Below are 113,274 nucleotides of genomic sequence, written 5' to 3'. Positions count from 1 at the left end.
ACTCAAGGGTGGCACCGCTGATCACTTGGGCGCCTGGCAGCAGGCGCTGCTCGAGACGCACCTCAGGCTCAGCGGCCAGCAGCCAGGCAGGTAACAGCAGCAACAGCAGCAACAGCAGGCAACAGCGGCTCATGGTTGCTGCTCCTGCGGCGTTTGACGCGCCGCCTGCTGGATCTGGAACTTGCGCTTGAGAAACTGCCCCGGCGAGGTTGCCAGGTTATCCAGCCAGCGCTGATCGGACGCGGCCTTGGCCACTTCCTGGCGTTTGCTGCCGGCGCTTGGAGTCTGGTCCTCGACGACCTTGTCAGGCTTCTCGTCGGGTGGGCTCTGCGCCTGCTGGTCCTGGTAATCCGCCAGCAAGGCCTGGGCCAGCGCCAGGTTGGCCTTGGCCTCGGCGAAGTCGGGCCGGGCCCGCAGTGCCTGGCGGTAGGCGGCGATTGCCTCGGGGAACTTGAACAGACGCACCAGGCTGTTGCCCCGGTAGAAATGCGCAGGTGCGGTATCGACCACCGCCAGTGAAGCGACAGCGGCGGTGAAATCGGCTGCTTCATAGGCGGACACACCCTTCCAGTACGGGTCGTGGAAACGCTCGGCGGCCTGGCCGTAATGGGCGTGTTCGAACGCCCAGCGCCCTTGCTGGTTGGCGGTGAAGAATGCATCGAGCAATGCGCCTGCCTGCGCCGGGTTCGGTGCGCCGCCCAGCAGCACAGCCGCGGCCACAACGCCCAACCAGTTCACCCGCCACCCCCGGCGCACACACAGCAGCGCGACCAGCAGCAATGGCCAGCACAACCAGTAACCGGCGTCCTTCCAGTGCACCGGTTGCCCATCCCCGCTCACGGCCTGGAAATGGCGCTGGGCGTGCAGCTCGATCCAGTCCAGGTCGTCGTCATCCAGGGTCAGGCTGCCCAAAGGTGCATGCGTGGCATCGGCCAGCCCCTTGAGGCCCTGCTCGTCGAACGTGGCCTTGACGGTGGTGCCGTCGGCAGTGCGCGTGACGCTTGCATCGCCACTGCCCACAGCCAGCACCAGCACTTGCAAGTCGCTGCCGTGCAGCCGTTTGCCCAGCGCGTCGAACTGGCTGGCATCGGCACCGTCGGTGATCAGCAGCAAGGTCCCGGCGCTGTTTTCGGCCTTGAGCAGGGCCAAGGCAAGTTCGACAACGCCCAAGGCGTCCTTGCCGGGCTGGGGCAGCAGGTCGGTACTCAGCGCGTCGATGAAGGTGGCGAGCAATGCCGGGTCGTCGGTGGCGGGCAGCACCAGATGGGCACTGCCGGCATAGGCGATCAGCGCCGTGCGCGCGCCGCCCCGGCGCTGGACCAGGTCGTGCAGCATATGCCGCGCCGCTGCCAGGCGGCTGGGGGGCACATCGGCGGCGTCCATCGACGCCGACAAGTCGACGGCGAGGATCAGCGGCGCACGGTTGTCGAGAAACGCCGGGGTGTCTTGCTGCCAGGTCGGCCCAGCTGCGGCCAGCGCACCGATGACCAGCGTGGCCGCCAACAGATGCACCGGGCGCAGACGCTGATCGGCGTCGGGGCGCAGCAGCAGGTGCTCGACCAGATGCGGCGCAATGAACCCCTTCAGCTGGCGTTTGAGGTCGTGGCGACGCCGCCACAGCCACGGTGCCGCTAGCCCCGGCACGATCACCAGCAACCACAGCGGGCGCAGGAAATGGAAGGCGCTGAGGTCGATGTCCATCGTCAGCCCTCTTTCGCCGGCGCTGCCGAGGTCGACAACTGTCGGCTCGCCACCAGCAACGCCAGCACGTGCGCCGCCAGCAACAGGCACAGGCCTGCCCCCAACGGCCAGATGAACAAGTCGCGTTTGGGCTGATGGCTGAGGGTGGTGACCTTGTGCGGGGTGATCTGGTCCAGGGTTTCGTACACAACCTGCAGTGCCTGGCTGTCGTCGGCGCGGAAAAACCTGCCGCCGGTCAGCTGGGCGATCTGCCGCAATGCTTCAAGGTCGACCTTCTGCTCGCCGGTTGCCGCAGGGTCGCCAATGCCGATGGTGTGCACCACAATGCCATGCTCATGCGCCAGGCGCGCCGCATGCTCGGGGGTGATGGCGCTGCCGGTGTCGTTGCCATCGGTGAGCAGGATCAAGACCTTGTCCTGCTCCTTGGCCTTCTGCAGCATCTTGATGGTCAGCCCCAGGGCATCGCCCAGCGCCGTGTTCGGCCCGGCCATACCGATGCCGACTTCGTCCAGCAACATCAGCAGGCTGGCATGATCCAGGGTCAGCGGGGCCTGCGGGTAGGCACCGGTGCCGAACACGATCAGGCCGATACGGTCATCCTTGCGCCGGGCGATGAAGTCGCGCACCACCGCCTTTACCGCCGTCAGGCGATCGCTGCGCTGGCCGTCGGGGCCGGTATAGTCGGTGGCCTGCATCGACTGCGAGATATCGATGGCCAGCATGAGGTCGCGGGTCGGCTGCTGGTGCTGGAGGGGTTTCTCGACCAGCACCGGCCGCGCGCATGCCGCTACCAACAGCGTCCAGACCACAACGTTGAGCAGCAGTTGCCAGCGTGCGCCGCTGCCCTCGCGCTTGCCGGCCGGCATGCCGACCGCACGGCTCATGGCCGCAAAAAATGGCACCCGCAATGCGCTGCGCGCCTCGTGATACGGGCTCAGGCGCCGGTAGCCCAGCCACGCCAACGGCAGCAGCAGGAACACCCAAGGGTAGTCAAACTGCCACATGATCGCGGATCCAGTGCCGGCAGGTGGCCAGCAACGCCTGCACCTCTGCACCCTGCAGCGCCAGCAGCTGGGCGTCGGGTGCGTAGGCCAGCAGTTGCAGTTGGGCGGCGAACTGCGCCGGCAACGGCTGCGCAGTCTGTTTTTGCAGAAACGCCTGCCAATGCGGCCCGCCAAGGGCGCCGACGGCGGGCGCCGAGGGCATCGACAACGCCACACGCTTGATCAGCTCGGGCAGTTCGCGCAGTGCCGTCCGCTGCTGCCCGGCCTGCTGCTCCAGCCAGGCGAGCCGGGCCAATGCCTCGCGGCGGTAGCGATCACGCTGCCAGCGCCGCCAGCGCAGTACCGCCCACACCAGCACGGCCAGCACCAGCAGCCCCAGCAATACGCCCCAGCCCCAGGTCTGCGGCGCATAGCTGAATGGCGGGGTGCCAGGCGCCAGCCCCTGCAACTGGTCGATGGCGGGAACCTTGGCGCTGCTCATCGGGCAACCTCACTCAGGCGCCCCAGCTCGCGACGCAATTGCTCAAGGCTGTCATCACCGCTGCTGATCAACATCAGCGGTACCTGGCTGCGGCGCAGCAAGTCGGCCACGTCGCGCAGGCGGCCGCTGAGGAAATCGGACAACGGCCGGTGAACCTGCCGGCGCCCCACCTCCAGCTCGGCCTGCGCCGAACCCTGGGTGATGGTCAACCGGCCGTGGTCCGGCAGTTGCAGGGCAATCGGGTCGTACACCTGCAGGGCGATGACATCGTTGTGGCTGCGCAGCTGGCGCAGCAGGCCCAGGGTCTGCTCGCTGACACCGGCAAAGTCGCTGATCAGGCAAATCAGGTGATCGTGCCCTGCACTGGCAATACAATTGCGCAGGACCTGATCGAGCAGCCGGTCATGCTCCTGGTCCGCACCCGCCACCGACAGCGCATGGTTGGCACGCACCAGCGCGGTAAAAAAAAGCTGAACCCGGCTGCGGCTGCGCAGTGGCGCAATGTGCTCGACCCGCTCGGCGCCGATCACCAGCCCGCCAACCCGATCCCCGGCATGGAAGGCGATCCACGCACACAGCGCCGCCAAGTGCGCCGCAGTCACCGACTTGAAGTCGCGCTGCGAACCGAAGTACATGCTCATGCGCTGGTCCACCACCACCAGCGTTGGCCGGTCGCGCTCTTCGGTAAAACTGCGCACGAACGGCTTGCCGTGGCGCAGCGAGGCGCGCCAGTCCAGATGCCGCAGATCATCGCCTGGCTGGTAGCGGCGCAGCTCGTCGAAGCTCAGGCCCCTGCCGCGCAAGCGCGAGGCATGGTTGCCGGAAAGGATGCTCGACAGCGGCTGGCGGGCAATGAAGCTCAGGCCCCGGGCACGCGGCTCCAGGGCCATCAGCTGGGCCATGGTGGTGTAGACGTGGCCGTCGGCAGACGGCGTGGTCACTGGCATGAGCGTGCCCTCAGGCAGGTATGGCGACTTTGTCCAGCAGCCGGTCGATGACCTGGTCGGCGCCCACGCCATCGCTGATGGCGTCGTAGGTCAGCTGCAGGCGGTGGCGCAGGACCGGGTGGATGATTGCCCGCACATCGTCCGGGGTGACGAAAGCGCTGCCGCTGAGCCAGGCATGCGCACGCGATACCCGGTCCAGGCTGATGCCACCGCGTGGGCTGGCGCCGATCTTGATCCAGCGGCCCAGGTCCGGGTCATGCTCGGCGCCATGGCGGGTCGCGTTGATCAGGCCGATCAGGTAGCGGTCGATCGCTTCGCTGACGTGCACCTGGCCGATCTCCTGGCGCGCGGCAAAGATCACCTCCTGGGCAAGCTGCTGCGGCGCGGCCTGCTGCCCCTGCGCCGCCTGGTCCTCTGCCCGCACCAGGCGCAACACCTGGGTTTCATCGTCGGGGCTTGGGTAGTCCAGTTGCAGCTTCATCAGAAAGCGGTCCATCTGCGCCTCGGGCAGCGGGTAGGTGCCCTCCTGCTCGATGGGATTCTGTGTGGCCAGTACCATGAACAGGCCCGGCATCGGGTAGCTTTTGCCGGCCACGGTGATCTGGCGCTCCTCCATGGCTTCGAGCAGCGCCGCCTGGACCTTGGCCGGCGCCCGGTTGATTTCGTCGGCAAGAATGACGTTGCCGAACAGCGGCCCGGGCTGGAACTCGATGACATTGCCGCGTTCGCTCTGCTGCAGGATCTCCCCGCCGGTGATGTCGGACGGCAGCAGGTCGGGGGTGAACTGGATGCGCCGCATCTGCGCATCCAGGTGCGTGGCCAGGGCCTTGACCGTGCGCGTCTTGGCCAGCCCGGGCAGGCTCTCGAGCAGGACATGGCCGTTGGCCAGAAGCCCGAGCAGCACATGATGAATGGTGTCGGCCTGCCCCAGCACCTTCTGCCCGACTGCCGCTTGCAGCGCGATGACGTGTTCGTAAGTGTTCACGATCCCTCCTCGCCCGACCGCCATGAACCTGTAACTCTAGTTGTCCGCCCCAAGTGCGCAAACACCGTTACTCGGCTTGACGCCAGTAAGGCTCGATGGCCTGCAGCCGCGGGTCGTCCGGCGCCGCCTCGCGCATGCGCTTGACGTAAGCGAATGCCTGCTGGCGTTCGCCGGCCAGTGCGTGCAGGTAAATCAGTGAGTACAGCAGGTCGGCATCGCCCGGTGACTGCTGCAGGCCTTGGCGTAGCGCTTGCAGCGCATCGTCACGGCGGTTCATGCGCGACAGCAACAGGCCCTGGTTGTAGTGGATACGGGCGTTGCCGGGCAACGCCTCGGCCGCCTGTTGCAGCCAGCCCAGCGCCTGCCCGGCATCGCCGCGTTCGACCAGCAGCAGCGCCAGCATGTAGGCCAGGTTGCCGCGGTCGGTGACGGGCATGTTGCGCAGCGCCACGCCCTCGCGCAGCAATGCTTCGGCCTCGTCCAGGCGTTGCCCGGCACTGGCCAGGGTCACCAGGTTGACCCGCGCCGGTACGAAATACGGGTCCATGTGCAAGGCTTGGCGGTATTCGTTCATCGCCTCTTCGTCGCGGCCCTGTCGCGACAGCAGCACCGCCAGGTTCAGGCGCCCACCGGGCAGGTCGGCGTTGCCGCGCAGCCGCTGCTCATAGTCGGCCAGCAAAGAGCTGAAGGTTTCACGCTGCTGCTCAGGCAGCTGCTCGGGCGCGACGTCGGCCAGGGCCCGCACGGTCTCGTCACGCACGGCGCGGGTCGGGTCCGCCAGCAAGGGCAGCAAGGCCTGGATGCGTTGCTGTGGTTCGACACTGGTAAAGCCGGACACCGCGTAGGCCCGCACCAGCGGCTCCTTGTCCTGCAGCGCCCAGCGCAGGTTGCTGGTGGCCGAGGGGCCCAGGTCGGCCAGTTGGTCGGCAGCGGTGGCACGGACGATGGCGGGGTTGGCCTTGTCGGCGAGCAGGTAGCCCAAGCGGCTGAGGGTGGTGCCCGGGTCCTGCTGCACCGCGTGGAAGGTTTGCCCGTAGTGGTTGGGGCGCGCCGGGCTGGCGAACCACTGGTCGATGGCCTTGGCCGCCCATGCCGCGGGCTGGCCCTGGTGGCAGGCCGTGCAGGCGTCGGGGCTGGCAGTCTGCTCGGCAAGGTCCGGGCGCGGGATACGGATGCTGTGGTCGCGGCGCGGGTCGAGCACCATGTAGGTCTTGCTCGGCATGTGGCAGTTCACGCATTGGGCCCCCGGCGAGCCGACAGGGTGATGGTGGTGCGCCGGGCTGTCGTAGTCCTTGGCCTGCAGGCCGGAAAAGCGTGCAGTATCGGGCTGAGGGTTGTGGCATTGCAGGCACAGGCCATTGCCTTCGATACGCACTTTGGTGGTATGCGGGTCGTGGCAGTCGGTGCAGGTAACCCCTGCGCCATACATCTTGCTTTGGGCGAACGAGCCGAACTCGTAGACCTCGCCGTCGATCTGCCCGTCGGCGTGGTAGAGCCCCGTGCGCAGGGTTGCGGGCAGGCTCTGGTCGAGCTGCGGATGCCCCGGCAACTGGCCGCTGCCCAGGCCCTGGCGGCGGCTATGGCAATAGGCGCACTGCTCCACCACGCCCTTGCTGCCCAGTGCCTTGAAGTTCACCGCCAGGCCATTGCCGGCCTGGCCTGGGGGCTTGCCTGCCGAGTGTTCACGGGCCCAGTCCACATGCGCCTGCCCCGGCCCGTGACACGCCTGGCACCCGACGGTCTGCTCCTGCCAGGTGGTGGCGAAGCTGTCGTGCCGGTCGTCGTAGTGCTTGGCCAGACGGGTGGAGTGGCAGTCGGCGCACATGCCGTTCCAGTTCTGGTAGCGGCCGGTCCAGTGCAGGGGGTCACCCGAGGTGAAACGCTGGCCTGGGTACAGCGAAAACCAGCGCTGGCCACCCTGCGTCTGCGGGCGGCTGTCCCAGGCGATGGTCAGGGCTTGCAGACGCCCCCGGGAAAGCTCCACCAGGTACTGTTGCAACGGGTCATGGCCGAAGGTGTAGCGAACCTGGAATTCGGCCGGTTTGCCATCCTCGCCTTCAAGGGTGACGTAATAGCCCTCGCCCTTGCGGTAGAAGTGGGCCTGCACGCCGTCTGCGTCGTAACGCACATCGTCGAAGTTGCCCAGCACGTTGCCGGCAGTGGGCTCGCGCAGTGCCCAGGCGTGGTCGGAATGCTGCCAGAGGCCTGCCTGCCCGGCATGGCAGCCCTGGCAGGTGTCGGCATCGGCATAGCCTTCCCTGTCTGCGGCCAGCGCAGGTGAAGCGCCCTCCGCGGCCTGCGCGCTGAAGGTCATCAGCAACATCGACAGCAGCAACCAGGCCCTGAAAAAGCCCGAAAGGGCCGGCGCGCAACCATAGGTCATCGAGCAACTCCCTGTGCTGATCAAGTTGCGAAGAACACGATGATCGGCCCGCACACGGCGAGCAGTACGTTGGAGATCGCGTAACACACGGTGAAGCCGACCACGGGGGTGTTGCTGCCGGACATTTCGATGACTTTGTTCATCGAGGCTGCCTCGGTCTGCGCGCCCGCCAGGGCGCCGAGCAGGATCATCGGGTGCAGGCGCAATACATAGCGGCCGAAGTACAACGCGACCAGCGGCGGCGGCAGCGTCACCAGCATGCCAGAAAGCAGCAACGCCAGCCCTTGCTCGCGCATCGCCTCGAAGGCGGCGGGGCCGGCCAGCAAGCCCACCACTGCACCGAAGGCCGTCAGGCCGAACTCGGAAAATGCCCACTGCGCGGCGGCGGGCATGGCGCCGATTTCCGGATGGCGCGAGTTGTACCACCCGATCAGCAACGCCACCAGCAGCACCCCACCTCCCACACCCAGTTCGATCGGGATCATGCCGATATGGGTCGACAGCATGCCAAGCAACGCACCCAGCACCATACCCAGCGCGTGCACGGCGATATCCGATTTGTAGGTGCGCTGACGGATCCTGCCCAGTTCAGCGGCCAGCGCCTCGACGCTGGCGGTGCGCCCGGTCAGGGTGATCACGTCGCCCCGGCGCAGCACCGTGTTGGGCAACGCCGGCAGTGGCAGGCCTTGGCGGGTGATTTCATCGATAAAACAGCCCATGCGCCCGGCGCCGACCAGGCGGGTGCGGATCTGGTGCAGCGTATGGCCATGCAGCGCGGCGTTGGTAAGCACGATGTCGGCAGTGCGCGTGGGAAACGACAGCGAACGCGGGTCATCGACCTCAGGGCCTACCAGGTACGCGAGGTCGGCAACCGACTCACGCAGCGCGTAAATGCCCAGGATATCGCCTGACGCCAGTACCAAAGCGGGGTCGCGCTCCAGCACCTGCGTGCCGCGCACCACCCGCTCGACGCTCAACGCCGGAAAGTCGCGCTCGATGGCAGCGATGCTGCGGCCGACCAGCTGCCCGGCCTGCAACTGATGGGCACGCACGACGATACGGGTGTACGGGATACTCAGCACTTCGTCCTGATTGTCGATGCCCAGCTCGGCTTCCAGCTCGCGGGCTGAAGCGCGCACATCGATACGCAGCAGCTTTGGCGCGATGGTGCCGACGAACACGATCAGGCCGACAGTGCCGAACAGGTAGGTAATGGCATAGGCCACCGCCATATGGCTGTTGAGTTGCGCCTTGTCGGCGTCTGCCAGGCTCAAATGCGCAATCGCGCTGCTGGCGGTGCCCATGATTGCGGTGTCGGTCAGCGCCCCGGCCCCAAGCCCTGCGGTAAACCCGGCATCGAAACCGTAGACCACGTTCATCAGCAGGATGCTGCCGAGCGCTGTCATGCACAGCACCAGGGAAAACACCACCAGCTTCAGGGTGCCACGGTTGAGGCTGCCGAAAAATTCCGGGCCGCTTTTGAAGCCCACGGCATAGATGAACAACACGAAGAACACCGATTTCAGCTCGACCGGCACGTCCACGCCGACCTGGCCGATGGCCAGGCCCACCAGCAATGCGCCCGCCACCGAGCCCAGATGGAAGCTGCCAATGTGCAGGCGACCGAGCAGCACACCCAGGGCGATGGCGAGGAATACGGCAATTTCCGGGTTGCCGCGCAAGGCGTGGAGGATGAACTCGGTCATGGCTGCGCATCCTTGTGCTGCTCCGAGGCCGGGGCCATGTACCAGCGCTCGCGGGGTACGCGCTTTTCCTGTTCGGGGTCGCCAAGGTAATGCGGCGACATGATCTGCACCCCGTACTCGTTGAACACGTCCTGAATATTGGCGTGCAACACGGTCAGCAGTTCGGCGCGTGGCCGGGGCTCGCTGGGCACGGCCTGGGCCACCAGGCGGTACTCGGGGTAGAAATCCGACAACGCCGTCTGGAACACCTGTGCGGGTGGGGCTTCAACCACGCCGGGGGTGCGCCTGGCCGCCTCCAGCAGCATGGCCTCCACTTGCCGCCACGGCGTGTCGTAACCGATGGTGACCGTGGTATCGACGACATACCCCTGCCCTTGCACCACCCGTGAGTAATTCTTGGTCACGGAACCTGTGATCATCGAATTGGGCAGCGTCAGCACCTCGCCAAGGCCGGTGCGGATACTGGTGGTGAACATGCCCACCTCGGTCACCGTGCCCTCGTGCTCGCCAATGCGCACGAACTCGCCGGGCCGCAGCGTGCGCGTGTAGGTAAGGATCAACCCCGACGCCGCCTGGCCGACCACGCTGGAGGCACCCAGCGAAATCATCAGGCCGATCAGCACCGACAGCCCTTTGAAGGCCTCGGTGTCGGCCCCTGGCAGGTAGGGGTAGGCCATTGCGAGGGCGAACAGCCAGATCGCCAGCGCGGTGAGGCGCATGGTGGGTTGCAGCGTTTCCTGGTTGAGCCAGGAGATAGTCCCGGGCCGAGCCAGGCGTTCAAGCAGGCGCTTGCTGAAGGCGCTGAAGCCCCGCGCAAGAAAGAAGATCAGCAGTGCGATGACCATGCCGGGAATCGCCGCGATCACACCATCGAGCACATGGCGCAGCAACGCGACGAGGTACTGGTTGAGGCTTTCGCCCCACGCGCGCGTGTAGGGAAAACGCTGCAGCACGAAGGTCAGCCATTCATAGGTCAGCAGTGCCACCAGCGACCAGCGCAACAGCGCCAGCAGGCGACGCACCAGCGGGAACAGGTTGCTGGTGTCCATCAACGGCGTCTGGCCGATACGTAGCGCGCTGGTGTGCTTGCGCATGTGCTTGGGCAACCATGACAGCGCCTTGCGGTGCAGCCAACCCACCCCCTTGAGCAACAGCAGATAGAGCACGGTGGCCGCGCCACTCAGGCCTGCGGCCATCAGCAGAAAGCGCACGCTGCGTGCCTGGCCGGACTCCTCCACCACTTGCCGCAGGCGCTGCGCAGCCGCTTCGGCGGCCTGCCGGGCGCCAACGTCGGTGGCACCCAGGTCCAGAGGCGAGACGATGAACGCGCGACGATTGCCCAGCAGCACCATGTAGCTGTCCTGAATGGCGTCGACACTCACCGTGCTGGCGTCGCTCTCATCCAGAATCTCGCGAATCACCCCTTCAGCACGTTGCACCCGCACCGCTGGCGTTTCGCCAAGCAGGGTGGCCTGCAGGGTGATGATGGTGCGGTTGCCGACTTTCAGCTGCGCCGGTTCTGCGGTAATCGTGGCCACTTGCTCGACAGCCAGCCCTTGCAGCGGCAGCACGATGAAGGCAAGCAGCAGTGATGCAAACCACGCGGAAAACCGATTGCCCATGTGCAACGCGCTCCCTCTGATCACCCTGCCGCCGGTGCTGCGCCCAGCGTATCAGCAGCCTAGTACAGCACCCTTAACACGCAAACACGCTCAGGGCACTATCGCGCCCTGCGCAGGGCATGCCTGCTGGCCAGGTCGATCGCTGCGGGCGATCAGCTCTGCAAGCTTGCGCACGTTCTGCTGATGCGCCTCGACCAGGCTTTCGACGGTGTTGTCAGCGGGGGTCTGGACGATGCTGCGGCAGGTAAGCGCCTGCGCTGCTCCGGCGCGCTGCAGGCGCCAGCGCACGTCGACCAGGGCATGCTGGCCTGGCACCGAATCGAAGCGCTGCACATCCAGCCGCACGGTAGAGGCAGTACTGCCGCCAGCCGCCCCACCCAGCTGGTCCTGCAGAGCACTGCGGAACTCATCCACCAGGTTGGCGCCCCACCATTGCGTTTCCAGGATGGCCAGCCCGCTGCTGCCCTGGCGCACTACCAGCTGCGGGCGGTCCACCTGGGGCGGCATGCTGACCCGCTCCACCCGAACCTGGCTGCGCGCTCCCTGGTCCATCGGCACCGGCACCAAGGTGTGATAGCTCACCGGTGCACCACTGCAGCCGGCCAGCAGCACGCCGCTGGCAACCAACCACCCCATCCACCGCTTTGGCATAACGTGCTCCATGATCAGCCTTGTCAGGGCTGCAGGTTGTCGGCATCCACACCTTTGGGTTTGCCGCGGATCAGCGATTCCGGGTGCCGGCCAAGGTAATCGGTAAGGTCGCGGACCGAGCGCGACATGCGGTCCAGCTCGTCAAGGGTTTCACCCAGGCGCTCTCGCTGCGGCGAGTTTTCCGAGATCGCCGAATTGGCGGTGTTCACCGTTTTGCGGATGTCATCGAGGGTCCTGGTGACACCCGGCAGCGTCTGGCTGTTGAATTGTTTGAGGCTGCGCTGCAGTTCTGACAGGTTGTTATCCAGGCCGCTGGCGATGCGCTCGAGCGGCAATTCACGCAAGCGGTCGACCAGGCCCTGCAACTGCTCCTGCACCCGCTCCAGGCTGCCGGGGATGGTCGGAATGCGCAGTGGGCCTGGTGAGCTGTCGAAAGCGACCTTGGCCGCATCGGGGTAGAAGTCCAGGGCGATGTACATCTGCCCGGTGATGAGGTTGCCACTGCGCGCCTGGGCGCGCAGCCCATGCTCGACAAAGCTGCCGATCAGTTGCCGGGTAGCGGTTTCGTCATCGCTGTCGGGGTCGCGCGCCTTGAGCATCTTGGCCTGCACCGGCCCCAGGCGTTGTGGAAAGACCACCGCATCGACCATGACCGGAAACGTCTGCTTCTGCTCGTCGTAGTCCAGCTGTATGGCAGTGACTTTTCCGAACGGTACCCCCATGAACTCGACCGGCGCGCCAACCGACAAGCCGCGCAAGGCCTGCTCGAAGCGCAGGCGCAAGTGCCGTGACCGGCCGCTGGGCGGAGCCAACGCGGCCTCGCGGTCGGCAAACAGGCGAAAACGCTGCTGATCGGCAGCCAGCTCGGCTTGCTCGGCAAAGGCCGGAGTGCCAAACGCCAGGCCGCCGACCAGCAGTGCTGAAAGCGACTCGGTGTTGATCTTCACCCCGTCGGCGCCCACCTTCACATCAATGCCGCTGGCGTTCCAGAAGCGTGAGTCGTGGGTGACAAATGCGTCGTAAGGGGCGTTGACGAAGATGTCCACATCGACCCCGCGGCCATCTTCACGCAAGGCGTACGACACCACCTGCCCGACCGGGATCTTGCGGTAGTAGATGGACGAGCCGATATCCAGCGAGCCAAGGTCCCGGGCGGTCAGCACGAAGCGCTTGCCCTTTTCGCCATAGGTTATCGGCGGTGGCGTCTCCAGCCCGGTGAACCTGTTTTGCGGGCCACCCGACTGCCCGGCATCGGCGCCGATGAAACTCCCCGAGAGCAAGGTGTCGATGCCGCTGACGCCACCGGCACCGATGCGTGGGCGCACCACCCAGAAGCGCGCGCCTTCGCTGGCGAACGATTGCGCATCCTTGTTCAATTGCACTTTCACCACCACGCTGTTGCGGTCGTCGGCCAGCTCTACCGATGTCACCCCACCGATCACCACGCTGCGGTATTTGACCGGGGTTTTCTGCGCCACCAGGCCGTCACCGGTACGAAACGAAATCGAGATCACCGGGCCTTCCTGCATCCAGTTGCGCACCACCAGCGAGGCGCCGACCAGCAGCGCCAGGATCGGCACGATCCAGACCAGTGAAATGTTCCAGCGCCGGCTGCGCACTTCGGGTTGGCCAGGCACCGGCTGGCCTTGCGATTCCTGCATCGGTCAGGCCTCCTTCTCGGCTGGGGCGTGGTCCCAGATCAGCCGCGGGTCGAAACTCATTGCCGAGAGCATGGTAAGTACCACCACCAGGCCGAAGAACAGGATGCCCGCACGCGGCTCGATGGTGCCGAGTTCGCGCAGTTGCACCAGCGCCGCCACCAGCGCCACCACCAGCACATCGAGCATCGACCAGTAGCCGATCAGCTCGACGAAACGGTACAGCTTCGAGCGCTGCCGGCAGCCCTTTCGGCTACGCCGCTGTGCGCTCGACAGCAGCAGGGTCAGCGAGGCGAACTTGACCACCGGCACACCGATACTGGCGATGAAGATGATCAGCGCGATGTCCCACGCCCCCTCTTCCCAGAACTCGATCACCCCACCGACGATGGTGCTGTCGATGCCCTGGCCGAGCATTGTCGTGTGCATTACGGGCAAGGCGTTGGCTGGAATGTAGAACACCAGGGCTGCCAACAGGTACGCCCAGCCGCGGCTGATTGCATCGTGCTTGCGCGAGTGCAGGGGTGCGCCGCAGCGCGGGCACTGATGGCGATTGTGGCGCAGGTCTGCGGCAAGGCCACAGCCATGGCACAGGCACAGCTGCAGTTCGGCGGCCAGCGGCGGGTTGCTCATACCTGCTCCCAGAGATCGCGAATGTCACGCCCGGCAATCAGGATGATCAGTACGCTCAACGCGGCCAGGGCCACCAGGCCGATGCCCGGTATCACCTGCAACAGGCCGGCCAGCTTGATCACCGCAACCAGCGCCCCCAGCAGGCACACTTCAAGCATGCTCCAGGGCCGTAGGCCTTCCAGCGCGCGCATGCACATGGCGAACCCTGGCGCCCGCCGCCGGCCTACGGCAAAAGCCAGCAGCCAGATCAGCAATGCAACCTGCAGCATCGGCGCGAGGATGATCGCCAGGGCCACCACCAAAGCGATGAAGGTAATGCTGCCGTGGCTCAGGATCATCACCGAATCCCACAGCGTCGCAGCATTGCGCAGGCCCTGCATGCTGATCGACATCACCGGGTAAAGGTTGGCGAACGCCAGCAGCACGGCGCCGGTGATGCTCAGGGCCAGGCGTTGTTGCACGGTAATGCGAACAGGCCGCTGCAGGACCCCACCGCAGCGGCTGCATACCGCGCGCTGGGACGGCTGCAACTGGGTGCGCTGATAAACAGCGTCGCAGTATTCGCAGATGATGGCACCAGCCAGGGCTGTGCCGGGCGCTCTTTCGGCAACACTGGCCATGCACAAGTCCCTCCCCGTTTGTTCCGAGCAAGCGTAGACCATGCTTTACAGAACCACATAAAGCCGGTGAGGTATGCGCTTAGCGACTGGACAAGGTCCTGCATGTAAGGTTGAAGTTGCAGATCAACTAATTGCCTATGTCAAAACGTATTGGTTATTGCGAAAGTGACTAAGAACACGCTGCGCCTATCATCCGGCCGGAAAACACTGGTGTATCAATCTTTGCATGTGAAAAAAACGTTCTACGCTAGTTCGACACCCCTTCTCATTCGCAATAGGTTTGCACAGCCGGAATGCTCGGCGAATTCGATCGAGCATGCTGCGGGGCCCGTAGGCCCGGACCGGCGTAGCCACCATCTATGCGCAGGTAATTCGAGGCCGAAGGAGCCCTAACATGAAGTCCAAATTGCTACTGTCCACACTTTGCGCAGCCTCGCTCGCGCTTGGCGGATGCGCCAGCAAGTACGTCGAGTCCGATCAGTATTCCGGTTTTCTCAAGGACTACAGCATGCTGAAGGAAGACAAGTCGCCTTCTGGTGCACCGGTCATGCGCTGGATAAAGCCGGGGGTCGATGTCAACCGTTACCGCAGCGTCTATATCGAACCCAGCCAGTTTTATCCACGGCCGCAGCCCACCGAGAAGATCCCGGGAAGTACCCTGCAAGGCATCACTCGATATTACGACCAGGCATTACGCACGCAATTCTCCAAGGCATTGCCGCTGGCCAACGCCCCAGGCCCTGGCGTGCTGGTAGTACGCCCGGCGATCACCGCAGTCAGCGCGCAGACCAAGAGCCTACGGCCCTATGAAGTGATCCCGATCGCCCTGGTGGCGGCCGGTGTGAGCGCCGCTACCGGCATTCGTGACCAGGACACCAGCATCGCCACCGAGGCGGTGTTCCTCGATGGCGACAGCAACCAGGTGGTCGCCGAAGTGGTGCGTAAAGGGGCTGGCGCGCAGCTGGACGATTCCTCGCAGGTGATGCAGGCCAAAGATGCCAAGGCGGTGCTCGATGGCTGGGCGTTGGACATGGTCAAGTCGTTCCAGCAGTTGAAAGCCAAGTAAGCGTCAGCGCCCTCGGGTTCGGTCCAGCTACCGCCCTGAAGGCTCCCCGTAGCGAGCGGGCCTGCTTCGGGCCCGCCCCCGCAGAGGCTGCAGCATGCTCAACCACAGCCCCCATGCATTTTATCGCCGCTATCTGCCCGCCCTTGCCTACGGCCTTGGCCTGAGCATGAGCAATACCTGGGCTGGCGGGATCCTGATCTATGAAGCGGGGCAGGAAGGCAATGGCCTGGCGAACGCCGGTGCCGCCGCGCTGGCCAGCGACCCCAGCGTGCTGATGAGCAACCCGGCAGGCATTGCCCAGTTGCGCGGCACACAGATCAGCGCGAATGCCCAGGTGATACTCGGTGACATCCGCTTCTCTCGCGACAGCAACAATCAGTTTGCCGGCAACGAGGGCGGCAATAGCTTGCAGTACCTGCCAGGTGCCAGCCTGTTCATCAGCCACCAGCTGGATGAGCGCGCCGCCATCGGTTTTGGCATGTATGGCAACTTTGGCCTGGCACTGGACTACGACGATGACTGGACCGGGCGCTATTTCACCCAGGAGGCCGCCGTAATCGGGGTGTCGCTGCAGCCAACATTCGCCTACCAGTTTACCGATGACCTTTCCGTAGGTGTCGGCCCGCGCTTCATGTACGCCTACTACCGCACCGAAATGGCGATCAACAACAACCTGCTCGGCGTGACCGACCGGCCTGACGGGCAGCTGGAATACAAGGACACCGACTGGGGCACCGGCGTCAACGTGGGTTTGCTCTACAAGCTTGGCGAACGGACCCGGATCGGCCTGGCCTATACCAGCAAGATCGACCTCGAATTCAAGGACAGCCCGCACGTAAGCAACATCAGCAACCCGCTGCTTAGCGCCGCCCTGAACCGGCTGGATGTCGACAGCCTCGAACTGGACATGGCGGTACCGCAGACGGTGCTGCTGAGCGTTGCCCACCAGCTCGACGAGCAATGGACCTTGCTGGGCAGCCTCGGCTGGCAGGACTGGAGCGAGTTCGGGGAGATTGGCGTAGAAGTCGATACCAACGCTGCCGGCACCAGCCGCACCGTCGAGCGCCGCTACAAGGACACCTGGCACGCCTCGCTGGGTGCGCAGTACCAGGTCACCCCCAAGCTGCGCTGGAACATGGGCGTGGGCTATGACAGTTCAGCGGTGGATGACAAAGACCGCACGGTGGACAACCCGATGAACGAAACCTGGCGGCTGGCAACCGGATTCAACTATCAGGTCGAAGAAGGCCTGGATATTCACCTGGCCTATACCCTGGTGTGGTTGGGTGACATGGATGTCGAGCAGACCAAAGCACGCTCAGGTAACAGCCTATCCGGCAGCTATCGAAATGCGGCGCTGCATATTGTGGGGGGCGGTGCTACCTGGCGGTTCTGAGGGGGTCGATCGCAGCGGGAGGGGAATCCGTGCAAACCGCGCCGAACAACGATGAGCTTTTTGTGAAAGCGGGGCGTTCGGCGGCATCGAGCGCGAACTCTAAGATGCCAACATTGCCTTCTGGCGCCAAATGAATGTAGACATGACGATTTTCCACTCGCCCATCAAGGATGTCGTTGCTGTTGGCTGACGGCCTCATGACCGGTGAACGACAACACCTGAAAGTCGACATCGGCGTCTTCCAGGGCGAGGCTGAAGTGAGTTTCATCGCTAGGGTTGAACATGGGGGCTCTCCGTATCCGCAAGGTATCCTTCGGGTTGGCCGAACCAACGGCGCAATAACGAAAGGGGGGGCATCACCAGGGCCTGTTGCAGCACCCGGGCACCGGACTGGCGGGCCGCAGGGTCCAGCGCCAGGGCCTGGCGCAGTGCCGGCCATACCTTGGCCGGCAGGTTGGCAGGCCGGTCCAGCGACTGGCCTGGATGCTGTTTACCCATGGCTCGAGCACCGAGGTGACCAAACGGTTGCTTGCCGCCGGCCAACTCGTAAATGACGCAGGCGGCGGCGAACAGGTCGGAAGCTGTCGACAGGCGCGCGCCGTCGAGCAGCTCAGGGGCGGCATGGGCCGGGGTCCAAGCCCTGATACGATTGCGGCTGAGCCGTGCCAGGCCATCGAGCGGGGTCGTAAAGCTTGGTGCGGTTCAAATACAGCTCGATGGCCACCACGCGCTTTCCGCTGTTTGCCATGGCCGCCTTCGTTGGGCTGGTGGATGACTGGTACGGCGAGATATCCGCCGCTTCGAGGCGAGCCGCGAGTCCGGCTACCTCTACCACCGTGCCAAGGGGTGCGTTATGCCACTCGCAGTGCTGCCCTGGGTCGTTTATCTGACACTGCCGATGAGCGTGGTACCTGTCTTGATTCTATTACCAGCCGCGATTTCTCTGGGATTGGCAGTAAACCTGTCAGCCGCAGCCTTCAAAAGGCATCTCTAATCAGGCATTTCGGGAACGACATGAACCCATCAAGTAGCAATACCTATCAGCTTTGCTCTTTGATATAGAACTGAGCACACGTCGCCGCAGCACGACAGTTTATGATTGTCGAAAGGCTGCAGCGGCGACAGTGCAAAATATGACGACGTTACTCGTCCTCGTCTGCAGCCTCGGCCGCAGCCTTGTCATAGGCAGATTTGTACTCTTTAAAGCTGACTTCATTGTTCCCATCAGCGTCCATGGACGCAAGCTGCTGCTTAGCATATTTGTCAACAATATCAGAAATCGAAACATCACTTACAGCTTCTGAATAGTCCTCCCGAATCCCACTCACCAAGAGCGCACGAAATTCATCAACCGTAATCTTTCCATCACCATTCACATCAATCTTAGCAAAGTTTTCTTTCAGCTCTTGCTCGCTGCGGGCAATAGACATGACACACCTCAAAATATGAAAACATTGACAGCATTTATCTTCACGCACCAATAGACCTAGAAGCAACTGACAAAAATATCAGTACAGGTCTGCTGAACTCCAGCCTCCACGCTTTCAAACCAAACGCCAACCCAATGATTGTTTGATCCGTCAGTGCATTCTGGATGCCGCGCAGCACTGTATCGAACGCACAGTGCTGACCGAAGATGTGCGCGATGCATTACGGCGGCGCAGCGCTGATGTTTCATTACCTGAAGCCCGCCGCAACCGCCTCCAGGAAATGGCCGAGGCCATGGACCTGTTCTGCCAGGGCCTGGACGGTGAACTGTTCAACCGCCCCGGCACGCCCTGGCCCGAGGCGGATATCACCGTCGTCGACCTGGCCACCTTCGCCCGCGAGGGCTACAACGCCCAGTTGTCGATCGCCTACCTGTCCCTGCTCAACACGGTGAACAACATCGCCGAACGCGACCAGATGGTGACGTAGGACTTACGATGGGCTCACTTGGCTACTTCCCCGCAATGGATGTCGTACGCCAAGCGCTGCCAATGATTCTGGCGTTCTTAAAAATGGCCTTGGCTTATCTGCATACCACTTACTTTTCTAGTCGGCACCGTCGATCTCAAGACATTGATGACCATCACTTGTGCACAGTTCGCATTGCTTTTCGTCGACTTCTGGTTTCCGCTGGCACGTTGGATCGATAGCACAATCCTCGATGCGCTCTATGGCTGGGATTCGCCCCACTGCAACTTCAACTTGCTCATGGGGCTGAATAACTCATTCGGTGACATGCTACTGAACTTCGTAATGGGATCAATGTTCATCGTATTTCCGGGCTTCAGGGTGTCCGCGCTCACCTGGGTAGGATTCCGTATGGGCGGCGCCTTGCAGGGCTTGTCGGATGGTTCGAGAGCAGCAGCCGTGGTCATTGCCTTGCGCCGCTCGATCTTGCGCAGCACCTCCAGCACATGCTGGCGGGACACCTCCACAATCGGCAGATCCCCCAGCCAAGGCAGGATGTCCTTGATGAAGTGGCGCTCGATCTGCACCAACGTGCTTTGTCACCCGCGCTTGAGGCTCAGCGCCCTGAAGGCCTTCCAGTCGATGAAGACTGAACGAAAGCAGTTCTCAGAAGCAGCGCAGGCAGCGAGGCGGCTTTCACGCCGGTCGGCGCGAGGATCGACGCCCTGGGCAACCAAGGCGCGCGCCTGATCCCATGCCTCCCTGGCCTCCTTGAGGCTGACGGCGGGATAGACGCCCATCGATATCCGGGCCTGCTTGCCCAGCCAGTAGAAACGGAAGTGCCACTGCTTGGCACCCTTGGCACCAGTGCAAGGCCAGCGGTATCTTTGAGGGTGTAGTTCTTGCCGGTCGGCTTCGCCTGGCGGACGGCACTGTCGGTCAATGGCATGTGTACATCTCCCGGTCTCGTAAGGTCGAGGAGATGTATATCGATGCCCAAGGCCCAGCTCAGCCATCAATCCGCTACGCCAACTGCCCGGAATCGCTGTACTTAAAAATGTACTTGAATTTCGTGGCTACTGGTGGATTCAGGCAGACTGAGCTGGAACGAAAAAAGGCCCCGAAGGGCCTTTTTTCAACGACTTACAGACTTCCATGGAATTCTGCAGATCTATATTTGGAGCGGGAAACGAGACTCGAACTCGCGACCCCGACCTTGGCAAGGTCGTGCTCTACCAACTGAGCTATTCCCGCGTCGTGATGGATGCCATTCTAGCGAAATCCAAAACGGCGTCAACCCCTTGATTCAAAAAAGTTTTATTTTTGTTCCGAGCCTTCGCGCAGGTGCGGCCAGGCCGCTACCAGGTAGTGCACCATCGACCACAATGTCAGCCCTGCCGCCACCAGTAGCAGCCCGTAACCCAGAATGACCCAGAACGTCACTGCAGGCGGGTTGGCCAGCAGAATCACCAGCGCCAGCATCTGTGCCGCGGTTTTCCACTTGCCCAGGTCGGACACCGCCACATGTGCCCGCGCGCCCAGCTCGGCCATCCACTCGCGCAGTGCCGATACCACGATCTCGCGGCCGATGATGACTGCAGCCGGCAGGGTCAGCCAGAAGTTGGCGTGCACCTGCACCAGCAGTACCAAAGCCACCGCTACCATCAGCTTGTCGGCCACCGGGTCCAGGAACGCGCCGAACGGGGTGCTCTGCTGCAGGCGACGCGCCAGGTAGCCGTCCAGCCAGTCGGTGGCGGCCGCCACCGCAAACACGCTGCTGGCGGCCATATAGCTCCAGTGATAGGGCATATAGAACAGCAGGATGAAGATCGGAATGAGCAGGACGCGTAGAACGGTGAGCAGGTTTGGAATATTCATCGGTACGACTGGCCGCAAGTTGAGCCCGGCATTCTACTCGCTATGCAGGCTGGCATAAATCGACTCGGCAAGCTTTTTACTGATGCCGGGGGCTTTGGCGATTTCATCGATACTGGCGCGGTTGAGCTCCTGCAGGCCGCCGAAATGTTTCAGCAGGTCGCGGCGGCGCTTGGGCCCTACCCCGGCCACATCCTCCAGGCTGGACACCCGACGGGCCTTGCCGCGGCGGGCGCGGTGGCCGGTAATGGCGAAACGGTGGGCTTCGTCGCGGATCTGCTGGATCAGGTGCAGGGCCGATGAATCGCCCTTGAGAGTGAATTCGTGGTGCACGTCGTTCAGGTAGAGGGTTTCGAAACCGGCCTTGCGGGTTACGCCCTTGGCCACGCCGAGCAAGGTAAGGTCGGTGAAACCCAGCTCCTGCATCACGTCGCGGGCCATGTTCAGCTGGCCTTTGCCGCCGTCCACCAGCAACACGTCGGGCAGCTTGCCTTCGCCATCCTTGATGCGCCCGTAACGGCGGGTCAGCGCCTGATGCATGGCTGCGTAGTCGTCGCCGGCGGTGACACCTTCGATATTGAAGCGCCGGTAATCGGACTTCAGCGGGCCTTCCGGGCCGAACACCACGCAACTGGCCACGGTGGCTTCGCCGCTGGAATGGCTGATGTCGTAGCACTCCAGGCGCTGCGGTACTTCGTCCAGGCCGAGCACTTCGGCCAAGGCCTCGAAACGTGCAGCCATATGCTGGCGGTTGGCCAGGCGGGCGTTCAGCGCCTGTTCGGCGTTGGTTACCGCCAGCTGCTGCCAGCGAGCGCGGGTGCCACGCACCCGATGGCTGATGGACAGCTCACGGCCGCGCAGCGTGTGCAGCGCTTCGATGATGGCCTGGAAGTCTTCGTGAACAACGTTGACGATCAACTCGCTGGGCAATTCACGTTCGGCGTTGCCCAGGTAGTACTGGGACAGGAAGGCCGCCATGACCTCGGCCACCTCCTCCTCGATGCCCACCTGGGGAAAGAAGTTCTTGCTGCCCAGCACCCGGCCGCCGCGCACGCTGATCAGGTGCACGCAGGCGCCACCCGGGTTGACGAAAGCGGCAATGACGTCAACGTCGCCGCTGCCGCCTTCGATATATTGCTGGTCCTGCACGCGGCGCAGCAGGGCGATCTGGTCCCGCAACTCGGCGGCCTTTTCGAAATTGAGGGCCATGGCGGCCTTTTCCATTTCGGCATTCAGCTCATTGCCCAGCTGCTGGCTGCGACCTTCGAGGAACATCACCGAGTGGCGCACGTCTTCGGCGTATTCCTCGGCGCTGACCAGGTCAGTGCAGGGCCCTTTGCAACGCTTGATCTGGTACTGCAGGCACGGCCGGGTGCGGTTGGCGTAGTAGCTGTCTTCGCACTGGCGGACAGAGAACGCCTTTTGCAGCAGGCTCAGGCTCTCGCGGATGGCGCCGGCGCTGGGGTATGGGCCGAAGTAGCGGCCCTTGGCCTTTTTCGCCCCACGGTGAATGCCCAGCCGCGGAAACTCACCGTCGGACAAAAACACGTAGGGGTAGGATTTATCGTCGCGCAGCAGGATGTTGTACGGCGGGCGCCATTCCTTGATCAGGTTCTGCTCCAGCAGCAACGCCTCGGTTTCGTTGGCGGTGATGGTGGTTTCGACCTGGGCAATGCGCGCAACCAGCGCGGCGGTCTTGGGCGCCAGGCCGGTCTTGCGGAAATAGCTGGTCAGGCGTTTCTTCAGGTTCTTGGCCTTGCCCACGTACAGCAGCCGGGCTTCGGCGTCGAACATTCGGTAAACGCCCGGGCGACCGCTGCAGGTCGCCAGAAATGCGCTGGCATCAAAAACTTGAGACATGAGGGTTTACAGGCTTGCGTCAACCATACCGTGGCGAACGGCCAGCAAGGTCAGTTCGACGTCGCTGGTGACCGAGAGTTTTTCAAAGATCCGATAACGGTAAGTATTGACGGTCTTGGGCGAGAGACACAACTTGTCGGAGATGATCTGCACTTTCTGGCAGCCGACGATCATCAGAGCAATCTGGATTTCCCGCTCGGACAACGCGTCGAACGGCGAGCCCTGCGGCTGGAACGGCTTGAGCGCCAGCTGCTGGGCAATCTGCGGGCTGATGTAGCGCTGGCCGGCGAAGGCCAGGCGAATGGCCTGGACCATTTCATCCAGGCCTGCGCCCTTGGTCAGGTAGCCGGCGGCACCGGCCTGCAACAGCCGCGTGGGGAACGGGTCGTCCTCGCACACGGTCACGGCTACCACCTTGATGTCCGGGTGGCTGCGCAACAGTTTGCGGGTGGCTTCCAGGCCGCCGATGCCAGGCATTTTCACGTCCATCAGCACCACGTCCGGCTTCAGCTCACGGGCCAGCTTGAGCGCCGACTCGCCCGAATCCCCCTCACCCACCACCTGCAGGCCATCGATGTCGGCGAGCATGCGCGTAATACCGGTTCGTACCAGATCGTGATCGTCGACCACTAAGACCCTAATCAAGCACACACCTCGTCAGCAGGGCGATTGGATCCCGCCACCTTAACAAAAAATTTCACGGTGGGCCTAACGCATTGCTTCCGTCAGAAACGCCTGACGCTCAACTGTGAGAGACCGCACTGTTTGCCGGGTTTTTTCAGGGTTCGCCAATCGGCCCAGCAGGTGCCCGAGTGCCGCTTGATCATCGACCGACAATTGCCGGAAAGCCTTCAGCAAGGCGGACTCGTCCATGCTCAACCCGTCCAGCAGGGCCGGGGTGCGGATGCCGCTGAGCACGTACGACGCATCCACACCACGCGTCGCCAATGCCGCCAGGTAATCCACCCGCGGCATGCGTTCACCGCTCTCGTATTTGCCCTGGGCATTGGGTTCGACCCCACCGATATAGCCAAACACGCGCTGAGTCATGCCCAGTCGCTCACGCTCTTCCCGCAGACGCGGACCGATTCCATTCATAGGGGGTTCTCCTTTCCCTTGATTTTGCCGAGGCACTCCCCGCCTGCCGAAGGGCAGCCGTGGCTGTCAGCCTTCACTATGCCGATGCGCTGGGGTCGCGACAAGCCATCATTGAGCCACTAGTCGATGGTTCGCTGCATGCGTACAAAACAGTCGTCCTCGCCCATTTCGACAAAGCCGTGGCGCCGATAAAGCAGGCGGGCCGGGTTGCTGCGAAATACCATCAGCCGCAGCAGCGGCAGGCCGCGCTGCCTGGCCCACAGGACAAGTTGCTCCAGCACCCAACTACCCACCCCGTGACCGCGGTGCTCGGGCAGCAGGTGCAACTCGCGGATGAACAGCGCCTGACGGTCCTGGCTGAGGCTGCAAAAGCCCAGCAAGGTGTCCCCGTCGGTCACCAGCCACTGCTCGCGCCAGCCCCAGGCTTCGTCGAAAGCCTCCTCTATCCAGAGCAGGTGGTATTCGCGGTAGTACGGCAGCATGGCGCGGCGGGTGAGGTCGCGGGCGAAGGTGCAGTGGCTGTCGTTTGCCGGGGTCAGGTTCAGGGGCATCACACAATGTGCTCTCGGGGTTTCCAGGCATCGATCAATGGCCATAACACACGGGTGAACTGCCGGGCCCGCGCTTGTCCAGTTCGTCTTCCAGCCAGTCGGCCAGCACCCGGGCATTGTTGTGCTCGGTGTCCTTGCCGGCATACAGCAATGTCAGCGTGCCTTGCTCTGCCATGCCCAGCAGCGGGTACCAGTGCTCGGGGTGAGCGGCCAGCTCTTGCTGGTAACGCTGGGTGAAACCGGCGAAATCCAGTTCGCCCTGGTGAAGTGACCTGCGCAGCTGATCCGAAGGTGCCACCTCACGCATCCACTGGCCGTGCAGGTCTTGCTTGCGCTTGTTGCGCGGCCACAAGCGGTCGACCAGCACCCGCTGGCCGTCTTCAACCTCGACCGCAGCGTAGACGCGCTTGCAGCGGATCATGGAGTTCTCCTGCCGTTAGCATCTGTCTTGAGCCTAGATAATTGATCGAGGTCGCGGGCAGGTGCGGTTTGTTTTTTTTGCTCTAGGCCCGCACAGCCACCATCAACCCGGAATCTTCAGCCCACGCTGCACCGCCGGCCGCTCAAGGAACACCGCCAGCACTCGCTGCACTTCCTTGAACTGATCAAACCCAACCAGCTCGCTCGCGTTGTAACGCTCCACCAGGTTGCGCACCCACGGCAAGATCGCGATGTCGGCGATGCTGTATTCGTCGACCATCCACTGCCGGCCCTTCAAGTGCCGGTCCAGCACACCCAGCAGCCGTTTGGACTCATTCACATAACGGTCCCGGGGGCGCTTGTCCTCGTATTCCTTGCCGGCAAAGAAGTGGAAGAACCCGACCTGGCCGAACATCGGCCCGATGCCGCCCATCTGGAACATCAGCCACTGCAAGGTCAGGTAGCGTTGGGCCGGGTCCAGGCTCAACAACTTCCCGCTCTTTTCCGCCAGGTACTGCAGGATCGCCCCCGACTCGAACAGCGGCAGCGGCTTGCCGCCGGGGCCGTTGGGGTCGAGGATGGCGGGGATCTTGTTGTTGGCGCTGAGCGAGATGAACTCGGGGCTCAGCTGGTCATCGCTTTCGAAGCTGACCTTGTGCGGCTCGTAGGCCAGGCCGATTTCTTCGAGCATGATCGACACCTTGACGCCGTTGGGCGTCGGCAGCGAATACAGCTGCAGCCATTCAGGGTGTCGGGCGGGCCATTTGCGGGTGATGGGGAACGCACTGAGATCGGTCATGATCAACCTTGCCTGTGGAATGAACCTGCCACTCTAGAGGCATCCCGGGCGGCTGACCATCACCGGCCGCGCATGACCGTGGCCCGTTCAGGCCTGACCGTGGGCCTTGAGCTTGAGCTTTTCGGTATCGACGCGCACGAACACCGAGTCGGCGGTGACGGTCAGCACATCGTCGGCCCAGACTTCGCAGAGCACGCGGGTCTTGCGCCCTGTTTCACCTTCCACGCGGGCTTTGAGCAGCAGCTCGACGCCCATCGGCGTGGGCTTCAGGTAGGTCAGGTTGAGCGTGCCGGTCACGCAGTCGATACGCGGCAAGCTGCCCGGCTCGCGGCCTTCGTTACGGTAGTGGTAGGCCATGGCTGTCCAGTTGGAGTGGCAGTCGACCAGCATCGCCAGCAGGCCACCGTAGACGAGGCCGGGCCAGCCGATGAAGGTACTGTCGGGCGCGTGACGGCACAGCAGGTGGATGCCATCGGCATCCCAATGGCTTTGCAGGTGCAGGCCGCTGGGGTGCGAGCAACCGCAGCCGTAGCAGGTGCCGTCTGGCGCAGCGAGGGCCTGGAGGGAAAGGTTCTGATTGTTCATACGCTTCCTGTGCTTATTGATATGGGGGCGCGCAACGCCCCCATTAAAGCAGAAACATCAGGCCGTCTGGGCGACCACCCTGGCGCGCCGCTGGGTCAGCGAAACCAGCAGGATGAACGCGGTCACCCCGGCGGTCATCAGCGTTTCATAACGGTAGGCATCGCTGAACAGCATGTAGCCCAGCACCATGACAATGGTGCCGATCACCAGCCAGGTCAGCCACGGGAACAGCCACATCTTCAGCTCTAGCGGCCGCCCTTCACGGTCAGCACGGGCACGCATGCGCAGCTGCGACACGGCGATCACCAGGTACACCAGCAAGGCGATGGCGCCGGTGGTCGACAACAGGAATCCGAACACCTTCCCCGGGAACACATAGTTGACCAGGCAACCGGCAAACCCGGCCAGGGTCGAGAGGATGACCGCGACAGTGGGCACACCCGAACCGGAGATGCGCTTGGTCATGCTCAGCGCCTGGCCACGGGCGCCCAGCGAATAGAGCATGCGCGAGGCGGTGTACAGGCCCGAGTTCATGCAACTGGTCACTGCCACCAGCACCACCAGGTCGACCAGCAGCTTGGCGCCCGGCACGTTCAGCACTTCCAGCACACGCTGGAACGAGCCAACGGCTTTCAGTGCAGGGTCATTCCAGGCAACCAGCGACACCACAAGGAAGATCGACGCCAGGTAGAAGATGGCAATGCGGTACACCACCAGGTTGGTGGCGCGGCGGATCTTGTCTTTCGGGTTGGCGGTTTCGTCAGCGGCAATGGTGACGATTTCGGCGCCGAAGAACGAGAAGATGGTGATCAGCACGCCCCCCAGCACGGTACCGAAGCCGTTCGGCATGAAGCCGCCGTTGTCCCATAGCCGACTCACCCCGGACACCTCGGCCAGCGGCCAGAAGCCGAATATCGCCAGGCTGCAGACCACGATGAAGGCAATGATTGCCACCACCTTGACCAGCGCGAACCAGTATTCGAAGGCGCCGAAGTTCTTCACGCTGATCAGGTTGGTACCCGACAGCACCAGCATGATCAGGAAGGCGAACAGCCAGGACGGCACGCCGGGGAAGTAGGCATGCAGGATGTCGGCGCCAGCAATGGCCTCGACCGGAATGATCAGTACCCAGAACCACCAGTACAGCCAGCCAATGGTAAAGCCCGCCCAGGGGCCGATGGCTTCGGAGGCATAGGTGGAAAACGAGCCACTGTTGGGGTTGGCGATGGCCATTTCGCCGAGCATGCGCATCACCAGCAGGACCAGCAGCCCGGTCATGGCGTACGAAATGAGGATGGCCGGGCCTGCGGTGGCAATGGCGTTGGAGGAGCCGATGAACAGGCCGGCGCCGATGATACCGGCGATGGAGATCATGGAAACCTGACGGGAAGTCAGGCCGTGCTGCAGGGAACGCTGTTTCTTGTTGTCTAGCGAAGCCATGAAGAACCCTCGAATGGGTCGGCCGCGGCGAGGCGGCTGAAGGTCGGAGCAGAATTCTTGTAAATTTCTGATGGACGTTGTTGTTGTTTTGTTGATGCCGGAAACGGGTACTGGCCTCCTCTTCGCACGACCGGTTGTAATCGTTGATCCAGGTCAGTATTAATCTATAGGCCGGGGTCAACAAACGACCTTTTCGAACCACATGATTCCGCTTTGGAATGAACTTCATCCTTTTTTGCTCGGTATGTGCCCGTCATGTCCAAACGCCTGATGCCTTCGACTACCGCCCTCCAGTGCTTCGAGGCGGCCGCCCGCCATCTCAGCTTCACCCGCGCGGCCCAGGAACTGCACCTGACCCAGAGCGCGGTCAGCAAGCAGGTGGCGCAGCTGGAGGACATGCTCTCGCACTCGCTGTTCCAGCGCATTCGCCGGCGCCTGCACCTGACCCCGGCCGGTGCGCTGTACCTCACCGAAGTGAACAAGATCCTCACCCAGATCGACATCTCCAGCCGCTACATCCTCAGCTATGGCGATGAGACCGAAGTGCTGCGCATCGCCACCCAGCCCACCTTCGGTGCCCGCTGGCTGGTGCCCAAGCTCAAGGGTTTCGGCGACCGCTACCCGCGTATTCACCTGGATGTACGCAACGAACTGGAGCCGTTCGACCTGGTCCAGGCCAAGGCTGACATCGCCTTTTTCTTCGGCCAGGGCACCTGGCCCGGGGCAACCTGCATCGAGTTGTTCAGCGAAGAAGTGGTGCCGGTATGCAGCCCTCAGCTGCTGGCCAATCACCCGTTCGCCAGCGCCCAGGCGCTGACCGAGCACCGTTTGTTGCAATGCGTGTCGCGCCCCGAGGCCTGGCATGAATGGTTTCTGGGGCTGGGGCTGCATAGCCAGAACAGCTACCACGGGCCGCGTTTCGACACGTTCTACCTGTGCATTCGCGCGGCCATCGCTGGCTGCGGCATTGCCTTGATTCCGCGCTACCTGGTAGCCGAGGAGCTCAGCGAAGGCAAGCTGGTGGTGGCCTGGGACCACCCGGTGGCAAGCAATGGCAGGCACTTCATTGCGCATGCCGAGCATGCCGCCGAGGTGCCCAAGATACGGGCCTTTGTGCAGTGGATTCGCGAGCGGGTGGCTGAGGGGGATTGATTACTCCTGTGCAAGCCCGCGAAGAGGCCGGCACAGCCAACACAAAACATTGGCCAGATCACGAATCCATGGAATGACCGCAATCAATTAATTCGTTTGCAGAACACCCCGCCAACACGCTTGGATAATAAGAAACTCGAACAAGGTCCGCGTGCCCCATGAACCAGGAAAGTATCAGCCAATCCATTGCCATCGTTCACCCGATCACACTTTCCCATGGCCGCAATGCCGAAGTCTGGGACACCGACGGTAAACATTACATCGACTTCGTCGGCGGTATCGGCGTCCTCAACCTGGGCCATTGCAACCCGGCCGTTGTCGAAGCGATCCAGGCCCAGGCCACCCGCCTCACCCACTACGCCTTCAACGCCGCCCCGCATGGCCCGTACCTGGACCTGATGGCGCAGCTGAGCCAGTTCGTGCCAGTCAGCTACCCGTTGGCCGGCATGCTCACCAACAGCGGCGCAGAAGCTGCAGAAAACGCCCTCAAGGTGGCCCGCGGAGCCACCGGCAAACGCGCCATCATCGCCTTCGACGGCGGCTTCCATGGCCGCACCCTCGCCACCCTGAACCTCAACGGCAAGGTCGCCCCGTACAAGCAGCGGGTCGGCGAACTGCCGGGGCCGGTGTACCACCTGCCCTACCCCAGCGCCGACAACGGGGTTACCTGCGAGCAGGCGCTCAAGGCCATGGAGCGCCTGTTCAGCGTCGAGCTGGCTGTGGAGGACGTGGCGGCATTCATCTTCGAGCCGGTACAGGGTGAAGGCGGCTTCCTCGCGCTCGACCCGATGTTCGCCCAGGCCCTGCGCCGTTTCTGCGACGAACACGGCATCCTGATCATCATCGACGAGATCCAGTCGGGCTTCGGCCGTACCGGCCAGCGCTTCGCCTTCCCGCGCCTGAGCATCGAGCCTGATCTGCTGCTGCTGGCCAAGAGCATCGCCGGCGGCATGCCGCTGGGTGCGGTGGTGGGGCGCAAGGATTTGATGGCATCGCTGCCCAAGGGCGGCCTGGGTGGCACCTATTCGGGCAACCCGATTGCCTGTGCGGCAGCCTTGGCCAGCCTGGCGCAGATGACCGACGAAAACCTGGCGACCTGGGGGGAGCGCCAGGAGCAGGCGATCGTCAGCCGCTACCAACGCTGGAAGGCATCAGGCCTGAGCCCGTTCATCGGCCGCCTGACCGGGGTGGGCGCCATGCGCGGCATCGAGTTCGTCAATGCCGACGGCAGCCCGGCACCGGCGCAACTGGCAAAGGTGATGGAAACGGCGCGGGCCAAGGGCCTGCTGCTGATGCCAAGCGGCAAGGCGCGGCACATCATCCGCCTGCTGGCACCGCTGACCATCGAGGCCGAGGTGCTCGAGGCAGGCCTGGATATTCTCGAGCAATGCCTCGCAGAGTTGAACTAAAGCTTAAAGGCCCAGCTCTTCCGGGGTCAGCATGTCGGACTCGAAGGCAATCCAGCCGCCTTCGAGCTCGGCGTGGCCGTTGACGATCGGGCCGTAGTAGGTCAGCCCGTTCTCCAGAGTCACACAGATGTGCGTGGCATTTTTTTCAGGGGCCGCGAGCGTACCGACGAAATGCACCTTCTTCAGGGTTTCGGTGACCGCCTCCAGGCCTACGCGCATTTTGGGGTTTTCCGAGGCCTCGATATCGCCCCCACGGTCTTCGGCGCTGATGGTTACGGTGGCGGTATAGGGGTACTTGGTGCTCAAGCGGGTTACCTCAAAGGGATGTGAAGGCTTAACAGGCGCGTAGAGTACGGCAGGCGGTCGCGGTTGTCTCTACCGGCCGGTTCGCGGGTCCACCCGCGAACCGGCCGGGCCTGCAAAAGATGATCTGGCAGCCCCGATCTGTTAGGGTGCCCGCCGATGCACGCCACACCACACGAGGATCCCGAGTGAGCGCCGAAGAACCCCTTATCGCCGACCTGTTCGATGTCGACAAACGCCTGTCCCTCAGGCCCGTCGTGGACTTCAACAGCTACCTGCGCAATGCCTTTGGCGAAGGCCCGTGCCGCTGCCACCGCTGCACCGAAGGTGCCGACGAAAGCACCTACAGCCATGCTCACAATTTCACTTTTGACGGTGGCCAATGGCATCGCCGCTTCGCCAGCACTGCCGGCAGCGATGTTGCCCAGTTCCTGAAAAAAGCCTGGCTGTCGTACACCAAGGCCGACCTCAACCTGATCGGCACGCTGGACCTGACCACCCTCAAGACCTTCACCGACGCCGCCCTGCACACCCGCCTGCTGGCGCTGTTGCCAGCCAGCGGCCTGGCCCGCGAAGTGGAAGGCCAGTGGCTGCTGCAGGCCCAGACCGACTGACGGCCCGGCGGCGCGGCAGGATTCTACCGGTCTGCTAACGTGGGGGAATCCGCCCATCCGCAGGTAGTCCGCCATGGCCCGCACCACGCCCATCGAGCTGTACCGCAACATCGGCATCGTCGCCCACGTCGACGCAGGCAAGACCACCACTACCGAGCGGATCCTGTTCTACACCGGGGTCAACCACAAGATGGGCGAGGTACACGATGGCGCCGCGACCATGGACTGGATGGCCCAGGAACAGGAGCGCGGCATCACCATCACCTCGGCAGCGACCACGGCCTTCTGGCAGGGCTCGACCAAGCAGTTTGCCGACAAGTACCGCTTCAACATCATCGACACCCCCGGCCACGTCGACTTCACCATCGAGGTCGAGCGCTCGCTGCGCGTGCTGGATGGGGCGGTTGTGGTGTTCAGCGGCGCCGACGGGGTCGAGCCGCAGTCCGAAACAGTCTGGCGCCAGGCCAACAAGTACCATGTGCCGCGGCTGGCCTACATTAACAAGATGGACCGCCAGGGCGCCGATTTCCTGCGCGTGGTCAAGCAGATCGACAAGCGGCTGGGGCATCACCCGGTGCCTATCCAGCTGGCCATCGGCAGCGAAGAAAACTTTATCGGACAGATCGACCTGGTGAAGATGAAGGCCATTTACTGGAATGACGCCGACAACGGCACCAGCTACCGCGAAGAAGAAATACCCGACCACCTGCAGGCCCTGGCCGACGAATGGCGGGCACACATGATAGAGGCCGCGGCCGAGGCAAATGACGAGCTGACCCTGAAGTTTCTCGACGGCGAGGAACTGAGTATCGACGAGATCAAGGCGGCCCTGCGCCAGCGCACCATCGCCAACGAAATCGTGCCGACCATCCTCGGCTCCTCGTTCAAGAACAAAGGCGTGCCGCTGATGCTCGATGCGGTCATCGACTACCTGCCTGCGCCATCCGAGATCCCGGCTATCAAGGGCACCGACCCGGATAATGAAGAGCACCATCTGGAACGCCACGCCGACGACAACGAGCCGTTTTCAGCCTTGGCCTTCAAGATCGCCACGGACCCGTTCGTCGGCACCCTGACCTTTGCCCGCGTCTATTCCGGTGTACTGAGCTCCGGCAACGCGGTGCTCAATTCGGTGAAGGGCAAGAAGGAACGCATCGGCCGCATGGTGCAGATGCACGCCAACCAGCGCGCGGAAATCAAGGACGTGTGTGCCGGTGACATCGCCGCGCTGATCGGCATGAAGGACGTGACCACCGGCGACACCCTGTGCGCCATCGACAACCCGATCATCCTTGAGCGCATGGATTTCCCCGACCCGGTGATATCCGTGGCGGTGGAACCGAAAACCAAGGCCGACCAGGAAAAAATGGGCATCGCGCTGGGCAAGCTGGCCCAGGAAGATCCTTCGTTCCGGGTGCGCACCGACGAGGAGACCGGGCAGACCATCATCTCCGGCATGGGCGAGTTGCACCTGGACATCATCGTCGACCGCATGCGCCGCGAGTTCAATGTCGAGGCCAACATCGGCAAGCCGCAGGTGGCCTACCGCGAAAAAATCCGCAACACCTGCGAGATCGAGGGACGCTTCGTGCGCCAGTCTGGTGGGCGCGGGCAATATGGCCACTGCTGGATCCGCTTCGCCCCCGGTGATGAGGGCAAGGAAGGCTTGGAATTCGTCAACGAGATTGTCGGCGGCGTGGTACCGCGTGAGTACATCCCGGCGATCCAGAAAGGCATCGAGGAGCAGATGAAGAACGGCGTGCTCGCTGGCTACCCTTTGATCAACCTCAAGGCTGCGGTGTTCGACGGCTCCTACCACGACGTCGATTCCAACGAAATGGCTTACAAGATCGCCGCCTCGATGGCCACCAAGCAGCTGTCGCAAAAAGGGGGGGCGGTGTTGCTGGAGCCGGTGATGAAGGTCGAGGTGGTTACCCCCGAAGAGTATCAGGGTGACATCATGGGCGATCTCAGCCGGCGCCGCGGCATGATCCAGGACGGCGACGAGACGCCAGCCGGCAAGGTGATTCGCGCCGAGGTGCCGTTGGGGGAAATGTTCGGCTACGCCACTTCGATGCGCTCGATGACCCAAGGGCGGGCCAGCTACACCATGGAGTTCACCCGCTACGCCGAGGCCCCGGCAAGCATTGCCGATGGCATCGTCAAGAAGAACCGCGGCGAGTGATTTTCGCCTGTACTGGCCTCTTCGCGGCTAAAGCCGCTCCCACACTCTGGGGGAGCGGCTTTAGCCGCGGAGAGGCCGGTACAGGCAAAGACAATTCTCAATGCTGCTCGCCAGCCCGCTTCAACAGTTTCTTGCACCGCTCCGACAAATGCACCACGCGCAAATGCTTGCCGGCCTTGGCGTACCGCTCGCGCAAGGTGGTCAACGCGGCCACTGCCGAGTAATCGACAAAGCTCAGGTGCTGGCAATCCAGCGTGACCTTGGCCGGGTCGTTGGCCGGGTCGAACTGGTTCAGGAACGGCGCGGTCGAGGCAAAGAACAACGTCCCATGCACCTGGTAACGCTTGCCCCCCTCCCCGTCGTCATGGCTGTCGGCGTAAAGCTCGCGGGCATGCTGCCAGGCAAAGTTCACCGCCGCGATGATGATGCCGAACATCACCGCCATGGCCAGGTCGGTGAGCACCGTGACCACTGTCACCGCAATGATCGCCAGCACATCGCTCACCGGCACCTTGTGCAGCACCCGCAACGACGCCCAGGCGAAGGTCTGCTGGGCCACCACGAACATGACCCCGACCAGCGCCGCCAGCGGAATACGCTCGATCAAAGGCGACAGGAACAACACGAACAGCAGAATCATCACCCCGGCCACCACCCCTGACAGCCGGCCACGGCCATTGGAGCTGAGGTTGATCACGGTCTGGCCGATCATCGCGCAACCGCCCATGCCACCGCACAACCCCGAAACCATGTTCGCTGCACCCAGGGCCACGCATTCGCGGTCCGGGTAGCCACGGCTTTCGGTAATTTCATCGGTCAGGTTAAGCGTTAGCAGGGTTTCCAGCAGGCCGACCATGGCCATCAGCACCGCGTAGGGAGCGATGATTTTCAGGGTTTCCAGGTCCCATGGCACATCCGGCAGCGCCAGCACTGGCAGGCCGCCAGCGATGTGCGCCATGTCGCCCAGGGTGCGGGTAGGCAGGTCGAGCAGGTACACCAGCAGGCCAACGCCGAGGATCGCTACCAGCGCGGGGGGTACCGCGCGGGTCAGTTTCGGCAGCACATAGACCACCAGCATGGTCAGCGCCACCAGGCCGATCATGAGGTACAGCGGCGCGCCGCCGAGCCAATGCTCACCCTGCTTGAAATGCTCAAGCTGGGCCAGGGCGATGACGATGGCCAGGCCGTTGACGAAGCCGAGCATGACCGGGTACGGCACCAGGCGCACCAGCTTGCCCAGGCGCAGCAGGCCGAACAGGATCATCACCACCCCACCCAGCAGCACCGTGGCCAGCAGGTACTGCGCACCGTGCTGCACCACCAGGGCGACGATCACCACCGCCATCGAGCCGGCAGCGCCGGAGATCATCCCCGGCCGGCCACCGAACAGCGCTGTCAGGGTGCAGATGATAAACGCCCCGTAAAGCCCCATCAGCGGGTTGAGGTGGGCCACCAAGGCAAAGGCGATGCACTCGGGCACCAGGGCGAACGAGGTGGTCAGGCCGGCGAGCAGGTCGGCGCGTAGTCGGGCGGGTTTCATGGGCATCCTGGAAAGCAGTCCGGGCGGACGTTACAAAAACAAGGGGCGCGATGTTACGTAATTTGTCTGACAGCGACCAGCGCAAGGGTAGCTAGCGCCCGGTACGGGTCAACCACTCGGCCATGGCTGCATCCTCCAGCGCATACTCACCACGGTTGGCCTTCCACACCAGTTCCTTGTCGCGCAGGGCATCCAAAGCCTTCTGTACATTGGGCGTGCTGGCATTGGCTTCGGCCCGGGCCCGTTCCAGCTTGCGGCTGACGTCGATCAAGGTCTGCTCGGTGAACGGCGAAAACGGCTGACGGCCCCGCGTGCGCTCGGCCATCACCTCCAGCACCGCCCGCTGCAACGGCGAAAGTTCGTTCCAGACGCTTTCATAGTCGCTCCACACCCCAGCCTGATGGTTGAGCGCGCCGTTGCGCAGCAGTTCACCCAGGTTGCCGGCCTCGCCCAGGCCGACACTGACCTCGGCCAACAGCTTGTTGAGCATTTCCGGGCGCCGACCGACCAGTTCGAAGGCGTATGCCAGGTCTTCGGCCTTGAACTGGTTGCTGTCGGCCAGGCGACCATTCCAGAGCTCGGTGATGAACTCGACATAATCACGCCCAAGCAACGGAAAGGGGGTGATGCTGGCACCAAAAAACGGCTGCTTGCTCTTGAGCACCAGGTTGGCCAGCTTGTCACGGCTCGAGCCCGTGAACACCAGCCGCAGCCCGTCCGGGCGGTCGCCACGGTTGAGATGGTCCCGCGCAGCCTTGAGGGCGAACATCGCATTCAGGCCGTCTTCGCTATTGAGGGCGTGCTGGGCCTCGTCGATGATCAGCACCACCAGTTGCCCCGACACCTGATGCAAAACAGCCAGCGCCTGGGCCAGCGTGGTGCCCGCCGGCAGTTGTGGCCGAGTGAAATCCCAGCTGAGCGTGCGCAGCAGGTTTATCTTGTCGATACCGGCCTTCTTCGCCGTTCTGGCCAGCGCGCTTTCGAACCCGCTCAAAGCGACACCGATAGCGCCACTGATGAGCTCCGCCGGGGCAGCGTCACGGTCTGACCAGAGGTCGACGTACACCGGCAGCCAGCCGCGATTCACGCATTCCGGGATGAAGTCGTTGTTGAGGAAGGTACTTTTACCGGTACGTCGAGGCGCGGCCAGAAACATGCCCGAGCTGTAATCCACCAGCGACTCGCCGGCCAAATCCTGGGCCAGCGCCTTGGCCAGCTGATCTCGACGCAGGAGCGAGCGGGTCGGAGACATGTGACTATCCTCAATTATCTACCAAACTATAATTTATAGCCTACAAGATAAAACAAGATAAAACACCCATCTGGGCTTCGCTGTCGACGGGGCCAACCTCCGCCCAGATGCCGATGCGTGATCCAGATCCGGCACAAAGCCTGCAAATTTGCCATCATGTTGGCTCTACCTGCGGAGATCATGGACATGCCGCTACGCCCCCTTCTCGCGTCCCTGCTGCTGACCGTCAGCCTGAGCGCACAGGCCGCCACCGAAGTCGTACCCTTGCAGCACCGCAGCAGCGCCGAACTGCTGCCCGCCGCGCAGGCGTTCATCGGCAAGGACGGTACCGTCAGCGCCTTCGAGAACAAGCTGATCGTCAACGCCAGCCCCGAACGCATCGACGACCTGCGGACCTTGCTGCAACAACTGGACACCGCCGCCAAACGCCTGCTGATCAGCGTCGACAACAGTGACAGTAACTTCCAGGACAACCGCGGCAATGCACGCGTCATCCATTACGGCACCAGCAACCGTGAAGGCGGCCTGCAGCAGATTCAAGCCAGCGAAGGCCAGCCAGCCTTGATCCAGGTTGGCCAGAGCATCCCCATCACCAGCACCAGCACCGACGGTTACGGGCGCATCCAGAGCAACACCGAATACCGCAATGTGACCCAAGGCTTCTACGTCATCCCAAGCCTCAGCGGCGACACGGTGCGTCTGCAAATAAGCAGCAATAATGACCGCATCAGCCACGAACGTGCAGATGTAGTGAAAGTGCAAAGTACCGACACGACCGTCACCGGCAAGCTTGGCGAATGGATCACCCTGGCAGGCTACAACCAGCAGAGCCAAGCCGAGCGCAGCACGTCAAGCCGCAGTTACAGCACCCAGCGCGGTGAAAACATGACTTTGCGTGTCAAAGTCGACCTTCTAGACTGAAACCAGGCAATTCAAGGCCTCGACCAAAGGCCTTGAAACTGACTGCCAAGTCGCATTAGACCAAAGATGTAGTAAGCAATAAAAAGCACTACAAAACATTTGACAGTGTCTTTTTCCCAAGGGCATGATGGCCTCGCTCCCGCTAATCAGGGGCCCTGGCAAGGGCCTTCGAGGCGTACTCCTCCCACCCCTGGAGGCGTCTCGTGTCTATACGGCCCACAAGGCGGTTCGACGGGATTGCGACTGCAACGAAGAAGTTGTCCCGAGGGACGGAAGCGCATCACCGCAGTACTGGCAATCGCGAAGCACCGCAGCAAGGCAACCACGAGCCGACCTGCCGGAGCACACCGTCGCCTGGCCTGCCCACCCTTCCCCTTCGAGCCTTCGCGTTCGCCGCCGCACTCCTGCGAACAGGACAGCCGCCTGGCTCCTGATCTGCTCCGAGCATCAGCACAATTAACCCAAGATCGATGCGACGAGGTTTATTTCCATGGCACTGACACGCGAACAGCAAATTGCAGCCCTCGAGAAAGACTGGGCCGAAAACCCGCGCTGGAAAGGCGTGACCCGTACCTACACCGCCGCTGATGTCGTTCGCCTGCGTGGCTCCCTGCAGCCAGAGCACACCCTGGCCCGCCAGGGCGCAGAAAAACTGTGGAAGCTGGTCACCCAGGGTGCCCACCCGTCCTTCCGCCCAGAAAAAGATTTCGTCAACTGCATGGGCGCCCTCACCGGCGGTCAGGCAGTGCAGCAGGTCAAGGCCGGCATCCAGGCCATCTACCTGTCCGGCTGGCAGGTTGCCGCCGACAACAACTCGGCCGAGTCGATGTACCCTGACCAGTCGTTGTACCCGGTCGACTCGGTACCGACCGTGGTCAAGCGCATCAACAACTCGTTCCGCCGCGCCGACCAGATCCAGTGGAAAGCAGGCAAGAACCCGGGCGACGACGGCTACATCGACTACTTCGCGCCAATCGTGGCCGACGCCGAAGCCGGTTTCGGCGGTGTGCTCAACGCCTACGAACTGATGAAGAACATGATCGAAGCGGGCGCCGCCGGCGTGCACTTCGAAGACCAGTTGGCCTCGGTGAAAAAATGCGGCCACATGGGTGGCAAGGTACTGGTACCGACCCAGGAAGCCGTGCAGAAGCTGGTGGCCGCGCGCCTGGCCGCTGACGTGTCGGGCGTACCGACCATCATCCTGGCCCGCACCGACGCCAACGCCGCCGACCTGCTGACCAGCGACTGCGACCCGTACGACCAGCCGTTCGTGATCGGCGAGCGCACCCGTGAAGGTTTCTACAAGGTACGCGCCGGCCTCGACCAGGCCATTTCCCGCGGCCTGGCCTACGCGCCGTATGCCGACCTGATCTGGTGCGAAACCGCCAAGCCGGACCTGGACGAAGCCCGCCGCTTCGCCGAAGCGATCAAGAAGGAATACCCGGACCAGATCCTGTCGTACAACTGCTCGCCGTCCTTCAACTGGAAGAAGAACCTGGACGACGCCACCATCGCCAAGTTCCAGCGCGAGCTGTCGGCGATGGGCTACAAGCACCAGTTCATCACCCTGGCCGGCATCCACAACATGTGGCACGGCATGTTCAACCTGGCGCACGACTACGCCCGCAACGACATGACCGCCTACGTGAAGCTGCAGGAGCAGGAATTCGCTGACGCCAGCAAGGGTTACACCTTCGTGGCCCACCAGCAGGAAGTGGGCACTGGCTACTTCGATGACATGACCACCGTGATTCAGGGTGGGGCATCGTCGGTGACTGCGCTGACTGGCTCGACCGAGGAAGAGCAGTTCCACTGATAGTGGGTGGCGGTTGAGTAAAGGCCCGGGGCTTGTAAAAGCGCCGGGCCTTTATTTTTAACGGTACCGGCCTTTCACGGGTGAACCCGCTTGACGCGCTCTCTGTGGGAGCCGCGCTTGCCGGCGATAGGCTGCGAAGCAGCCTCAATACAAGCGACACCATTCTGACGGATTGTGAGCGACTTGAAACGTTGGGGCCGCTGTGCGGCCCATCGCCGGCAAGCGCGGCTCCCACACCGAATGCGCAGGGCTAGCGCGCAGAGTTCCCGTCGCGAGAGCTCAGCCCGGAAGGGCTGGGTGATCTCCCAAACGTACTGCGCGCATTTCGAAGGCCGCGGTGATCCTGTGGGAGCCGCGCTTGCCGGCGATGGGCTGCGAAGCAGCCTCAATACAAGCGACACCATTCTGACGGATTGTGAGCGACTTGAAACGTTGGGGCCGCTGTGCGGCCCATCGCCGGCAAGCGCGGCTCCCACACCGAATGCGGAGGGCTTGCGCGCAGAATTCCCGGCGCGAGAACCCGGAAGGGCTGGATGATCTCCCAAACGTACTGCGCGCATTTCGAAGGCCGCGGTGATCCTGTGGGAGCCGCGCTTGCCGGCGATGGGCTGCGAAGCAGCCTCAATACAAGCGACACCATTCTGACGGATTGTGAGCGACTTGAAACGTTGGGGCCGCTGTGCGGCCCATCGCCGGCAAGCGCGGCTCCCACACCGAATGCGGAGGGCTTGCGCGCAGAATTCCCGGCGCGAGAACCCGGAAGGGCTGGATGATCTCCCAAACGTACTGCGCGCATTTCGAAGGCTGCAGTGAGCCTGTGGGAGCCGCGCTTGCCGGCGACGGCTGCGAAGCAGCCCCAATACAAGCGACACCATTCTGACGGATTGTGAGCGACTTGAAACGTTGGGGCCGCTGTGCGGCCCATCGCCGGCAAGCGCGGCTCCCACACCGAATGCGCAGGGCTTACCCCGCCAAAGGGCCGAAACAGGCCAAAGCAAAACCCAGGATCAGGTCTATGCTTGGGGCAGCACAGTAGCAAGGACCGCCCATGCCTCGTCCAAGCCACCTGATGATTCTCGCCCTGGCCGCCGCAGCCCTCTATATATATGCACTGGCCAGCGACAACACCCTGCTCGCCTTGCTGGCCAAACCCATCCCGGTGCTGGCCATGATCGCCTGGCTGCGCAGCGCACCCGCCTCACCCTATCGCACATGGATCTCGATTGGCCTGGCCTGCTCGGTACTCGGCGATATCCTGCTGGCCATCCCCGCCGACCTGTTCGTGTTCGGCCTGGTCGCATTCCTCTTTGCCCACCTGGCCTACCTGCGCGCCTATTGCGGCCAGACCTTGCGTCCCGCCCTAGCCCCACTCCTGCTCAGCACCCTCATCGGCATCACCCTGTTCAGCGTGCTCGCCAGCCACGGCCTCGGCCCACTATTGATCCCGGTTGCCCTGTACGCGCTGGCCATCAGCGCCATGCTGTGGCGAGCCCTGGCCTGCGGCGGCATGGCTGCACTGGGTGCCGGCCTGTTCGTATTCTCCGACAGCCTGATAGGCATCGACCGCTTTGTCAGCCCGTTTGCCGCCGCACCGTACCTGATCATCCTCGCCTACTGGCTCGGCCAGTGGGCGATCGCTTCATCAGTCGGTCATCGCTCAATCGATAAAGTATTGACCCAGAGCGGTGCAAGCGGCGCCGGAAGCTGCTAGAACACGAGACGTTCGCATCTGCAAGTAGGAGGAATCGCCAGCTGAACTTTACAAGGCACAGAACAGCCCAATTAAAAGGCATCACTTCAAATGGTATTAATTATCATTACGAAAATTGTAATTCGTTACCAGGCGCAAGAAACATAATTAACAAAACCGCACGCAATGCCCGAATTCCAAGGCTTTCAGCCGGTTACATCAGGTTTTTGTTCTTAATCCTACGAATAAAAGTGCTACAGAAATTTTACTTGCACGGGGTTTACCCATAAAATCAGCGCGATTGATTCAGCTGCGACATTTGGTCACTGCACGTGCGACACCAAGTCGCCGCTCTACACTTATTTCAGACTGCAGAGCTGGGTCTCTGTATAAGGATTTCTAGCATGTCCGATTCGGCAGGACTCATCGCCCACAACTGGGGCTTTGCCATCTTCCTCCTGGGTGTCGTCGGCCTGTGCGCCTTCATGCTCGGCCTGTCCAGCCTGCTCGGTAGCAAGGCCTGGGGCCGCGCCAAGAACGAACCCTTCGAATCCGGCATGCTGCCCGTCGGCAGCGCCCGCCTGCGCCTGTCCGCCAAATTCTATCTGGTCGCGATGCTGTTCGTGATCTTCGATATCGAAGCCCTCTTTCTCTTTGCATGGTCTGTGTCCGTCCGCGAAAGCGGCTGGACCGGGTTCGTCGAAGCGCTCGTTTTCATAGCAATTCTGTTGGCAGGTCTTGTCTACCTTTGGCGCGTCGGGGCACTTGATTGGGCTCCCGAAGGTCGCCGCAAGCGGCAAGCGAAGCTGAAACAATGAGGCTTTGGCAATGCAATACAATCTCACCAGAATCGACCCGGATGCGCCCAACGAGCAGTACCCGGTAGGTGATCGGGAAACCGTCACCGACCAGCTGCTGGAAGACCAGGTCCACAAGAACATCTACATGGGGAAACTCGAAGATGTGCTGCGTGGCGCGGTCAACTGGGGTCGCAAGAACTCCCTCTGGCCGTACAACTTCGGCCTGTCCTGCTGCTACGTGGAAATGACCACGGCCTTCACGGCGCCCCACGACATCGCCCGCTTCGGCGCCGAAGTCATCCGGGCCTCGCCGCGTCAGGCCGACTTCATGGTCATCGCCGGTACCTGCTTCATCAAGATGGCGCCGATCATCCAGCGCCTGTACGAGCAGATGCTCGAGCCGAAATGGGTCATCTCCATGGGCTCGTGCGCCAACTCCGGTGGCATGTACGACATCTACTCGGTCGTTCAGGGGGTCGACAAGTTCCTCCCCGTGGACGTCTATGTGCCCGGCTGCCCGCCGCGCCCTGAGGCTTTCCTGCAAGGCTTGATGCTGCTGCAGGAGTCGATCGGCCAAGAACGACGCCCGCTTTCCTGGGTTGTTGGTGATCAAGGTATTTACCGTGCCGAGATGCCAGCCCAGAAAGACCTGCGTCGTGAGCAGCGCATTGCCGTAACCAACCTGCGCAGCCCCGACGAAGTCTGATCCAGCGACCTGCCGCCCGCTCCCCTGGAGCCGGCGGCCTGGCTTCATTCTTAACGTTGACCCAAAGCGACCGAGACCATGACAGCGGACAACGCTATTTATATTCCGCCCTACAAGGCTGACGACCAGGATGTGGTCGTCGAACTGCACAACCGTTTTGGCGCCGAAGCATTCGTCGCCCAGGAAACCCGCACCGGCATGCCCGTGCTGTGGGTCAAGCGCGCCCAGCTCAAAGAGGTGCTCAGCTTCCTGCGCGGTGTCGCCAAGCCCTACAGCATGCTGTACGACCTGCACGGCGTCGACGAGCGCCTGCGCACCCAGCGCCGTGGCCTGCCCGCCGCCGACTTCAGCGTGTTCTACCACTTGCTGTCGGTCGAGCGTAACAGCGACGTGATGATCAAGGTGTCGCTCAGCGAAGGCGACCTGAACCTGCCGACGGTTACCGGTATCTGGCCAAACGCCAACTGGTACGAGCGCGAAGTCTGGGACATGTTCGGCATCGACTTTGCCGGCCACCCGCACCTCAGCCGCATCATGATGCCGCCTACCTGGGAAGGTCACCCGCTGCGCAAGGACTACCCGGCCCGTGCGACCGAGTTCGACCCCTACAGCCTGACCCTGGCCAAGCAGCAGCTTGAAGAGGAATCGGCGCGTTTCAACCCGGAAGCCTGGGGCATGAAGCGTCAGGGCGCCAACGAGGACTACATGTTCCTCAACCTCGGCCCCAACCACCCTTCAGCGCACGGTGCGTTCCGTATCGTCCTGCAGCTGGACGGTGAAGAAATCGTCGACTGCGTACCGGACATCGGCTACCACCACCGTGGTGCCGAGAAAATGGCCGAGCGCCAGTCCTGGCACAGCTTCATCCCCTACACCGACCGCATCGACTACCTCGGCGGGGTGATGAACAACCTGCCGTACGTGCTTGCGGTCGAGAAGCTGGCGGGCATCAAGGTGCCGCAGAAGGTCGACGTGATTCGCATCATGCTCGCCGAGTTCTTCCGCATCACCAGCCACCTGCTGTTCCTGGGTACCTATATCCAGGACGTCGGCGCCATGACCCCGGTGTTCTTCACCTTCACCGACCGCCAGCGCGCCTACACCGTGATCGAAGCGATCACCGGTTTCCGCCTGCACCCGGCCTGGTACCGCATCGGTGGCGTCGCCCACGACCTGCCGCGCGGCTGGGAAAAACTGGTCAAGGACTTCGTCGACTGGCTGCCCAAGCGCCTCGACGAGTACACCAAGGCTGCCCTGCAGAACAGCATCCTCAAGGGCCGTACCGTCGGCGTCGCCGCGTACACCACCAAGGAAGCGCTGGAATGGGGCACCACCGGTGCCGGCCTGCGTTCCACCGGTTGCGACTTCGACCTGCGTAAAGCGCGCCCCTACTCCGGCTACGAAAACTTCGAGTTCGAAGTACCGCTGGCCCACAACGGCGATGCCTACGATCGCTGCATGGTCCGTGTCGAGGAGATGCGCCAGAGTATCCGCATCATCGACCAGTGCCTGCGCAACATGCCGGAAGGCCCGTACAAGGCGGACCACCCGCTGACCACGCCGCCACCGAAAGAGCGCACCCTGCAGCACATCGAGACCCTGATCACGCACTTCCTGCAAGTCTCGTGGGGCCCGGTCATGCCGGCCAACGAGTCGTTCCAGATGATCGAGGCGACCAAGGGCATCAACAGTTACTACCTGACGAGCGATGGCGGCACCATGAGCTACCGCACCCGGATCCGCACCCCGAGCTACCCGCACCTGCAGCAGATCCCTTCGGTGATCAAAGGCAGCATGGTCGCCGACCTCATTGCGTACCTGGGCAGTATCGACTTCGTTATGGCTGACGTGGACCGCTAAGCATGAACAGCACGCTTATCCAAACCGACCGTTTCGCCCTGAGCGAAACCGAGCGCTCGGCCATCGAGCACGAAATGCACCACTACGAGGACCCGCGCGCGGCGTCCATCGAAGCCCTGAAGATCGTCCAGAAGGAACGTGGCTGGGTGCCGGACGGCGCCATCCACGCCATCGGCGAGGTGCTGGGCATCCCGGCCAGCGACGTCGAGGGTGTGGCCACCTTCTACAGCCAGATATTCCGCCAGCCGGTCGGCCGCCACATCATCCGTGTGTGCGACAGCATGGTCTGCTACATCGGCGGCCACGAGTCGGTGGTCAGCCAGATCCAGAGCGAACTGGGCATCGGCCTCGGCCAGACCACCGCCGACGGCCGCTTCACCCTGCTGCCAGTGTGCTGCCTGGGCAACTGCGACAAGGCCCCGGCGCTGATGATCGACGACGACACCTTTGGCGACGTGCAGCCTGCTGGCGTTACCAAACTGCTGGAGGGTTACGTATGACCATCACTTCCTTCGGCCCGGCCAACCGCATTGCGCGTTCGGCCGAAACCCACCCGCTGACCTGGCGCCTGCGTGACGACGGCGAGCCGGTATGGCTGGCCGAGTACCAGGCCAAGAACGGCTACGCTGCCGCGCGCAAGGCACTGGGCGAGATGTCGCAGGACGACATCGTGCAGACCGTCAAGGACTCCGGCCTCAAGGGCCGCGGCGGCGCGGGCTTCCCCACGGGCGTTAAGTGGGGCCTGATGCCCAAAGACGAATCCATGAACATCCGCTACCTGCTGTGCAACGCGGACGAAATGGAACCCAACACCTGGAAGGACCGCATGCTGATGGAGCAACAGCCCCATCTGCTGGTCGAGGGCATGCTGATCAGCGCCCGCGCCCTGAAGGCCTACCGCGGCTACATCTTCCTGCGTGGCGAATACACCACCGCGGCAAAAAACCTCAACCGCGCCATCGATGAAGCCAAGGCCGCCGGCCTGCTGGGCAAGAACATCCTGGGCAGTGGTTTCGATTTCGAGCTGTTCGTGCACACCGGTGCCGGCCGCTACATCTGCGGTGAAGAAACCGCGCTGATCAACTCGCTGGAAGGCCGCCGCGCCAACCCGCGCTCCAAGCCGCCCTTCCCTGCCGCCGTCGGCGTATGGGGCAAGCCGACGTGCGTGAACAACGTCGAAACCCTGTGCAACGTGCCTGCCATCGTCGCCAACGGCAACGACTGGTACAAGTCGCTGGCCCGTGAAGGCAGCGAAGACCACGGCACCAAGCTGATGGGCTTCTCGGGCAAGGTGAAGAACCCGGGCCTGTGGGAACTGCCATTCGGCGTTACCGCCCGCGAGCTGTTCGAGGACTATGCCGGCGGCATGCGCGACGGCTTCAAGCTCAAGTGCTGGCAGCCAGGCGGCGCCGGTACCGGTTTCCTGCTGCCCGAGCACCTCGACGCGCAAATGTATGCCGGCGGCATCGCCAAGGTGGGCACCCGCATGGGTACCGGCCTGGCCATGGCGGTGGACGACAGCGTCAACATGGTTTCGCTGCTGCGCAACATGGAAGAGTTCTTTGCCCGCGAGTCGTGCGGCTGGTGCACCCCATGCCGTGACGGCCTGCCGTGGAGCGTGAAGATGCTGCGCGCACTGGAAAATGGCCAGGGCCGCGCCGAAGACATCGAGACGCTGCTGGGGCTGGTCAACTTCCTCGGCCCTGGCCGTACCTTCTGTGCTCACGCACCGGGTGCCGTCGAGCCGCTGGGCAGTGCCATCAAATACTTCCGCTCGGAGTTCGAGGCCGGCGTGGCGCCTGAAAGCGCTACCAGCCTGCGCCCGAACCTGGCGAAGCCGATTGTGGTCGGCGCGTAACAATACAGACGCGGGTGGTCCGTGCCACCCGCCAGCCTGCAGGCCGGCCCGCATCGAGCGAGGCGTGCCGCAGGCGCACAGATTTCCATTAGCCACGCCCGCTCACGCGGGCCAACGAAGAACTTTGAACAATGGCCACTATCCACGTAGACGGCAAAGCGCTCGAAGTCAACGGTGCAGACAACCTGTTACAGGCGTGTCTGTCGCTAGGCCTCGATATCCCTTATTTCTGCTGGCACCCGGCGCTTGGTAGCGTCGGCGCTTGCCGGCAGTGTGCGGTCAAGCAGTACACCGACGAAAACGACACCCGTGGTCGTATCGTCATGTCCTGCATGACCCCTGCCTCCGACGGCACCTGGATCTCCATCGAAGACGATGAGTCCAAGGCGTTTCGCGCCAGCGTCGTCGAATGGCTGATGACCAACCACCCGCACGACTGCCCGGTATGCGAGGAAGGCGGTCACTGCCACCTGCAGGACATGACGGTAATGACCGGCCACAACGAGCGCCGTTACCGTTTCACCAAGCGTACCCACCAGAACCAGGACCTCGGCCCGTTCATCGCACATGAGATGAACCGCTGTATCGCCTGCTACCGCTGCGTGCGCTACTACAAGGACTACGCCGGTGGTACCGACCTGGGCGTCTACGGCGCCCACGACAACGTGTACTTCGGCCGCGTCGAAGACGGCGTGCTGGAAAGCGAGTTCTCCGGCAACCTGACCGAGGTCTGCCCGACCGGCGTGTTCACCGACAAGACCCACTCCGAGCGCTACAACCGCAAGTGGGACATGCAGTTCGCCCCAAGCATCTGCCACGGCTGCTCCAGCGGCTGCAACATCAGCCCGGGCGAGCGCTACGGCGAACTGCGCCGGATCGAGAACCGCTTCAACGGCTCGGTCAACCAGTACTTCCTGTGCGACCGTGGCCGCTTCGGTTACGGCTACGTCAACCGCACCGATCGCCCACGCCAGCCACGCCTGGCAGACGGCACCAAGCTGAGCCTGGACGCCGCTCTGGACAAGGCCGCCGACTTGCTGCGTGGCCGTACCATCGTCGGTATCGGCTCGCCACGCGCCAGCCTCGAAAGCAACTACGGCCTGCGTGAGCTGGTCGGCGCCGAGTATTTCTACTCGGGCATGGAAGCCGGCGAACTGGCCCGCGTGCGCCTGGCCCTGAACGTGCTGAACAACAGCCCGCTGCCGGTGCCGACCCTGCGCGACATCGAAGACCACGACGCCGTGTTCGTGCTTGGTGAAGACCTGACCCAGACCGCTGCCCGCGTCGCCCTGGCCGTGCGCCAAGCCACCAAAGGCAAGGCCGAGGCTATGGCCGAAGCAATGAAAGTGCAGCCATGGCTCGACGCCGCGGTGAAGAACATCGGCCAGCACGCGCTGTACCCGCTGTTCATCGCCTCGCTGGCTGAAACCAAGCTGGACGACGTCGCCGAAGAATGTGTGCACGCCGCCCCTGCCGACCTGGCGCGCATCGGTTTCGCGGTGGCCCACGCCATCGACCCGAGCGCACCAGCAGTAGCCGGCCTTGACGACGAAGCCAAGGCCCTGGCCCAGCGCATCGCCGACGCCCTGGTCGCAGCCAAGCGCCCACTGGTGGTTGCCGGTACCTCGCTGGCCGACCCGGCACTGATCGAAGCCGCCGCCAACATCGCCAAGGCCCTGAATCTGCGCGAGAAGAACGGCTCGCTGAGCCTGGTGGTACCTGAAGCCAACAGTATCGGCCTGGCCATGCTCGGTGGCGAGTCCGTCGATGCCGCGCTGGACGCAGTCATCAGCGGCAAGGCCGATGCCATCGTCGTGCTGGAAAACGACCTGTACGCCCGCCTGCCGGCGGCCAAGGTCGATGCAGCCCTGGCTGCGGCCAAGGTGGTGATCGTCGCCGACCACTCGAAAACCCCGACGGTCGACCGTGCCCACCTGGTGCTGCCAGCCGCCTCGTTCGCCGAAGGCGACGGTACCCTGGTCAGCCAGGAAGGCCGTGCCCAGCGCTTCTTCCAGGTGTTCGACCCGCAGTACCTGGACAGCAGCATCCTGGTCCACGAAGGCTGGCGCTGGATGCACGCCCTGCGTGCCACCCTGCTGAACAAGCCGGTCGACTGGACCCAGCTCGACCACGTCACCAGCGCCTGTGCCGAAGCCGCCCCGCAATTGGCCGGCATCGTCAACGCCGCGCCAAGCGCCGCGTTCCGCATCAAGGGCATGAAACTGGCGCGTGAGCCGCTGCGCTACTCCGGCCGTACCGCCATGCGTGCCAACATCAGTGTGCATGAGCCACGCACCCCGCAAGACAAGGACACCGCGTTCGCCTTCTCCATGGAAGGCTACTCGGGTTCGGCCGAACCGCGCCAGCAAGTGCCGTTCGCCTGGTCGCCGGGCTGGAACTCGCCGCAAGCCTGGAACAAGTTCCAGGACGAGGTCGGTGGTCACCTGCGTGCCGGTGACCCGGGCGTACGCCTGATCGAGTCGCAAGGCGACCGCCTGAACTGGTTCAACGCCATTCCGGGCGCGTTCAACCCGGCCCGTGGTACCTGGACTGCCGTGCCGTTCTTCCACCTGTTCGGCAGCGAAGAAAGCTCCTCGCGCGCCGCTCCGGTGCAACAGCGCATCCCGGCTGCCTACGTGGCCCTGGCCAAGTCCGAAGCCGATCGCCTGGGCGTCAACGAAGGTGCGCTGCTGAGCCTGACCGTGGCCGGTGTGGCCCTGCGCCTGCCGCTGCGCATCAATGAAGAGCTGGGCGCAGGCCTGGTCGCGTTGCCGAAAGGCCTGGCCGGTATCCCGCCTGCCATCTTCGGTGCATCCATCGAAGGCCTGCAGGAGGCAGCACAATGAGCTGGTTCACCCCCGAAGTGATCGATGTGATCATTCAGGTCGTCAAGGCCATTGTGGTGCTGCTGGCCGTAGTGGTCTGCGGCGCGCTGCTGAGCTTTGTCGAACGTCGCCTGCTGGGCTGGTGGCAGGACCGCTACGGTCCGAACCGTGTCGGCCCGTTCGGCATGTTCCAGATCGCTGCCGACATGCTGAAGATGTTCTTCAAGGAGGACTGGAACCCGCCCTTCGTCGACCGCATGATCTTCACCCTGGCCCCGGTCGTGGCCATGAGCGCGCTGCTGATCGGCTTCTCGATCATCCCGATCACACCGGGCTGGGGCGTCGCCGACCTGAACATCGGCCTGCTGTTCTTCTTCGCCATGGCCGGGCTTTCTGTTTATGCAGTGCTCTTTGCCGGCTGGTCGTCGAACAACAAGTACGCCCTGCTGGGCAGCTTGCGTGCTTCGGCACAGACCGTGTCGTACGAGGTGTTCCTGGGCCTGGCGCTGATGGGCGTGGTGGTGCAGGTGGGTTCGTTCAACATGCGCGACATCGTTGAATACCAGGCCCAGAACCTGTGGTTCATCATTCCGCAGTTCTTCGGCTTCTGCACCTTCTTCATCGCTGGCGTCGCCGTGACCCACCGTCACCCGTTCGACCAGCCTGAAGCGGAACAGGAACTGGCTGACGGCTACCACATCGAGTATGCCGGCATGAAATGGGGCATGTTCTTCGTCGGTGAGTACATCGGCATCATCCTCATCTCGGCGCTGCTGGTAACCCTGTTCTTCGGCGGCTGGCACGGCCCGTTCGGCATCCTGCCGCAACTGCCGTTCCTGTGGTTTGCCCTGAAGACCGCGTTCTTCATCATGCTGTTCATCCTGCTGCGCGCCTCGATCCCGCGCCCACGCTATGACCAGGTGATGGACTTCAGCTGGAAGTTCTGCCTGCCGCTGACCCTGATCAATTTGCTGGTGACCGCTGCGATCGTGCTCTACAACACGCCAGCCGTCGCGGCCCAGTGAGGATTTGACCCATGTTCAAGTATATCGGCGACATCGTTAAGGGCACCGGCACCCAGCTGCGCAGCCTGGCAATGGTGTTCTCCCACGGGTTCCGCAAGCGCGACACCCTGCAGTACCCCGAAGAACCCGTGTACCTGCCGCCGCGCTACCGCGGCCGCATCGTCCTCACTCGCGACCCCGACGGCGAGGAGCGCTGCGTGGCGTGCAACCTCTGCGCGGTGGCCTGCCCGGTTGGCTGCATCTCGCTGCAGAAGGCCGAGACCGACGACGGACGCTGGTACCCGGAGTTCTTCCGCATCAACTTCTCGCGCTGCATTTTCTGCGGCCTGTGCGAGGAGGCGTGCCCGACCACCGCGATCCAGCTGACTCCGGATTTCGAAATGGCCGAGTTCAAGCGTCAGGACCTGGTGTACGAGAAAGAAGATCTGCTGATCTCCGGCCCCGGCAAGAACCCTGACTACAACTTCTACCGTGTTGCGGGTATGGCGATCGCTGGCAAGCCGAAGGGCTCTGCGCAGAACGAAGCCGAGCCGATCAACGTGAAGAGCTTGCTCCCATAAGGACAGAAAGATGGAATTCGCTTTCTACTTCGCATCCGGGATCGCCGTGGTCTCCACCCTTCGGGTGGTTACCGGCACCAACCCTGTGCACGCCCTGCTCTACCTGATCATTTCGCTGATTTCCGTGGCGATGATCTTCTTCTCCCTCGGTGCGCCGTTCGCGGGCGCCCTGGAAGTGATCGCCTACGCCGGCGCCATCATGGTGCTGTTCGTGTTCGTGGTGATGATGCTCAACCTGGGGCCGGCCTCGGTCGCCCAGGAACGCGGATGGCTCAAGCCCGGCATCTGGGCAGGGCCGGTCATTCTCGGCGCCCTGCTGCTGCTGGAGCTGCTGTACGTGCTGTTCGTCACCCCGAGTGGCGCCGGCATCAGCGGGACCACCGTGGGCCCGAAAGAAGTGGGCATCAGCCTGTTCGGCCCGTACCTGCTGGTGGTCGAACTGGCGTCGATGCTGCTGCTGGCCGCGGCTGTCACCGCCTTCCACCTGGGCCGAAACGAGGCGAAGGAGTAAATCATGGGTGCTATCCCTCTCGAGCATGGTCTGGCGGTCGCCGGCATCCTGTTCTGCTTAGGTCTGGTTGGCCTGATGGTCCGCCGCAACATCCTCTTCGTGCTCATGAGCCTGGAAGTCATGATGAACGCTTCTGCCCTGGCGTTCGTCGTCGCCGGTGCCCGTTGGGTGCAGCCCGACGGCCAGGTGATGTTCATTCTGGTGATCAGCCTGGCGGCCGCCGAGGCCAGTATCGGCCTGGCCATCCTGCTGCAGCTGTATCGCCGCTTCCACACTCTCGACATCGATGCTGCCAGTGAGATGCGCGGATGAACCTTATCTTCCTGACTTTCGTCTTCCCCCTGATCGGCTTCCTGCTGCTGTCGTTCTCGCGCGGGCGGTTCTCGGAGAACCTGTCCGCCCTGATCGGCGTCGGCTCGGTGGGCCTGTCGGCCGCCGTGGCCGCCTACGTCATCTGGCAGTTCAACGTCGCCCCGCCTGAAGGCGGCGCGTACAGCCAGCTGCTGTGGCAGTGGATGTCGGTGGATGGCTTTGCGCCAAACTTCACCCTGTACGTGGATGGCCTGTCGGTCACCATGCTCGGCGTGGTCACCGGCGTCGGCTTCCTGATCCACCTGTTCGCGTCCTGGTACATGCGTGGCGAAACCGGCTACTCGCGCTTCTTCTCGTACACCAACCTGTTCATCGCCAGCATGCTGTTCCTGATCCTGGGCGATAACCTGCTGTTCATCTACTTTGGCTGGGAAGGCGTGGGCCTGTGCTCGTACCTGTTGATCGGCTTCTATTACAGCAACCGCAACAACGGTAACGCGGCACTCAAGGCGTTCATCGTCACCCGAATCGGCGACGTGTTCATGGCCATCGGCCTGTTCATCCTGTTCGCCCAGCTGGGTACCCTGAACGTGCAGGAACTGCTGGTGCTGGCACCGCAGAAGTTCCAGGCGGGCGACACCTGGATGGTGCTGGCAACCCTGATGCTGCTGGGTGGTGCGGTCGGTAAATCGGCCCAGCTGCCACTGCAGACCTGGCTTGCCGACGCAATGGCTGGCCCGACGCCGGTTTCGGCACTGATCCACGCTGCAACCATGGTGACCGCGGGCGTGTACCTGATCGCCCGTACCAACGGCCTGTTCCTGCTGGCGCCGGACATCCTGCACCTGGTTGGCGTGGTGGGTGGCGTGACGCTGGTACTGGCCGGCTTCGCCGCGCTGGTGCAAACCGACATCAAGCGTATCCTGGCCTACTCGACCATGAGCCAGATCGGCTACATGTTCCTGGCCCTGGGCGTTGGTGCCTGGGACGCGGCAATCTTCCACCTGATGACCCACGCCTTCTTCAAGGCCCTGCTGTTCCTTGCTTCCGGTGCGGTGATCGTTGCCTGCCACCACGAGCAGAACATCTTCAAGATGGGCGGCCTGTGGAAGAAACTGCCGCTGGCCTACGCCAGCTTCGTGGTCGGTGGTGCTGCCCTGGCGGCCCTGCCGATCGTGACCGTGGGCTTCTACTCCAAGGACGAGATCCTCTGGGAAGCCTTCGCCAGCGGCAATACCGGCCTGCTGTACGCCGGCCTGGTGGGCGCGTTCATGACCTCGCTGTACACCTTCCGCCTGATCTTCATCGCCTTCCACGGCGAAGCCAAGACCGAAGCCCACGCCGGCCACGGCATCAGCCACTGGCTGCCGCTGGGCGTGCTGATCGTGCTGTCGACCTTCGTCGGCGCCTGGATCACCCCGCCGCTGGCAGGTGTGCTGCCACAAAGCGCCGGCCACGCCGGTGGCGAAGCCAAGCACGCGCTGGAGATCACCTCGGGTGCCATCGCCATCGCCGGCATCCTGCTCTCGGCCCTGCTGTTCCTGGGCAAGCGCAGCTTCGTCAGCGCAGTGGCCAACAGCAGCATCGGCCGGGTCCTGTCGGCCTGGTGGTTCGCTGCCTGGGGCTTCGACTGGATCTACGACAAGCTGTTCGTCAAACCTTACCTGCTGATCTGCCACATCCTGCGCAAGGACCCGGTGGACCGCAGCATCGGCCTGATCCCTCGCATGGCTCGCGGCGGCAACGTTGCCATGAGCAAGACCGAGACCGGCCAGCTGCGCTGGTACACCGCCTCGATCGCCGTCGGCGCCGTACTGGTGCTGGGCGCTGTGGTAGTGGCTGCGGTATGACTATGAAGAACCTTGCGACTTTGCCAAAGGAAACCAACCCGTCATGATTTTGCCTTGGCTGATCCTGATTCCTTTCATCGGCGGCCTTCTGTGCTGGCTGGGTGAGCGCTTCGGCGCCACCCTGCCGCGCTGGATCGCACTGCTGACCATGTCTCTGCTGCTGGGTATCGGCCTGTGGCTGTGGGCCCACGGCGACTACACCCTGGCCCCGGCACCGGGCGCCGAACCGCACTGGGCACTCGAATACAAAGTCGAGTGGATCAAGCGCTTCGGCATCAGCATCCACCTGGCCCTCGACGGCCTGTCGCTGCTGATGATCCTGCTCACCGGCCTGCTCGGTGTGCTGTCGGTACTGTGCTCCTGGAAAGAAATCCAGCGCCACGTCGGCTTCTTCCACCTCAACCTGATGTGGATCCTGGGCGGCGTGGTCGGTGTGTTCCTGGCGCTGGACCTGTTCCTGTTCTTCTTCTTCTGGGAAATGATGCTGGTGCCGATGTACTTCCTCATCGCGCTCTGGGGTCACAGCTCGGCAGACGGCAAGAAGACCCGGATCTACGCGGCGACCAAGTTCTTCATCTTCACCCAGGCCAGCGGCCTGATCATGCTGGTGGCGATCCTTGGCCTGGTGCTGGTGAACTACAACACCACCGGGGTGCTCACCTTCAACTACAGCGACTTGCTCAAGGCCGAACTGCCGGCTGGCGTCGAGTACGTGCTGATGCTGGGCTTCTTCATCGCCTTTGCGGTGAAACTGCCGGTGGTGCCATTCCACTCCTGGCTGCCTGACGCTCACGCCCAGGCACCGACTGCAGGCTCCGTGGACCTGGCGGGCATCTTGCTGAAGACCGCAGCCTACGGCCTGCTGCGCTTCGCCCTGCCGCTGTTCCCGAATGCCTCGGCAGAGTTTGCGCCCATCGCCATGACCCTGGGCCTGATCGGTATCTTCTACGGTGCTTTCCTGGCCTTCGCGCAAACCGACATCAAGCGCCTGATCGCCTTCTCCAGCGTCTCGCACATGGGCTTCGTGCTGATCGGCATCTACTCCGGCAGCCAGCAGGCCCTGCAAGGCGCGGTGATCCAGATGCTGGCCCACGGCCTGTCGGCAGCCGCGCTGTTCATCCTGTCCGGCCAGTTGTACGAGCGCCTGCACACCCGTGACATGCGTCAGATGGGTGGCCTGTGGCACCGCATCGCGTACCTGCCGGCTATCAGCCTGTTCTTCGCCGCCGCATCGCTGGGCCTGCCAGGCACCGGCAACTTCGTTGGCGAGTTCCTGATCCTGATCGGCAGCTTCGCCCACGTGCCCTGGATCACCGTGATCGCCACCACCGGCCTGGTCTTCGGCTCGGTGTACTCGCTGATCATGATCCACCGCGCCTACTTCGGCCCAGCCAAGAGCGACACCGTGCTGGCCGGCATGGACGGCCGCGAGATGATCATGGTGCTGGGCCTGGCGGGGCTGCTGATTCTGCTGGGCGTGTATCCGCAGCCGTTCCTCGACACCTCTGCCGCCACCATGAGTGGTGTGCAGCAGTGGCTCGGTTCCGCTTTCACTCAACTCGCTTCGGCCCGGTAAGAGCGCTATGGAATTCACCACTCAACACTTCATCGCATTGGCGCCGATGCTGATCACCACCATCACCACCGTGGTGGTGATGCTGGCGATCGCCTGGAAGCGCAACCACTCGCAGACCTTCCTGCTGTCCACCGTGGGCCTCAACCTGGCCCTGCTGTCGATCTTGCCGGCGCTGAAAGTCGCGCCGCTGGCGGTCACCCCGCTGATCACCATCGACAAGTTCGCCTGCCTGTACATGGCGATCATCCTGGTGGCGACGCTGGCCTGCGTCACCCTTGCCCACGCCTACCTCGGCGAAGGCTCCAAAGGCTTCCCGGGCAACCGTGAAGAACTGTACCTGCTGCTGCTGATGTCGGCCCTCGGTGGCCTGGTGCTGGTCAGCGCCAACCACCTGGCCGGCCTGTTCATCGGCCTGGAGCTGCTGTCGGTACCGGTCTACGGCCTGGTGGCGTATGCCTTCTTCAACAAGCGATCACTGGAAGCCGGCATCAAGTACATGGTGCTGTCGGCTGCGGGCTCGGCCTTCCTGCTGTTCGGCATGGCGCTGCTGTACGCCGACGCCGGCAGCCTGAGCTTCGACCAGATCGGCAAGGCCCTGGCTACCACCAGCATGCCAAGCCTGGTGGCCCAGCTGGGCCTGGGCATGATGCTGGTCGGCCTGGCCTTCAAGCTGTCGCTGGTACCCTTCCACCTGTGGACCCCGGACGTGTACGAAGGCGCCCCGGCGCCGGTCGCCGCGTTCCTGGCCACCGCCAGCAAGGTCGCGGTATTTGCCGTGGTCGTGCGCCTGTTCATGCTCTCCCCTGCTGCCAGCAGCGGCGCGCTGAGCACCGTGCTGGCTGTGATCGCCGTGGCCTCGATCCTGATCGGCAACCTGCTGGCGCTGACCCAGAGCAACCTCAAGCGCCTGCTGGGTTACTCGTCCATCGCCCACTTCGGCTACCTGGTCATTGCCCTGGTCGCCAGCAAGGGCCTGGCACTGGAAGCCATGGGCGTATACCTGGTCACCTACGTGATCACCAGCCTGGGCGCCTTCGGTGTCATCACCCTGATGTCCTCGCCTTATGGCGGCCGTGACGCCGATGCACTGTACGAGTACCGCGGCCTGTTCTGGCGCCGCCCGTACCTGACCGCGGTACTGACCGTGATGATGCTGTCGCTGGCGGGTATCCCGCTGACCGCCGGCTTCATCGGCAAGTTCTACATCATCGCCACCGGCGTCGAGTCGCACCTGTGGTGGCTGGTCGGTGCCCTGGTGATCGGTAGCGCCATTGGCGTGTACTACTACCTGCGTGTCATGGTCACCTTGTACCTGGTCGAGCCGAACCTGCGTCGCCACGACGCCCCGCTGAAATGGGAACAGCGCACCGGCGGCGTCATGCTGCTGGCCATCGCCATTCTCGCCTTCGTGCTGGGTGTCTACCCGCAACCGCTGCTGGAAATGGTCCAGCAGGCAGGCCTGCAACTGATCGGCTGACCTGTCCGGCAAAAAAACAAAGACACCCCGCACCTGCGGGGTGTTTTTTTATCTGCGCGGTTTTTATCTGCACGTGCGTCTATCTACATCCAATAGCCGCCTCACTCCTCCGCGTAGCCGGGGGCTGCCGCAGGCAGCGCGGCCTTGCGCAGATCACCATAGGCCGAAGGCAGGTAAACTTCGGGGTTGGGCATGCCACTTGGCGAAAGTTCATGGGTCATTTCGAACTCGGCGCGTACCGACCAGCCACATGCCTCGGTGGTGCATTGCAGATAGGCGATTCGCAGGAAAATGTGGCGGCCTTCACTTGTGCGTATGCGCATGCGGCTGTGGCAATGCGGGCAAACCAGTTTGTAAGTACTCACGGCAAGTACCTGCAGGCACTGTTCAGGCCACTATTCTGTGAGAATGATCGTTCAACTGTGTCAGTATTACCTGCAAAGGCTGACCTATTCTTCGGTTGGGTGTTGCTCATTGCAAAGTGCTCCTTGATACGCAGGGATGTATTCGTAACGAGTAGTTTAAGCCCATGAAATATCATTAAACCAGTCATGGATATCTGTTATGAGTACTCACGTACTTGCAGCTGTGCTCACCCGCCTCAAGCTGCTGACCGGCGCGCAGTCCGATGCCGAACTTTCCCGCAAGCTGTCGATCAGCCCGCAGACGCTGAGCAGTTGGAAAGTCCGCGACAGCGTGCCGTACTCCCTGTGCGTAGATATCGCCAGGCAGCATGCGTGTTCCCTTGACTGGTTGCTGCTAGGTGAAATGGCCCCCGGCCCAGGGCTCCAAGGTGATGGTGACTGGGAACGCGAGATGCTCGAACGGCTGAGGGCATTGTCGCCAGGTGATCGCCAGGCCACCCTGCTGTTCATCAAGGACAGGCAGCGCATCCAGCAGCTGGAGCAACGGATAAGCGAGCTGACCCTCCACTTGCCCACTATCGGCGGTGGCTAACCTCGACGCCGCCAGCGCTGAATGATTTCCCGCAGGTCCAGCGTGTCGAGCCAGACCATGACCTTGAGACTGATGGGAATCACCACCACGGCGGCAACGAATGCCGACATGCCCCGGGTCAGCAAGGGCGCCAATGATGACACCAGCGGTTCGAACAGGTAGCCCACCCCCACGGTCACGAACACCAGCAGCAGTTTCTTGCCAAGCGTCAGGCGCCTGGCCTTGTTGGTGATCAACCGGTCGCGCGCCGCGCCCACCAGCAGTGCCCCCAGCAGGGCGGCAAACAGTACACTGCCGTCCACCCTCAGCAGTTCCAACAATGCGGGCGACAAGGTGCCGGACAGCGATGCCTCAGCCATGCGCCGCCCTCCGCTGCGGTACACGAAGGTCGGCAGTCGAACCCAGGCTGTGCATGACCGCTGCCTCCACAAACCGGATGTAGCACACGCCCAAGGCTCGCCCAGGGTCATGCCCGGCCACATCCGCCAGGCGCTTGTAGCCCCGCGCACGCAGCACCGCTCGCCAGTGGGCGAATTCACGTGCCGCACCGATGACAGCGCATCGTGCCGCCACTTCCAGCGCGGCATCACCGACTTGGCGCTGCAGCCTGAGGCGCTCACGCAATGTGCCCAGGTCCACTTTTGGCCAGAACGGGTCATGGCAATCGGCAAAGCGCGGTAGCCGAGGATCGCTGCTCATGATTATCCCCTCACTGTCCGGCCAGCATGCCGTAACGAATGGCCTTGATCACCGCCGCCACGCGGGTGGGCACATCGAACTTGCGCAGGATGTTGGACACATGGAAGTTCACTGTCGACTCCCGGCACTCGAGGATCTGCCCGATCTCCCAGGAGCTTTTGCCGTACGCACACCACAACAGGACTTGCTGTTCACGTGGCGTCAGGCGAACCGGAGCGTCCGCCAAGGGTTGCTGCGAGTGTCGGGTCTTGTCAGTCATGTTTGAGCTCCACGGGTGATTGCGAGGCATCGCTGCCGATCTGCAGTCACCTTACGAAGCGCACGCCGCACGCCACCACTACGGCGGACTGTAAAGAAACTTCGTACAAAACTGTTTGATGAAGGTTGCGCGAAATTTGCTGACTTTCTTCGTGCTCCAAGCGGCATTTCGCTCGTCTCAACGCCGTTGTTCATTCGCCTATCGCCTGGAGTCGTACAATGCGTTGCGTTTTGCCCTTCTCGTCCTGCCTTGGCCTGCTGGCTGCTTTTGGCAGCGCTCAGCCCGCCTTGGCGGCATCTTCGGTCGAACTGGGCCAGGTGCTGATCACCGATGAGGAACAGAACGACCTGACGGCAGCCAGCGAACGCCTGCGCGAAGTGCCGGGTGCCAGCAATCTGGTGGATATGCAGCGCGTAGGGCAAGGCCGGGTGGCCAGCAACCAGGACGTGCTGGCCTACCAGCCTGGCGTGTTCGCGCAATCGGCGGGCAACGACGGCATCAAGCTGTCGATCCGCGGCTCGGGTATCAACCGTGCGCCGGGCGCGCACGGTTCCGGGGTGTACACCATGTTCGACGGGCTGCCGCTGACCGGCCCGGGCGGTACGCCCTACGAGCTGTTCGAGCCGCTGTGGCTAAGCCGTGCCGAAGTACTGCGCGGCGCCAATGGCTTCGACCAGGGCGCGCTGGCACTGGGTGGCGCCATCAACTACGTCACCCATACCGGGTACGACGCAGCACCGCTGCAGGTGCGCTACGAGGTCGGCAGCCGCGGCTACCAGCACCGGCATATCAGTTCCGGGCAGGTACTGGGCAACCTCGATTACTACGTGGCCCTGACCGATTCCGAGTATGACGGTTACCAGGCGCACAGCAGCGGCAGCGCCAAAGGCATTGCCGCCAATGTCGGCTACCGCTTCAACCCCAACCTGGAAACCCGTTTCTACCTTCGCTACCGGGAAACCCGGAACGAACTGGCCGGGCGCCTGACCAAGGACCAGATCAAGCACCATCCGCGCGCGGCCAACCCTGCCTATCTGGCCCGCGACGACAGCCGCCCTCAACCGGGCAGCACCTGGGTCGGCAACAAGACCACCTTCTACCTCGAAGATGACGCGCGTCTGGAAGCCGGCCTGGTTTACCATGACTACCCGATGGACCTTCGCGAAGGCCCGATGCGCCTGAAAGTGGCTTACACCGATGTCAGCGGTACGCTCAACTATTTCCGCCGCGACACCCTGTTCGGCCACGAAAGCAAGACTACCGTGGGCTGGCGTACCACCAAGCACCTGCCCAACAGCGGCGCTTCGCAGTTCGCGCGCAATGGCGACGTGTTCGGTGCACGTACCCGCGATTTCACTTACCAGGGTTCCGACACCGTGGTGCATGCCGGCAACGACCTGGAGCTGGTGCCCAACCTGTGGCTGACCACCGGCCTGGCAATGATCTACACCCGCCGCGAGAGTGACGTCACCTACCCTGCCGAAGGTGGCAAGGTGAGCATGCATGACTGGGACTATGCACCACGCCTGGGGCTGCGCTACGACATCCGCCCAGACCTGCAGGTCTACGGCAACCTCAGCCGTTCGGTAGAGCCACCCCACCCGTGGTCGCTGATCTGGAGCTCGCCAAGCGTCGGCGGCAAGCAGATCCAGCCCATCGAGATGCAGAACCAGACTGCCACCACCCTGGAACTGGGCGCCCGTGGCGACTCCGCGCTCGGCAGCTGGGACCTGGCCTGGTACTACTCGCAGGTGCGCCATGAACTGCTGGCCGTGGAAGTGGTGCCGAATTTCACGTCGGAATTCAACGCCAGCGCTACCGTGCATCAGGGCGTCGAGGCAGGCCTGGACAGCACCCTGTGGGAACGTGCCGGCACTGGCAGGCTCAGCCTGCGCCAGGCCTACACCTTCAGCGACTTCCATTACCGTGATGACGACAAGTTTGGCGACAACCTCCTGCCCGGCATCCCGATGCACTACTACCAGGCCGAACTGCGCTACGACTGGCCAAGCGGCTTCTATGCCGGAATCAACACGCAGATGGCGTCGAAAGTGCAGGTGGACTATGCCAACAGCTACCACGCCGACGAATATGCCTTGCTTGGCGCGCGCCTGGGCTGGGATTCGCCGAAGCAGGACTGGCAGACCTGGCTGGACCTGCGCAACCTGACCAACAAGCGGTATGCGGCGACAGTGACGCCTGCCTACAACGACGCCGGTAACGACAACGCCCGCTCGACGCCGGGTGAAGGGTTTGGCGTGTATGCCGGGGTTTCCTACAGCTTCCGCTAACCACCCAGGGCCAGTCAGCGCGGGTCATTGTAGGAGCGGCCTTGTGTCGCGAAAGGGCCGCAGAGCGGCCCCGGGACTTTAGCGTTGATGCACCTATTGCCGGGGCCGCGTTGCGGCCCTTTCGCGACACAAGGCCGCTCCTAGAGGGGTTGTGTGCTAGCCAATCAAACCGCCCGGATCAACTTCACCCACGAAGCGAACTTGTCGACAAACGCCTGCAAGAACGGCCGGGTCTTGTCGTTGAGTTTGCCCGAGTCTTCGAACAGGCTGGCCGCCCCGCCGATATAGGCTTCGGGCATTTGCATGCACGGCATGTCGAGAAACACCAGCGACTGGCGCACCGCATGGTTGGCGCCAAAACCACCAATCGCCCCCGGCGACACACTCACCACCGCAGTCGGCTTGCCACTCCAGGCGCTTTGCCCGTAGGGCCGTGAGCCCACATCGATGGCATTCTTGAGGCAACCCGGCACCGAGCGGTTGTACTCCGGGGTGACGAACAGCACCGCATCGCTACGGCGGATCTCGTCGCGAAAGCGCTTCCATGTTTCAGGGGGCGCGTCGGCCTCGACATCCTCGTTGTACAGGGGCAAATCGCCAATTTCGACTATTTTCAGGGCAAGGCTGGACGGCGCCAGCTCCGAAAGTGCGCGGGCGACCTTGCGGTTGTACGAATCCTTGCGCAAGCTGCCGACTACAACCGCTACCGAATACACCTGGCTCATGGGCAATTCCAACCTTTGCTGGGTAAAGGGACGTTGTAGTTATAGATGACCGTTCCTCGGCGCTTTGGTTTTTTTTCCTTCAAGGGAAAACTTCCAGCGCTGTTCAACGGTCTATGTCCACAGACATTTCCTACGTAATTCAGAGGTTTCCACCCAAATGGCAGCAGTAATGGTCGGCCAGTTCCACGCCCGTGACGCCGAAGGCCGTATCTACCCCGTGCACGAGTTCCAGGAGTCGACCCTGCAACACGACGGCAGCACGCTGGGCGCCCCTATCACCACCTACCGCCTGGCCATCGGCGACAAGGTCAACCACCTGGGTGACAACCGCTTTGAATTGGCGCGCAGCGGCGTCGAGATCACGCGCATTCCTTGATGCAATCCACCGTGTAGCAGCCACTGTCGTTCTGCAGGCCATGCACGTCCGCGACAAAACCGGGGAAGCCCTGGTTGAATGCCCGGGCGAAAGCCAGGTAGTCGACTATCGAGCGGGTCGCCTCGGTGAACCGCTCCCCCGGCATGATCAACGGAATACCAGGCGGGTACGGCACCAGCATCACCGCCGCCACACGCCCCAGCAGCGCCTCGATCGGCACCGCCTCGACTTCGCCACGCACCATCAGGTCATAGGCCCGCGCCGGGCTTACTGCTACTTCCGGCAAGCGCGTGAACAGCCGCTTCAGCTGCTTGGCCGTGGCATTGGCGCGGTAACAGCCATGCAGCTGGTCGCACAGGTCGCGCAGCCCCATGCCCTGGTAGCGTGAGGCATCGGCAGCCACCACGCTGGGCAGGCAACTCCCCAAAGCAGCATTGCCGTCATAGTGGCGTTTGAATTCCAGCAGTTCGGTGAGCAGCGTGCTCCATTTGCCTTTGGTGATGCCCATGGAGAACAGCACCAGGAAGCTGTACAGGCCGGTTTTCTCCACCACCAGGCCCCGCTCCCACAGAAACTTGCTGACCACCGCTGCCGGGATTCCCTGCTCGCCCAGCGCCCCGCCTGCGCTCAAGCCCGGCATCACCAGGGTCACCTTGAGGGGATCAAGCAGCACATAGTCGTCCGCCACCTCGCCAAAACCATGCCACTCGGCCCCTGGGTGCAGCAACCAGTCCTGCGCGGCCAGGCGGTGGATACCTTCGGCGCTCGGCGGCTGCCAGATGCTGAACCACCAGTCATCTGCGGCAATGTGCTCACGCAGGTTGGCAAGGGCACGGCGGAAACTCAGCGCCTCATCGAACATCTCCTGCAACAGCGAGCGCCCGGCCGGCCCTTCCATCATGGTAGAGGCCACGTCCAGCGAGGCGAGGATGCTGTACTGCGGCGAAGTCGAAATGTGCATCATGAACGCTTCGTTGAAACGGTCACGGTCCAGTTGGCGCCTGGCCCCCTCTTGAACGTGGATCATCGAGGCCTGGCTGAACGCGGCCAGCAGCTTGTGAGTGGAATGGGTGCTGAACACCAGCGGGCTGTCCGCGGCGCAGGCAGTGCCCATGGCATAGCGCCCGGTGAAAAACTCGTGGAACGCCGCGTAGGCAAACCAGGCCTCGTCGAAATGCAGCACCTCGACACTGGCGCCCAGGGCTTGCTTGATCAACCCGGCGTGATAGCACAGGCCGTCGTAGGTGGAGTTGGTCACCACCGCCAGCTTGATGCGCTGCCCGCGATCACGGGCCAGGGGGTTGGCCTGGATTTTCGCCTGGATCGCCTCGGGGCCGAATTCGCTGAGCGGGATCGGGCCGATGATGCCCAGCTCGTTGCGCTCGGGGCACAGGTACAGCGGAATGGCGCCGGTCATGATGATCGCGTGCACCACCGACTTGTGGCAGTTGCGGTCCACCAGTACCAGGTCGTCGCGGCCGACCATCGCGTGCCAGACGATCTTGTTGGCGGTGGAGGTGCCATTGATGACGAAGAAGGTGTGGTCGGCACCGAAGTTGCGCGCCGCCCTGGCCTCGGCTTCGGCCAGCGGCCCGGTGTGGTCGAGCAGCGAGCCTAGCTCCGGCACCGAAACCGACAGGTCCGAGCGCAAGGTGTTTTCCCCGAAGAACTGATGAAATGCCTGGCCCACCGGGCTTTTTCGATAGGCGACGCCGCCGCCATGGCCGGGCGTATGCCAGGAATAGTTGGACTGCGCGGTGTGCTGCACCAGTGCCTTGAAGAAGGGTGGCAGCAGGCCATCGAGGTAGATATGTGCGGCGCGTGCCACCTGGCGGGCAAGGAACGGCACGGTGTCTTCGAACAGGTAGAGGATGCCGCGCAGCTGGTTGAGCTCGCTCATGGCTTCGGCGGGGGCGTTTTCCAGGGTCACCTGCTCACCCAGCGCGAAAATCGGCAGGTTGGGCGCGCGCAGGCGAGCCAGGCGGATCAGCTCGGCCATGTTCTGCAGCAGGTGGGTGTTCTCGCCGGCACCTTCTGCAGCGATCAGCATGCACGCCAGGCCGTGGTGGGTGGCAGCGACCAGACGCGCTTCGGCAAGGTCGGCGGCCTTGATGACCGCGAAGCCGTCCTGGCTCAATTCCTCGGCGATGCCCCGCACGCGCTCGCCGGCAACGCTGTCGGCCTTGATGGCGCGGTGGACGATGAGGATGGGGAACTTGAGGTCCTTGTACATCAGGTGGCTACCTCCGAAGGACATGTAGTCCTGATGAGGGTAGTTGTAGGAGCGGCCTTGCGTCGCGAAAGGGCCGCGCAGCGGCCCCAAAAATTTCACAGGCGACGCAAAAATTGCCGGGGCTGCTGCACAGCCCTTTCGCGACGCAAGGCCGCTCCTACAGGGATCGCATCGCCTGCGGCAAAATTGTTAACCCGCAGGCATCTCGGTAAGGGCCTGCCACATGGATGGCCCGCCCGCCGACTTGGCTATGGCCGCCAGCCGCTCGGCATGAGCCTCCAGCTCTTCGGCACTGGCCATGATCACCCGTCCCGGCGCACGCCCGGTAATCCGGCGAATCTCGCTGCCGCCCTGGCCGTCGTCGCCCTCGGCGTCAGCCCCATGCCCGGCCAGCGAAAGGCTGGTCTGGCCACCGGTCATTGCCAGGTAGACGTCAGCCAGCAGTTCCGAGTCGAGCAGTGCGCCGTGCAGCTCACGGCCCGAGTTGTCGATGTCGTAGCGCTTGCACAGCGCATCGAGGCTGTTGCGTTGCCCGGGGTGGCGCGAGCGCGCCAGCAGCAAGGTGTCGAGGATGGTGCAATGCTGGGCGATGTCGGCACGGCCCTGCTGGCCAAGCAGGGCAAATTCGTTGTTGATGAAGCCAACGTCGAACGCCGCGTTGTGGATGACCAGCGTGGCGCCTTCGATGAATTCGAAGAACTCCTCGGCCACATCGCCAAAGCGCGGCTTGCCGACCAGGAAGGTATCGGTAATGCCGTGGACGTTGATGGCGCCCTCGTCGCTCTCGCGGTCCGGCTGCAGGTAGACGTGGAAGTGCCGCCCGGTCAGCCGCCGGCCGATCACCTCGACACAACCGATCTCGATGATCCGGTGGCCTTCGCTGACCGGCATGCCCGTGGTTTCGGTATCGAGGATGACGAACCGTTTATCTTGCTGCTGCTCCACGCGGGGCGCTCCAACTTGCATCAGTTTCAAAGGCGGCGAGTATACCCCAAGCGCCTCAGCGCTGGGCGCGCACCTCATCGACACCACGGTTGGCCAGCTGGTCGGCACGCTCGTTGCCGGGGTGGCCGATGTGGCCGCGCACCCACTTCCAGGTCACCTTGTGGCGATTGACCTGCTCATCAAGCTGCTGCCACAGGTCGGCGTTCTTCACCGGCTCTTTGGCTGCGGTCTTCCAGCCGCGCTTCTTCCAGTTGACCATCCATTCGTTGATGCCCTTCATCACGTACTGCGAGTCGGTGGTCAGCACCACCTCGCATTCGCGCTTCAACGCCATCAGCCCCTGGATCGCAGCCATCAGCTCCATGCGGTTGTTGGTGGTATCGCGCTCGCCGCCCCACAGTTCCTTCTCGACGCCCTTGTAGATCATCAGGACCCCCCAGCCACCCGGGCCAGGGTTGCCCTTGCAGGCGCCGTCGGTAAACATTTCGATGCTATCGCTCATGTACCACTCATGTTCAGTGCTTTTCAGTGTCCGGGTTGGCCGCCGTACGATTGACCTTGGCCAGTGGCAGCGGCAGCAGCTTGCCCATGGGTTCGCGGCGCTCCGGGCGTAACGGCCGCAGGCCGACCACCATCTTGCGCGCCACCAGCAGGTACACCCCGCCGCCAGCGCCCTGCCAGCCGCCGGCTAGCCGTTCCCAGCCCTCCAGGCGTTGCTGCCAGGCCGGTGAGGCAAGCGGCGGACGATAGCACCCGAAGCGGCGTTTCTCCAGCGCGAAGCCCAGCAGGTTCAGCCAGTCGCCCACCCGTGACGCCGAGATGCAGCGCGCCTTGCGCAATGCGCCGTGGCTGAAGAAGTGACGCATGCCCCAGCTGCTCCACGGGTTGATGCCAACGATCAGCAGGTGCCCGCCCGGGCGCACCGCACTGGCGGCCTCGCGCAGCAGGCCATGGGGTGACAGGCAGAAGTCCAGGCCGTGCTGCAGCACCACCACGTCGGCGGCATGCTCGCTGAGCGGCCAGGCCTGCTCCTCGCACACTATCTCCACCCCCGGCAGGGGTGCGCCGAGGCGCACGTTGCGCTGGACCTGGGGGGCGCTGGGCGGCGGCTCGGCGCCTGGCCCGTAGTGCACAAGATAACCACCAAAGAAGCGCCCGAGCTCTTCTTCCAGCAGTTTTTCCTCCTCCTTGAGCATCAGCTGGCCGAGTGGGCCGTTGAACCACTCACGGGCCAGGCTGATCAGCTTGACCCAGTCCGGGTCGGCCTGGGCAAAGGCTTGGTCGGTCATTGCGCTCTCCCTCGAAGGTTCTCGCACCGCGCCATCGCGGCTAAGATGGCCACATGTGCCACGCTAGGCGAACCGGATCCGCACCATGATACAGATCAAAGCTCTCCCCGCTTTCTCCGACAACTACATCTGGTTGTTACAGGATACTGCCAAACGCCGCTGTGCGGTGGTCGATCCGGGTGATGCCGGCCCAGTGGAACGCTGGCTGTCGGCCCACCCCGAGTGGGTGTTGAGCGACATTCTCATCACCCACCACCACAACGACCATGTGGGTGGTGTGGAACGGCTCAAGCAATTGACCGGCGCACGGGTCTGCGGCCCGGCCAAAGAGCGCATCCCGTGCCGCGAACTGGCACTTGACGAAGGTGATCAGGTAACCGTCCTGGGTGTGACGTTCGAGGTGCTGGCAGTACCTGGCCATACCCTGGGGCATATCGCATTCTTCAGTGACCAGCCGCCAACGCCCGTGCTATTCAGCGGCGACACCCTGTTTGCCGCCGGTTGCGGGCGCATGTTCGAAGGTAGGCCCGAGCAGATGCAACCTGCCCTGGCCCGCCTGGCAGCGCTGCCGGAGTCGACCGAAGTGTATTGCGCCCACGAATATACCCTGAGCAACTTGCGGTTCGCCAAGGCCGTGGAACCTACCAACCCACACGTTCAGCAACGCTTCGAAGACGTTACCCGCTTGCGTGCCGAAAATCGCATCACCTTGCCATCAACGATCGGTATGGAGCGCCTGACCAACCCCTTCCTGCGCACCTCTGAAACATTAGTTAAACAAAAAGCAGACGAATGGAAGGGACATTCAAACACCTCGCATGTCGCTGTTTTTGCTGCCTTGAGGTCTTGGAAGGACACCTTCTGATAACCGCAAGATATATCGCAGTTGATGCTCAAAGGTTGACCCGGCCGGGAGCGGTTTCTAGAATCGCCAAAATTTTTCGCCCGGATACCTGTCTCAGCCGATGTCTTCCAGTAGCCGCAGAACCTCTCATTCCGTCGCCCTGACGCGCCTGGCCCAGGTCAGTGCGCTGGCCCTGGCCGCCACCCTGGTGGGCTGCCAGAGCACCCGTCAGCTCGACGAATCCGATAGCGTTCGCGCGCACAACTACCAGGCGCGGATCAAGCACAAACCTGCCCCGCTGCTGGTCAAGCCGGTCGAGCAGGCGCCGCAGGACGTGTGGGAGCGCATGCGCCAGGGCTTCGCCCTGCAGGACAGCATCGACGTCAACCCGCGCATCGAGCAGCAGCGCCTGTGGTTCGCCAGCAATCCGACCTTCATCGAAAGCGCTGGCGAGCGCGGCAGCCTCTACCTGCACTACATTGTCGAGCGGCTTGAAGAGCGCGACATGCCGCTGGAGCTGGCCCTGCTGCCGGCCATCGAGAGCGCCTACAACCCGATGGCCTACTCCCGCGCCAGCGCTGCCGGCATGTGGCAATTCATGCCGGCGACTGGCCGCCACTTCAACCTGCGCCAGACCAACTTCTACGATGGCCGCCGCGACATCACCGCCTCGACCAACGCTGCGCTGGACTACCTCACTCGCCTGCACGACATGTTCAACGGCGACTGGCTGCTGGCCCTGGCCGCCTACAACTCCGGCGAAGGCACGGTCAGCCGCGCCATCGAGCGCAACGAGCGCCTTGGCCTGCCGACCGACTACTGGAACCTGCCGCTGCCGCAGGAAACCCGCGACTACGTGCCCAAGCTGCTGGCGCTGTCGCAGGTGGTGCTTACCCCCGAGGCGTACGGGGTCAACCTGAACCCGATCGCCAACGAGCCGTACTTCGAAGCGGTGGCCATCAATGACCGCCTCGACCTGTCGCGCGTTGCCGCCTTTGCCAACATCGACGAAGACGAGCTGATCCAGCTGAATCCGGCCTTCAAGAAGCGCATGACCGTGGACGGCCCCAAGCAACTGCTGGTGCCCACCGCCAAGGCGCAACTGTTGAGCGACAGCCTGTCCAACCTCAACCCCGAGCAGCTGGTCGCCCTGCAGCCGAACAAGGCCGTGTTCGCCCGTGCCGTGGCTGAAACCAGGGCACCCGTGGCGGCACGCAGCTACCGGGTCAAGCGCGGCGACAACCTGGGTGCCATCGCCAAGGCCAATCGTGTCTCGGTCAAGGACATCAAACGCTGGAACCGCATGTCCGGCAACAGCCTGCGTGCCGGCCAGGTACTGGCACTGCGCGGTGGCAATGCCCCCAGCGCTGCTGGCAACCGGGTAGCTTCATCGGGCAAGCGCACCACGCAGTACAAGGTACGCAAGGGCGACTCGCTGTACCTGGTGGCCAAGCGCTTCAACGTCGAAATGAAACACCTCAAGCGCTGGAACCCGCGCAGCGGCCATGCCCTGAAGCCAGGCCAGACCCTGACCGTCTACCTCTCGCATTGATAAAAAAACTGGGGCCGCTCCGCGCCCCATCGCCGGCAAGCCAGCTCCCACCCTAATCGCAACGACTTCAAGCCATATGCAGTACCTGTGGGAGCTGGCTTGCCGGCGATGGGCTGCAAAGCGGCCCCTTGCAATCCTCTGGGCGGCACTCTTTTTCCAACCCTACCAAGCTGTTACTGTACCCGATCAAAGCCCAACGCCTCTGGATCGGATGCCGACTTGATACGTCCCCTCCTGCTGTCAATCAGCCTGGCCTTGAGCTTCCCCGCAGCCGCGATGGTGAGCGAAAGCCACGGATACGCGCAGTTCGGCACGCTCAAGTACCCAGCAACCTTCACCCACTTCGACTGGGTCAACCCGCAAGCGCCCAAGGGCGGCACCTTGCGGGCCATGGCTTTTGGCACCTTCGATACCCTCAACCCCTACACCTTCAAGGGGTCGAGCCCGATCACCACGCCCAATTTCCAACAATACGGTATCAGCGAGCTGAACGAGCCGCTGATGGTCGGCACCGGCCAGTACGACCCGTCCGGCGACGAACCCACCTCCAGCTACGGCCTTATCGCCCGCTCGGTGGAGTACAGCGAAGACCGCAGCTGGGTCGTGTTCAACCTGCGCCCGGAAGCTCGCTGGCATGACGGCCAGCCGATTACCTCGGCAGACGTGGCCTTCTCCTACCGCACACTGCTAAAGGACGGCCACCCGATGTACCGCACCAACCTGCAGGAAGTGCAGCGGGTGGACATCCTCGGCCCGCAGCGCATCCGCTTCGTGTTCAAACGCGCCGGCAACCCGCTGCTGATCCTGCGCCTTGGCGAAATGCCGGTGCTGCCCAAGCATTACTGGCAAAAGCGCGACTTCAAGGCCACCACCTTCGAGCCGCCGCTGGGCAGCGGCCCCTATCGCATCAGCGAAGTCCAGCCCGGGCGCCGACTGGTGTTCGAACGGGTGAAAAACTACTGGGGCAAGGACCTGGCGGTCAACCGTGGCAAGTACAACTTCAAGCGCGTGGAATACGAGTTCTACCGCGACGCCACGGTGGCCTTCGAAGCGTTCAAGGCCGGCGAGTTCGACATCTACATCGAGCACCAGGCGAAGAACTGGGCCAACGGCTACACCTTCCCGGCCGTGCGCCGTGGCGAGGTGATCAAGGCACAGATCCCGCACCGCATCCCCACGCAAACCCAGGGCCTGTTCATGAACAGCCGCCGGGCCACCTTCAGCGACCCGCGGGTACGCCAGGCGCTGGGGCTGATGCTCGATTTCGAATGGACCAACCGCGCGCTGTTCAGTAGCGCCTACCGCCGCTCGACCAGCTATTACCCCAACAGCGAGTTTGCCGCCAGCGGCCTGCCGACCGGCAAGGAGTGGCTGCTGCTGGCGCCGTTCCGCGACCAGTTGCCTGCCAAGCTGTTCAGCGAACCCTACAAGGTCAGCCAGACCGACGGCCGTGGCATCAACCGCCAGACCCTGCGCCAGGCCCTCGGGCTGCTGGCCGAGGCCGGCTGGAAGCTGAACGGCCAGCGCCTGGTCGACAGCAAGGGCCAGCAGCTGCGCATGGAGCTGCTGCTGGTAAACCCCAATCTTGAACGCATCCTGCAACCTTATGTCGAAAATCTGTCCAGCATCGGCATCGATGCGCGCTTGCGCACGGTCGACCGCGCCCAGTACAAACAACGCCTGGACCAGTTCGATTTCGACATGATTCTGATGACCCTTAACCAGACCCTGAGCCCCGGCCTCGAACAGTGGCTGTACTTCCATTCCAGCCAGGCCGCGACCAAGGGCAGCAAGAACTATGCTGGGGTCAAGGACCCGGTGGTCGACCACCTGCTCGACACCCTTCTGGCTGCGCGCACCCGCGACGACCAGGTCGCCGCCGCCCGCGCCCTGGACCGAGTGCTCTCATGGCAGTACTACATGATCCCCAACTGGTACCTCGACAACCATCGCCTGGCCTACCGCAACCGGTTCGCCTTCGTCACCACGCCGCCCTACACCCTTGGGCTGAACAGCTGGTGGATCAAGACTTCGGAGAAAGCCCAATGACGCCAACGCACCGCCTGCGCCGGCTGGCAGGCAGCCTGTTGCTCGCCTGCCTGAGCCTTCCTGCCCTGGCCGCACCGCAGCACGCGCTGACCCTGTACGACGAGCCACCCAAGTACCCCGCCGACTTCAAGCACTTCGACTACGTCAACCCCGACGCGCCCAAGGGCGGCACCTTCCGCCAGTCCAGCTTCGGCGGCTTCGACAGCCTCAACCCGTTCATCAACAAAGGCGTGTCGGCCGAGAACATCAGCAGCATCTACGACACCCTGATGCGCCAGAGCCAGGACGAGCCGTTCACCGAGTACGGCCTGGTGGCCGGCAAGATCGAAAAAGCCCCGGACAACAGCTGGGTGCGCTTCTATCTGCGCCCTGAGGCGCGCTTCCATGACGGCCACCCGATACGCGCCGACGACGTGGTGTTCACCTTCAACGCATTGATCAAGGACGGTGCGCCGCTGTACCGCCAGTACTACGCCGACGTCGCCGAAGTGGTCGCCGAAGACCCGCTGAAGGTGCTGTTCAAGTTCAAGCACCACAACAACCGCGAGCTGCCGCTGATTCTCGGCCAGCTGCCGGTATTGCCCAAGCACTGGTACCAGAACCGCGACTTCAACCGCGGCAACCTGGAAATCCCGCTGGGCAGCGGCCCGTACAAGGTCGCCGAGGTCAAGGCCGGGCGTTCGGTGCGCTACGAGCGGGTCAAGGACTACTGGGCCAAGGACCTGCCGATCAACCGCGGTTTCTACAACTTCGACGTCATGACCTTCGACTCGTACCGCGACACCACCGTCGCCCTTGAAGCACTCAAGGCCGGGGCGTTCGACTATGCCCTGGAAGTCAGCGCGAAGAACTGGGCCACCGCCTACAACGTGCCGGCCGTGCGCGACGGCCGCCTGATCAAGGAGGAGCTGCCCAACGGCAACCCCACCGGTATGCAGGGCTTCATCTTCAACATCCGCCGCCCGGTGTTCCAGGACGTGCGCGTGCGCCAGGCGCTGAGCCTGCTGCTGGACTACGAGTGGACTAACAAGCAGCTGTTCAACGGCGCCTACACCCGCACCGGCAGCTACTTCGACAACTCGGAAATGGCCGCCCACGGCCTGCCCGACGCCAGCGAGCTGAAGATCCTCGAGCCGTTGCGCGGCAAGGTTCCCGAGCAAGTGTTCAGCGAAGCGTTCCACAACCCGGTCAGCGACGGCAGCGGCATGATCCGCGAGCAGCAGCGTCAGGCCTACAAACTGCTGCAGGAGGCCGGCTGGAAAATCGTCGACGACAAGATGGTCGACGCCCAAGGCAAGCCGGTCAGCATAGAGTTCCTGCTGGCACAGACCGAGTTCGAGCGCATCCTGCTGCCGTTCAAGCGCAACCTGGCCGACCTCGGCATCGAGCTGAACATCCGCAGGGTCGACGTGTCGCAATACATCACCCGTCTGCGTTCACGTGACTACGACATGATCGTCGGCGGCTATCCGCAGTCCAACTCGCCGGGCAACGAACAGCGCGAGTTCTGGTCCAGTGCCGCCGCCGACAACCCCGGCAGCCGCAATTTCATCGGCCTGCGCGACCCGGCCATCGACCAGCTGGTGGAACAGCTGATCAACGCCGACTCGCGGCAAAGCCTGATCGACCACTGCCGCGCCCTGGACCGTGTGCTGCTGTGGGGCTACTACGTGATCCCCAACTGGCACATCAAGACCTGGCGCGTGGCCTACTGGAACCACATCGGCCACCCGAAGGTGTCGCCCAAGTACGACATCGGCATCGACACCTGGTGGATCAAGCCCGAGGTGACCCCGGCGGTCAGCACGGCCCCTGCAGACGAGGCCGAATAATATGCTGGCCTACATCCTGCGCCGCCTGCTGCTGATCATCCCGACCCTGTTAGGCATCCTGGTCATCAACTTCATCATCGTCCAGGCCGCCCCCGGCGGCCCGGTCGAGCAGATGATCGCCAAGCTCGAAGGCTTCGAAGGCGCCACCAGCCGCATCGCCGGTGGCGGCGCCGAGGTTTCCGTGGCCGGCTCCAACTACCGTGGCGCCCAGGGGCTGGACCCGGCGCTGATCGCCGAAATCGAGCGGATGTACGGCTTCGACAAGTCGCCGCCCGAACGCCTGTGGATCATGATCAAGAACTACGCCCAGCTGGACTTCGGCGACAGCTTCTTCCGCGATGCCAAGGTCATCGACCTGATCATCGAGAAGATGCCGGTGTCGATTTCGCTGGGGCTGTGGAGCACGCTGATCATGTACCTGGTGTCGATCCCGCTGGGCATCGCCAAGGCCGTGCGCCACGGCAGCCATTTCGACGTGTGGACCAGTTCGGCGATCATCGTCGGCTACGCCATTCCGGCGTTCCTGTTCGCCATCCTGCTGATCGTGCTGTTCGCCGGCGGCAGCTACTTCGACTGGTTCCCGCTGCGCGGCCTCACCTCCAACAACTTCGACGAGCTGAGTACCACCGGCAAGGTGCTGGACTACTTCTGGCATCTGGTGCTGCCGATTACCGCGCTGGTCATCGGCAACTTTGCCACCATGACCCTGCTGACCAAGAACAGCTTCCTGGACGAAATCAACAAGCAGTACGTGGTCACCGCCAAGGCCAAGGGCCTGAGCCGGCCACGGGTGCTGTATGGCCACGTGTTCCGCAACGCCATGCTGTTGGTGATCGCCGGCTTCCCCTCGGCGTTCATCGGCATCTTCTTCACCGGCTCTTTGCTGATCGAGGTGATCTTCAGCCTCGACGGCCTGGGCCTGATGAGCTTCGAGGCGGCCATCAACCGCGACTATCCGGTGGTCTTCGGCACCCTGTTCATCTTCACCCTGCTGGGGCTGGTGGTGAAACTGATCGGCGACCTGACCTATACCCTGGTCGATCCGCGCATCGACTTCGCCAGCCGGGAGCACTGACATGGCCTTGTCCCCTCTCAACCGCCGGCGCTTCGAGCGTTTCAAGGCCAACCGCCGTGGCTGGTGGTCGCTGTGGCTGTTCCTGATCCTGTTCGGCCTCAGCCTGGGCGCCGAGCTGATCGCCAACGACAAGCCGATTGCCGTGCGTTACGACGGCGAGTGGTACTTCCCGGCGTTCAAGCGCTACCCGGAAACCACCTTCGGCGGCGAGTTCCCGCTGGAAGCCAACTACAAGAGCCCGTACATCCGCGAGCTGCTGGCGAAGAAAGACAGCTTCGTGCTGTGGGCGCCGATCCCGTTCAGCTATCAGAGCATCAACTACGACCTGCGCGTACCGGCCCCGGCCCCGCCCTCGGCGGACAACCTGCTGGGCACCGACGACCAGGGGCGCGACGTGCTGGCGCGGGTGATCTACGGCTTCCGCGTTTCGGTACTGTTCGCCCTCACCTTGACCATCCTCAGCTCCATCATCGGGGTCATCGCCGGGGCGCTGCAGGGGTTCTATGGCGGCTGGGTCGACCTGGTCGGACAACGCTTCCTGGAAATCTGGTCCGGCTTGCCGGTACTTTACCTGCTGATCATCCTCGCCAGCTTCGTGCAGCCGAATTTCTGGTGGCTGCTGGGAATCATGCTGCTGTTCTCGTGGATGAGCCTGGTGGACGTGGTACGCGCCGAGTTCCTGCGCGGGCGCAACCTGGAATACGTGCGCGCCGCCCGCGCCCTGGGCATGCGCAACGGCGCAATCATGTACCGGCACATCCTGCCCAACGCGATGATTTCGACCATGACCTTCATGCCGTTCATTCTCACTGGCGCCATCGGTACCCTGACCGCGCTGGACTTCCTTGGCTTTGGCCTGCCCGCAGGTTCGCCGTCGCTGGGCGAGCTGGTGGCCCAGGGCAAGTCCAACCTGCAAGCCCCGTGGCTGGGCATCAGCGCCTTCGCGGTGCTGGCGCTGATGCTGAGCCTGCTGGTGTTCATCGGCGAATCCGCCCGCGACGCCTTCGACCCGAGGAAGTGACATGAGTGAACAGAACCTGATCGAAGTGCGGGACCTGGCCGTGGAGTTCGTCACCGGCGACCAGGTCAACCGGGTGGTCGATGGCATCAGCTTTGACATCCGCAAGGGCGAGACGCTGGCATTGGTAGGCGAAAGTGGCTCGGGCAAATCGGTTACTGCGCACTCGATCCTGCGCCTGCTGCCGTACCCTCTGGCGCGCCACCCCAGCGGCAGCATCCAGTACGAGGGCAAAGACCTGCTGCAGCAGAACGAGAAGACCCTGCAACGCATTCGCGGCAACCGCATTGCGATGATCTTCCAGGAGCCGATGACCTCGCTGAACCCGCTGCACTGCATCGAAAAGCAGATCAACGAAATCCTCCTGCTGCACAAAGGCCTCACCGGCAAGGCAGCCACCGCCCGCACGCTGGAGCTGCTGGAGCTGGTCGGTATTCCCGAACCGCGCAAGCGCCTGAAAGCCCTCCCCCACGAACTGTCTGGCGGGCAGCGCCAGCGGGTGATGATCGCCATGGCGCTGGCCAACGAGCCAGAGCTGCTGATTGCCGACGAACCCACCACGGCGCTGGATGTGACCGTGCAGCTCAAGATTCTCGACCTGCTCAAAGACCTGCAGGCGCGCTTGGGCATGGCCTTGCTGCTGATCAGCCATGACCTCAATCTGGTGCGGCGCATCGCTCACCGCGTGTGCGTGATGCAGCGCGGGCAGATTGTCGAGCAGGCCGACTGCGCCACGCTGTTCAGCGCGCCGCAGCACCACTACACGCAGATGTTGATCAATGCCGAGCCCAGCGGGCTGCCGGCGCACAACCCGGTGGGGGCACCGTTGCTGGAGGTGGATGACCTCAAGGTATGGTTCCCGATCAAGAAGGGCTTTCTGCGGCGCACGGTTGACCACGTGAAAGCGGTGGACGGCGTCAACTTCAGCTTGCCGCAGGGGCAGACGCTGGGGATTGTCGGCGAGTCCGGTTCGGGCAAGTCGACGTTGGGCCTGGCCATTCTGCGCCTGATCTCCAGTCAAGGTGGCATTCGTTTTCACGGGCAGAACCTGGACGCCTTGAATCAGCAGGCCGTGCGCCCGTTGCGGCGGGAAATGCAGGTGGTGTTCCAGGACCCGTTTGGCAGCCTTAGCCCGCGCATGTGTGTGGCGGATATCGTTGGCGAAGGGTTGCGTATTCACCGCATTGGCACCGCAGCCGAGCAGGAAGCAGCCATTGTCGCGGCCTTGGAGGAAGTGGGGCTGGATCCGCGTACTCGCCATCGTTATCCCCATGAGTTTTCCGGCGGACAGCGCCAGCGCATCGCCATTGCCAGGGCGCTGGTGCTGAAGCCGGCGCTGATCCTGCTGGATGAACCCACATCCGCGCTGGACCGCACCGTGCAGCGGCAGGTGGTGGAGTTGCTGCGTAATCTGCAGCAGAAGTACAACCTGACGTACCTGTTCATCAGCCATGACCTGGCGGTGGTGAAGGCGCTGAGTCACCAGTTGATGGTGATCAAGCACGGGCAGGTGGTGGAGCAAGGGGATGCACAGGCGATATTTCATGCGCCGCAGCATCCGTATACCCGGCAGTTGCTGGAGGCGGCGTTTTTGGAGGTGGATGCCGTAAGCTAGCTTTTGGGGGCCGCTCTGCAGCCCATCGCCGGCAAGCCAGCTCCCACCCCGACCGCGCAGTCTCCAAGACTTGCGCTATCCCTGTGGGAGCTGGCTTGCCGGCGATGGGCCGCAGAGCGGCCCGCTTCTGGAGCGGTAAGATCAGATTTACCCCCTTCCTTGTAGGCCATTTCCCAAACATACTCCTGCCGCGCATTTTCCGTTGCCGCTGCTCCGGCAGCGCTCTAGTCTCGGCATGTCGTTGCTCGTCAACGATACAGCTTTGACAGGCTGTGACGGTAAATCGTATGCGGTTCGCCATTATGGCGGCTGTACGTGCGGGCACGCTTGCGTGCGCCGGAACTTACGATTTCCACCGGTCTGTCAACCCACGTACAGCTGCCACCCAACTGTTTGACAGCAGGGAGGAGGCGGCACCTACAACGGTAAATCGTAATGTTAAAAGTCGTCCCCGATCCACCCCACAACCCCCATTCCCTCGAAGACACCCTGATCCAGGCCACCGACTACGCGCTCTGCGCCGCCACCGTGGTACATCAGGCCTTGCTGCTGCAGCCCAAATCACCCGCTTCGATCTTGATGATGACCTCGATGCACGAGCTGGAGGCGCTACGGGCTTTGCTTGAGTCGGCATTGGTCCAGGTGCAGATGCCCACCGAGCCTCGAACGGCGCACTGACTTTTGAATGATGTGTTGCCTGAGCGGGCCCTTTCGCGGGTAAACCCGCTCCCACAGGTACTGTGCAAGTCTTGAGGCAAGTGGGGAACCTGTGGGAGCGGGTTTACCCGCGAAAGGGCCCGCCCAGGCATTCGAGAACTTTCAGGGGGCAACAAAAATGCACACCTCGGAAGCCAGCCACTCCCCCGGGCAATCCTACTCCATCCGGCTGTTTCGTTTACTTCGATTACCGAATAGTTCAAAGCGTCAGTGATCAATTTTACTGACAACAATCGTCTTCCATCATCAGCCAGAAAGGGCATAAATTCTCCACCATCCACTCCCGGCACCAACGGTAGAGCCCATGTCCAGTCCACAACAGCCGCCCACTTCCCCAGCCCTGGCGGCGCTGATCCAGCGCTCCGGCCTGCCCAGCCCTTCGCTCAGCGAAGCCCAGGCGCATGCCGTGCTACAAATGCACTATGGCCTCGCCGGCACGCTCACGGCCCTGGGCAGCCAGCAAGACCTGAACGTGCGCGTGGACGCGCCACAAGGCCGATTCGTGCTGAAGGCCTGTCACGGCAGCTATGCGCAACAGGAACTGGAAGCACAGCACGCCGCCCTGTCCTACCTGCGCGATCAGGGCTTGCCGGTGCCAGCCGCACGCACGGCCACCAGCGGCCAGCAGTTACTGGACCTGGAGATAGACGGCCAACCGTTGCGCCTGCGCCTGCTCGATTACATCGACGGCCAACCCCTCACCCGTCTCAAGCACATGCAACCACGGCTTATGGGCGAACTGGGCGGGCTCTGCGCCCGGCTGGACAAAGCGCTGGCCAACTTCGACCACCCAGGCCTGGTGCGCACCCTGCAATGGGATCCGCAGCATGCCCAGGCACTGATCGGTCATCTGCTGCCGGTGCTGCAGGACAGCGCGCAGCGCGCTCGCATCGAACGCGCTACCCGCCAAGCCTGCGAGCGCCTGACACCCCTGGTTGATCAACTGCCAAGTCAGGCCGTGCACCTGGACATCACCGACGACAACACCGTGTGGGCCCGTGATGCCCAGCGCCAGTGGCAACTGCAAGGCGTGATTGATTTCGGCGACCTGCTACGCACCTGGCGCATCGCCGACCTGTCGGTGACTTGCGCTGCGCTGTTGCACCACGCCGAGGGCGACCCACTGCGCATCCTGCCAGCCGTGCAGGCCTATCAGGCACTCAACCCGCTGACCGAGGCGGAACTGCGCGCCCTGTGGCCGTTGGTAGTAAACCGCGCTGCCGTACTGGTGCTGAGCAGCGAACAGCAGCTGGCTATTGACCCCGGCAACCAGTACACCCGCGACAACATCGCTCACGAATGGGAAATCTTCGACACTGCCACCGCCGTGCCTTTCACCCTGATGGAAGCGGCCATCCTGCAAGCTGCGGGCTTGCAAGCCAAGGTGCCGGACTTGAACGGTTGCGCCCGGTTGCTCCCTGACCTCTCCGGGCAGGCTGTGTCCCGGGTAGACCTGGGGGTACTCAGCTCACTCTGCGAAGCCGGTAACTGGGAACAACCCGGTTTCGACCAGCATCTGCTGACTGCACAAGCCGCCCCGGCCTGCAGCCTGCATGGGCAATATCGCCTGTCGCAAACCCACATCGACAGCCCCGAAGAGCCCGCCACCTGCGCCCTCGGCGTAGAGCTGCACGTGCCCAACGGCAGCCTGGTGCAAGCGCCAGCACCCGGCACCTGGGAGCGCCACGGCGACGGCCGAGGCTGCCTGCGCACCGCGCACTGGGCGTTGTTGCTGCAGGGACTGGAAGACGCACCGGCAGACGGCCAGGGCGTGGAAAAAGGCCAGTCGCTGGGCACTACTTGTGGCTTCCTCAGCGTGCAGCTGTGCCTGGACAACGGCATTCAGCCGCCTTTCTTTGCCACCCCATCCCACGCCGCTGCCTGGCTGGCCCTGTGCCCGTCGCCAGCCGCACTGCTGGGCTTCGATTGCGATGCCCAGCCGCTACCCGATCCGCAAGCCCTGCTAGCCCGCCGCGACGCCAGCTTCGCCCGTTCGCAGAAGCACTACTACGCGCAGCCGCCGCATATCGAGCGCGGCTGGCGCAACTACCTGATCGACATGCAGGGCCGTTCGTACCTGGACATGCTCAACAACGTCGCGGTGCTAGGCCATGGCCACCCACGCATGGTCGCCGAGTCGGCGCGGCAGTGGTCACTGCTGAACACCAACTCGCGCTTCCACTACGCGGCAATCACCGAGTTTTCCGAGCGCCTGCTAGCCCTGGCGCCCGAAGGTTTCGACCGGGTGTTCATGGTCAACAGCGGCACCGAAGCCAACGACCTGGCGATTCGCCTGGCCTGGGCCTACAGCGGCGGGCGTGACTTGCTCAGCGTGCTGGAGGCCTACCACGGCTGGTCGGTGGCAACCGATGCCATCTCCACCTCCATCGCCGACAACCCGCAAGCGCTGGAAACCCGCCCGGACTGGGTGCACCCGGTCGAGGCACCAAACACCTTCCGTGGCCGCTTCCGCGGTCCCAACAGCGCCACCGACTACTTGCAGGACGTCGACGCCAAGCTGGCCGACCTCGACGCCCGCGGTCGCCAGCTGGCCGGCATCATCTGTGAGCCGGTGTACGGCAATGCCGGGGGCATCTCGCTACCGGCGGGCTACTTGCAGGATGCGTATGCCAAGGTCCGCGCCCGTGGCGGCGTGTGCATCGCCGACGAGGTACAGGTGGGGTACGGCCGCCTGGGTGAGTACTTCTGGGGCTTCGAGGAACAGGGCGTGGTGCCGGATATCATCACCATGGCCAAGGGCATGGGCAACGGCCAGCCACTGGGTGTGGTCATCACCCGCCGCGAAATCGCCGAAGCGCTGGAAGCCGAGGGCTACTTCTTCTCCTCGGCCGGTGGCAGCCCGGTCAGCTGTCGCATCGGCATGGCGGTACTGGACGTGATGCAGGAGGAAGGCCTGTGGGACAACGCCCGTGATACCGGGCGCTACTTCAAGGCCCGCCTGCAGGCGCTGGTGGACAAGCACCCGCTGGCTGGCGCTGCACATGGCTCTGGCTTCTACCTGGGGCTGGAGCTGGTGCGTGACCGCGCAACCCTGGAACCGGCCACCGAGGAAACCATGGCCTTGTGCGACCGCCTGCGTGATCTGGGCATCTTCATGCAGCCGACCGGCGACTACCTGAACATCCTCAAGATCAAGCCACCGATGTGCACTACGCGGGCAAGCGTGGACTACTTTGTCGACAGCATCGACCGGGTGCTTGGCGAAGGGCTGTAGGGGTTGAGTGGTGGCTGAAGGTACAGGCCTTTGGAGTTGCTGCGTCTATGAGATCGAGCGCCGCGCGGGCGGCGCTCGATCTCACCGGCGCTGCAAATCCCATGGCAAGCCCGAGGCAGCCAGTTACATTACCCACATCACGTACAACAGGTTTTGTGAACATGGCCTTTACCAGCGACTCCCTGGCAATCTTTCTCGCCGTGATGGATGCCGGGTCGTTTTCCGCCGCCGCACGCAAGCTGGGCCGTGTACCTTCGGCGGTGAGCATGGCCATCGCCCAACTGGAAGCAGAACTGGACCTGGTGCTGTTCGACCGGGCCACCCGCAAGGCCTTGCCCACCAGCGCCGCCCTGGCGCTGGAGCCTCAGGCCCGGCAGGTGATCTGCCAGCTCAACCTGCTGGACGCCCAGGCCTTGCAGTTGCACAAAGGCCTGGAAAAACGCCTGACCATCGCCATGGCGCCCGAGTTGCAGACCGGCCGCTGGAGCCAACCACTGGTAACGCTGGCAGAAGAATTCCCCAGCCTGGAAATCGAAGTGCGTACAGCCACCCAGACCGAAGCCATCCGCCTGCTGCACGAGGGCAGCGTGCAACTGGCGCTGGTGTTCGAACGGCCCGGCATCGACGAGCGCGAGTCGTTTCTGGAAGCTGGCAGCCAGTTGCTGGTGGCCGTCGCGTCACCGCGCCATCCGGCGGGTCAGAACAGCGGCACACCCTTGCCCGAAGAGGCATTCGCCGAACAGCGGCAGATCATCGTCGCCTCGGGCAAGGCCACCGGGTCGGACCCGCGCATGGTGCTGTCGCGGCGTATCTGGCTGACCGACAGCTACCTGGCCACGCTGGACCTGGTGCAATCCGGCCTCGGGTGGGCCTACCTGCCAGAGCCGCTGGTTGAACCGTTGATCGCGTCGGGCGCGCTGGCAGAAGTGCGTTTCGACAACATGGCCAGCCGCTTGCGCCTGTGGGTCGACATCATCTGGCTCAAGCCACGCCCGCTAGGCCTGGGGGCGCGGCGCTATCTGGAAGTCGTGCGCCAGCTTTTCGAGAGGGAGCCACCAAGAGCCTGAGATGCCACAGCACGAGGCCTTGATCATGATTCAGAAGCTAGCGCGATCCCTGTGGGAGCGGCTTCAGCCGCGAACACCGACGAAGCCGGTGCCATCCATCGCGTCGCCTGCTTCGAGGGCGCGCCCGCTCCCACAAAGGCCGCGCCAGTCAATCAGGATGCGACGGGGCCACCAACCGATACCCTACCCCCGCCTCGGTAACGATGAAGCGCGGCGCTGTGGGGTCATCGCCCAGTTTCTGGCGCAAATGCCCCACCACAATCCGCAAGTAATGGGTGTCCTCCACATGGGTAGGCCCCCAGATATCCTTGAGCAGCTGCTGCTGGGTAATCACTCGCCCCGGGTGCCCGGCCAATAGAGCCAACAAGGCATACTCCTTGCGCGTCAACGCCACTTCCACACCGTCCAGGGTCACCCGGCGAAAAGCAAAGTCCACAGTCAATGGCCCAAAGCTCGCCGACACTTCCGAACCAGCGGCCTGGGGCACCTGGCGCAACAGGGCACGCACCCGGGCCAGAAACTCCTGGATGCCAAACGGCTTGGTCACATAGTCATTGGCGCCGCCATCGAGTGCATCGACCTTCTGCACTTCACTGGCGCGCACCGACAACACCATCACCGGCACCGTGCTCCACTCGCGCAGCTCGCGCAGCACCTGCTGGCCGTCCATGTCCGGCAGGCCGAGGTCGAGCACCACCAGGTCCGGTTTGCCCAATGCCGCCTGGGCCAGCCCTTCGCCGCCGGTAGCCGCCTCGATCACCTTGTAGCCCTGCGAGGTCAGGCTGATACGCAGGAACTTGCGGATCTGCGGTTCGTCGTCGATGACCAACAGGGTGGCGGACTGGCTCATGGGGTTTCGCTTTCGGCTTCAGGTTGAGGGGGCAGCGGCAAGCATAAAGTGATGCCGGTGCCCTGGCCATCAATGCCTTCGCCCACCAGAATCTGCCCGCCATGGGCGCCGATCATGCCCTGGCAGATGGCCAGGCCCAGGCCGGTGCCCTGCCCGCCACGGTCGCCACGGGCTGCGGTGTAGAACATATCGAAGATCTTCTCGCGGTCGGCCACGGGAATGCCGGGCCCCTGGTCGAACACGGCAAAGCGCAATTGACTGTCCTGCACCGATACCTGCAACGCCAGCCGGCCATTGGCCGGCGAGAACCGTGCAGCATTTTCCAGCACATTGACCAACGCCTGCTCGATCAGTGCTGCATGCACGAACAATAACGGCAGCTCGACTGGCACATCAGTGTGCACGCGCAACGGCGCCAGCACCACGCGCAGGCGATTGAGGGCGCTGCCGACAATGTCCCCCGGGGCTACCCAGTCGCGGGCCAGCTTGAGCCCGCCGTGGCCCAGGCGGGTCATGTCCAGCAGGTTCTGGATGTAGCGATCGAGGCGCTCAGCCTCATTGCGGGTGCCTTCCAGCAATTCGCGGCGGTCGTCGACCGGGATCGCTTCGCCCAGCGCCAGCAGGCTGTCGATGCTGCCGCGCATGGCGGTCAATGGCGTGCGCAGGTCATGGGACACGGACGCCAGCAAGGCACTGCGCAACTGCTCGGTTTCGCCGTGCAGGCGCGCGGCCTCAAGCTGTTCGGCCAGACGCGCGCGCGCCAGCGCCTGGGCCAGCGGCTGGCCAAGCGCAACCAGCAAGCGCCGACGCGGGTCGCTGAGCGGCTGCCCCGCACGCGGGCGCACACCGAGCAATGCCAAGGGTTGCTCGTCCACCGCCAGCGGGCACCACCACCAGCGGCCATTGGGCAAGGTGTCGCTGCCGTGGCCGGCCGCCTGACCGTGCTGCCAGGCCCAGTCGGCGGCGGCGCGCTCGGTGTCGCTGAAGGCGTGGGCCTCACCGCTGGCTACCGTCAGCTGGCCTTCGACGTTGCGCTCCAGCAGGCACACCTGCAGGTCTTGCCAGCCGCCCAGATGCTGGCCGGCGGCATTGAACACTGCCTGGCGGTCGGTGGCCACCGTCAGCCGGCGCGACAGGTCGAGCAACTGGCTGGTCTGCGCCTGGGTCTCGCGCAGCGCCTGAAGCTGGCGGCGCTGGCGGGCGGCCAGGTTGCCGGTAAGCGCCGCCATCAACAGGAAGAACACCAGGGTCAGCACGTCTTCTTCGCGCTGGATGCTGAACGAGAAATTGGGCGGGATGAACAAGAAGTCGTAAGTCAGGAACGACAGCGCCGCGCAGGCCAGAGCAGGCCCCAGGCTGCTGCGTACCGCGACCAGCAACACCGCCGCCAGGAATACCAGCGAGATATTGGGTAGCGCCAGCACACTCGATACCGCCCAGGCCAGGCCCGCCGCCATGACCGTGGCCAGTAGCGCCAGCAGGTAATGGCGCCACACCCACACCCGCCGCACAGCCGAACGCGGCGCTTGCGCCTGCACATCGCGGTCCAGCACGTTGATCTCCAGGCCATGGCTTTCGCGCAGTAGCCGCGCAGCCACCCCTGCGCCGAACAGGCGCCGGCGAAGGCGGTCGCGGGACTGCCCGACCAGTACCAGGCTGGCGCGCCGCTCGGCAGCATGCTGGATCAGTGTGCGGGCCACTTCGCCGGCGCGCAGCAATACCACCTCCCCGCCCAGGCGCTCGGCCAGTTGCTGCGCGGCCTGCAGGCGATGGCGGGCGGTTTCGTCGCGCAGGCGGCCGTTGTCCACATGCACCAGGCTCCAGGGCAGGTGGCGGCGCTGGGCCACGCGGCTGGCATGGCGCACCAGGCGTTCGGCCTGGTCATCGCCATCCACGCCCACCAGCAGCCGCCCGCGCAGGGTCGGGGCCTCCTGACCACGCTGGCGATAGCCGTGGGCCAGGTCGGCATCGACCTGGGCGGCGGCGGTCTGCATGGCCATTTCACGCAAGGCGGTGAGGTTGGTCTGCGAGAAGAATGCATCGATGGCCGCCCGCGCCTGCTCGGGCACATACACCTTGCCTTCGCGCAGGCGCTCGAGCAGTTCGCGCGGCGGCAAGTCGATCAGCACTAGCTCGAAAGCTTCCTGCAGCACCCAGTCCGGCAGGGTTTCGCGCACGTGCACGCCGGTGATGTCGCGGACCTTGTCGTTGAGGCTTTCCAGGTGCTGGACGTTGACCGTGGTGTACACATCGACGCCTGCGGCCAGCAGCTCCTGCACGTCTTGCCAACGCTTGGCGTGCCGGCTGCGGGGGGCGTTGGTGTGGGCCAGTTCATCGACCAGCACCAGGGTTGGGGTGGCCTTGAGCAAGCCGTCCAGGTCCATCTCTTCCAGGGTGACACCGCGGTACTGGCTGCGTAGCAAAGGCTGCTGCTGAAGGCCAGCCAGCAAGGCTTCGGTTTCGGCGCGGCCGTGGGTTTCGACAACCCCGGCCAGCACCTGCACCCCCTGGCGCTGCTGGGCGTGGGCCGCCTGGAGCATGGCGAAGGTCTTGCCGACCCCAGGGGCGGCACCCAGAAACACCTTGAGCCGACCCCGGCCGATTCGCGGGAGGGTGGCCAACAGCGCGTCTGCGCGGGTGGAATCACTCATGTTTCATCCTTTGATTTTACTGCGGCCTGCGGCATTCCCGGGCCTGCCGCGCAGGCCATCGCCGGCAAGCCAGGCTCCCACAGGTACTGCACAAGGCTTGGAGCGATGCGGTCGGGGTGGGAGCTGGCTTACCGGCGATGGACCGCGCAGCGGCCCCATTTCAGTGGCTCAGTTGCTCAAGCATCCGGTTAATCGCCAGCACATTGACCACGGGCGGGCCGATCAATGGGTGGAGGGTGGCCTCTTCCAGCAGGGCTTGCAAGCGCGCCACCGGCAACTGCCGCGCCGCCGCCACCCGCGGAATCTGGTAAGCCACCGCCTCCGGTGGCAAGTGCGGGTCAAGGCCGCTGGCCGAAGTGGTCAGCAACGCCTGCGGCACCGGCCCCTGCTGCGCCTGGTACAGCGCAGCCGCCTCCCCCTTGACCCGCTCGGCCAGCACCGGGTTGCTCGGCGAAAGGTTGCTGGCACTGCTGGCGACGGTGGCGTAAGCGCCTGCCGAAGGCCGCGAATGGAACCAGCCATCGCCCTGGAAATCCTGGGCAATCAGCGCCGAACCTCGCACCTGCCCCTGGTCATCGCGCACCAGGCTGCCATTGGCCTGCTCCGGGAACACCACCTGGGCTATGCCCGTCACTGCCAGCGGGTAGAGCGCACCCGTGACCAAGGTCATCAACAAAGCCAGGCTCACCGCCGGGCGTACATAAGTAGTCATGTCGGCCTCCTCAGACCAGGTGCAGGGCATTGAGCAGCAGATCGATCAGCTTGATCCCGGCAAACGGCACGACAATGCCGCCCAGCCCGTAGATCAGCAGGTTGCGCCGCAGCAGGTGCGCCGCGCTCGCCGCCTGCACCCGCACGCCACGCAGCGCCAGCGGGATCAGCACGATGATGATCAGCGCGTTGAACACGATGGCCGACAGGATCGCGCTTTGCGGGCTGGCCAGATGCATCAGGTTGAGCACACCCAGCTGCGGATAGATGGCGGCGAACAGCGCCGGCAGGATGGCGAAATACTTGGCCACGTCGTTGGCGATGGAGAATGTGGTCAGTGCACCTCGGGTCACCAGCAGCTCCTTGCCGACCTGGACCACGTCCAGCAGCTTGGTCGGGTCGCTGTCCAGGTCGACCATGTTGGCCGCCTCGCGCGCCGCCTGGGTGCCGTCGTTCATGGCCATGCCCACGTCTGCCTGGGCCAGTGCCGGGGCGTCGTTGGCGCCGTCGCCGCACATGGCCACCAGGCGGCCGTCGTTCTGTTCCTGGCGGATGCGCGCCAGCTTTTTCTCGGGGGTGGCCTCGGCGAGTACGTCATCCACCCCCGCCTCGGCAGCGATGGCGGCGGCGGTCAGCGGGTTGTCGCCGGTCACCATCACCGTGCGGATACCCAGTTTGCGCAACTCGGCGAAGCGCTCGCGAATGCCGGGCTTGACCACGTCCTTGAGGTGGATCACGCCCAGCAGGCGCTGGTCGACGCACACCAGCAGCGGCGTACCACCGCTCTGGGCAATGCGCTCCACTTCGCGGGCCAGCGCCGGGGGCATTTCCAGCCGCTGCATGCCGACGAACGCCAGCACTGCATCCACAGCACCCTTGCGATAGCGTCGCTGCTGCAGGTCGATGCCCGAAAGGCGGGTCTCGGCGCTAAAGGCTACTGCGTCGAACTGGCCGGCAGGCGGCTCGACGAAGTCGTGCAACTGCCGCAGGTACTCGACAATCGATTTGCCTTCGGCAGTATCGTCCGCCAGCGAGGCCAGCAAGGCGCCCTCCCCCAGTTCCCGGGCGGTGATGCCCGGTGCGGCATGCAGGGCACTGCAGCGGCGGTTGCCGAAGGTGATGGTGCCGGTCTTGTCGAGCATCAGTGTGTGCACGTCCCCGGCCGCCTCCACCGCCCGGCCCGAACGGGCGATGACGTTCAGCCGCACCAGCCGGTCCATGCCAGCGATACCGATGGCCGACAGCAGGCCGCCGATGGTTGTGGGGATCAGCGTTACCAGCAACGCAGCCAGGAAGATCAGCGGCAGGCTGCCGCCGGCAAAATGGGCGAACGGCTGCAAGGTCACCACCACGACCAGAAAGATCAGGGTCAGGCCGATCAGCAGGATGTCGAGAGCGATCTCGTTGGGGGTTTTCTGCCGCTTGGCGCCCTCGACCAAGGCGATCATGCGGTCCAGGGTGGATTCACCCGGGTTGCTGGTGATGCGGATAAGCAGCCAGTCGGACACCAGCCGGGTGTTGCCGGTCACCGCCGAGCGGTCGCCACCGGATTCGCGAATCACCGGCGCGGATTCGCCGGTGATGGCGGCCTCGTTGACGGCGGCGATACCTTCTAGCACCTCGCCGTCACCAGGTATCATTTCGCCGGCCACCACGCGTACCACGTCGTCCTTGCGCAGTGCACTGGCGGCGACAGTCTCGTAGCTGCCATCGCGCTTGCGCCGCTGCGCGGTCAGGCCTTGGCTACCGGCTTTGAGGCTATCGGCGCGGGCCTTGCCCCGGCCTTCGGCCAAAGCTTCGGCGAAGTTGGCGAACAGCACGGTAAACCACAGCCACAAGGCGATCTGCACGGCAACACCGGTGCCTACGCCACTGCCAGGGGCTACGCACAATACGGTGGTCAGTGCTGCGGTCAGAGCCACTACCAGCATCACCGGCGAACGCCTGAGCTGGCGCGGGTCGAGCTTGACGAACGCCTGCACCAGCGCCGGGCGCCACAGCGCGGCGAAGCGGGTCTGGTCCTGGGCACTGTGCCGGGCGTTTACTTCAGGAATGGGCATGTTCATGGTCGGTCCTCAGTAAGCCAGGCTCAGGTGTTCGGCGATTGGTCCAAGGGCCAGGGTCGGCAGGAAGGTCAGCCCCCCGACCAGCAGGATGGTCACCAGCAGCAGGCCGGTGAACAGCGCGCCGTGGGTGGGGAAGCTGTTCTGCCCCTGGGGCGCGCTCTTCTTCGCCGCCAGGCTGCCGGCCAAGGCCAGCACCGGCAGGATGTAGCCAAAGCGGCCGATGAGCATGGCCAGGCCAATCATCAGGTTGTGATACACGGTATTGGCGCCAAAACCGGCAAACGCCGAGCCATTGTTGGCGGTGCCCGAGGTGTAGGCGTACAGCAGCTGGCTGAAACCATGTGCGCCGGGGTTGCTGACCGCACCTGCCGGGCCCGACAGGCTGGCAGCGATGGCGCCGAGTACCAGCACGCCAACCGGCATCACCAGAAGTGTTGCCACCAACAGTTGTACCTCACGCGCCTGCAGTTTCTTGCCCAGGTATTCCGGCGTGCGACCGATCATCAGCCCGGCCAGGAACACCGCGATCAGCACGAACAGCAACATGCCGTACAGCCCTGCGCCGACGCCGCCGAAGATCACCTCGCCAACCATCATGTTGACCATCGCCACCATGCCGGTCAGCGGGTTGAGGCTGTCGTGCATGGCGTTTACCGAGCCGTTGGAGGCGGCAGTGGTGGTCACCGTCCACAGCACCGAGCCGGTAGTGCCGAAGCGGCTTTCCTTGCCTTCCATAGGCGCGCCCTGCTGTACCTGGGCGCCTTCAAGCGCCGGGTTGGGCTGGTACTCGGACCACAACGCCGTACTGCCGCCAATCAGGAACAGCGCGAGCATGCAGGCCAGGATTGCGCGGCTTTGGCGCAGGTCCTTTACGTAGTGGCCGAAAGTGAACACCAGGGCTGCCGGGATCAGGATGATCGACGCCACCTCGAACAGGTTGCTCCAGGCAGTGGGGTTCTCGAACGGGTGCGCCGCGTTGACCCCGAAGAAGCCACCGCCGTTGGTACCCAGCTGCTTGATGGCGATCTGGCTGGCCGCCGGGCCCAGCGGGATGGTCTGCTCGGCACCTTGCAAGGTCACCGCGTGGGCGTAGTCGGCCAGGGTTTGCGGCACGCCCTGCCCTACCAGCAGCAGCGCCAGCAGCAGGCACAGCGGCAGCAAGCCGTAGAGGGTGGCGCGGGTCATGTCGACCCAGAAGTTGCCAAGGGTGTTGGCACTGCGCCGGGCAATACCGCGACACAGGGCAACCAGCACGGCCAGGCCGGTTGCGGCGCTGACGAAGTTCTGCACGGTCAGGCCGAGCATCTGGCTGAGGTAGCTGACTGATGCCTCACCGCTGTAGGCCTGCCAGTTGGTATTGGTGATGAAGCTCACGGCAGTATTGAACGCCAGCGACCATTCCTGGCCAGGCAAATGCTGCGGGTTGAGCGGCAGGTAGCCCTGCAATAGCAATACGGCGAACAACAGCAGGAACCCGGCCAGGTTGAACGCTACCAAGGCAAGGGTGTACTGGCGCCAGTTCTGCTCCTGGCTGGCGTTTACTCCCGCAAGCCGGTAGCAGCCCTGCTCGACCGGGCCCAGCAGCGGCGACAGCCAGGTGCGCTGGCCTTCCATGACCTTGAAGTAGAACCGCCCAAGCCAGGGTGCCGGGAGCAGCACGATGGCGAAAAATGCCAGGAGCAAGGCGTAATCGTGACTGTGCATGGCCGCTCCTAGCTGCGATCGGCGCGCAGCAGCGCCGCCAGCAGATAAAACGCCAAGGCCACTGCCAGCAGCAGTGACAGCCCTTCGAGCATGTTCATGAGTAGTTCTCCCCGTGGTGCGGCTTGGGCCGCTTTGGGGAGATTGTCCGAGGGAGGGGCGTAAAGGAGCGAGATCGGGTGGTGGGGATAGGAATAAAGAAAGCGTAAAAATGTGGGCTTTGGGGGTGTCAGTGCCGGCCTCTTCGCGGGTAAGCCCGCACCTACCGGGACCTCATGGGTTCAGGCCTGAGAGATTCCGGTGGGAGCGGGTTTACCCGCCAAGAGGCCGGGACAGGCTACCGCTGAGGCGGCTGCTGCACGGCGTTACGGCTCCAGTCCAGCAACAGGCTGTAACCCACCGCCAACAGGGTCGGCCCGATGAACAGGCCGATGAAGCCAAACGCCAGCAAACCGCCGAACACCCCCAGCAACACGATCACCAACGGCAGGTTGCCGCCACGGCTGATCAGGTACGGCTTGAGCACGTTGTCTACCCCACTGATGACGAACGTGCCCCAGATACCGAGGAACACCGCCATGCCATACTCGCCCTTCCACACCAGCCAGCCAGTGGCCGGTATCCAGGCCAGCGGCGGGCCCATTGGGATCAGGCTGAGCATGAAGGTCACCAGGCCCAGCACGATGGCACCAGGTACGCCGGCGATCAGGAAGCCGATCATTGCCAGCAGGCCCTGGGCGGCTGCAGTACCAATCACCCCGTTGACCACCCGCTGCACAGTGCCGGCCACCAGTTCCAGGTAGTACTCGGCGCGGTCACCCATCAGGCGCTGCAGCAGGCGCAGCACGAACGCCGCCAGGCGTGGCCCATCGCGGTAGAAGAAGAACACGAACACCAGGCTGAGGGTGAGCTCCAGCACGCCGCTGCCGATCTGCGCACTGCGCGCCAGCAGCCAGTTGCCCACCTGTCCCAGGTACGGCTTGACCGAAGCCAGCAAGGCGGCGCCCTGCTGGTCCAGCGATTGCCACCAGCTGACCAGCCGCTCGCCTACGAACGGAATGCTGCCCAGCCAGGCGGGGGCATCGGGCAGGCCGTCCACCTGCACGTCACGCACGAACGCGGTGGCGTCGCGTATGTGATCGGCCAGGTTGAAGCCCAGCCACACCAGCGGCAGGGCCACGATCAGGATCCAGGCAATGGTCAGCACGCTGGCCGCCAGGGTCTCGCGGCCGCCCAGCACGCGCGTCAGCAAACGCATCAATGGCCAGCTGGCAAAGGCCAGGATGGCCCCCCACAACAGCGCCGAAATGAACGGAGCCATGACCCACAGGCCGGCACCCAGCAACGCCAGCAGCAGGATCTGGATCAGCAGGCGGTCGTTGTTAACCATGTTGGCGCTCGTTCAACGGATCAGTTCAAGGTGCAGGCCTTCGGTGGGCGCGCTGCCGACTTCGAGGCGGCCGTTGCGTACACCCGCCTTGACCAGCGCCTCGCGCCAGGATTCCGCCTGAGCGCCACTGAGGCTGGCACGCAGGGTGCTGTCGAGATTGAGGCTGCGGGCCAGCAGGTTTACCCAGGTGTCTTGCGGCGCCGCCAGGTCAGGGTAGTCGAGCTTGCCGGTATCGCGCATTTCGCGCAGCACCGTGGCAGCGGTCGGCAACAGTTCGCCCAGCGGGCCGGCGGCAACGAACTCCTCAACGTGCAGGTAGGCGCGGCGGTTGCCACGAGTGACGCTGTACAGCGCGACCAGGGTGTCGGCCTGCTCGGCCGAGCGGCGCAGCAGGATGAACGCCTGCTGCTCGTCGCCGCCATTGAGGCGGGCATTGGCAAACACATCGTTGGCCCACAGGCTGGCCTCGCCGCAATCACGGCCCTGGCACCAGAACAACGGGTAGCCACCGTCGTGCTGCAGTGCTTCACGAGCACTGGTGAAGGCTTCGCGGGCGGTACGCTCGACCGGCAGTTCGTAGGTTACCGAGCTGACCTGGCCGCGGCTCTCGACCTTGTCCTCCATCCGCAGGCGGCCGCTGATCTTGCGCAGCGGGCCCATCGGGTAGACGCGCTCCTGCTCCACGGCCGGGCGCTGGTCGACCACTTTGGCGTCCGCCGGTACCGGCAGGCTGCCGGCCCACAGCACGGGGCTGGCGAATACCAGGCAGGCGGCGACGGCATTGCGGATGGCTACAGGCGCACTCATTGGCGGCCCAGGCGGCGCGGTGCGCCGAAGTGAAACTCCAGGATGTCTGGCAGATGCATGGTTGTCTCCCTGTTCAACCCGCCAAGCCTCGACACTTGTCCGGTGCAAGTCAAGGAATGCCAAAGAAACGATTGAAACAGTCTGCGACAAGGGCCGTACCCTGCTCATCGTTCAGGTGCAGGTGGTGGCCACCGGGCAGCTCCACCTGTTCGAAGGGTAGCTGCTCCAGCAGCTTGGTGTGGCGCGCCAGCATACCGTCGGCGGCCACGACCAGGCACGCCGGGCAACTCACCCGGCGCACATACGCCATGGCCTGGGCCTCACTCAGGCGCAGCGGCGATGGCAGGGTCAGGCGGCTGTCACTGCGCCAGCTGTACCCACCGGGCACCGGCATCAGGCCGCGCTGGGCCAGCAGCTCGGCTGCCTCACGGCTGACCGCGACCATGCCTTTCATGCGCGCCTGCACGCCCTGCTCCAGCGTGGCGTATACCGACTTGCGCTTGCCATCCAGGCGCAGCTGGGCCTGCAGCGCCATGCCCAGCCGCTCGCCGGCATCCTGCTCGGCACCGGTTGGCGGAATGACCCCGTCAATCAAGGCCAGATGGCTGACCCGGTCTGGCAAGGCACCGGCCAGTTGCACCGCGATGATCGCCCCCAGCGAATGGCCGAGCAGCGCGAAACGTTGCCAGCCCAGCTGCTCGGCCACCCGCAGAACATCATGGGCGTAGTCGGCCAAGGCATACCCGGCGCCAGGCGGTCGGTGCTCGGAATAACCATGTCCGGCAAGGTCCAGCGCAACGATGCGCAGACCCTGCAGTTGCGGCGCGAGGCGGGCAAAGCTGTTGGCATTGTCCAGCCAGCCATGCAGGGCGATTACCGGCAACCCGTCTTCAGGGCCGAACAGGTGCGCAGCCAGTTCGATATGGCCCAGGCTCAGGCGCACTTCCTCGACCTGCGCGCTCATGCCTGGCTCCAGCGGTCGAACAGGCCCTTGATCAGGCTGGCGGTGTCGGTTGGGCGTTCCAGCGGGAACATGTGTCCCCCCGGCACGCTGTGGTACTCGCCCTTCGGCATACCGCGCACCGCCAGGGTGTGGTGGCGGCGAATGACGTTGCTGCGCTCGCCGCGCACCATGGCCAGTGGTACCTGCAGCTGCCGGGCCGGTGCCGGGCTGGTATGCGGGATGCTGCGGTAGATGCTGATTTCCGTAGCCGGGTCGAAGCGCAACTGCACCCCCTGCTCCATGGCCTGCAGGCCATGCTCGACATAGGCATCCAGGCATTCGGGGTCAAAATGGCGGAACAGCGACTTGCCGGCAAAATAGTCCCGGGCACTGTCGCGGTCATCGAAGCTGTCACGGCGCCCAAGCGTGCGCCCGGCCGGGGTGATACGGTCGATGAAACCGAAGCGCTTGGCCGTGCGCAGCAACCATTGGTCGGCGCGGGTGAGTACCGGTGAGTCGAGCATCACTACGCCGCGGTAGTACTCGGGGCAGCGCAGCGCCGCGTGCAGGTGCAGCACACCGCCCAGCGAATGGCCGACGCCCCAGACCGGCTGCTCCTGCCGGGCCAGGTGGTGCAACAGTTCATCGACCAGGCTCTGCCAGTTTTCGTCCACCGGAAAGCGCGGATCGTGCCCGTGCTGGGCCAGGTGCTGCACCTGGTAGTCCGGTGCCAGGGCGGCGAACAGCTTGCCGTAGGTGGCCGAGGGAAAACCGTTGGCATGGGCGAAGAAGATCTGCTGCGACATGGCGGCTGGTCCGGACCGGGATGATCGCCCATTGTCGGTATCGGCGGGCGGTTCGGCAACGTCCGGAAAGGTCATCGGCGGTGGCTATCAGGCCATGAGGAACGGTCGAAACTGTCCAGTGAACGGTGCAGGCAGGCTTGCATGTAGGCCAGTTGGCTCTCCAGCGCTTCGCGGGCCAGGCGCTGATCCTGGTGGTCCAGCTGCAGGCGACGCAGGGCCAGGCAACTGGTTTGCAGCAGATGGGAGACGCGCAGACAGGCATCCTGAAGCCTGAGCAGGTCCTGCTCGCTTTGCAGCCTCACGGTGGGTTCGCGCTCGGTGTTGCCGTTGACCTTGTGCATCAGGTGACGGAGCTTGGCATCGGCAGAATCGCGCAACAGGCTGTAATGGGCAAAATCCAGCACTACGCCTTGTTGCACCTTGTCTACGGTGGGTTGCAGGTCCAAGGAGCTCAACAGCTCCCACATCTGACCGCGCATTCGCTATTCCCTGCGTATTTGTCTGGAGCCAACCGTAGCAACCGTGCAGCAAGCGCGGCAACTGGCAAAAATGCCAGTTGCTTTCCTGATTGCGCGGCCCCGGGCTTCACGCCGGGGAGTTGATCGCCAGCAACGTCATCAGCCCAGCCAGCGGCCATTCCCCTTCCAGCTCTGCCAGGCTGGCCGTACTCATGGCTGCAGGCTGCTGCTGGTGCCCCTGTTCCAACATCCCGACCAGGTTACCCACCAGCGGCTGGTGGCTGACCAGCAGTACATGCTCCAGGCCCAGCCGCTCGATTTCGCCAATCGCTTGCAGCACATCGCTTTCTGGCGTCAGCCAGGGCACGGTGCGCACTTGCTCGGCGAAACCGAGGGTGTCGTGCACCAGTGCCGCCGTCTGCTGGGCCCGTACGTAGGGGCTGGCGATGATGGCCTGCAACGGCTGCCCCAGCAGGCGGGCAGCGCTGCGCAGCACCTGCTCGCGACCATGGGCGGTCAGGCGGCGCTCGGCATCGGTATTGGCGCGCGGCTCCGCTTCACCATGGCGCAGCACCCACAGCTTCACAGCTTGGGCTCCTCGTCACGTACCGGGTGTGGGGCCGGGGCCACGGCATGCGGGGCCTCGCCTTCAGGGGGCCGCGGGGTCGGCCAGTCGGCAAACGGCCAGGGCTTCTGGTCGGTGTGGAAGCTGCCAAAGCGGCCGATCTGCGCCAGGTACTGGCTGAGGCTGTCACCGAAATTCATCAAGCTGGCGCTAGGGGCGCCGTATACCAGGCGGTAGATCAGCTGCACCAGCACCAGGCCAGCCAGCAGCAGCTCGGCCAGTTGCCAGACCACCAGGAACACCAGCATCCACAGCACCCGCAGGATGATCGACTCGCGCTGGGCGCGTTCCGGGGTATCGTTCATGTACCGCTCCTTGCTCTGTTCGGCTCAGTTGAAGCCGCTGATGGAAATGAAATCGACATCGGTCTTGGGCTCGGCACGCATCAGGTGCTCGATCACCTGGTTCAGCGTCCGGCCTTCGAACAGGATGGCATGCAGGCCCGCGACCAGCGGCATGTACACCTGCGCTTCCTGGGCCTTGGCCTTCAGCACCTTCAGGGTGTTGACGCCTTCGGCCACTTCGCCCAAGCGGTTGACCGCCTCTTCCAGGCTGTGGCCCTGCCCCAGCGCGTAGCCAACCTGGTAGTTGCGGCTCTTGGGCGAGGAGCAGGTGACGATCAGGTCGCCGACACCGGCCAGGCCGAGGAAGGTCATGGGGTTTGCGCCCTGGCTGACAGCGAAGCGGGTCATTTCGGCCAGGGCACGGGTAATCAGCATGCTCTTGGTGTTCTCGCCCATGCCCAGGGCCACCGCCATGCCGGCGATGATGGCGTAGACGTTCTTCAGCGCCCCGCCCAGCTCGACACCGAAGCGGTCGCCACTGGCATAGACGCGGAACGTATGCCCGTGCAGTACGCTTTGCACCTGCTCGCAGAGTCTGTCGTCTTCGCTTGCAACCACCGTGGCAGTCAGCGCGTGCTCGGCGATCTCGCGGGCCAGGTTGGGTCCGGACAGCACACCGATGCGGGCCTCGGGGGCGATTTCTTCGAGTATCTGGCTCATCAGCTTGAAGCTTTGCGCTTCGATACCCTTGGTCAGGCTGACCAGGCCCTTGCCACGCAGCAGCTCGGCATGCGGTGCCAGCACGCTGCGCAAGGCGCTCGATGGCAGGGCAACGAACACCAGCTCGCAGGCCTGCAGGGTGGCCAACAGGTCGTTGACCGGCTCGACGCCGTCGTGCAGGCGGATACCCTTGAGGTAGCGCGGGTTTTCACGATTGACGCGCATGGCCTCGGCCTGCTCCGGGTCGCGCATCCATTGGCGCACCGGCACACCGTTCTGCGCCAGCAGGTTCGCCACGGCGGTGCCGAAGCTGCCGCCTCCCAGAACTGCAACAGGTTGCTGTTCAGTCATATTCAATCCGTTAAAGCCAAAAATTAAGTGGCGACGCCGCCATTATACGGCTCGCCTGCTACAGAACCAGTGTCAGTGCCGGCCGTTTCGCGGGTAAACCCGCTCCCACAGGGACCGCGCCACCTTCAGCAGCACGAAAGGGCCCAAACAGGTAAGGCTGATCACTGGCAAATGCGCCAAGGTCAGTTACCATGCCTGTTTCACTCCTGATACAAGGCCGCTCCGTGTTCCCTGGCACGCCCCCTTACCCGCGCCTGCTGATACTGACCGCCCTGCTCGGTGGCCCGGCCATGGCAGATGACCTGTTCATCGACAGCACCGACCTGCCGCAGGTTCTGACCGCCACGCGCCTGAAACAATCCCCGGCAGCAGTGCCGGGCAGCATGACCGTGCTCGACAGCGCGCTGATCCGTGCCAGCGGTGCCCGTGACATCCCCGAGCTGCTACGCCTGGTGCCGGGCATGATGATCGGCTACGGCGCCGGTAACCAGCCGACCGTCAACTACCACGGCAGCAACGTCAACGATGCACGGCGCATGCAGGTGCTGATCGATGGCCGCTCGGTGTACCGCGCCGGCCTGGCCACCGTCGACTGGAGCGATATTCCGCTGGCCATGGAGGACATCGAGCGCATCGAGGTATTCCGCGGCCCCAACACAGTCAGCTACGGCGCCAACGCGCTGATGGCCGTGGTCAACATCCTCACCCGCAACCCCGCCGACAGCCATGGCACGCGGCTGAAGCTGACCCGCGGCGAGGATGGCATCAACGACTTCTACGCCAGTCACGGCTTCGGCTGGGACGGTGGCGACATGCGCCTGTCGCTGTCGGGCCAGCAGGACGACGGCTTCGACCAGGACCAGTTCGGTCAGGACTACCGCGACAGCCGCCGGCTGACCCGCTTCAACCTCAGCGCCAGCCACAACCTGGCGGTGGACCAGACCCTGGAGTGGCAACTGGCGGCCAAGGAAGGCAGCAACCAGCGGCCTTACACCTACCAGCCGGTGTTTGCCAGGTACGAGGCCGGCAACAACGCCGACGTCAACGCCAAGGACTACGCCGGCTCGTTGCGCTGGACCAAGGAGTTCAGTGCCGAACACAGCCTTTATATCCAGGGCTCGGCACAGCACTTCGACCGGCAACAGGTGTGGCGGGCCTGCGATGCCTTGCAGTCGTTCAGCCCTGAACTGACCCAGCTCTGGCAAATGAACCCGGACTTCGCCGAGAAAGTCGCGCGCGGCGTGGCCGCAGGCGACCTGCCAAGCAGCAGTGACCCGGTGCTCAGCGCCCTGTCCAACAAGGTGCGCGAACAATGGCAGGCCGGTGGCAGCCAGCCGGTCTGCGGCGACGTCGACCAGAGCACCCGCGAAACCCGCTATGACCTGGAAATCCAGGACACCCTGAGCCTGACAGACAGCCTGCGCCTGCTGAGCGGCATGAATTACCGCTATGATCGTGCCGATTCGCAGACCTACTTCAACGGCAGCCTCGATGACCAGACCTGGCGCTTGTTCGGCCAGCTCGAATGGCGCGCCGACGAGCACTGGATCCTGCAGGGCGGCGCCATGTTCGAGGACTCGCGCCTGTCGGGCAACTCGCTCACCCCGCGCGTGGCGATCAACTACCTGATCACCCCGCGCCACGGCCTGCGCGCGGTGTACTCCGAAGCAGTACGCTCGCCGGACATGTTCGAGAACAACGTCAACTGGAGCTACACGGTAAAGAACCTCTCGCCCAATGCGTTCGGTCTGCAGAACGGCGAATATTTCGTCAAGACCCGCGGCCCTGGTGACCTCGAACAGGAGCGCATGCGCTCGCGTGAACTCGGCTACAACGGCTATTTCAGCGACATCGACCTGAGCATGGATGTGAAGCTGTTCTACGACGAGATCACCGGCATGATCAGCGAGCCGCTGAAGAACAACCAGTACATTGCCAGCAACGCCAACAAGGCCCGCTTCAGCGGCAGTGAAGCGCAACTGGACTGGCGCCCGACCCTGCGCGACCGCCTGCGCCTGACCTACGCCTACGTCGATGCCTGGGCCAGCAACCCCGACGACCGCCGCCTCAGTGCCCGCAACAGCGGCTCGGCCGGGTGGCTGCGCGAATGGGGCGACGGCTGGTCGAGCGCGCTGTTCTACTATGGCGACGATGCGCTCAACCAGTACCGCTACGAACGCATCGACCTGCGCCTGGCCAAGCGCCTGCGCGTGTATGGCAGCAACCTGGAACTGGCGGCGCTGTGGCAGCAGCGCCTGGACGACCAGCCGACCACGGCGATCCAGAACCGCTACGACAGCCGTCACCGGCTGAGCGTCAGCGCCGAGCTGGAGTTCTGATGGCCCTGCTGCTGCGTCTGTTGCTGCTCTGCCTGTGGCCGTTGGGGCCGTTGTCCGCCAGCGAAATTCTGCTGGTAGGCGGCGAAGACCAGCCAGGCATTCGCAGCTTCGTCGCCGCGCTGGAAAGCCGTCGCCCGCACGATCATGTGCGTTTCCAGACCACCGCCGAGCTGCCGCGCCCGGGCAAGCTGAAAACCGACCAGCGCCTGATCCTGCTGGACAGCGCCGCGCTGGAGTGGCGCCTGGGCGAGAGCGCCGGCCCACCGGCCCTGGCCATGCGGATCAGCCGGGTACAGGCTGAACAACGCCTGGGAAAGTCGCGCCCCGCGTTCGTCACCCTGCTGTGGAGCGACGCGCCGCTGGGCCGGCAATTGCGCCTGGCACGCTACCTGCTGCCGCAGGCCCAGCGCATTGGTGTGCTGTACGGTGAACACAGCGGTTTTCTGCTCGACGAACTGCGCCATGCCGCCCGCCCGCTTGGCCTGGAGATCGTGGCCCAGGACTGGCCCGACGCGCGTGACAGCCGGCCGCTGCAGCAGCTTTTGGCCAGTAGCGACGTGCTGCTGGGCCTGGACGACCCGGCCCTGTACAACTCCAAGACCGCAAAGAACCTGCTGCTGAGCAGCTATGGCCGACAAATGGCGCTGATCGGCCCAAACGCGGGTTTTGTCCGCGCCGGTGCCCTGGCCAGCACCTACAGCGACCAGGACGACTGGCTGGCGGTGCTCGACCAGTTGCTCGACCAGCCACCCGCGCACTGGCCGCGCAGCCTCTACCCTGCGCGCTACGGCGTCAGTGGCAACCAGCAGGTTGCCCGCGCCCTGGGCCTTGAACCGATCGATCCGAACGCCGCCGCCAAGGCCCTGGCCGAAGGAGAACCCACCCCATGAGCAAGCGCCTGAGCTGGGACATTCATACCCGCACCCAGATCATCAGCCTCGGCCCGGCCCTGCTGCTGACCTTGCTGCTGATCAGCTTTTTCACCTTCGTGCGCATCCAGGACCTGCGTCAGGAGCTCAACCACACCGGGCAACTGATTGCCAACCAGCTGGCACCGGCGTCGGAATACGGGGTGATCTCGGGCAACAACGAAGTGCTCGAAGGGCTGATGCGTGCCACCCTCAGCATTCCCCACGTGCGTTTTCTGGAGGTACAGGACAGCCGTAACCACATCCTGGTGTACGTCGAGCAGTCCGACGAAAGCGCCAACCGCGCGCAACAGGTCGAAGTGTTCCAGGCGCCCATTCGCCTGCAGCAGATCCGCCTGGACAACGACTTCCTGCAACAGGGCAAGGCTACCACCCCGGCCATTGGTGACGACTACCTGGGGCGGGTGATCGTCGGCATGTCCGATGACGCCTTCAGCCAGCGGCAGCAGGAAATCGTGATCAAGGCCGGCATCCTGGCGCTGTTCGCCCTGCTGTTCACCTTTTTGCTGGCGCGCCGCCTGGCCCTGAGCCTGGCCAAGCCGATCAGCGACATGGGCCATGCGGTCAAGGCGATTCAGCAAGGCGAGTACAACACCCCCTTGCCGGTGGTCGATGACAGCGAGCTGGGCCACCTGGCGCGCCACATCAACAACCTGGCGCAGGCCCTGGAGCAGGCCAGTGACGAACAGAAGCAGGCCATTGCCGAGCTGATCCAGGCCCGTGAAGAGGCCGAGCAGGCCAACCGGGCCAAATCGGACTTCCTGGCCATGATGAGCCACGAGCTGCGCACGCCGATGAATGGTGTGCTGGGCATGCTGCAGTTGCTGGAAACCACCTCGTTGAGCAGCGAACAGGCCGACTACACCGCAGTGGCCAGTGAATCCACCGGGCATTTGCTGAAGGTCATCAACGACATCCTCGATTTCTCCCGCATCGAACGCGCCGCGCTGCAACTGGAGCATATCGACTTCAACCTGGCCGAGCTGATCACCAGCAGCGTCCAGTCGTTCCAGCACAGCGCCCAGCAGCGCGGCCTCGGCTTGCACCTGCAATTGCCGGCCGGCATCGAGCAATTGCAGGTGAACGGCGACCCTACGCGGATCCGCCAGATCCTGCTCAACCTGGTGGCCAACGCCCTGAAGTTCACCGAACGCGGCCAGGTGCAGGTGGAGGCGCAGTGGCAGGTGCTGGACCGGCAGCTGATCTGGTTGACCTGCAGTGTGCGCGACACCGGTATCGGCATCGACAACGACCGCCTGGAAATGATGTTCGTCGCCTTCCAGCAGGCCGACAGCTCGATTTCCCGACGCTATGGCGGCACCGGGCTGGGGCTGTCGATCGCCCGTACCCTGGCCGAACGCATGGGCGGCAAGCTGCGCGGTGAAAGCCGGGAAGGCCTGGGCTCTACCTTCACCCTGGAGATGCCTCTGGCCGTGGCCAGCCCGCCCCCCGGCAAGCGGCCCCTGCCAATGGCTGCCAGCACGCCGGTCGCCGGCAATGATGAAGTGCTGCTGGTAGAGGACAATCCGGTCAACCAGAGCGTCATCGAAGCCATGCTGCGCAGCCTTGGCGTTACGGTTTGCACCGCCGAGGACGGCCTGGAGGCAGTCGAACGGGTCAGCCAGCAGCGCTTTGCCGCCGTGCTGATGGACTGCCGCCTGCCGCACCTGGATGGCTATGAGGCCACCCGGCGCATCCGCCAGCTGCCCAACGGCGCCCGCCTGCCGATCATCGCCCTGACCGCCAACGCCTTGCAGGGCGACCGCGAGCGTTGCATGGCCGCGGGCATGGATGACTACCTGACCAAACCGTTGCGCCGCAGCGAACTGCAGCGCGTGCTGCAGCGCTGGCTACCCGGTCAGACAACCGCGACTGGCGATAAATGCTAAAGTGCGGCAGTCTTAAACACTGGACAGGACCTTCATCGGACCTGAAAATAGACGTTTCAGTGCACACCTGTACTTCTTTCGCCAGGTGCGCTGTGACTTTCACCACAACGCAATAGTCTACCTGTAGGCTGCCGCCCCGAAGTCATCGCTTTTCGGGCCGGCCGGGAAGATTCATCCCCTGCCACAGGGGGTTATTGAGGAGCTCGCATGACCAAACAACACGCCTTTACTCGGGAAGACCTGCTGCGCTGCAGTCGCGGTGAGCTGTTCGGCCCAGGTAATGCGCAACTGCCCGCGCCGAACATGCTGATGGTCGATCGCATCACCCATATCAGCGAAGAAGGCGGCAAGTACGGCAAAGGTGAATTGGTCGCCGAGCTGGATATCAATCCGGACCTGTGGTTCTTTGCCTGCCACTTCGAAGGCGATCCGGTCATGCCGGGCTGCCTGGGCCTCGACGCCATGTGGCAGCTGGTCGGTTTCTTCCTCGGCTGGCAGGGCCTGCCAGGCCGCGGTCGTGCCCTGGGTTCGGGTGAAGTGAAATTCTTTGGCCAGGTATTGCCTACTGCCAAGAAAGTCACCTACAACATTCACATCAAGCGCGTCCTCAAAGGCAAGCTGAACATGGCCATCGCCGATGGCTCCGTCAGCGTTGACGGCCGCGAGATCTACACTGCCGAAGCCCTGCGGGTCGGCGTGTTCACCTCCACTGACAATTTCTAAGGGTTATTCGCATGCGCCGCGTCGTTATCACTGGTCTGGGCATCGTATCGTGCCTGGGCAATGACAAAGCTACCGTCACCGAAAACCTGCGCAACAGCCGTCCGGGTATCCGTTACAACCCGGAATACAAGGAAATGGGGCTGCGTAGCCAGGTTTCCGGGTCCATCGACCTCAACCTCGAAGAACTGATCGACCGCAAGGTCTACCGCTTCGTCGGCCACGCCGCTGCCTACGCCTACCTGGCCATGCAGGACGCGATCAAGGACGCCGGCCTGACCGAAGAGCAGGTTTCCAACCCGCGTACCGGCCTGGTGGCGGGCTCCGGCGGCGCCTCGACCCTGAACCAGATGGAAGCGCTGGACACCCTGCGTGAGAAAGGCGTCAAGCGCGTCGGCCCGTACCGCGTCACCCGCACCATGGGCAGCACCGTTTCGGCGTGCCTGGCGACCCCGTTCAAGATCAAGGGCCTCAACTACTCGATCTCGTCGGCCTGCGCGACTTCGGCACACTGCATCGGCACCGCCCTGGAGCAGATCCAGTGGGGCAAGCAGGACATCGTCTTCGCCGGTGGCGGTGAAGAAGAGCACTGGAGCCAGTCGTTCCTGTTCGATGCCATGGGCGCCCTGTCGACAAAGCGCAACGAAACCCCGGAACTGGCTTCGCGCGCCTATGACGCCGACCGTGATGGCTTCGTCATCGCTGGCGGTGGTGGCATGGTGGTGGTCGAGGAGCTCGAACACGCGTTGGCCCGTGGCGCGAAAATCTACGCCGAAATCGTCGGTTATGGTGCCACTTCCGACGGCTACGACATGGTTGCCCCGAGCGGCGAAGGTGCCATCCGCTGCATGCAGCAGGCACTGTCCACCGTCGACACCCCGATCGACTACCTGAACACCCACGGCACTTCGACTCCGGTCGGTGACGTTGCCGAGATCAAGGGTGTTCGCGCCGTGTTCGGCGACAAGGCCCCGAAAATCAGCTCGACCAAGAGCCTGTCGGGCCACTCGCTGGGCGCCGCTGGTGTACACGAGGCAATCTACTGCCTGCTGATGATGGAAAACAACTTCATCGCCGGCTCCGCCAACATCGACGAACTGGACCCGGAGGTCGCCGACCTGCCGATCCTGCGCAAAACCGAAGAAAACGCCAAGATCGACACGGTCATGAGCAATAGCTTCGGCTTTGGCGGCACCAACGCCACCCTGGTGCTCAAGCGCTGGGAAGGCAAGTAAGGCCTCGCTGCAGTAATTGAAAACGCCCCGACTGGTTCGGGGCGTTTTTGTTTTTGCTGCCTGTACCGGCCCTATCGCCGGCAACCATCATTTATGCCTGGGCAGAATAGACAGAAAATTCTCCCGGGCCACCTTGTTTGCCACCGCCTCCGGCAATGCATCCAGAAACGGCCCGAACCCGTGCAGTTGCTCCCCCAGGCTGCCAAACCGCCCGACCACATCCGACCCCAGCATGAACCGTTCCGGGTGCTTCTCGACCAAGGCCAGCCATTCCTTGCGCGGTACCCCCTTGTCGTCCAGCAGATAAGGCTCCAGCACACTCCACGACAGGTCGACATACAGGTTCGGGTAATCGTCCAGCAACCGCGTCAGCACCGGCAGCAGAAAGTCCATCTGCGTCTGGTGCCGGTGGATCTCCATGCTGCTGCCGGCATGCGCCCAGATGAACCGCGTATGCGGGTGATTGCGCAGTGGTTCTTCGAGCTCCGCCAGGTACAACGGGTTGCGCTCGCGCTTGGAGGTGATGTTGGAATGCAGCAGCACCGGCAGATCGCGCTCGGCCGCCAGGTGATAGATGCGCGTCATGGCTTCGTTGTTGGCGCGCGGCGTGTCACCACTGGTCAGTGCCGTGAGGTCGTCGTGACGGGTGAATACCTCGCCAATGCCTTGCCACAGGCCCGGGTACATATCGAGCATGCGTTCGATGTGGCTGACGGCGTTCTTGTCCACCGGATTGAAACCGGTCAGGAACGGATGAAAACGCCGACGCTGCTCGTCCGGCAATTTCAGCACGGCCGCCGCCACGTAGGTGTCGGTTGCGCTGTACCAGTAGGCATCGGCGTCGTCACCGGCGTAATAGCGCGGGCGCTTGGGCTCGTCCTCATGCCACTTCTTGGCCACCGGGATACCGGAAATCATCGACTGGTCGATACCTGCCGCATCCATGGCCTTGACAAGCGCCGGCATCCCCTCGCTTTCCTGGAAGAAGTCGACATAGTGCAGGTGGGCATCACTGTAGCGGTAGTCGCGCGCCTGTGCCGCCTGGCACAGCCAGCCGGACAACAGCACGCAGGCCAGCGCTCTGGCTATCATGGGGCAGCTTCCTTTTACCGGGTATGGAAAGAGTAGACCGGCCGGCCAACCAGACGGTTCAGCCAACGCCTGCGAACCGCTATGCTAGGGGCATTCCACCTCGCCTGGAGCCCTTCCCATGAGCAGCCCTCTGGTCATCCGCCCACGTGCCGAGTCGGTCGAGGGCCAGCCGATCCTGCGCCCGCTGCCATCGGCCCAGTGCCGCAGCGTCGGCCCATTCGTGTTTTTCGACCATATGCTCGAAACCGACTATCCCCCGGGGCACGGCATGGACATCCGCCAGCACCCGCATATTGGCCTGTCAACGCTGACTTACTTGTTCGAAGGCGCAATCCTGCACAAAGACAGCCTCGGCTCGGAGCAGCGCGTGCTGCCTGGGGATGTGAGCTGGATGACCGCTGGTAAAGGTGTGGCGCATGTCGAGCGCACGCCTGCGGACGCCCTGAGCCATGGCTCACGCTTGCACGGGCTGCAGGTGTGGCTGGCCTCGCCACAGGCGCTGGAACAGGGCGAACCGAGCTACAGCCATCATCCAGCGGCGAGCTTGCCGTTCAGTGATAGCCTGGGCGTGCGTATCTGCATGATTGCAGGCAGCGGGTTCTGCCTGGAATCACCGGTGCCGGTGCTCTCCCCTACCCTTTATGCGCATGTGACGATGCAGCCGGCCACTACGCTGGTAGTACCTGGCGAACATGTACAGCGGGCGCTGTATCTGCTCGACGGTGAGCTGTTCATGGATGGCGAACAGGTCGAGGCGTGCAGCCTGGTGGTCCTGCCAGAGGGTGAATGGGTGACGCTGTATGCCGAGGAAGAGTGCCAGTTGGTACTGATTGGCGGGGACCCGCTGGATGGGCCGCGGCGGATGAACTGGAATTTTGTCGCCAGTGACCCGGAACTGATCGAGCAAGCCAGGGCCAGGTGGGCTGCCGGGGATTGGCCAGTGGTGCCGGGGGAAACTTCGAGGATCGAGTTGCCTAGGTGATTTTGGGGCTGCTTTGCAGCCCATCGCCGCGGTTCGTCGCCACGACAAGCCAGCTCCCACAGATACAGCTCATGCCACTTTGTGGGAGCCGCGCTTGCCGGCGATGGGCCGCACAGCGGCCCCTGCGGTATCAGCGCTGGAAAACTTCGCTGAGCAGGTTGTGCATCGAGCGGAACGCCCGCTCCGAAGTACGGCGGTCATACTGCATCTTGCCCGGCACATTGGCATTCGGGTCGGTAAACGAGTGCACTGCCCCGCCGTAGCTCAGCAGCTGCCAGTCGACCTTGGCCGCATTCATCTCGTCTTCGAACGCTGGCAACTGCTCTTTCGGCACCAGTGGATCGGAAGCACCATGCAGCACCAGCACCGAGCCCTTGATGCGCTTGGCATCTTCTGCGTTCGGCGTGTCCAGGGTGCCATGGAACGACACCGCCGCCCGCAGGTCAGCCCCGGTACGCGCCAGCTCCAGGGCGCAGCAGCCACCGAAGCAGAAACCGAACGTGCCAACCATGCCAGGCTCCAGCAGCGCCTTCGACTGCCCCAACAGCTGCGCCAGGGCCTCTTGCATGCGCTTGCGCAACTCACCACGGTCGTTCTTCAGCGGCATCATTGCCGCGCCGGCCTCGTCGGCATTGGACGGACGCACACCCTGCCCGTACAAGTCAGCAATCAGCACCACATAGCCCTTCTCGGCCACTTCCTTGGCGATGCGCTCGGCCCCCTCGCCGATACCCATCCAGTTCGGCGCCATCACCAGCCCCGGCCGGCCCAGCGCCCCCGGCTCATGGACCAAGCGGCTTTCGTAGGTCTTGCCGGACAGATGGTAGACCAGCGATTCGACGATTACTTTGCTCATCAAGCACTCCTTTGGCACTGTTCTTAAAAAGCCTGCCATGAAAAAAGCCCGCCGAAGCGGGCTTTCCTGTGCATCAACTCAAGCAGACAGCTCGACCAGCAGCTTGTTCAGGCGACGAACGTAGGCCGCCGGGTCTTTCAGGCTGTCACCGGCCGCCAGGGCCGCCTGATCGAACAGGATGTGCGACAACTCGGCAAAGCGGTCCTCGCTCTGTTCGTTGTCCAGCTTCTCGATCAGCGGGTGACCCGGGTTGAATTCGAAGATCGGCTTGGACTCGGGCACCTTCTGCCCGCTGGCTTCGAGGATCTGACGCATCTGCAGGCCCAGGTCCTGCTCGCCAATGGCCAGGATCGCCGGCGAATCAGTCAGGCGGTGCGATACACGCACTTCGGCCACGCTGTCACCCAGCGCACCTTTCAGGCGCTCGACCAGGCCTTCCTTGTCCTTGGCGACTTCTTCCTGGGCCTTCTTGTCCTCTTCCGAATCCAGGTTGCCCAGGTCCAGGTCGCCGCGGGCGACGTCGACAAACGCCTTGCCGTCGAACTCGTTGAGGTAGCTCATCAGCCACTCGTCGATGCGGTCGGTCAGCAGCAGCACTTCGATGCCTTTCTTGCGGAAGACTTCCAGGTGCGGGCTGTTCTTGACCTGCGCGTAGGACTCGCCGGTCAGGTAATAGATCTTGTCCTGTCCTTCCTTGGCGCGGGCCAGGTAGTCGGCCAGGGAGACACTTTGCTCGCCGCTCTCGTCCTGGGTGGAGGCGAAGCGCAGCAGGCCGGCGATTTTTTCCTTGTTGGCAAAGTCTTCGGCCGGGCCTTCTTTCAGCACCTGACCAAAGTTTTTCCAGAAGCCCTTGTACTGCTCGGGTTCGTTCTTCGCCAGCTTCTCCAGCATGTCCAGCACGCGCTTGGTCAGCGCGGTCTTCATCGAATCGATGATCGGGTCTTTCTGCAGGATTTCACGCGACACGTTCAGCGACAGGTCGTTGGAGTCGACCACACCCTTGATGAAGCGCAGGTACAGCGGCAGGAACGACTCGGCCTGGTCCATGATGAACACACGCTGCACGTACAGTTTCAGGCCGCGCGGTGCTTCGCGCTGGTACAGATCGAACGGCGCGCGGGCCGGCACGTACAGCAGCGAATTGTATTCCAGCTTGCCTTCGACCTTGTTGTGGCTCCAGGCCAGCGGGTTTTCGAAGTCATGGCCGATGTGCTTGTAGAACTCCTGGTATTCCTCGTCCTTGATCTCGGTACGCGGACGGGTCCACAGGGCGCTGGCGCGGTTGACGGTTTCCCACTCTTCGGCTTGCTGTTCATCACCTTCGGCTGCAGCTTGCTCTTTCGGCAGCTGAATCGGCAAGGCGATGTGATCGGAGTACTTCTTGACCACGTTGCGCAGGCGCCAGCCATCGGCGAACTCCAGCTCGTCCTTCTTCAGGTGCAGGACAATGCGGGTACCGCGCTGTGGCTTGTCGATGGTGGCCACATCGAACTCACCCTCGCCTTTCGACGACCAGTGCACGCCTTCGGCGGCCGGCTGGCCGGCGCGACGGCTGTACACATCGACCTTGTCGGCAACGATGAACGCGGAGTAGAAGCCCACGCCGAACTGACCGATCAGGTGCGAGTCCTTCTTCTGGTCACCGGTGAGGTTCTTCATGAAGTCGGCAGTGCCGGACTTGGCGATGGTACCCAGGTGAGCAATGACGTCTTCGCGGCTCATGCCGATGCCGTTGTCCTCGAGGGTGACGGTACCGGCGTCCTTGTCGAAGCTCACGCGAATCTTCAGTTCATCGCCGCCCTCGAGCAGCTCGGGCTTGGCCAGCGCTTCGAAGCGCAGTTTGTCCACGGCATCGGAGGCGTTGGAGATCAACTCACGCAGGAAGATCTCCTTGTTCGAATACAGCGAATGGATCATGAGGTGCAGCAGCTGCTTTACCTCGGTCTGGAAGCCCAGCGTTTCTTTTTGAGTATCCACACTCATGGTCTTCAAAACTCCGATCTGATGGCAGTGGGCGCCTGGCGGCCGGTTCGGCCTGCGTTAACGGCGGATGTCATGCAGATGGGGGCAGCCCGGATGATTTCAAGGGCTTTTCCGGTTCAATCTTGAAATGCGCGCGCGCCGTGGCGATCGGCGATTGCCTGTCACCTTGCCAGGCGGTGATGGCCACGTTGGTCACCCGTCGACCCTGGCGCCACAGCTGGCACTGTGCGTAGGTATCCCGAAAATGCCCGGCCCGCAGGTAGTCGATGGAAAAATCGATGATCTTCGGAATGCTTGCGCTGTCGCTGTAGATCAGCAGGTACAGCGCCGCCGACAGCTCCATGAAGCCGGCGATCACGCCGCCGTGAATGGCGGGCAGCAGCGGGTTGCCGATGTTGTCCGGGTTGGCCGGCAGGCGAAACAGCAGGTCCTCGCCCTGGCGCTCGCATTCGATGCCGATCAGGCCTGCGTAGGGGATCAGCGCCAGTAGCGGCCGGTAATCCCCTTGGGCATGGGCGGCGTTGAGCTGCTGGCGAACCGCGTGCGGAATCATGCCCCACCCTCCTTCAGGTTGTTGCCAAAGCGGATGCCGCCCTTGACCTCCTGGCCCAGCCGCATGAATGTACCGACCACCTGGCAAATCGGCTGGTCAGGGTCGTCCTGGTAGGCGGTGCCACGGGTAAAGATCACATCACGGGTCACCCGGTAGCACTGGGCATGGCCGTAGATTGCCTTGCCGGCCTGCGCCGGGTGCATGTAGTCGATACGCAGGTCCAGCGTCGGGCACACCTCGAAGCGCGGCAGCACACACAGCGTGGCCATGCCGCAGGTGGTGTCCATCAGCGTGGTCAGGGCGCCGCCATGCACAGCGCGGGTTTGCGGGTTGCCGACGATGGCCGGCGACCAGGGCAGGATGAGGGTGATGCCCTGCGCATCGGCGTGTACCACACGCATCTGCAACAACTGGCAATGTTTCAATGCCGAGAGAAAACGCTCGGCCATGGCCATCAAGGTTGAATCGCTCATTCGCTGTATCCACCTGAACTGCCGCAGCGGCATGGATTGAGTAAAAAGTCTATCTGGAACGGGGCGTTATATATCTGTAATCTCCGTTGAACTTCTTCCGCGTAGTTGTACTCGAAGGTTCAAGTCAACTTATTCCACCAAGGAGAAACACCCCCATGCGTAAACCTTTTGCTTTTGCTCTGATGCTGGCTGCTGCCATGGGCCTGGCCGCTTGCGATAAAGCGAGCGAAGACAAAGCCCAGGACGCACAAGAACATGCTGAACAAGCCCAGGAGAAAATGGGTGAAGCTCAGGATAAGATGAACGACGCCGCCAAGGAAAACGCCGAAGCTGCCAAAGATCAGGCCGAAGCCGAGCAGAAGGCTGCCGAAGAAGCCGCTCCGGCTACTCCGGCTGCCCCAGTTACGCCGGCCGAACCCGCCAAGCAGTAATTGGCTGAAACAAAAAAACCCGACGCTGTCGGGTTTTTTTGTGCCTGAAACTTGAGGATTAAACGTTTCAGTTGCCCGCCGCACTAGTTTCCCTGGCAGGCTCGCCAGGCACACTTTCCGTGGGTGTGAACACCATCACATCGAGCACATCCGAATGGAACTCGCGGCGGTACAGGATCAGCACTACCCCGACACTCATGGCCATGAACAACCACGGGCTGATGAACCAGCTCAACATGGCCATGCCGAAGTAATACGAGCGCAGGCCCAGGTTGAACTGGTTGGCAGCCAGCGACAGTACCCGCGCCGCGCGTGAAGCAAACGCCTTGCGCTCCAGCTCGTTGACCAGGCGCTCGCCGACCATCGGTGCCGAGCCTACCAGTACTGCGGCGAAGTTGTACTGGCGCATGCACCAGCTGAAGGTGAAGAAGGCATAGACGAACACCGTGGCCAGGCACAGCAGCTTGATCTCCGACATGCCCTGGGACGCCTGCTGGACTAGCGGCAGGTCGGCCAGCAGCGACAGTGCCCGGTCCGAGGCACCCAGCACGGTGAGTATGCCGGCCAGGATGATCAGGGTACTGGAGGCGAAGAACGAGGCGTTGCGCTCCAGGTTGCCGATCACGCTGGCATCGGCGATGCGGTTGTCGCGCAGCAACATGCGGCGCATCCAGTCTTCCCGGTACAGGTGCAGCACGCTGGCCAGGCAGGCGGTGTCGCGGCCCTTCCAGATGGCATAGCGGGTGTACCCGCCCCAGCACAGGGCAAACCAGACGATGGCCAACAGGTTGTTGAGGTTGCTTTGGATGAAGTTCATGCAGTGTTCCCGAATGGGCCAGGTGCCTAGAGGATAGGGACCGGGTTTCGACGCTGGCAAGCGGCAAAAGGCACACCTTCTGGCAGATATCTGCACAGGCAAAGAAAAAGCCCCGCATCCTCTCGGATACGGGGCTTTCAAGCTTCCACCCTTGGCGCGCACCTTTCGGCTTGTGGCCGGTGCCGCCCTCAGGCTTCGGCTATCAGGCCAGCGCCTCGCGCGGCTTGCCGAGCATGCGGTCGCAGGCGACGGCACCCACCAGGGTCACCACCGAAGGCACCAGCCAGGCCATGCCCGCATCGCTCAATGGCAGGTGCGCCAGGAAGTCCGGCAGCACATGGGCAATGCTGCTGCCCTTGATCGCGTCGACCATGCCAAACACCAGCGATACCAGCATTACCGGGGCCAGGATGCGGGTCGGCGAGTTCCACAGGTCCTTCACGAAGCTCAGGCCGACCACCACGATGCACGGTGGGTAGATGGCGGTGAGCACCGGGATCGAGAACATGATCAGCTTGGTCAGGCCCAGGTTGGAGATCAGCAGCGAGAAGCCGGCAAGGATCACCACCAGTGCGCGGTACGACAGCGGCAGGATCTGGCTGAAGTACTCGGCGCAGGCGCAGGTCAGGCCAACCGCAGTCACCAGGCAGGCCAGCGCGATCAGCACGGCCAGGAAGCCACTGCCCAGCGAGCCGAAGGTATGCTGCACGTAGGCATGCAGGACCGCCGCACCGTTGGTAGCGTCCGCCGCGATATCGTGGCTGGTGGCGCCCAGGCGGAACAGGCTGATGTACACCAGGGCCAGGCCGACACCGGCGATCAGGCCGGCGATGATGGCGTAGCGGGTAATCAGCTTCGGCGACTCGACACCGCGCGAGCGAATGGCGTTGACGATGACGATGCCGAACACCAAGGCACCCAGGGTATCCATGGTCAGGTAACCGTCGGAAAAGCCTTTGGAGAACGCGGCGGCGGCGTAGGCAGGCTGCGCTTCACCAATGGTCCCGGCTGGCAGCGCAAAAGCTGCAATACCCAATACGGCCAGGGCGATGATCTTCAACGGTGCCAGGAAGCGGCCCACGGTATCGAGCAGTTTGCCCGGATACATGGACACTGCCAGCACCACGATAAAGTACACCAGGCTGTAGATGAACAACGCCAGCGGGCTTTCACCGGTCAGCGGGGCCACACCTACTTCGAACGACACGGTCGCGGTACGCGGGGTGGCAAACAGGGGGCCGACCGACAGGTAGCACACGGCTGCCAGCAAGCCGCCGAAGAACTTGCCGATCGGGCTGCTCAGGGCATCCATGCCACCGCCGACCTTGGCCAGGGCGACCACGGTGATGACCGGCAGGCCCACCGCGGTAACCAGGAAGCCGAGGGCGGCCATCCACACGTGCGGGCCAGACTGCAGACCGACGATAGGCGGGAAGATGATGTTGCCAGCGCCTACGAAAAGCGCAAACGTCATAAAGCCAAGCGCCAGGATATCCTGGCCTTTGAGAACTTTCATTTAAGGTAGTACCACACTGCTGAAATCGGGATTCGAGAGGGGATTTCCCATTGGATGAGGGGAAATGCTGCCCGGCTTGATAGGCCAGACCCGTTTAGCGTGTCGTTCCCTTTTGGGGTACGGGCACAGAGTGAACACGTAATGTAACTGTTTTGTCAGTCAAACGCACTGGCACAGTGCTGCTTGTCCGATGTGCGTACATGTTTGTCGTCTGCGCGACCGTCAACAGTGGGAATTATCCTCGGATTGAAACATTCGTCTGTATGAAAATTCCTATCCAGGCAATCGAAAATTCCATGTTGTCTGCACCGGCCCCTTCGCGGGTAAACCCGCTCCCACAGGGAAATCACAAACCTCAAGGACTGTACGCTACCTGTGGGAGCGGGTTTACCCGCGAAGGGGCCGGTGCTGAATTTCACGAACCCAAAAACGACAGAGGCCACCCGAAGGTGGCCTCTGTGCGCGTGGGGGGTGTAGCAGTATTACTTCTTGGCTTCCCAGCCAGTCAGCTCGGCCAGGGCCTTGCCGATGTCAGCCAGGGAACGCACGGTCTTCACACCCGCGTCCTGCAGGGCGGCGAACTTCTCGTCCGCAGTGCCCTTGCCGCCGGAGATGATGGCGCCGGCGTGGCCCATGCGCTTGCCCGCAGGTGCGGTAACACCAGCGATATAGGAAACCACAGGCTTGGTGACGTGGGCCTTGATGTAGGCCGCAGCTTCTTCTTCAGCCGAACCGCCGATCTCGCCGATCATGACGATCGCTTCGGTCTTCGGGTCTTCCTGGAACAGCTTCAGGATGTCGATGAAGTTGGAGCCCGGGATCGGGTCACCGCCGATGCCGACGCAGGTCGACTGGCCGAAGCCGGCGTCGGTGGTCTGCTTCACAGCTTCGTAGGTCAGGGTGCCGGAACGCGAAACGATACCGACCTTGCCTGGCAAGTGGATGTGGCCTGGCATGATGCCGATCTTGCACTCGCCCGGGGTGATGACACCTGGGCAGTTAGGGCCGATCAGGGTCACGCCCAGCTCGTCGCACTTGACCTTGGCATCCAGCATGTCCAGGGTAGGAATGCCTTCGGTGATGCAGACGATCAGCTTGATGCCGCCGAAGGCCGCTTCCAGGATCGAGTCCTTGCAGAACGGAGCCGGTACGTAGATGACCGAAGCGTCAGCGCCGGTAGCTTCCACGGCTTCCTTGACGGTGTTGAACACCGGCAGGCCCAGGTGGGTGCTGCCACCCTTGCCTGGGGTTACGCCGCCGACCATCTTGGTGCCGTAGGCGATGGCCTGTTCGGAGTGGAAAGTACCTTGCGAGCCGGTGAAGCCCTGGCAGATGACTTTGGTGTCTTTATTGATCAGGACGCTCATTACTTGCCCTCCGCAGCTTTGACAACTTGTTGAGCAGCGTCGGTCAGGCTGGTTGCCGCAATGATGTTCAAACCGCTTTCTGCCAGTACTTTTGCGCCCAGTTCGGCGTTGTTGCCTTCAAGGCGAACGACGACCGGAACTTTCACGCCGACTTCTTTCACTGCACCGATGATGCCTTCGGCAATCATGTCGCAGCGAACGATGCCGCCGAAGATGTTGACCAGAACGGCCGCGACATTGCTGTCGGACAGAATGATCTTGAACGCTTCGGTAACGCGCTCTTTGGTAGCACCACCGCCAACGTCGAGGAAGTTGGCTGGCTTGCCGCCATGCAGGTTGACGATGTCCATGGTACCCATGGCCAGGCCGGCACCGTTGACCATGCAGCCGATGTTGCCTTCCAGCGCCACGTAGTTCAGCTCGAAGCTGGCAGCGTGGGCTTCACGAGGGTCGTCCTGCGACGGGTCGTGGAAGGTTTTCAGCTTGGGCTGACGGTACATGGCGTTTGCGTCGATGTTGATCTTCGCATCCAGGCAGTGCAGGTCGCCGTCGGCCTTGATGACCAGCGGGTTGACTTCGAGCAGGGCCAGGTCGTGTTCTTTGAACAGCTTGGCCAGGCCTACGAAAATCTTGGCGAACTGTGCAACTTGCTTGCCTTCCAGACCCAGCTGGAATGCCAGTTCACGACCCTGGAACGGCTGAGCGCCGACCAGTGGATCGATAGTAGCCTTGATGATCTTCTCAGGAGTTTCGTGAGCGACTTTCTCGATGTCCACGCCACCTTCGGTGGAGGCCATGAACACGATACGGCGGCTCGAGCGATCGACTACAGCGCCCAGGTACAGCTCTTTGGCGATGTCAGTGCAGGATTCGACCAGGATCTTGGTCACTGGCTGACCGTTGGCGTCGGTCTGGTAGGTTACCAGGCGCTTGCCCAACCATTGCGCAGCGAACGCCTTGGCGTCTTCCTTGCTGCGAACCAGCTTGACGCCGCCCGCCTTGCCGCGACCACCTGCGTGAACCTGGGCTTTGACAACCCACTCGTTCCCGCCGATCTTGTCGCAGGCTTCTGCTGCAGCTTCAGGGGTGTCGACTGCGAAACCCTTGGAAACTGGCAGGCCGTATTCAGCGAACAGCTGCTTACCCTGATACTCGTGAAGATTCATGCTTTTTACCGTCTTCGTTAGGTACTGCGCTTCGGCGCTGCGCCATTACTGGCGCCGCACCACCTGTGACCGTTGACCCCGGGTTTTCCCGTGTGATCCGGTCCGGCGGACTTTCCGCGGTGAGTCATGCACGCAAGACTCACGACGGGCAGCCCGCCGTGGTTTC

Annotated in this window: 101 protein-coding genes, 1 tRNA gene and 5 pseudogenes (1 of these 107 running past the window's edge); 45 read left to right on the top strand and 62 right to left on the bottom strand. The window is 63.4% G+C overall.

Translation table 11 applies throughout. From position 1 onward, the window contains the following. From AC5O5I_RS08640 to AC5O5I_RS08580, 13 genes are all read right to left on the bottom strand, one after another. Window positions 1–133: the start of a hypothetical protein gene (locus AC5O5I_RS08640; protein ID WP_494512347.1), read on the bottom strand. The gene continues 1,199 nt to the left of window position 1, outside the view; 133 of the gene's 1,332 nt are visible here — the first part of the coding sequence; the start codon lies at window positions 131–133; its stop codon lies off the left edge, out of view. Further along, complete coding sequence (locus AC5O5I_RS08635) at window positions 130–1,701, bottom strand: vWA domain-containing protein (protein ID WP_494512346.1); 1,572 nt, start codon at window positions 1,699–1,701, stop codon at window positions 130–132. The genes AC5O5I_RS08640 and AC5O5I_RS08635 overlap by 4 nt, the downstream gene beginning before the upstream one ends. 2 nt (window positions 1,702–1,703) lie before the next feature. Beyond that, window positions 1,704–2,705 carry a vWA domain-containing protein gene (locus AC5O5I_RS08630; protein WP_494512345.1) on the bottom strand — a complete coding sequence of 334 codons (1,002 nt, stop codon included), beginning with the start codon at window positions 2,703–2,705 and terminating at the stop codon, window positions 1,704–1,706. Then, complete coding sequence (locus AC5O5I_RS08625) at window positions 2,692–3,186, bottom strand: DUF4381 domain-containing protein (RefSeq protein WP_494512344.1); 495 nt, start codon at window positions 3,184–3,186, stop codon at window positions 2,692–2,694. The genes AC5O5I_RS08630 and AC5O5I_RS08625 overlap by 14 nt, the downstream gene beginning before the upstream one ends. After that, complete coding sequence (locus tag AC5O5I_RS08620) at window positions 3,183–4,133, bottom strand: DUF58 domain-containing protein (RefSeq protein ID WP_494512343.1); 951 nt, start codon at window positions 4,131–4,133, stop codon at window positions 3,183–3,185. Before AC5O5I_RS08620 ends, AC5O5I_RS08625 begins: the two co-directional genes overlap by 4 nt. A 10-nt stretch (window positions 4,134–4,143) precedes the next feature. Further along, window positions 4,144–5,118 carry an AAA family ATPase gene (locus AC5O5I_RS08615; RefSeq protein ID WP_172286298.1) on the bottom strand — a complete coding sequence of 325 codons (975 nt, stop codon included), beginning with the start codon at window positions 5,116–5,118 and terminating at the stop codon, window positions 4,144–4,146. A gap of 67 nt (window positions 5,119–5,185) precedes the next feature. After that, a complete protein-coding gene (locus AC5O5I_RS08610; protein WP_494512745.1) occupies window positions 5,186–7,441 on the bottom strand; it encodes a tetratricopeptide repeat protein in 2,256 nt (751 codons plus the stop codon). Window positions 7,442–7,521: 80 nt separating this feature from the next. Continuing rightward, complete coding sequence (gene aspT / locus AC5O5I_RS08605; protein WP_494512342.1) at window positions 7,522–9,207, bottom strand: aspartate-alanine antiporter; 1,686 nt, start codon at window positions 9,205–9,207, stop codon at window positions 7,522–7,524. Continuing rightward, window positions 9,204–10,829, bottom strand: coding sequence for a mechanosensitive ion channel family protein (locus AC5O5I_RS08600; RefSeq protein ID WP_172286295.1), 1,626 nt, complete (start codon window positions 10,827–10,829; stop codon window positions 9,204–9,206). Before AC5O5I_RS08600 ends, aspT begins: the two co-directional genes overlap by 4 nt. 90 nt (window positions 10,830–10,919) lie before the next feature. After that, on the bottom strand, window positions 10,920–11,480 hold the full coding sequence (locus AC5O5I_RS08595) for a PqiC family protein (RefSeq protein ID WP_494512341.1): 561 nt from the start codon (window positions 11,478–11,480) through the stop codon (window positions 10,920–10,922). A 23-nt stretch (window positions 11,481–11,503) separates the two neighbouring features. Next, the gene (locus AC5O5I_RS08590; protein WP_172286293.1) at window positions 11,504–13,141 is read right to left on the bottom strand and encodes a PqiB family protein; all 1,638 of its coding nucleotides are present in this window, start codon (window positions 13,139–13,141) and stop codon (window positions 11,504–11,506) included. 3 nt (window positions 13,142–13,144) lie between these two features. After that, the gene (locus AC5O5I_RS08585) at window positions 13,145–13,771 is read right to left on the bottom strand and encodes a paraquat-inducible protein A (RefSeq protein ID WP_494512340.1); all 627 of its coding nucleotides are present in this window, start codon (window positions 13,769–13,771) and stop codon (window positions 13,145–13,147) included. Next, window positions 13,768–14,391 carry a paraquat-inducible protein A gene (locus AC5O5I_RS08580; RefSeq protein ID WP_172286291.1) on the bottom strand — a complete coding sequence of 208 codons (624 nt, stop codon included), beginning with the start codon at window positions 14,389–14,391 and terminating at the stop codon, window positions 13,768–13,770. The genes AC5O5I_RS08585 and AC5O5I_RS08580 overlap by 4 nt, the downstream gene beginning before the upstream one ends. A gap of 394 nt (window positions 14,392–14,785) precedes the next feature. On the opposite strand from AC5O5I_RS08580, the gene AC5O5I_RS08575 reads away from it, so the two are divergent. Next, the gene (locus AC5O5I_RS08575; protein ID WP_172286290.1) at window positions 14,786–15,457 is read left to right on the top strand and encodes a DUF3313 domain-containing protein; all 672 of its coding nucleotides are present in this window, start codon (window positions 14,786–14,788) and stop codon (window positions 15,455–15,457) included. Window positions 15,458–15,623: 166 nt separating this feature from the next. Next, window positions 15,624–16,853 (top strand): OmpP1/FadL family transporter, encoded by a 1,230-nt coding sequence (locus AC5O5I_RS08570; protein ID WP_494512744.1) that lies wholly within the window; start codon window positions 15,624–15,626, stop codon window positions 16,851–16,853. Window positions 16,854–17,123: 270 nt separating this feature from the next. Here the strand turns inward: AC5O5I_RS08570 and AC5O5I_RS08565 are convergent. Next, window positions 17,124–17,531 (bottom strand): annotated as a pseudogene (locus tag AC5O5I_RS08565) (protein kinase domain-containing protein); the annotation flags it as partial. 56 nt (window positions 17,532–17,587) lie between these two features. On the opposite strand from AC5O5I_RS08565, the pseudogene AC5O5I_RS08560 reads away from it, so the two are divergent. Further along, window positions 17,588–17,847: pseudogene (locus AC5O5I_RS08560) on the top strand (IncC plasmid conjugative DNA transfer DtrJ family protein); the annotation flags it as partial. A 148-nt stretch (window positions 17,848–17,995) separates the two neighbouring features. On the opposite strand, the gene AC5O5I_RS08555 reads toward AC5O5I_RS08560, so the two are convergent. After that, window positions 17,996–18,283: an EF-hand domain-containing protein gene (locus tag AC5O5I_RS08555; protein ID WP_172222141.1), complete on the bottom strand. Its 288-nt coding sequence runs from the start codon at window positions 18,281–18,283 to the stop codon at window positions 17,996–17,998. Between the two features lie 142 nt (window positions 18,284–18,425). Here AC5O5I_RS08555 and AC5O5I_RS08550 point away from each other — a divergent pair. Together AC5O5I_RS08550 and AC5O5I_RS08545 are read left to right on the top strand one after the other, a co-directional pair. Further along, window positions 18,426–18,764: pseudogene (locus AC5O5I_RS08550) on the top strand (conjugative transfer ATPase); the annotation flags it as partial. Beyond that, window positions 18,749–19,205, top strand: a pseudogene (locus AC5O5I_RS08545) (conjugal transfer protein TraG N-terminal domain-containing protein); the annotation flags it as partial. The pseudogenes AC5O5I_RS08550 and AC5O5I_RS08545, both read left to right, overlap by 16 nt. A 50-nt stretch (window positions 19,206–19,255) precedes the next feature. Here AC5O5I_RS08545 and AC5O5I_RS08540 read toward each other — a convergent pair. The 12 genes and pseudogenes from AC5O5I_RS08540 to AC5O5I_RS08485 all read right to left on the bottom strand — a co-directional run. Further along, window positions 19,256–19,336 (bottom strand): annotated as a pseudogene (locus AC5O5I_RS08540) (hypothetical protein); the annotation flags it as partial. A 12-nt stretch (window positions 19,337–19,348) separates the two neighbouring features. Beyond that, window positions 19,349–19,549 (bottom strand): Arm DNA-binding domain-containing protein, encoded by a 201-nt coding sequence (locus AC5O5I_RS08535; RefSeq protein ID WP_494512339.1) that lies wholly within the window; start codon window positions 19,547–19,549, stop codon window positions 19,349–19,351. A gap of 378 nt (window positions 19,550–19,927) precedes the next feature. After that, window positions 19,928–20,003: transfer RNA gene (locus AC5O5I_RS08530), tRNA-Gly, on the bottom strand. Between the two features lie 63 nt (window positions 20,004–20,066). Continuing rightward, on the bottom strand, window positions 20,067–20,627 hold the full coding sequence (pgsA, locus tag AC5O5I_RS08525) for a CDP-diacylglycerol--glycerol-3-phosphate 3-phosphatidyltransferase (RefSeq protein ID WP_172222132.1): 561 nt from the start codon (window positions 20,625–20,627) through the stop codon (window positions 20,067–20,069). A gap of 33 nt (window positions 20,628–20,660) precedes the next feature. Beyond that, the gene (gene uvrC, locus AC5O5I_RS08520; RefSeq protein WP_172222128.1) at window positions 20,661–22,484 is read right to left on the bottom strand and encodes an excinuclease ABC subunit UvrC; all 1,824 of its coding nucleotides are present in this window, start codon (window positions 22,482–22,484) and stop codon (window positions 20,661–20,663) included. A gap of 6 nt (window positions 22,485–22,490) precedes the next feature. Then, entirely contained in the window at window positions 22,491–23,129 is a 639-nt protein-coding gene (gacA, locus tag AC5O5I_RS08515) for a response regulator transcription factor GacA (protein WP_172222124.1), read from the bottom strand. Window positions 23,130–23,192: 63 nt separating this feature from the next. Then, window positions 23,193–23,582: a helix-turn-helix domain-containing protein gene (locus tag AC5O5I_RS08510; RefSeq protein WP_172222121.1), complete on the bottom strand. Its 390-nt coding sequence runs from the start codon at window positions 23,580–23,582 to the stop codon at window positions 23,193–23,195. Window positions 23,583–23,701: 119 nt separating this feature from the next. After that, window positions 23,702–24,133 carry a GNAT family N-acetyltransferase gene (locus AC5O5I_RS08505; protein ID WP_172222118.1) on the bottom strand — a complete coding sequence of 144 codons (432 nt, stop codon included), beginning with the start codon at window positions 24,131–24,133 and terminating at the stop codon, window positions 23,702–23,704. Between the two features lie 34 nt (window positions 24,134–24,167). Further along, entirely contained in the window at window positions 24,168–24,554 is a 387-nt protein-coding gene (locus AC5O5I_RS08500) for a DUF488 domain-containing protein (RefSeq protein WP_172286360.1), read from the bottom strand. 102 nt (window positions 24,555–24,656) lie between these two features. Beyond that, a complete protein-coding gene (locus AC5O5I_RS08495) occupies window positions 24,657–25,352 on the bottom strand; it encodes a glutathione S-transferase N-terminal domain-containing protein (protein WP_494512338.1) in 696 nt (231 codons plus the stop codon). Between the two features lie 87 nt (window positions 25,353–25,439). Continuing rightward, entirely contained in the window at window positions 25,440–25,937 is a 498-nt protein-coding gene (locus AC5O5I_RS08490; protein ID WP_172222109.1) for a PaaI family thioesterase, read from the bottom strand. Window positions 25,938–25,994: 57 nt separating this feature from the next. After that, window positions 25,995–27,377 carry an amino acid permease gene (locus AC5O5I_RS08485; RefSeq protein WP_172222106.1) on the bottom strand — a complete coding sequence of 461 codons (1,383 nt, stop codon included), beginning with the start codon at window positions 27,375–27,377 and terminating at the stop codon, window positions 25,995–25,997. A gap of 255 nt (window positions 27,378–27,632) precedes the next feature. On the opposite strand from AC5O5I_RS08485, the gene gcvA reads away from it, so the two are divergent. Further along, window positions 27,633–28,529, top strand: coding sequence for a transcriptional regulator GcvA (gene gcvA / locus AC5O5I_RS08480; RefSeq protein WP_172231686.1), 897 nt, complete (start codon window positions 27,633–27,635; stop codon window positions 28,527–28,529). Between the two features lie 158 nt (window positions 28,530–28,687). Next, a complete protein-coding gene (locus AC5O5I_RS08475) occupies window positions 28,688–29,938 on the top strand; it encodes a 2-aminoadipate transaminase (protein WP_494512337.1) in 1,251 nt (416 codons plus the stop codon). Window positions 29,939–29,941: 3 nt separating this feature from the next. Here AC5O5I_RS08475 and AC5O5I_RS08470 read toward each other — a convergent pair whose 3' ends face one another. Continuing rightward, on the bottom strand, window positions 29,942–30,244 hold the full coding sequence (locus AC5O5I_RS08470) for a hypothetical protein (RefSeq protein ID WP_172231692.1): 303 nt from the start codon (window positions 30,242–30,244) through the stop codon (window positions 29,942–29,944). A gap of 185 nt (window positions 30,245–30,429) precedes the next feature. Here AC5O5I_RS08470 and AC5O5I_RS08465 point away from each other — a divergent pair, with 185 nt between their 5' ends. Both AC5O5I_RS08465 and fusA read left to right on the top strand, forming a co-directional pair. Then, window positions 30,430–30,855 carry a hypothetical protein gene (locus AC5O5I_RS08465; RefSeq protein ID WP_172231695.1) on the top strand — a complete coding sequence of 142 codons (426 nt, stop codon included), beginning with the start codon at window positions 30,430–30,432 and terminating at the stop codon, window positions 30,853–30,855. A gap of 73 nt (window positions 30,856–30,928) precedes the next feature. Beyond that, complete coding sequence (gene fusA, locus AC5O5I_RS08460) at window positions 30,929–33,040, top strand: elongation factor G (RefSeq protein WP_172286356.1); 2,112 nt, start codon at window positions 30,929–30,931, stop codon at window positions 33,038–33,040. Window positions 33,041–33,137: 97 nt separating this feature from the next. Here the strand turns inward: fusA and AC5O5I_RS08455 are convergent, their stop codons facing one another. Further along, window positions 33,138–34,580, bottom strand: coding sequence for a SulP family inorganic anion transporter (locus AC5O5I_RS08455; RefSeq protein ID WP_172227860.1), 1,443 nt, complete (start codon window positions 34,578–34,580; stop codon window positions 33,138–33,140). 91 nt (window positions 34,581–34,671) lie between these two features. Then, window positions 34,672–35,832, bottom strand: coding sequence for an ATP-binding protein (locus tag AC5O5I_RS08450; protein ID WP_494512336.1), 1,161 nt, complete (start codon window positions 35,830–35,832; stop codon window positions 34,672–34,674). A gap of 186 nt (window positions 35,833–36,018) precedes the next feature. On the opposite strand from AC5O5I_RS08450, the gene AC5O5I_RS08445 reads away from it, so the two are divergent. From AC5O5I_RS08445 to nuoN, 16 genes are all read left to right on the top strand, one after another. Continuing rightward, window positions 36,019–36,753, top strand: coding sequence for a secretin N-terminal domain-containing protein (locus AC5O5I_RS08445; protein WP_372242444.1), 735 nt, complete (start codon window positions 36,019–36,021; stop codon window positions 36,751–36,753). A 490-nt stretch (window positions 36,754–37,243) separates the two neighbouring features. Continuing rightward, window positions 37,244–38,569, top strand: coding sequence for an isocitrate lyase (gene aceA, locus AC5O5I_RS08440; RefSeq protein WP_033699180.1), 1,326 nt, complete (start codon window positions 37,244–37,246; stop codon window positions 38,567–38,569). Window positions 38,570–39,617: 1,048 nt separating this feature from the next. Continuing rightward, a complete protein-coding gene (locus tag AC5O5I_RS08435; RefSeq protein WP_172227866.1) occupies window positions 39,618–40,280 on the top strand; it encodes a lysoplasmalogenase in 663 nt (220 codons plus the stop codon). Between the two features lie 383 nt (window positions 40,281–40,663). Further along, window positions 40,664–41,077, top strand: coding sequence for an NADH-quinone oxidoreductase subunit A (locus AC5O5I_RS08430; protein ID WP_003251427.1), 414 nt, complete (start codon window positions 40,664–40,666; stop codon window positions 41,075–41,077). Between the two features lie 10 nt (window positions 41,078–41,087). Next, a complete protein-coding gene (locus AC5O5I_RS08425; protein WP_172227868.1) occupies window positions 41,088–41,765 on the top strand; it encodes a NuoB/complex I 20 kDa subunit family protein in 678 nt (225 codons plus the stop codon). A gap of 78 nt (window positions 41,766–41,843) precedes the next feature. Further along, window positions 41,844–43,625, top strand: coding sequence for an NADH-quinone oxidoreductase subunit C/D (gene nuoC, locus AC5O5I_RS08420; protein ID WP_172227870.1), 1,782 nt, complete (start codon window positions 41,844–41,846; stop codon window positions 43,623–43,625). Window positions 43,626–43,627: 2 nt separating this feature from the next. After that, window positions 43,628–44,125, top strand: a complete 498-nt coding sequence (nuoE, locus tag AC5O5I_RS08415; RefSeq protein WP_012273294.1) for an NADH-quinone oxidoreductase subunit NuoE — start codon at window positions 43,628–43,630, stop codon at window positions 44,123–44,125. Further along, window positions 44,122–45,483 (top strand): NADH-quinone oxidoreductase subunit NuoF, encoded by a 1,362-nt coding sequence (gene nuoF, locus AC5O5I_RS08410; protein WP_172221299.1) that lies wholly within the window; start codon window positions 44,122–44,124, stop codon window positions 45,481–45,483. Before nuoE ends, nuoF begins: the two co-directional genes overlap by 4 nt. Before the next feature lie 131 nt (window positions 45,484–45,614). Beyond that, window positions 45,615–48,329: an NADH-quinone oxidoreductase subunit NuoG gene (nuoG, locus tag AC5O5I_RS08405; protein ID WP_172221302.1), complete on the top strand. Its 2,715-nt coding sequence runs from the start codon at window positions 45,615–45,617 to the stop codon at window positions 48,327–48,329. Next, the gene (gene nuoH, locus AC5O5I_RS08400; protein ID WP_172221305.1) at window positions 48,326–49,333 is read left to right on the top strand and encodes an NADH-quinone oxidoreductase subunit NuoH; all 1,008 of its coding nucleotides are present in this window, start codon (window positions 48,326–48,328) and stop codon (window positions 49,331–49,333) included. The genes nuoG and nuoH overlap by 4 nt, the downstream gene beginning before the upstream one ends. An 11-nt stretch (window positions 49,334–49,344) precedes the next feature. After that, window positions 49,345–49,893 (top strand): NADH-quinone oxidoreductase subunit NuoI, encoded by a 549-nt coding sequence (gene nuoI / locus AC5O5I_RS08395; protein WP_172221308.1) that lies wholly within the window; start codon window positions 49,345–49,347, stop codon window positions 49,891–49,893. A 10-nt stretch (window positions 49,894–49,903) separates the two neighbouring features. Beyond that, window positions 49,904–50,404, top strand: a complete 501-nt coding sequence (nuoJ, locus tag AC5O5I_RS08390) for an NADH-quinone oxidoreductase subunit J (RefSeq protein WP_172221311.1) — start codon at window positions 49,904–49,906, stop codon at window positions 50,402–50,404. Window positions 50,405–50,407: 3 nt separating this feature from the next. After that, a complete protein-coding gene (gene nuoK, locus AC5O5I_RS08385; RefSeq protein WP_003251446.1) occupies window positions 50,408–50,716 on the top strand; it encodes an NADH-quinone oxidoreductase subunit NuoK in 309 nt (102 codons plus the stop codon). Next, window positions 50,713–52,566 (top strand): NADH-quinone oxidoreductase subunit L, encoded by a 1,854-nt coding sequence (nuoL, locus tag AC5O5I_RS08380; protein ID WP_494512335.1) that lies wholly within the window; start codon window positions 50,713–50,715, stop codon window positions 52,564–52,566. Before nuoK ends, nuoL begins: the two co-directional genes overlap by 4 nt. Before the next feature lie 43 nt (window positions 52,567–52,609). Next, window positions 52,610–54,142, top strand: a complete 1,533-nt coding sequence (nuoM, locus tag AC5O5I_RS08375) for an NADH-quinone oxidoreductase subunit M (protein ID WP_172221317.1) — start codon at window positions 52,610–52,612, stop codon at window positions 54,140–54,142. 7 nt (window positions 54,143–54,149) lie between these two features. After that, window positions 54,150–55,619: an NADH-quinone oxidoreductase subunit NuoN gene (nuoN, locus tag AC5O5I_RS08370; protein WP_172221320.1), complete on the top strand. Its 1,470-nt coding sequence runs from the start codon at window positions 54,150–54,152 to the stop codon at window positions 55,617–55,619. A 101-nt stretch (window positions 55,620–55,720) separates the two neighbouring features. Here the strand turns inward: nuoN and AC5O5I_RS08365 are convergent, their stop codons facing one another. Then, a complete protein-coding gene (locus tag AC5O5I_RS08365; protein ID WP_172221323.1) occupies window positions 55,721–55,984 on the bottom strand; it encodes an Ogr/Delta-like zinc finger protein in 264 nt (87 codons plus the stop codon). Between the two features lie 199 nt (window positions 55,985–56,183). On the opposite strand from AC5O5I_RS08365, the gene AC5O5I_RS08360 reads away from it, so the two are divergent. After that, entirely contained in the window at window positions 56,184–56,576 is a 393-nt protein-coding gene (locus AC5O5I_RS08360) for a helix-turn-helix domain-containing protein (protein WP_172221326.1), read from the top strand. Here the strand turns inward: AC5O5I_RS08360 and AC5O5I_RS08355 are convergent. Genes AC5O5I_RS08355 through AC5O5I_RS08345 form a run of 3 tightly spaced genes read right to left on the bottom strand, consistent with a single transcriptional unit; the run spans window position 56,573 to window position 57,534 of the window. Continuing rightward, the gene (locus AC5O5I_RS08355) at window positions 56,573–56,935 is read right to left on the bottom strand and encodes a hypothetical protein (RefSeq protein WP_172221329.1); all 363 of its coding nucleotides are present in this window, start codon (window positions 56,933–56,935) and stop codon (window positions 56,573–56,575) included. The genes AC5O5I_RS08360 and AC5O5I_RS08355 overlap by 4 nt on opposite strands. Beyond that, window positions 56,928–57,275: a head completion/stabilization protein gene (locus AC5O5I_RS08350; protein WP_172221333.1), complete on the bottom strand. Its 348-nt coding sequence runs from the start codon at window positions 57,273–57,275 to the stop codon at window positions 56,928–56,930. The genes AC5O5I_RS08355 and AC5O5I_RS08350 overlap by 8 nt, the downstream gene beginning before the upstream one ends. A 10-nt stretch (window positions 57,276–57,285) precedes the next feature. Continuing rightward, window positions 57,286–57,534, bottom strand: coding sequence for a helix-turn-helix domain-containing protein (locus tag AC5O5I_RS08345; protein ID WP_172221336.1), 249 nt, complete (start codon window positions 57,532–57,534; stop codon window positions 57,286–57,288). 218 nt (window positions 57,535–57,752) lie between these two features. On the opposite strand from AC5O5I_RS08345, the gene AC5O5I_RS08340 reads away from it, so the two are divergent. Further along, window positions 57,753–59,825 (top strand): TonB-dependent receptor family protein, encoded by a 2,073-nt coding sequence (locus AC5O5I_RS08340; RefSeq protein WP_172221339.1) that lies wholly within the window; start codon window positions 57,753–57,755, stop codon window positions 59,823–59,825. A 164-nt stretch (window positions 59,826–59,989) separates the two neighbouring features. Here AC5O5I_RS08340 and chrR read toward each other — a convergent pair whose 3' ends face one another. Beyond that, on the bottom strand, window positions 59,990–60,550 hold the full coding sequence (chrR, locus tag AC5O5I_RS08335; protein ID WP_494512334.1) for a class I chromate reductase ChrR: 561 nt from the start codon (window positions 60,548–60,550) through the stop codon (window positions 59,990–59,992). Window positions 60,551–60,707: 157 nt separating this feature from the next. Here chrR and AC5O5I_RS08330 point away from each other — a divergent pair, with 157 nt between their 5' ends. Beyond that, window positions 60,708–60,926: a hypothetical protein gene (locus AC5O5I_RS08330; RefSeq protein ID WP_172221345.1), complete on the top strand. Its 219-nt coding sequence runs from the start codon at window positions 60,708–60,710 to the stop codon at window positions 60,924–60,926. Here AC5O5I_RS08330 and AC5O5I_RS08325 read toward each other — a convergent pair. From AC5O5I_RS08325 to AC5O5I_RS08310, 4 genes are all read right to left on the bottom strand, one after another. Continuing rightward, window positions 60,910–63,159, bottom strand: a complete 2,250-nt coding sequence (locus AC5O5I_RS08325; RefSeq protein WP_172221366.1) for an Orn/Lys/Arg family decarboxylase — start codon at window positions 63,157–63,159, stop codon at window positions 60,910–60,912. The two genes, AC5O5I_RS08330 and AC5O5I_RS08325, sit on opposite strands and share 17 nt — an antisense overlap. A 189-nt stretch (window positions 63,160–63,348) precedes the next feature. Then, window positions 63,349–64,104: a DNA polymerase III subunit epsilon gene (gene dnaQ, locus AC5O5I_RS08320; protein ID WP_172221348.1), complete on the bottom strand. Its 756-nt coding sequence runs from the start codon at window positions 64,102–64,104 to the stop codon at window positions 63,349–63,351. Between the two features lie 55 nt (window positions 64,105–64,159). Then, window positions 64,160–64,606 carry a ribonuclease HI gene (rnhA, locus tag AC5O5I_RS08315; protein WP_172221351.1) on the bottom strand — a complete coding sequence of 149 codons (447 nt, stop codon included), beginning with the start codon at window positions 64,604–64,606 and terminating at the stop codon, window positions 64,160–64,162. Between the two features lie 13 nt (window positions 64,607–64,619). Continuing rightward, window positions 64,620–65,393, bottom strand: a complete 774-nt coding sequence (locus tag AC5O5I_RS08310; RefSeq protein ID WP_172221354.1) for a class I SAM-dependent methyltransferase — start codon at window positions 65,391–65,393, stop codon at window positions 64,620–64,622. Between the two features lie 85 nt (window positions 65,394–65,478). Between AC5O5I_RS08310 and gloB the strand changes: the two genes are divergently transcribed. The 10 genes from gloB (at window position 65,479) to AC5O5I_RS08260 (ending at window position 80,397) form a co-directional block, all read left to right on the top strand. After that, a complete protein-coding gene (gene gloB / locus AC5O5I_RS08305) occupies window positions 65,479–66,258 on the top strand; it encodes a hydroxyacylglutathione hydrolase (RefSeq protein WP_172221357.1) in 780 nt (259 codons plus the stop codon). Between the two features lie 100 nt (window positions 66,259–66,358). Then, window positions 66,359–67,789, top strand: coding sequence for a lytic transglycosylase domain-containing protein (locus AC5O5I_RS08300; RefSeq protein WP_172221360.1), 1,431 nt, complete (start codon window positions 66,359–66,361; stop codon window positions 67,787–67,789). 219 nt (window positions 67,790–68,008) lie between these two features. Continuing rightward, entirely contained in the window at window positions 68,009–69,838 is a 1,830-nt protein-coding gene (locus AC5O5I_RS08295; RefSeq protein WP_218583498.1) for an extracellular solute-binding protein, read from the top strand. Next, complete coding sequence (locus AC5O5I_RS08290) at window positions 69,835–71,670, top strand: extracellular solute-binding protein (RefSeq protein WP_494512333.1); 1,836 nt, start codon at window positions 69,835–69,837, stop codon at window positions 71,668–71,670. The genes AC5O5I_RS08295 and AC5O5I_RS08290 overlap by 4 nt, the downstream gene beginning before the upstream one ends. 1 nt (window position 71,671) lies before the next feature. After that, window positions 71,672–72,745, top strand: a complete 1,074-nt coding sequence (locus AC5O5I_RS08285) for a microcin C ABC transporter permease YejB (RefSeq protein ID WP_494512332.1) — start codon at window positions 71,672–71,674, stop codon at window positions 72,743–72,745. A gap of 1 nt (window position 72,746) precedes the next feature. Continuing rightward, window positions 72,747–73,766, top strand: a complete 1,020-nt coding sequence (locus AC5O5I_RS08280) for an ABC transporter permease (RefSeq protein ID WP_172287522.1) — start codon at window positions 72,747–72,749, stop codon at window positions 73,764–73,766. A 1-nt stretch (window position 73,767) separates the two neighbouring features. Next, window positions 73,768–75,378: an ABC transporter ATP-binding protein gene (locus AC5O5I_RS08275; RefSeq protein ID WP_172224045.1), complete on the top strand. Its 1,611-nt coding sequence runs from the start codon at window positions 73,768–73,770 to the stop codon at window positions 75,376–75,378. Window positions 75,379–75,813: 435 nt separating this feature from the next. Beyond that, complete coding sequence (locus AC5O5I_RS08270) at window positions 75,814–76,056, top strand: hypothetical protein (RefSeq protein WP_172224048.1); 243 nt, start codon at window positions 75,814–75,816, stop codon at window positions 76,054–76,056. A gap of 343 nt (window positions 76,057–76,399) precedes the next feature. Next, window positions 76,400–79,330, top strand: a complete 2,931-nt coding sequence (locus tag AC5O5I_RS08265) for an aminotransferase (RefSeq protein WP_172224053.1) — start codon at window positions 76,400–76,402, stop codon at window positions 79,328–79,330. A gap of 161 nt (window positions 79,331–79,491) precedes the next feature. After that, a complete protein-coding gene (locus AC5O5I_RS08260; RefSeq protein WP_172224057.1) occupies window positions 79,492–80,397 on the top strand; it encodes a LysR family transcriptional regulator in 906 nt (301 codons plus the stop codon). Window positions 80,398–80,545: 148 nt separating this feature from the next. Here the strand turns inward: AC5O5I_RS08260 and AC5O5I_RS08255 are convergent, their stop codons facing one another. From AC5O5I_RS08255 to AC5O5I_RS08190, 14 genes are all read right to left on the bottom strand, one after another. Continuing rightward, window positions 80,546–81,247, bottom strand: a complete 702-nt coding sequence (locus tag AC5O5I_RS08255) for a response regulator (RefSeq protein ID WP_172224062.1) — start codon at window positions 81,245–81,247, stop codon at window positions 80,546–80,548. Continuing rightward, window positions 81,244–83,898 carry a DUF4118 domain-containing protein gene (locus tag AC5O5I_RS08250; protein ID WP_172224067.1) on the bottom strand — a complete coding sequence of 885 codons (2,655 nt, stop codon included), beginning with the start codon at window positions 83,896–83,898 and terminating at the stop codon, window positions 81,244–81,246. The genes AC5O5I_RS08255 and AC5O5I_RS08250 overlap by 4 nt, the downstream gene beginning before the upstream one ends. Before the next feature lie 160 nt (window positions 83,899–84,058). Next, window positions 84,059–84,610: a potassium-transporting ATPase subunit KdpC gene (gene kdpC / locus AC5O5I_RS08245; RefSeq protein WP_172224071.1), complete on the bottom strand. Its 552-nt coding sequence runs from the start codon at window positions 84,608–84,610 to the stop codon at window positions 84,059–84,061. A 10-nt stretch (window positions 84,611–84,620) separates the two neighbouring features. Beyond that, window positions 84,621–86,675, bottom strand: coding sequence for a potassium-transporting ATPase subunit KdpB (gene kdpB, locus AC5O5I_RS08240; protein WP_494512331.1), 2,055 nt, complete (start codon window positions 86,673–86,675; stop codon window positions 84,621–84,623). A gap of 9 nt (window positions 86,676–86,684) precedes the next feature. Next, window positions 86,685–88,379 carry a potassium-transporting ATPase subunit KdpA gene (gene kdpA / locus AC5O5I_RS08235; protein WP_494512330.1) on the bottom strand — a complete coding sequence of 565 codons (1,695 nt, stop codon included), beginning with the start codon at window positions 88,377–88,379 and terminating at the stop codon, window positions 86,685–86,687. 8 nt (window positions 88,380–88,387) lie between these two features. After that, window positions 88,388–88,477, bottom strand: a complete 90-nt coding sequence (gene kdpF, locus AC5O5I_RS08230; RefSeq protein ID WP_172224081.1) for a K(+)-transporting ATPase subunit F — start codon at window positions 88,475–88,477, stop codon at window positions 88,388–88,390. A 236-nt stretch (window positions 88,478–88,713) separates the two neighbouring features. Next, the gene (locus AC5O5I_RS08225) at window positions 88,714–89,766 is read right to left on the bottom strand and encodes an AI-2E family transporter (RefSeq protein ID WP_172224084.1); all 1,053 of its coding nucleotides are present in this window, start codon (window positions 89,764–89,766) and stop codon (window positions 88,714–88,716) included. Between the two features lie 12 nt (window positions 89,767–89,778). Next, window positions 89,779–90,573 carry a DUF4892 domain-containing protein gene (locus tag AC5O5I_RS08220; protein ID WP_172224087.1) on the bottom strand — a complete coding sequence of 265 codons (795 nt, stop codon included), beginning with the start codon at window positions 90,571–90,573 and terminating at the stop codon, window positions 89,779–89,781. A 109-nt stretch (window positions 90,574–90,682) separates the two neighbouring features. After that, window positions 90,683–91,537: an alpha/beta hydrolase gene (locus AC5O5I_RS08215; RefSeq protein WP_494512329.1), complete on the bottom strand. Its 855-nt coding sequence runs from the start codon at window positions 91,535–91,537 to the stop codon at window positions 90,683–90,685. Continuing rightward, the gene (locus AC5O5I_RS08210) at window positions 91,534–92,322 is read right to left on the bottom strand and encodes an alpha/beta fold hydrolase (RefSeq protein ID WP_172224093.1); all 789 of its coding nucleotides are present in this window, start codon (window positions 92,320–92,322) and stop codon (window positions 91,534–91,536) included. The genes AC5O5I_RS08215 and AC5O5I_RS08210 overlap by 4 nt, the downstream gene beginning before the upstream one ends. 71 nt (window positions 92,323–92,393) lie before the next feature. Then, the gene (locus tag AC5O5I_RS08205) at window positions 92,394–92,801 is read right to left on the bottom strand and encodes a hypothetical protein (RefSeq protein ID WP_256676310.1); all 408 of its coding nucleotides are present in this window, start codon (window positions 92,799–92,801) and stop codon (window positions 92,394–92,396) included. Window positions 92,802–92,907: 106 nt separating this feature from the next. Then, the gene (gene sixA, locus AC5O5I_RS08200; RefSeq protein WP_172224097.1) at window positions 92,908–93,366 is read right to left on the bottom strand and encodes a phosphohistidine phosphatase SixA; all 459 of its coding nucleotides are present in this window, start codon (window positions 93,364–93,366) and stop codon (window positions 92,908–92,910) included. Further along, on the bottom strand, window positions 93,363–93,710 hold the full coding sequence (locus tag AC5O5I_RS08195) for a DUF4389 domain-containing protein (RefSeq protein WP_172224100.1): 348 nt from the start codon (window positions 93,708–93,710) through the stop codon (window positions 93,363–93,365). Before AC5O5I_RS08195 ends, sixA begins: the two co-directional genes overlap by 4 nt. Window positions 93,711–93,734: 24 nt before the next feature. Continuing rightward, window positions 93,735–94,760 carry an NAD(P)H-dependent glycerol-3-phosphate dehydrogenase gene (locus AC5O5I_RS08190; RefSeq protein ID WP_172286251.1) on the bottom strand — a complete coding sequence of 342 codons (1,026 nt, stop codon included), beginning with the start codon at window positions 94,758–94,760 and terminating at the stop codon, window positions 93,735–93,737. Between the two features lie 191 nt (window positions 94,761–94,951). Here AC5O5I_RS08190 and AC5O5I_RS08185 point away from each other — a divergent pair, with 191 nt between their 5' ends. The 5 genes from AC5O5I_RS08185 to fabB all read left to right on the top strand — a co-directional run bounded on the left by AC5O5I_RS08185 (window position 94,952) and on the right by fabB (window position 101,872). Then, window positions 94,952–97,099 (top strand): TonB-dependent receptor plug domain-containing protein, encoded by a 2,148-nt coding sequence (locus tag AC5O5I_RS08185; RefSeq protein WP_172226263.1) that lies wholly within the window; start codon window positions 94,952–94,954, stop codon window positions 97,097–97,099. Next, entirely contained in the window at window positions 97,099–97,989 is an 891-nt protein-coding gene (locus AC5O5I_RS08180) for an ABC transporter substrate-binding protein (RefSeq protein ID WP_494512328.1), read from the top strand. Before AC5O5I_RS08185 ends, AC5O5I_RS08180 begins: the two co-directional genes overlap by 1 nt. Continuing rightward, window positions 97,986–99,917, top strand: a complete 1,932-nt coding sequence (locus AC5O5I_RS08175; RefSeq protein WP_172226269.1) for an ATP-binding protein — start codon at window positions 97,986–97,988, stop codon at window positions 99,915–99,917. The genes AC5O5I_RS08180 and AC5O5I_RS08175 overlap by 4 nt, the downstream gene beginning before the upstream one ends. Before the next feature lie 207 nt (window positions 99,918–100,124). Continuing rightward, window positions 100,125–100,640: a 3-hydroxyacyl-[acyl-carrier-protein] dehydratase FabA gene (gene fabA / locus AC5O5I_RS08170; RefSeq protein WP_027592861.1), complete on the top strand. Its 516-nt coding sequence runs from the start codon at window positions 100,125–100,127 to the stop codon at window positions 100,638–100,640. A gap of 11 nt (window positions 100,641–100,651) precedes the next feature. Then, the gene (fabB, locus tag AC5O5I_RS08165) at window positions 100,652–101,872 is read left to right on the top strand and encodes a beta-ketoacyl-ACP synthase I (protein WP_172226272.1); all 1,221 of its coding nucleotides are present in this window, start codon (window positions 100,652–100,654) and stop codon (window positions 101,870–101,872) included. Between the two features lie 87 nt (window positions 101,873–101,959). Here fabB and AC5O5I_RS08160 read toward each other — a convergent pair whose 3' ends face one another. Further along, window positions 101,960–102,964, bottom strand: coding sequence for an amidohydrolase family protein (locus tag AC5O5I_RS08160; protein WP_172286249.1), 1,005 nt, complete (start codon window positions 102,962–102,964; stop codon window positions 101,960–101,962). Between the two features lie 118 nt (window positions 102,965–103,082). On the opposite strand from AC5O5I_RS08160, the gene AC5O5I_RS08155 reads away from it, so the two are divergent. Further along, window positions 103,083–103,946, top strand: coding sequence for a pirin family protein (locus AC5O5I_RS08155; protein WP_494512327.1), 864 nt, complete (start codon window positions 103,083–103,085; stop codon window positions 103,944–103,946). 130 nt (window positions 103,947–104,076) lie between these two features. Here the strand turns inward: AC5O5I_RS08155 and AC5O5I_RS08150 are convergent, their stop codons facing one another. From AC5O5I_RS08150 to AC5O5I_RS08135, 4 genes are all read right to left on the bottom strand, one after another. Further along, window positions 104,077–104,802, bottom strand: a complete 726-nt coding sequence (locus tag AC5O5I_RS08150; protein ID WP_172226281.1) for a dienelactone hydrolase family protein — start codon at window positions 104,800–104,802, stop codon at window positions 104,077–104,079. Window positions 104,803–104,880: 78 nt separating this feature from the next. Then, on the bottom strand, window positions 104,881–106,785 hold the full coding sequence (gene htpG / locus AC5O5I_RS08145; RefSeq protein ID WP_494512326.1) for a molecular chaperone HtpG: 1,905 nt from the start codon (window positions 106,783–106,785) through the stop codon (window positions 104,881–104,883). 70 nt (window positions 106,786–106,855) lie between these two features. Beyond that, the gene (locus AC5O5I_RS08140; protein WP_172286245.1) at window positions 106,856–107,338 is read right to left on the bottom strand and encodes a PaaI family thioesterase; all 483 of its coding nucleotides are present in this window, start codon (window positions 107,336–107,338) and stop codon (window positions 106,856–106,858) included. After that, window positions 107,335–107,811, bottom strand: a complete 477-nt coding sequence (locus AC5O5I_RS08135) for a PaaI family thioesterase (RefSeq protein ID WP_494512325.1) — start codon at window positions 107,809–107,811, stop codon at window positions 107,335–107,337. Before AC5O5I_RS08135 ends, AC5O5I_RS08140 begins: the two co-directional genes overlap by 4 nt. Before the next feature lie 155 nt (window positions 107,812–107,966). Between AC5O5I_RS08135 and AC5O5I_RS08130 the strand changes: the two genes are divergently transcribed. Further along, complete coding sequence (locus AC5O5I_RS08130; RefSeq protein ID WP_172226308.1) at window positions 107,967–108,242, top strand: hypothetical protein; 276 nt, start codon at window positions 107,967–107,969, stop codon at window positions 108,240–108,242. A 67-nt stretch (window positions 108,243–108,309) separates the two neighbouring features. Here the strand turns inward: AC5O5I_RS08130 and AC5O5I_RS08125 are convergent, their stop codons facing one another. The 4 genes from AC5O5I_RS08125 to sucC form a co-directional block, all read right to left on the bottom strand. After that, entirely contained in the window at window positions 108,310–109,059 is a 750-nt protein-coding gene (locus tag AC5O5I_RS08125; RefSeq protein ID WP_494512324.1) for a DUF599 domain-containing protein, read from the bottom strand. 202 nt (window positions 109,060–109,261) lie between these two features. After that, complete coding sequence (gene brnQ / locus AC5O5I_RS08120; protein ID WP_172230035.1) at window positions 109,262–110,575, bottom strand: branched-chain amino acid transport system II carrier protein; 1,314 nt, start codon at window positions 110,573–110,575, stop codon at window positions 109,262–109,264. Between the two features lie 482 nt (window positions 110,576–111,057). Then, entirely contained in the window at window positions 111,058–111,942 is an 885-nt protein-coding gene (sucD, locus tag AC5O5I_RS08115) for a succinate--CoA ligase subunit alpha (RefSeq protein ID WP_172230032.1), read from the bottom strand. Beyond that, entirely contained in the window at window positions 111,942–113,108 is a 1,167-nt protein-coding gene (gene sucC / locus AC5O5I_RS08110) for an ADP-forming succinate--CoA ligase subunit beta (RefSeq protein ID WP_172230028.1), read from the bottom strand. The genes sucD and sucC overlap by 1 nt, the downstream gene beginning before the upstream one ends. Window positions 113,109–113,274 lie beyond the last annotated feature (166 nt).

Source organism: Pseudomonas sp. 9_2_1, from assembly GCF_059295275.1.
Note: the sequence above shows the minus strand (reverse complement) of the source record. Positions and strands in the feature narration are given on the sequence as shown.

What these genes read in the sequence shown, in the direction of transcription:
- sucD (WP_172230032.1), bottom strand. Translation starts at nt 111,942, where the DNA reads ATGAGCGTCCTGATCAATAAAGACACCAAAGTCATCTGCCAGGGCTTC.
- AC5O5I_RS08580 (WP_172286291.1), bottom strand. Translation starts at nt 14,391, where the DNA reads ATGGCCAGTGTTGCCGAAAGAGCGCCCGGCACAGCCCTGGCTGGTGCC.
- AC5O5I_RS08275 (WP_172224045.1), top strand. Translation starts at nt 73,768, where the DNA reads ATGAGTGAACAGAACCTGATCGAAGTGCGGGACCTGGCCGTGGAGTTC.
- AC5O5I_RS08150 (WP_172226281.1), bottom strand. Translation starts at nt 104,802, where the DNA reads ATGAGCAAAGTAATCGTCGAATCGCTGGTCTACCATCTGTCCGGCAAG.
- fusA (WP_172286356.1), top strand. Translation starts at nt 30,929, where the DNA reads ATGGCCCGCACCACGCCCATCGAGCTGTACCGCAACATCGGCATCGTC.
- AC5O5I_RS08430 (WP_003251427.1), top strand. Translation starts at nt 40,664, where the DNA reads ATGTCCGATTCGGCAGGACTCATCGCCCACAACTGGGGCTTTGCCATC.
- htpG (WP_494512326.1), bottom strand. Translation starts at nt 106,785, where the DNA reads ATGAGTGTGGATACTCAAAAAGAAACGCTGGGCTTCCAGACCGAGGTA.
- AC5O5I_RS08595 (WP_494512341.1), bottom strand. Translation starts at nt 11,480, where the DNA reads ATGCCAAAGCGGTGGATGGGGTGGTTGGTTGCCAGCGGCGTGCTGCTG.
- aspT (WP_494512342.1), bottom strand. Translation starts at nt 9,207, where the DNA reads ATGACCGAGTTCATCCTCCACGCCTTGCGCGGCAACCCGGAAATTGCC.
- AC5O5I_RS08210 (WP_172224093.1), bottom strand. Translation starts at nt 92,322, where the DNA reads ATGTCGCAGCAGATCTTCTTCGCCCATGCCAACGGTTTTCCCTCGGCC.
- AC5O5I_RS08135 (WP_494512325.1), bottom strand. Translation starts at nt 107,811, where the DNA reads ATGAGCGATTCAACCTTGATGGCCATGGCCGAGCGTTTTCTCTCGGCA.
- AC5O5I_RS08535 (WP_494512339.1), bottom strand. Translation starts at nt 19,549, where the DNA reads ATGGGCGTCTATCCCGCCGTCAGCCTCAAGGAGGCCAGGGAGGCATGG.
- AC5O5I_RS08185 (WP_172226263.1), top strand. Translation starts at nt 94,952, where the DNA reads ATGCCTGTTTCACTCCTGATACAAGGCCGCTCCGTGTTCCCTGGCACG.
- AC5O5I_RS08160 (WP_172286249.1), bottom strand. Translation starts at nt 102,964, where the DNA reads ATGATAGCCAGAGCGCTGGCCTGCGTGCTGTTGTCCGGCTGGCTGTGC.
- AC5O5I_RS08290 (WP_494512333.1), top strand. Translation starts at nt 69,835, where the DNA reads ATGACGCCAACGCACCGCCTGCGCCGGCTGGCAGGCAGCCTGTTGCTC.
- AC5O5I_RS08225 (WP_172224084.1), bottom strand. Translation starts at nt 89,766, where the DNA reads ATGGTTAACAACGACCGCCTGCTGATCCAGATCCTGCTGCTGGCGTTG.
- AC5O5I_RS08610 (WP_494512745.1), bottom strand. Translation starts at nt 7,441, where the DNA reads ATGTTGCTGATGACCTTCAGCGCGCAGGCCGCGGAGGGCGCTTCACCT.
- AC5O5I_RS08585 (WP_494512340.1), bottom strand. Translation starts at nt 13,771, where the DNA reads ATGAGCAACCCGCCGCTGGCCGCCGAACTGCAGCTGTGCCTGTGCCAT.
- AC5O5I_RS08590 (WP_172286293.1), bottom strand. Translation starts at nt 13,141, where the DNA reads ATGCAGGAATCGCAAGGCCAGCCGGTGCCTGGCCAACCCGAAGTGCGC.
- nuoJ (WP_172221311.1), top strand. Translation starts at nt 49,904, where the DNA reads ATGGAATTCGCTTTCTACTTCGCATCCGGGATCGCCGTGGTCTCCACC.
- AC5O5I_RS08600 (WP_172286295.1), bottom strand. Translation starts at nt 10,829, where the DNA reads ATGGGCAATCGGTTTTCCGCGTGGTTTGCATCACTGCTGCTTGCCTTC.
- nuoK (WP_003251446.1), top strand. Translation starts at nt 50,408, where the DNA reads ATGGGTGCTATCCCTCTCGAGCATGGTCTGGCGGTCGCCGGCATCCTG.
- AC5O5I_RS08555 (WP_172222141.1), bottom strand. Translation starts at nt 18,283, where the DNA reads ATGTCTATTGCCCGCAGCGAGCAAGAGCTGAAAGAAAACTTTGCTAAG.
- AC5O5I_RS08310 (WP_172221354.1), bottom strand. Translation starts at nt 65,393, where the DNA reads ATGACCGACCAAGCCTTTGCCCAGGCCGACCCGGACTGGGTCAAGCTG.
- gcvA (WP_172231686.1), top strand. Translation starts at nt 27,633, where the DNA reads ATGTCCAAACGCCTGATGCCTTCGACTACCGCCCTCCAGTGCTTCGAG.
- AC5O5I_RS08425 (WP_172227868.1), top strand. Translation starts at nt 41,088, where the DNA reads ATGCAATACAATCTCACCAGAATCGACCCGGATGCGCCCAACGAGCAG.
- AC5O5I_RS08445 (WP_372242444.1), top strand. Translation starts at nt 36,019, where the DNA reads ATGCCGCTACGCCCCCTTCTCGCGTCCCTGCTGCTGACCGTCAGCCTG.
- AC5O5I_RS08620 (WP_494512343.1), bottom strand. Translation starts at nt 4,133, where the DNA reads ATGCCAGTGACCACGCCGTCTGCCGACGGCCACGTCTACACCACCATG.
- uvrC (WP_172222128.1), bottom strand. Translation starts at nt 22,484, where the DNA reads ATGTCTCAAGTTTTTGATGCCAGCGCATTTCTGGCGACCTGCAGCGGT.
- AC5O5I_RS08250 (WP_172224067.1), bottom strand. Translation starts at nt 83,898, where the DNA reads ATGAGTGATTCCACCCGCGCAGACGCGCTGTTGGCCACCCTCCCGCGA.
- AC5O5I_RS08570 (WP_494512744.1), top strand. Translation starts at nt 15,624, where the DNA reads ATGAGCAATACCTGGGCTGGCGGGATCCTGATCTATGAAGCGGGGCAG.
- AC5O5I_RS08630 (WP_494512345.1), bottom strand. Translation starts at nt 2,705, where the DNA reads ATGTGGCAGTTTGACTACCCTTGGGTGTTCCTGCTGCTGCCGTTGGCG.
- AC5O5I_RS08455 (WP_172227860.1), bottom strand. Translation starts at nt 34,580, where the DNA reads ATGAAACCCGCCCGACTACGCGCCGACCTGCTCGCCGGCCTGACCACC.
- AC5O5I_RS08325 (WP_172221366.1), bottom strand. Translation starts at nt 63,159, where the DNA reads ATGTACAAGGACCTCAAGTTCCCCATCCTCATCGTCCACCGCGCCATC.
- AC5O5I_RS08140 (WP_172286245.1), bottom strand. Translation starts at nt 107,338, where the DNA reads ATGATTCCGCACGCGGTTCGCCAGCAGCTCAACGCCGCCCATGCCCAA.
- nuoC (WP_172227870.1), top strand. Translation starts at nt 41,844, where the DNA reads ATGACAGCGGACAACGCTATTTATATTCCGCCCTACAAGGCTGACGAC.
- AC5O5I_RS08255 (WP_172224062.1), bottom strand. Translation starts at nt 81,247, where the DNA reads ATGAGCCAGTCCGCCACCCTGTTGGTCATCGACGACGAACCGCAGATC.
- AC5O5I_RS08195 (WP_172224100.1), bottom strand. Translation starts at nt 93,710, where the DNA reads ATGAACGATACCCCGGAACGCGCCCAGCGCGAGTCGATCATCCTGCGG.
- AC5O5I_RS08575 (WP_172286290.1), top strand. Translation starts at nt 14,786, where the DNA reads ATGAAGTCCAAATTGCTACTGTCCACACTTTGCGCAGCCTCGCTCGCG.
- AC5O5I_RS08220 (WP_172224087.1), bottom strand. Translation starts at nt 90,573, where the DNA reads ATGAGTGCGCCTGTAGCCATCCGCAATGCCGTCGCCGCCTGCCTGGTA.
- AC5O5I_RS08130 (WP_172226308.1), top strand. Translation starts at nt 107,967, where the DNA reads ATGCGTAAACCTTTTGCTTTTGCTCTGATGCTGGCTGCTGCCATGGGC.
- AC5O5I_RS08475 (WP_494512337.1), top strand. Translation starts at nt 28,688, where the DNA reads ATGAACCAGGAAAGTATCAGCCAATCCATTGCCATCGTTCACCCGATC.
- nuoI (WP_172221308.1), top strand. Translation starts at nt 49,345, where the DNA reads ATGTTCAAGTATATCGGCGACATCGTTAAGGGCACCGGCACCCAGCTG.
- AC5O5I_RS08490 (WP_172222109.1), bottom strand. Translation starts at nt 25,937, where the DNA reads ATGAACAATCAGAACCTTTCCCTCCAGGCCCTCGCTGCGCCAGACGGC.
- AC5O5I_RS08270 (WP_172224048.1), top strand. Translation starts at nt 75,814, where the DNA reads ATGTTAAAAGTCGTCCCCGATCCACCCCACAACCCCCATTCCCTCGAA.
- sucC (WP_172230028.1), bottom strand. Translation starts at nt 113,108, where the DNA reads ATGAATCTTCACGAGTATCAGGGTAAGCAGCTGTTCGCTGAATACGGC.
- AC5O5I_RS08300 (WP_172221360.1), top strand. Translation starts at nt 66,359, where the DNA reads ATGTCTTCCAGTAGCCGCAGAACCTCTCATTCCGTCGCCCTGACGCGC.
- kdpA (WP_494512330.1), bottom strand. Translation starts at nt 88,379, where the DNA reads ATGCACAGTCACGATTACGCCTTGCTCCTGGCATTTTTCGCCATCGTG.
- AC5O5I_RS08285 (WP_494512332.1), top strand. Translation starts at nt 71,672, where the DNA reads ATGCTGGCCTACATCCTGCGCCGCCTGCTGCTGATCATCCCGACCCTG.
- AC5O5I_RS08625 (WP_494512344.1), bottom strand. Translation starts at nt 3,186, where the DNA reads ATGAGCAGCGCCAAGGTTCCCGCCATCGACCAGTTGCAGGGGCTGGCG.
- kdpF (WP_172224081.1), bottom strand. Translation starts at nt 88,477, where the DNA reads ATGAACATGCTCGAAGGGCTGTCACTGCTGCTGGCAGTGGCCTTGGCG.
- AC5O5I_RS08510 (WP_172222121.1), bottom strand. Translation starts at nt 23,582, where the DNA reads ATGAATGGAATCGGTCCGCGTCTGCGGGAAGAGCGTGAGCGACTGGGC.
- AC5O5I_RS08125 (WP_494512324.1), bottom strand. Translation starts at nt 109,059, where the DNA reads ATGAACTTCATCCAAAGCAACCTCAACAACCTGTTGGCCATCGTCTGG.
- AC5O5I_RS08450 (WP_494512336.1), bottom strand. Translation starts at nt 35,832, where the DNA reads ATGTCTCCGACCCGCTCGCTCCTGCGTCGAGATCAGCTGGCCAAGGCG.
- AC5O5I_RS08340 (WP_172221339.1), top strand. Translation starts at nt 57,753, where the DNA reads ATGCGTTGCGTTTTGCCCTTCTCGTCCTGCCTTGGCCTGCTGGCTGCT.
- AC5O5I_RS08280 (WP_172287522.1), top strand. Translation starts at nt 72,747, where the DNA reads ATGGCCTTGTCCCCTCTCAACCGCCGGCGCTTCGAGCGTTTCAAGGCC.
- AC5O5I_RS08215 (WP_494512329.1), bottom strand. Translation starts at nt 91,537, where the DNA reads ATGAGCGCGCAGGTCGAGGAAGTGCGCCTGAGCCTGGGCCATATCGAA.
- AC5O5I_RS08350 (WP_172221333.1), bottom strand. Translation starts at nt 57,275, where the DNA reads ATGAGCAGCGATCCTCGGCTACCGCGCTTTGCCGATTGCCATGACCCG.
- nuoF (WP_172221299.1), top strand. Translation starts at nt 44,122, where the DNA reads ATGACCATCACTTCCTTCGGCCCGGCCAACCGCATTGCGCGTTCGGCC.
- chrR (WP_494512334.1), bottom strand. Translation starts at nt 60,550, where the DNA reads ATGAGCCAGGTGTATTCGGTAGCGGTTGTAGTCGGCAGCTTGCGCAAG.
- AC5O5I_RS08265 (WP_172224053.1), top strand. Translation starts at nt 76,400, where the DNA reads ATGTCCAGTCCACAACAGCCGCCCACTTCCCCAGCCCTGGCGGCGCTG.
- AC5O5I_RS08500 (WP_172286360.1), bottom strand. Translation starts at nt 24,554, where the DNA reads ATGATCCGCTGCAAGCGCGTCTACGCTGCGGTCGAGGTTGAAGACGGC.
- fabA (WP_027592861.1), top strand. Translation starts at nt 100,125, where the DNA reads ATGACCAAACAACACGCCTTTACTCGGGAAGACCTGCTGCGCTGCAGT.
- gloB (WP_172221357.1), top strand. Translation starts at nt 65,479, where the DNA reads ATGATACAGATCAAAGCTCTCCCCGCTTTCTCCGACAACTACATCTGG.
- nuoG (WP_172221302.1), top strand. Translation starts at nt 45,615, where the DNA reads ATGGCCACTATCCACGTAGACGGCAAAGCGCTCGAAGTCAACGGTGCA.
- AC5O5I_RS08155 (WP_494512327.1), top strand. Translation starts at nt 103,083, where the DNA reads ATGAGCAGCCCTCTGGTCATCCGCCCACGTGCCGAGTCGGTCGAGGGC.
- AC5O5I_RS08505 (WP_172222118.1), bottom strand. Translation starts at nt 24,133, where the DNA reads ATGCCCCTGAACCTGACCCCGGCAAACGACAGCCACTGCACCTTCGCC.
- aceA (WP_033699180.1), top strand. Translation starts at nt 37,244, where the DNA reads ATGGCACTGACACGCGAACAGCAAATTGCAGCCCTCGAGAAAGACTGG.
- AC5O5I_RS08260 (WP_172224057.1), top strand. Translation starts at nt 79,492, where the DNA reads ATGGCCTTTACCAGCGACTCCCTGGCAATCTTTCTCGCCGTGATGGAT.
- nuoE (WP_012273294.1), top strand. Translation starts at nt 43,628, where the DNA reads ATGAACAGCACGCTTATCCAAACCGACCGTTTCGCCCTGAGCGAAACC.
- rnhA (WP_172221351.1), bottom strand. Translation starts at nt 64,606, where the DNA reads ATGAGCGATAGCATCGAAATGTTTACCGACGGCGCCTGCAAGGGCAAC.
- nuoL (WP_494512335.1), top strand. Translation starts at nt 50,713, where the DNA reads ATGAACCTTATCTTCCTGACTTTCGTCTTCCCCCTGATCGGCTTCCTG.
- AC5O5I_RS08180 (WP_494512328.1), top strand. Translation starts at nt 97,099, where the DNA reads ATGGCCCTGCTGCTGCGTCTGTTGCTGCTCTGCCTGTGGCCGTTGGGG.
- kdpC (WP_172224071.1), bottom strand. Translation starts at nt 84,610, where the DNA reads ATGACTACTTATGTACGCCCGGCGGTGAGCCTGGCTTTGTTGATGACC.
- AC5O5I_RS08205 (WP_256676310.1), bottom strand. Translation starts at nt 92,801, where the DNA reads ATGCGCGGTCAGATGTGGGAGCTGTTGAGCTCCTTGGACCTGCAACCC.
- AC5O5I_RS08495 (WP_494512338.1), bottom strand. Translation starts at nt 25,352, where the DNA reads ATGACCGATCTCAGTGCGTTCCCCATCACCCGCAAATGGCCCGCCCGA.
- AC5O5I_RS08485 (WP_172222106.1), bottom strand. Translation starts at nt 27,377, where the DNA reads ATGGCTTCGCTAGACAACAAGAAACAGCGTTCCCTGCAGCACGGCCTG.
- AC5O5I_RS08330 (WP_172221345.1), top strand. Translation starts at nt 60,708, where the DNA reads ATGGCAGCAGTAATGGTCGGCCAGTTCCACGCCCGTGACGCCGAAGGC.
- AC5O5I_RS08355 (WP_172221329.1), bottom strand. Translation starts at nt 56,935, where the DNA reads ATGGCTGAGGCATCGCTGTCCGGCACCTTGTCGCCCGCATTGTTGGAA.
- AC5O5I_RS08360 (WP_172221326.1), top strand. Translation starts at nt 56,184, where the DNA reads ATGAGTACTCACGTACTTGCAGCTGTGCTCACCCGCCTCAAGCTGCTG.
- fabB (WP_172226272.1), top strand. Translation starts at nt 100,652, where the DNA reads ATGCGCCGCGTCGTTATCACTGGTCTGGGCATCGTATCGTGCCTGGGC.
- AC5O5I_RS08345 (WP_172221336.1), bottom strand. Translation starts at nt 57,534, where the DNA reads ATGACTGACAAGACCCGACACTCGCAGCAACCCTTGGCGGACGCTCCG.
- pgsA (WP_172222132.1), bottom strand. Translation starts at nt 20,627, where the DNA reads ATGAATATTCCAAACCTGCTCACCGTTCTACGCGTCCTGCTCATTCCG.
- AC5O5I_RS08175 (WP_172226269.1), top strand. Translation starts at nt 97,986, where the DNA reads ATGAGCAAGCGCCTGAGCTGGGACATTCATACCCGCACCCAGATCATC.
- AC5O5I_RS08435 (WP_172227866.1), top strand. Translation starts at nt 39,618, where the DNA reads ATGCCTCGTCCAAGCCACCTGATGATTCTCGCCCTGGCCGCCGCAGCC.
- AC5O5I_RS08635 (WP_494512346.1), bottom strand. Translation starts at nt 1,701, where the DNA reads ATGGACATCGACCTCAGCGCCTTCCATTTCCTGCGCCCGCTGTGGTTG.
- kdpB (WP_494512331.1), bottom strand. Translation starts at nt 86,675, where the DNA reads ATGAACATGCCCATTCCTGAAGTAAACGCCCGGCACAGTGCCCAGGAC.
- nuoM (WP_172221317.1), top strand. Translation starts at nt 52,610, where the DNA reads ATGATTTTGCCTTGGCTGATCCTGATTCCTTTCATCGGCGGCCTTCTG.
- nuoN (WP_172221320.1), top strand. Translation starts at nt 54,150, where the DNA reads ATGGAATTCACCACTCAACACTTCATCGCATTGGCGCCGATGCTGATC.
- nuoH (WP_172221305.1), top strand. Translation starts at nt 48,326, where the DNA reads ATGAGCTGGTTCACCCCCGAAGTGATCGATGTGATCATTCAGGTCGTC.
- AC5O5I_RS08190 (WP_172286251.1), bottom strand. Translation starts at nt 94,760, where the DNA reads ATGACTGAACAGCAACCTGTTGCAGTTCTGGGAGGCGGCAGCTTCGGC.
- brnQ (WP_172230035.1), bottom strand. Translation starts at nt 110,575, where the DNA reads ATGAAAGTTCTCAAAGGCCAGGATATCCTGGCGCTTGGCTTTATGACG.